Below are 115,343 nucleotides of genomic sequence, written 5' to 3' on the forward strand. Positions count from 1 at the left end.
GTACGAGGTCGTCGCCCAGGCCATGGGCGGGTCCATGGCGACCACCGGCTTCGAGGACGGACCACCACTGGCGACCGGTGCCCAGATCGGGGACTCGGGCACCGGTATCCACGCCGTCGCCGGTATCCTCGCCGCTCTTCTTCAGCGCACCCGCACCGGCCGTGGCCAGCGCGTGAACGTCGCGATGCAGCATGCCGTGCTCAACCTCTGCCGGGTGAAGCTGCGCGATCAGCAGCGGCTCGCGCACGGGCCGCTCGCGGAGTTCCCGAACGAGGACTTCGGCGACGAGGTTCCCCGGTCCGGGAATGCCTCGGGCGGTGGTCAGCCCGGCTGGGCGGTCAAGTGCGCACCCGGCGGCCCGAACGACTACGTCTACGTCATCGTGCAGCCCGTCGGCTGGAAACCGATCGCCGAACTCCTGGGCCGGCCCGAACTGGCCGACGACCCCGAGTGGTGCACCCCCGAGGCCCGACTGCCCAAGCTCGGCAAGATGTTCCAGCTCATCGAGGAGTGGACCAGCACCCTCCCCAAGTGGGAGGTGCTGGAGGTGCTCAATGCCCACAACATCCCCTGTGGGCCTGTCCTGTCCACCAAGGAGATCATCGAGGACGAGTCGCTGGTCGCCAACGAGATTGTTGTCGAGGTCGAGCACCCCGAGCGCGGAACGTACGTCACGGTCGGCAATCCGCTGAAACTGTCCGACTCCCCGGTCGAGATCGAACGGTCACCGCTGCTCGGCGAGCACAACGAGGAGATACTCCTCGGCGAACTCGGCCTCTCCCAGGACGAGTTGCCGTTGCTCAAGGCCCAGGGAGTGATCTGACCGACGGCGGCTCGTGCCGCACCTCTCACTCCGTCCCGGGCTCGGCTTCAGCCGCCGCGCCCGGGACGGCCTGCGTTTCCCCACGTCCCGCTCGACAGCGCGGACGGGCGCTTGATAGGCGGCGTTTATCACCTGGAAGTTGTTCTCACTTTGACGACCTCTCACGGCCTGTCCGAAGCTGATCTCCGGGCGGCCGCGGTGCCGGATCCGTCGTACGCGCGGGAGCGGTAGAAAGGCACAGGCCAGATCATGAGCAGCATCGAAGACCCGGAAGGCCTTCTGGAGGTCACCCCGCCCAAGACCTGGGCGACCGGACTGCCCGCGGTGACGCACGCGATGCGGTACTCGCTCGGCCAGACGTCGGTCCGGCGGACGGCGCTGACCCTGCTGAACATCAACCAGACCAAGGGTTTCGACTGCCCCGGCTGCGCCTGGCCGGAACCCGCTCCGGGCCACCGGGCCAAGAACGAGTACTGCGAGAACGGCGCCAAGCACATCAGCGACGAGGCGACCTCGCGCCGGGTCACCGCGGACTTCTTCCGGGAGCACTCCGTCTCCGAGCTCGGCGAGAAGTCCGACTACTGGCTCAACCAACAGGGCCGGCTGACCGAACCCATGGTCAAGCGGCCCGGTGCCGACCACTACGAGCCGATCGGCTGGGACGACGCGCTCGCTCTGCTCGCCGAGGAACTGCGCCGGCTCGACTCGCCCGACGAGGCCCTCTTCTACACCTCGGGCCGGCTCAACAACGAGGCCGCCTTCCTCCTCCAGCTCTTCGCCCGGGCCTACGGCACGAACAATCTGCCCGACTGCAGCAACATGTGCCACGAGTCCAGCGGCTCGGCACTGCAGGAGACGCTGGGCATCGGCAAGGGCAGCGTGAGCCTGGACGACATCCACCATTCCGACCTCATTTTCGTGGTGGGCCAGAACCCGGGGACCAATCATCCGCGGATGCTCTCCGCCCTGGAGGAGACCAAGCGCAACGGCGGCCACATCGTCGCCGTGAACCCGCTGCCCGAGGCCGGGCTGATGCGGTTCAAGCATCCGCAGAAGGCCCGCGGAATCGTCGGAAGCGGCACCCCCATCGCCGACCAGTTCCTGCAGATCCGCCCCGGTGGCGACCTCGCGCTCTTCCAGGCGTTGAACCTGATGCTGCTGGAGGCCGAGGACGCCAGGCCGGGCGCGGTGCTGGACCACGGGTTCATCGAGGCGCACACGACGGGGTTCGAGGACTTCGTCGAGCAGGCACGCAAGGCCTCCTGGGACGACATCCTCGACGCCACCGGGCTGACCCGCGAAGAGATCGAGGCGGTGGGCGAACGGGTGCTGCGGAGCGAGAAGATCATCGTCTGCTGGGCGATGGGGCTGACGCAGCACAAGCACGCCGTCCCCACCATCCGTGAGGTCGTCAACTTCCTCATGCTGCGCGGCAACATCGGCAGGCCCGGGGCGGGTGTGTGCCCAGTGCGCGGCCACAGCAATGTGCAGGGCGACCGGACCATGGGCATCTGGGAACGGATGCCGCAGAGCTTCCTGGACGCTCTGGAGCGGGAGTTCGCCTTCACCCCGCCCACCCGGCACGGCCTGGACTCGGTGGACGCCATCCGGGCCATGCGCGACGGCGACGCCAAGGTCTTCGTCGGCGTCGCGGGAAACTTCATCCGGGCCACGCCCGACAGCGAGGTCACCGAAGGGGCCATGCGGCGGTGCCGGCTCACCGCGCACATCTCCACCAAGCTCAACCGCTCGCACACCGTCTGCGGCGAGACCGCGCTGATCCTGCCGACGCTCGGCCGCAGCGACCGCGACATCCAGGCGGGCGGGGAGCAGTTCATCACCGTCGAGGACTCGATGAGCGAGGTGCACGCCTCGCGGGGCCGTCTGCATCCGGCTTCCCCGCATCTGCTCAGCGAGGTCGCGATCATCTCGCGGCTGGCCCGGCGGACCCTGGGCGACCACCCGTCCATTCCCTGGGAGAAGTTCGAGGCGGATTACGGAACGGTCCGGGACCGTATCTCCCGGGTTGTGCCGGGCTTCGAGGACTTCAACGCCCGGGTGGCCAGGCCCGGCGGTTTCCGGCTGCCCAACCCGGTCAACGAGGGGGTGTTCCCGACCCCGAGTGGCAAGGCCGTCTTCACCCGCAACGACTTCGAGATGCCGCATGTCCCCAAGGGGCATCTCCTCTTGCAGACCCTGCGCTCGCACGACCAGTGGAACACCGTTCCGTACGCCATGAACGACCGCTATCGAGGCATCCACAATGCCCGCCGTGTGGTGCTCGTGAACTCCGCCGACCTGGAGGCACTCGGGCTCGCCGACCGCAGCGAGGTGGACCTGGTGAGCGTCTGGCGTGACGGCGTGGAGCGCCGCGCGGAGAAGTTCCGGGTGGTCGCCTATCCCACCACTCCCGGCTCCGCCGCGGCCTACTACCCCGAGACCAACGTCCTGGTGCCGTTGGACAGCGTGGCCGACATCAGCAACACGCCTACGTCGAAGGGCGTCGTGGTCCGCCTGGAGCCTGCCGTCGCCTAGGACTGAAGCAGGGGAAAGCCCTGCGTGGACCCTGGACAACGTGTCGAGCGAGACTGAGAATACTGACTACCCCATACTGTATGCATCTCCATGCCCGGTAGACGGTTCGAACTCGACCGAGTGAGGTAGCCCAGCATGTCGACACCCGTAACCCGTTTCGTCCAACCCTCCCGCAGCGCGCCCGGCACCGAGACGGTCATCGACCGGCTCGTGGAGTCCAACCGCGCCTACGCCGCCGGATTCGCCGACCCCGGCATGGACGCCCGCCCCGTCCAGCGGGTGGCCGTCGTGGCCTGCATGGACGCCCGCATCGACCTGCACGCCGCGCTCGGCCTGGAGTTGGGCGACTGTCACACCGTCCGCAACGCGGGCGGTGTGGTCACCGACGACACGATCCGCTCCCTGACGATCAGTCAGCGTGCGCTCGGCACCCGCAGCGTCATACTGATCCACCACACCGGCTGCGGTCTGCAGAGCCTGACCGAGGACTTCCGGCACGAACTGGAGATGGAGGTCGGCCAGCGGCCCGCCTGGGCGGTGGAGGCCTTCGCGGATGTTGACCAGGACGTACGGCAGTCGATGCAGCGGGTGCGCACCTCGCCGTTCCTGCCGCACACCGAGGACGTACGCGGCTTCGTCTTCGATGTGACGACGGGGCTGCTGCGGGAGATCGACCCGCAGTCCTGAGCGCCGTCGTCGGGAGCCCGGGCCCCTGTCTCCGTCATCGGGGCGCCCTGGGCTCCCTGTCTCCGTCGCCGGGCGCCCCCGTGATCAGACGCCGCGGCCGGCCACCGAGGCGATCTGCCGGCAGTAGAAGTCGGTGGTGTTGCTGGTGTGCCGGCGCATGAGCTCTTCGGCGTGGTCGGGGTCGCCTTCGGCGATGGCCTCGATGATCCGGGCGTGCTCGCTCCAGGCGTCCTTCCCGCGGGGCTTGGCGATGGGCATGTAATACCAGCGCACGCGTCGGTCCACCTGGGGGATGAGCTCGGCGAGAACCGCGTTGCGGGAGAGGTGCGTGATGTGGGCGTGCAGGGCGGCGTTGGCCTCCACGATGGCCCGGGCGTCGCCGGCCGCGAGGGCGGTGAGGCCGGTCTCCTGCAGTTCCCACAGCCGGGCCACGTCGGGGGGCGTGGCGTGCTGGGCGGCGCCGCGTGCGGAGTGGGTTTCGAGCACGGCCCGGACGCTGAGGAGTTGGGCGCATTCCTCCGTGGTGGGGGAATGGACGAAGGCCCCCTGAGCGGGGCGCAGGTCGACCCAGCCGGCGGTGTGCAGCCGTTGGAGGGCTTCGCGTATCGGCTGCCGGCTGACACCGAGTCGTGCGGCGAGCTCGGCCTCGACCAGGTGCTGTCCTGGCGTGAGGGAGCCGTTGATGATCAGTTCGGTCAGCGCGTCGTAGACGGCCTGACGCAGCGGGGCGGGCCGGATGATCGGGCCGCGGGCTGCCACGGTGGGTGTCTCGGGCATGGGCCCTCTCCCTCGTTCGACTGCTGACGCCAAACCATCGGCTTCGGGATACTGAGTTTAGTATGCAATAGCCATTATGGAGTGCGACCTGCGTCGCGAAGTTGCGGAAATTACCTCGCCGCACCTCTGGCGTCACGAGGGGCATGCAGAATACTGTATGCAATCATCCTCGCCGACCGACAGTGGACCGGCAAGCGCTCCCGAGGGGGTCACCCCGTGTCGTACCGCACCGCTCTCTCCGAAGTCCTGACCAGTGTCATCGCGCCCTCGGTCGAAGTGACCGGCACACAGGGCAAGTTCCCCCGCGGCGCCGTGACGGCCCTCGGTCGTGCCGGGCTGCTGGGGCTCACCGTCTCCACCGAATTCGGCGGTGGCGGAAGGGGCCTGCCGGAAGCCGTCGAGGTGGTGGCGCGGACCGCGCGCGTCTGCCCGGCGACGGCGGCCGTGCTCCAGTCCCACTACGCGGCGGTCGCCGCCATCGAGTCGTACGGCAGCGCTTGGGTGCGCGGCGAGATCGCCGCCGGACGTCACCTCGCCAGCCTTGCCCTGGCGGAGGACGGCACCGGCGAGCAGGGGGTGGAGGCTCAGCTCCTCGTGTCGCGCTCCGTTGCCGCGCGCTCCGGTGACGTGGTCGCCTTGCGCGCCCGCAAACACCGAGTGGTCGCGGCGGGAGAGGCCGACAGTTACGTCTGGTCCTCGCAGCCGCTCACGGCCCCGGACGGCCTGACGCTCTGGGCGGTTCCCGCGCACGCCCCGGACCTGTTCGTCCCGGCACGGCCCGGCGATGCGGGGCCGTACGGCAGTGCGACGTCCACGGTGTTCGCCGACCCGGTGTTGGTTCCCGCCGACGCGATGCTCGGCGGGGACGGTGGCGGACTCGACATCGTGCTGCGCACCGTCCTGCCGTGGCTGCTCGAACTGCGGGCCGCCGCCGGCGCCGAGGCCTTCCGTTCCCTGGCTGCCGACGGCGGGTCCGTTCGCCGTCCCGCCGATTCCCTCGCCCCGTCCTGAACCCGGCCCGGAGGGCGGCCCGTTCGGTCAGCCCTGGCTCGCTCCGGCGCTGATCTGCTTGCGGTAGAAGTCGGTTGTGCGCTCGGTGTGCTTGCGCATGACCTCGCCCGCGCGGTCCGCGTCGCCCTTGGCGATGGCCTTGATGAGCTGGCTGTGCTCGTTCCAGGCTTCCTTGCCGCGGGGTTTGGCGATGGGCGTGTAGTACCAGCGGACCTTCTGGCCCACCTGCGAGATCAGCTCGGCCAGTACGGCGTTGTCGGCCACGGAGGTGATGAATTCGTGCAGAGCGGTGTTGGCCGCGACCAGGCGTTCGACGTCGCCCTCGGCGAGCGCGTCGACGCCGTCCTGCTGCAACTCCCAGAGGCGTTCGATGTCTTCGGGCTTCGCGTGCTGGGCGGCGAGCTGGGCCGAATAGGTTTCCAGCACCGCGCGGACGCCGAGGAGCTGGGCTGCCTCCTCTTCGGTGGGGGAGTGGACGAAGGCGCCCTGGGCGGGGCGCAGGTCCACCCAGCCGGCGGTCTGCAGCCGCTGCAGGGCTTCGCGCACCGGCTGGCGGCTGACGCCGAGGTGTTCGGCGAGCTCCGCCTCGACCAGGTGCTGGCCGGGCTTGAGGGAGCCGCTGACGATCAGTTCGGTCAGCGCGTCATAGACGGCCTGGCGCAGTGGTGCCGGGCGGGTGACGCGCCGGGATGCCGCGGCCGTGAGTGCCTCGCGCATGGTTGCCCCGTTCTGCCACCGGGTCCGCGAGGGCCGACGGCTCTGCCAAGTGGTGGCCGCCGAGAGGGTTGCCGACGGCAGCGTCAGCATACAGGTTTTGGTATGCAAGATGGTGTGAGCTGTCCGTCGCGAGGCCCTGGTCGGCAGGGGTCCCCACGGGCGCGTCGGCCTCCGTGCGCGCCCCGGGAGCGGCCCGCGTTCTTCGGGCGCGCGTACGCCCCGGAACGGGCCACGTTTCCTCGGCGCGGCGGATGCCCGTGATCGAGGGACCTTCTTTGCGATCGAGTTCTGTATACAGAAGCCTGTATGGGGTAGTGTCCAAGTCTCCTGCAACCCTCGCCGGGGACCCGCGTGACGGAAGGCGGAGCGATCATGACGACCAGCGGGAGTGACGTGACGGTCGAGGACGTGGTCCGGAGGGTGGTGGCCGGTCACCGGGGCCAGCGTGGTGCGCTGCTGCCCGTACTGCATGCCGTTCAGGCGGAGTTGGGCCACGTACCGCAAGAGGCGATCCCGGTGCTCGCCGACGCACTCAACCTCTCCCGGGCGGACGTCCACGGAGTGGTGACCTTCTACCACGACTTCCGCCGGGAGCCCGCGGGACGCACCACGGTGCGCATCTGCCGTGCCGAGGCATGCCAGGCGCTCGGGGCCGAGGACCTGGTGGGCTACGCCCGCGAGGCCGGACTGACCCTCGGTGAGACGACGGCGGACGGTTCGGTGAGCGTCGAGCAGGTCTTCTGCCTCGGCAACTGCGCGCTCGGGCCGTCCGTGGAGGCGAACGGTCGGCTGTACGGACGAGTGGGCCCGGCCCAGCTGGGCTCGCTCCTCAACGGGACGGTCTCATCATGAACAACTCTTCGCACTCCGCGGCGACGGTCTACGTCCCCCGCGACTCGGCGGCCCGGTCCGTCGGCGCGGACGAGGTCGCGAAAGCGCTGCAACGCGCGGCCACACATGGGGACTTCGCCATCGACGTGGTGCGCAACGGATCGCGCGGCATGCTGTGGCTGGAGCCGATGGTGGAGGTCGTGACGCCGCAGGGCCGCGTCGGCTACGGGCCGGTGGCCCCCTCGGACGTGGAGGGACTCCTGGCCGCCGGGATGCTCGACGGCGCGGACCATCCGCTGCGGCTCGGCATCGTGGACGAACTGCCCTGGCTGGCACGCCAGACGCGCGTCACCTTCGCCAGAGTCGGGGTGACCGACCCCCTGTCGACGCGGGACTATCTGGAGCACGGCGGGCTGGTGGGGCTGCGCGCCGCCCTGGAGCGCGCACCCGCGGACGTGGTCACGGAGGTCACCGAATCCGGACTGCGGGGCCGCGGCGGCGCGGGATTCCCGGCCGGCATCAAATGGAAGACCGTGCTCGACTGTGCCGACGAGCTGAAGTTCGTCTGCTGCAACGCCGACGAGGGCGACAGCGGGACCTTCGCCGACCGCATGGTCATGGAGGGCGACCCGTTCCTGCTCATCGAGGGCATGACGATCGCCGCGCAGGCGGTCGGGGCGAGCGAGGGCTACCTCTACATCCGCTCGGAGTACCCCGACGCGGTGGCCACGATGCGCGCGGCGATCGACATCGCCCGCGAGCACGGCTGGCTCGGCAAGGGCATCCTCGGCTCCACGCTCGACTTCGACCTGCATGTCCGCGTCGGCGCCGGCGCGTACATCTGCGGCGAGGAGACCTCCATGCTGGAGAGCCTGGAGGGCAAGCGCGGCACGGTGCGCGCGAAGCCGCCGATCCCGGCGATCGAGGGCCTGTTCGGCAGACCGACCGTGGTGAACAACGTCCTCACGCTGGCGACCGTGCCCGTCGTCCTCGCCGACGGCGCGCAGGCGTACCAGGAACTCGGCGTCGAGCGGTCGCGCGGCACCCAGGTCTTCCAGCTCGGCGGGAACATCGCACACGGCGGCATCGTGGAGACGGCGTTCGGCGTCACCCTGCGGGAACTGGTCGAGGACTACGGAGGCGGCACCTTCTCCGGACGCCCCGTGCGCACGGTGCAGGTCGGCGGGCCGCTCGGCGCCTATCTCCCGACGTCGATGTTCGACCTGCCGATGGACTACGAGGCCTTCGCCGCGGCCGGGGCGATGGTCGGCCACGGCGGCATCGTGGTGTTCGACGACACCGTCGACATGGCCGCCCAGGCGCGCTTCGCGATGGAGTTCTGCGCCGAGGAGTCCTGCGGCAAGTGCACGCCGTGCAGGGTCGGTTCCGTGCGCGGTGTCGAGGTGATCGACAAGATCGTCGCCGGGCAGCACCGGGACGAGAACCTGGCCCTGCTCGAAGACCTCTGCGACCTGATGACCGACGGCTCGCTGTGCGCGATGGGCGGGCTGACTCCGATGCCCGTACGGAGCGCCCTCGCTCACTTCCCCGACGACTTCCTCGGCGGCCGTCGACTCCTGGAGATCCAACCCGTACAAGCCACTGGCCCGAGGACGGAGGGCACAGCATGACACTCCTCAAGGAACCCGACTTCGGAACCCCGGAAAGGCCCGGCCCCGCGACGGTGTCGGTGGAGGTGGACGGCCTGCCGGTGACCGTCCCGGAGGGCACGTCGGTGATGCGCGCCGCCGCGCAGGCCGGCGTCGACATACCGAAACTGTGCGCCACCGACAGCCTGGAGCCCTTCGGCTCCTGCCGGCTGTGCGTGGTGGAGATCGACGGCCGGCGCGGCACTCCGGCGTCCTGCACCACACCCTGCGCCGACGGGATGAAGGTGAGCACCCAGACGCCGAAGGTGGAGAAGCTCCGCCAGGGTGTCATGGAGCTCTACATCTCCGACCATCCGCTGGACTGTCTCACCTGCCCGGCCAACGGCGACTGCGAACTGCAGGACATGGCCGGCGTGGTCGGGCTGCGGCAGGTCCGGTACGGCTACGAGGGCGAGAACCATCTCGACGCCGAGAAGGACACGTCGAACCCCTACTTCGACTTCGACCCCTCCAAGTGCATCGCCTGCTCCCGCTGTGTGCGGGCCTGTGGCGAGGTGCAGGGCACGTTCGCGCTGACCATCGAGGGGCGCGGCTTCGACTCCAAGGTCTCGGCGGGCGCCGGCGAGACCTTCATGGACTCCGAGTGCGTCTCCTGCGGAGCCTGTGTGCAGGCCTGCCCGACCTCGACGCTCCAGGAGAAGTCGGTCGTCGAACTCGGCATGCCGACCCGCTCGGTGGTCACCACCTGCGCGTACTGCGGTGTCGGCTGCTCGTTCAAGGCCGAACTGCGCGGCGACGAGCTGGTCCGGATGGTGCCGTACAAGGACGGCGGAGCGAACGAGGGCCACTCCTGTGTGAAGGGCAGGTTCGCCTTCGGCTACGCCACGCACCCCGACCGGGTGCTCAAGCCCATGGTCCGGGACACGATCACCGACCCCTGGCGCGAGGTCGAGTGGGACGAGGCGATCGGTACGGTCGCCCGGCGGATGCGCGCCATCCAGGACCGGCACGGATCGAGTGCGATCGGCGCCATCACCTCGTCGCGCTGCACGAACGAAGAGGTCTACGTCGTCCAGAAGATGGTGCGCGCGGCCTTCGGCAACAACAACGTCGACACCTGCGCCCGCGTGTGCCACTCGCCGACGGGATACGGGCTCAAGCAGACCTTCGGCGAGTCGGCCGGCACCCAGGACTTCCGTTCGGTGGCCGAGGCCGACGTGATCATGGTGATCGGGGCCAACCCCACGGACGGGCACCCGGTGTTCGCCTCCCGGATGAAGCGCCGGCTGCGCGAGGGCGCGAAGCTCATCGTGGTCGACCCGCGCCGCATCGACCTGGTGCGCTCGCCGCACATCGAGGCCCAGCACCACCTCCAGCTCAGGCCGAGCACCAACGTCGCCGTGGTCAATGCCATGGCGCACGTGGTGGTCACCGAGGGTCTGGTCGACCGGTCCTTCGTCGACCAGCGGTGCGAAGGGTTCGACGAGTGGGCGGAGTTCATCGCCCGCCCGGAGAACAGCCCCGAGGTCGCCGAATCGATCACCGGGGTGCCGGCCGAGGAGCTGCGGGCCGCCGCCCGGCTGTACGCGGAGGCACCCAACGGCGCCATCTACTACGGCCTCGGCGTCACCGAGCACAGCCAGGGCTCGACCATGGTCATGGGCATGGCCAATCTCGCGATGGCGTGCGGCAACATCGGCCGTGACGGCGTCGGCGTGAACCCGTTGCGCGGTCAGAACAACGTGCAGGGCTCCTGCGACATGGGCTCATTCCCGCACGAACTGCCCGGCTACCGGCACGTCTCCGACGACGCCGTGCGCACCGTGTTCGAGAACCTCTGGGGCGGCACCCTCCTGGCCGAGCCCGGACTGCGTATCCCCAACATGTTCGACGCCGCGATCGACGGAACCTTCCGCGGTCTGTTCGTGCACGGCGAGGACATCGCCCAGTCCGACCCCAACCTCAAGCACGTCACCGCCGCGCTGGAAGCCATGGAACTGGTGGTCGTGCAGGACCTGTTCCTCAATGAGACGGCCAAGTTCGCGCACGTCTTCCTGCCCGGCGCCTCCTTCCTGGAGAAGGACGGCACGTTCACCAACGCCGAGCGCCGGATCAACCGGGTGCGGGCGGTGATGAAGCCGAAGACGGGCAAGCACGAGTGGCAGATCGTGAGCGAGATCGCCACCGCCATGGGCTACCCGATGTCGTACGACCACCCGAGCCGGATCATGGACGAGATCGCCTCGGTCACGCCCACCTTCACCGGTGTGTCCTTCGAGGTGCTGGACAAGCTCGGCAGCGTCCAGTGGCCGTGCAACGAGTCGGCTCCGGAGGGCACGCCGATCATGCACGTCGACGAGTTCGTCCGGGGCAAGGGCAAGTTCGTGGTCACCGCCTTCGTGCCGACCAACGAGCGCAGCACCCGGCGCTTCCCGCTGGTCCTGACCACGGGGCGGATCCTCAGCCAGTACAACGTCGGAGCGCAGACCCGGCGTACCGGCAACGTCGCGTGGCATCCCGAGGACATCCTGGAGCTGCACCCGCACGACGCCGAGGTGCGCGGCATCACGGACGGTGACCTGGTCACTCTGGCCAGCCGCGTCGGGCAGACGACGCTGCGCGCGGAGATCTCCGACCGGATGCCGACCGGGGTCGTGTACACCACGTTCCATCACCCCGTGACGGGCGCCAACGTGGTGACCACCGAGAACTCCGACTGGGCGACCAACTGCCCGGAGTACAAGGTGACCGCCGTGCAGGTCGGTCTCGCGCGCCCGCTCCAACAGGCGGACGCAGAGCCGACTTCGGACGACCTGGTCACGGTGGTGGACTGAGATGACAGCCACCGTGCCACCGGAAAGCAGGATGGCGAACGACATCGCCGCCAACCTCCGACACCTGCCGGGGGAGCAGGCCGCCGAGGCGATCGCAGGCCATATCGGCAGGTTCTGGGACCCGCGCATGCGCAACCGGCTGTACGTGTTCGTCGACGCCGGAGCGGATGGTCTGGACCCCTTGGTGGTCGCGGCGGTGAAGCTGCTGCGCTGACCCGCTTGCGCAGGCCGGGCGGGAGACGGCCCGGCCTGCGGCGCGGCCTCACGATTTCGTACTTCCGCACCTATGGACATCTGGATTCACTGGCTCATACCGTATGCAATCCCGGTGGGAGGGGAGGGAGCGCACACCAAGCTCTTTCACGCAAAGGAAGACACGCATGTCAGCAATGCCTCGAGTGGTTCCCCCTTCCTACCGGGAAGTCACCGACGCGAACGGCCGCGTGTACCGGATCGGAGAGAGCGACCGCTCCATCCTGGGCAGGCCCCGGGCCTGGATGGTCTGGCTCCCGTGGTTCGCGATGATGGGTGTCAGTGTCTTTGAGTACGGCTACAGCTCCGCGGAGTCGACGCTGGAGAACGTCCACGGGTGGACGCTCACGGAGGCGTTCTGGATCGCCAGTATCTGGGCGGTCTTCCAGGCCGGGGTGGCCTTTCCCGCCGGCCGGCTGAGGGAGAAGGGAGTTGTTTCGGCCAAGACCGCCATGCTGACCGGTGCGCTCCTCTCCGGCCTGGGCATGGTGTCCCTCGCCCACTTCGGGAGCCCCGCCGTCGTGATCATCGGCTACTCGGTGCTGGGCGGCACGGGTGCGGGATTGGTGTACGCGACCTGCATCAACATGGTCGGCAAGTGGTATCCGGACAACAAGGGCGCCCGCACGGGCTTCGTCAACGGCGGCTTCGCCTACGGAACCCTGCCGTTCATCTTCGTCTTCAGCTACTGGTTCCACCCCGGGAACTTCAAGCTCGTGCTCGACCTGATCGCGTTGTTCATGGTGGTCACCGTGGCCGTCTGCGGCATGTTCTTCAAGGACCCGCCGAAGAGCTGGTGGCCGCAGGACGTGGACCCGCTGAACCGTGGCGCGAGCGAGGATGCCGCGCGGGTCGCCGGACGGCTGGCCAAGAACCCGCCCGCGGCACGCCAGTTCACCCCGATGGAGGCGATCCGGACCGGTCAGCTGCCGCTGATGTGGTTCGCGCTGGTGTGCATCGGCGGGGTGTCCCTCTTCGGCATCAACTTCCAGGTGCCGTTCGCCAAGAGCCTGGGTTTCGGGCCGCTGGTGGCCGCGTCCTCGGCGGGTGTGCTCGCCGTGGTCAACGGCGTCGGCCGGGCGGCCGTGGGCTGGCTCTCCGACACTCTGGGCCGCCGGCAGACGCTGACGCTGGTGCTGCTGGTGGCAGGCGTGGCGCAGTTCGGCGTCCTGTGGTCCGGCAAGGCGCACAACGAACCCCTCTTCTTGTTCTTCGCCTTCCTGAACGGATTCGGCGGCGGCGCCTTCTACCCGCTGTTCGCCGCGCTCGTACCCGACTACTTCGGCGAGAACAACAACGCGCAGAACTACGGCCTGGTCTACAGCGCCAAACTGGTCGGTGGTGTCGGCGGCGGCGGTCTGGCCGCCTCCGTGATCAGCGCCTGGGGCTACACCGGCGGCTACACCCTGGCCGGAGGCATCGCCTTCCTCTCGGCGGCGATCACGATGTTCCTACGGCAACCCGGACGCAGGCGCGGGGAACCCAGCCTCGACCAGGAGGTCAGCACTATCCCCGCACAGACCCCCGCCGACGCGGCGCGTTGAGCGGCCCGACCTCCTGTGCCCGTTCAACGCGCACTCCTGCAGCGCCTGCACCTCGCCCAACTCCTCTGAGGGCGTGCCTACTCGGGGCCGGAGCATCAGCCGCCGATGGCGGACATCGGGCGCTCGGGCTGCAGGAACGCCGGGTCGTCGAGCCCGGAGCCGGCCTTCTTGCCCCACATCGCGGCGCGCCACAGCTCGGCGATGTGCTGATCGGACGCACCGGAACGTACCGCCGTACGCAGGTCGGACTCCTCGCGGGCGAACAGACAGTTGCGCACCTGCCCGTCGGCAGTGAGCCGGGTGCGGTCGCAGGCGCGGCAGAACGGCCGGGTGACCGAGGCGATCACCCCGACCCGGGCCGGTCCGCCGTCCACCAGCCAGCGTTCGGCGGGCGCGGAGCCGCGTATGGAGGACACCTCAGGGGTGAGGGTGAAGCGGGCGGAAAGTCTCTCGAGGATCTCGGCGGCGGTGACCATATCCCTGCGCTGCCAGCCGTGCTGGGCGTCCAGCGGCATCTGTTCGATGAAGCGCAGTTCGTAGTCGTGCTGAAGGGCCCAGCCGAGCAGGTCGCAGGCCTCGTCGTCGTTGATGTCGCGCATGAGTACCGAATTGACCTTGACTGGGGTGAGGCCGGCCTCGTGGGCTGCGGTCAGGCCGTCGATGACGTCGTGGTGCCGGTTGCGGCGGGTGAGGGTGTGGAAGACATCGGGACGCAGGGTGTCGAGGGAGACGTTGACCCGGTCCAGCCCGGCGGTGCGCAGAGCCTTGGCGGTGCGGGCCAGGCCGATACCGTTGGTGGTGAGGGAGAGCTTGGGACGCGGGTCGAGGGCGGCGCAGCGCTCGACGATGCCGACCAGGCCCGGGCGGAGCAACGGCTCGCCGCCGGTGAAGCGCACCTCGGTGACGCCCAGATCCGTCGCCGCGATCGAGACCAGTCGCACGATCTCGTCATCGGTGAGCAGTTCGGGCTTGGCCAGCCACTGCAAGCCCTCTTCCGGCATGCAATACGTGCACCGCAGATTGCATCGGTCGGTCAGCGAAACCCGCAGATCGGTGGCGATCCGACCATAGGTATCGATCAACATGGTTCCGTCTTTCCCTTGGGGCGACGTCGTGGTGGTGGGGCGGGTAAGCCGCGGCTTACCCGCCCCACTGCCCAGTCAGCCGCGACGACATCCACGAAGCTTGCGTCAGGCGCGTCAGGCGCGTCAGGCGCGTCAGGCGGGCGTGGGCTGGGCTGTACGGGGGCCCGACCGCGGCGCCGCGGACCCGGAGTCCGCTGAGGTCAGCGCGCGCAGGATGTCCTCCACGCTCTGCTTGGCGTCACCGAAGAGCATGCTGCTGTTCTCGCGGAAGAACAGCGGGTTCTGCACGCCCGCGTAGCCCGAGGCCATGGACCGCTTGAAGACGATGACGTTCTCGGCCTCCCAGACCCGCAGCACGGGCATGCCGGCGATGGGGCTGGACGGGTCCTCGGTCGCCGCCGGGTTGACCGTGTCATTGGCACCGATGACCAGCACCACCGTGGTGTCGCCGAAGTCGTCGTTGATCTCGTCCATCTCCAGTACGACGTCGTAGGGCACCTTGGCCTCGGCCAGCAGCACGTTCATGTGTCCCGGAAGCCGTCCGGCGACCGGGTGCACGCCGAACCGCACCTCCACCCCGCGCTCGCGCAGGGCCCGGGTCAGTTCGGCCACCGGGTGCTGTGCCTGGGCCACCGCCATGCCGTACCCCGGGGTGATGATCACCGACGTGGCGCTCTCCAGCAGCTCCGCGGTCTCCTTGGCGCTGGTCTCGCGGTGCTCGCCCTGCTCGGTGTCGCCGCCTGCCACCGCCTCGACGCCGAATCCGCCCGCGATCACCGAGATGAAGGAACGGTTCATCGCCTTGCACATGATGTACGACAGATACGCGCCGGAGGAGCCGACCAGCGCGCCGGTGACGATGAGCAGGTTGTTGTTCAGCAGGAAGCCCGCCGCGGCTGCCGCCCACCCCGAGTAGCTGTTGAGCATCGAGACGACGACGGGCATGTCACCGCCGCCGATGGAGGCGACGAGGTGCCAGCCCAGCAGGAGCGCCAGGACGGTGACGGCGATCATGAGACCGAGGCTGGGGCTGATCGTGAACCAGATCGTCAGGGCCACGAAGGCGGCCAGCGCACCGAGGTTGAGGGCGTTCTTGCCCGGCAGCATCAGCGGGCGGGACTTGATCCGTGCCGACAGCTTCAGGTAGGCGATGATCGAGCCGGTCAAGGTGACCGCGCCGATGAAGATACCGATGAACACCTCGGCGTGGTGGATGCCCAGCATGCCGGGGGCGATCCGGGTCTGCGCGGAGCCGTGCGCCTCGACCTCGAGGTAGCTGTTCCAGCCGATCAGCACGGCCGCCAGGCCGACGAGGCTGTGCAGGACGGCGATGAGCTCCGGCATCTGGGTCATCTCCACCACGCGGGCCCGCCACAGGCCCACGGTGCCTCCGATCACCGTCGCGACGATGATCAGCGTGACGGCGCCGGCCGAGATGTCCTGCGCGGCGCCGACGACGGTGGCGATCAGCGCCAGCGCCATACCGCTGATGCCGTAGGCCACGCCGGCGCGGGCGGTGCGGTGCTGGGAGAGTCCGGCCAGGCTGAAGATGAACAACAGCGCTGCGACGAGGTCGGCGGCCTTGGCTGCCGTATGTGCGTTCATCGATCCTCAGCCTTTCGAGAACATGCCGAGCATGCGGCGGGTGACGGCGAATCCTCCGAAGATGTTCACGGTGGTCACCATGATCGCCACGAACGACAGCACGGTGACGGCCGCCACCTCGTGGCCGATCTGCAGCAGCGCCCCGACCACCACGATCCCGGAGATCGCGTTGGTGACCGACATCAGCGGGGTGTGCAGGGCGTGGTGGACCTTTCCGATCACGTAGTAGCCGATGACCACGGCCAGCGCGAACACCGTGAAGTTGCCCACGAGCTGGGCCGGGGAGAAGGAGACGAGGAGGAACATCGCGATCATGCCGAGGGCGATCAGACCGTAGCGGGCGGCCGGCGAGAGGCGGGGCTCCTTCGCCTGCGGGGCCGCGGCCGGCGCGGCAGCCGGCCGCGCGGGCGCGGCCGACACCTGGACGGGCGGCGGCGGCCAGGTCTTCTCGCCATCCCGCACCACTGTCACGGACCGCTGCACGATGTCATCGAAGTCCAGCGTCAGCTGCCCGTCCTTGGCGGGCGTGAGCAGCTTCAGCAGGTTGACGAGGTTGGTCCCGTACAGCTGCGATGCCTGGGCGGGCAGCCTGCCGGGGAGGTCGGTGTAGCCGATGATCGTCACGTCGTTGTCGGTGACGATCGTCTTCCCGGTGACCGTGCCCTCGACATTGCCGCCCTGCGCTGCGGCCATGTCCACGATGACGCTGCCGGGCTTCATGGACGCCACGTCCGCCGCCGTGATCAGCCGGGGTGCCGGGCGGCCGGGGATCAGCGCGGTGGTGATGATGATGTCGACGTCCGCGGCCTGCTCGCTGTAGATCTCCGCGGCGCGCCGGTCGTACGCCTCGGACGTCGCCTTGGCGTAGCCGTCGGTGCCGGATTCCTGCTCCACCTCGACGGCGAGGAACTCACCGCCCAGCGAGCGGACTTGATCGGCGACCTCGGCCCGCGGATCGGTGGCCCGCACCACCGCGCCCAGGCTGCCGGCCGCGCCGATCGCCGCGAGACCGGCCACACCCGCACCGGCCACCAGGACCTTGGCGGGCGGCACCTTGCCTGCCGCGGTGACCTGGCCGGTGAAGAAGCGTCCGAAGACGTGAGCTGCCTCGATCACCGCCCGGTACCCGGCGATGTTGGCCATCGAGCTGAGTACGTCCATCGATTGGGCCCGGGAGATGCGGGGCACGGCGTCCATCGACAGGACGGTGATCGGCCGCCGTGCGAGCTCGTCCAGCAGGTCGGAGTTCAACGCGGGGGCGATCAGCCCCACCAGGGTCGCCCCGTCACGCAGCCTCTCCATCTCCTCGTGCGAGGGCGCGTTGACCTTCAGGACGACATCCGCCTGCCAGGCGTCGTCGATCCGCGCGCCCGCCTCGGCGTAGGCCTCGTCGGAGAACCCCGAGGCCGTTCCGGCCTCCGATTCCACGATGACCTCGTAGCCGAGTCCCAGGAGCCGTCGGACGCTGTCCGGTGTGGCCGCCACCCGGGTCTCCCCGGCGGCGGACTCAGTGACGACACCGATCTGCTGTGGTGGTGAATCCAGCATTGCTCTCCTTTTCGGTCTTTTCCGACTGAAATCATGGCGGCGCTGCCGGCCGAATCGTTGCCCGCAACGCGACTGCTCCGGCCACCGGTTGCGACCTGGGCCTTCACCTGCCGGCGGACGTGCTCAGCGGCGCATGCCTCCTGACTGCGTAGTGGTCAAGATGCCCGGTCAGTACCGGCACGGTATGTACGGCGAAGCGGGTGAGGATGCTCGACGGCATGTGTATGTCGGCCACCTTCGTGAGGCGTTGGAGCCGGCTCGGGTCGACATCGGTCCGGGGTGGGCCCACTGCCCCGAGCGTGCATCTTTCTGCGAGGGGACTGTACATCCAGAATGGGTACTGCATACAGTATCCACTCTGCATTCAGTATTCACCCCCCTCGAATCGAGAGGAGCCGCCGTGAGAATTGCAGTCCTCGGAGCCGGTGCGATCGGCGCCTATGTCGGAGCGGCACTGCATCGTGGTGGCGCTGACGTCCACCTCATCGCCCGAGGTGAGCACCTGCGGGCGATCCGTGCTCATGGGGTCCGGGTGAACAGCCCGCGCGGTGACTTCGTGGCGCGGCCCCACGCCACGGACGACCCGGCCGAGGTCGGGGCCGTGGACTACGTGTTCCTGGGGCTCAAGGCACACGCCTACCCGTCCAGCGGTTCGCTGGTCGCCCCGCTGCTCGGCGACCGGACCGCGGTGGTGGCCGGGCAGAACGGAATCCCGTGGTGGTACTTCCACAAGCTGGCCGGTCCCTACGAGGGGCGCCGGATCGAAGCGGTCGACCCGGCCGGCGCCACCAGCAAGGTCCTGCCGCCGGAACGGGCGGTGGGCTGCGTGGTCTACCCCGCCACGGTCATCGAGGCCCCCGGTGTCATCCGGCACCTGGAGGGCACCCGCTTCTCCATCGGCGAGCCCGCGGGCGGGGTTTCCGACCGCTGTACGGCCTTGAGTGAGGCCATGGTCGCGGGCGGGCTGAAGTGCCCGGTGGAGCCGAACCTGCGCGACGACATCTGGATCAAGCTGATGGGCAACGTCGCGTTCAACCCGATCAGCGCGCTGACCCGGGCGACGATGGTCGAGATCTGCCAACATCCGCCCACCCGGCGGCTGGTCACCCAGCTCATGGAGGAGACCCTCGACATCGCGGCCAGGGTCGGCAGCACTCCGGACATCTCGATCGAGAAGCGGCTGCGCGGTGCGGAGGGGGTCGGCCACCACAAGACGTCGATGCTCCAGGACCTCGAGGCGGGCAAGCAGTTGGAACTCGACGCCATCGTGACCGCGGTGGTGGAGATGGCCGACATCTCCGGCGCCGACGCACCCACCCTGCGTGCGGTGCACGCCGCCACCGACCTGCTGTCGCGACGCAGTACGGCGGGTGCGGACAACGCCGGCACAACGCAGAAGCCAGTGCCTGCCTGACAGATGCCGGCGGTGCCCGGGCGGGAGCCCGGCGAGGACGGGGCGACCCCCGCGTGCTCGCCGCGGCTGCCGCACCGGCTACGGGGGCAGGTACGGAGGGCGCGGCATGCCACGCTCGGTAAGCTTGGCTGGTCACACGGCATCCAGCCGGCTCCAAGCGCTGGCGCGGCGCCAGGCAGAGAGGAGTCGTCATGCTGTTCCGCCAGCTCGAGTACTTCGTGGCGGTGGCCAGGGAAAGGCACTTCGCCCGGGCGGCAGAAGCCTGCTATGTCTCGCAGCCCGCGCTCTCGGCGGCGATCGCCAAGCTGGAGCGGGAATTGAACGTCACGCTGATCAACCGTGGCCACAACTACCAGGGCCTCACTCCGGAGGGCGAACGGCTCGTCGTGTGGGCCAAGCGCATCCTCGCCGAGCAGGACGCGTTCAAGGCCGAGGTGGCCGCCGTACAGTCCGGCATCACCGGGACGCTGCGGCTGGGCACGGAACCCACCGCGTCGACGACCCTGGCGCTGCCCGTCGCCGCGTTCTGCTCGGCGCACCCCCTGGCCAAGGTGCAGGTCCGCTCCCGGCTGTCGACGAAGGAGCTCCTGCGCCAGCTGCGCGAGTTCGAACTGGACGCCGCGATCGCCCACTTCGCGCCGGGCGACCGGGAGAACCTGCAGGTGATGCCGCTGTACGAGGAGCGGTACATGCTGCTGGTCTCGGGCGACCAGCTGATGACCCAGACCAACACCATGACGTGGACGGAGGCGGCCCAACTGCCGCTCGCGCTGCTGACGCCCGACCACCGGATCCGCGAGCTCATCGACAGCGTGTTCGCGGACAAGGGCGTCGTGGTGACCCCGCAGGTGGAGACGGACTCGATCGCCTCCCTCTACGCGCATGTGGGCGGCGGCGAGTGGGCCAGCATCGTGCCGCACTCGTGGCTGCGAGCGATGCCGGTCATCGGCAGGACCAGAGCCGTGCGCCTGGTCGACCCGGACGCCAGGGCCCAGGTCTCGGTGGCGATCCACGCGGCAACTCCCGGTTCGATCGCCGCCCGGGCGTTCGTGAACGCGGCAACGGGCCTGTCGCTGGACGACTTCTTCGAAGAACCCCTGCCGACCGAGCACCGCGTGAGGTGAGCAGGACCCTCCGGGTCACTGGGCGTACCGGGCCTCCACCGCCCGCCGGTCGAGCGCTCCCTTGGCGGTGTGCGGCAGCGCGGCGACGACCTCCAGCCGGTCGGGCACCTCGTACGCGGCCAGCCGGTCACGGCAGTACTGGAGGATCTGCTCGGACCCGAGCCCCTCGCCCTCGCGTACGACGACGGCGGCGCCGACCCGTTGCCCGTACGTCGCGTCGGGCACGGCGAACACGGCCGCCTCGGCGACTCCGGGACAGCCGGCGAGGATGTCCTCGACGTGCTCGGGCGAGATCTTCTCGCCGCCCCGGTTGATCAGGTTCTTGATGCGCCCGGTCAGGGAAAGGTAGCCGTCCTTGTCCAGTGAGCCCAGGTCACCGGTGCGGAACCAGCGGTCGGCGAAACTGCGCGCCGTCTCTGCCGGGTTGCCGAGGTAGCCGCGGGCCACGGTGGGACCGTGCACCCACACCTCGCCCTCCGTGCCGACCGGACAAGTAGACCCGTCCTGGTCGACGACGCGGAGGTCCACCCCGGTCGGCCGGCCGACCGAACCGTGCTTCAGCGGACCCCGCTGCGACAGCGGCTCGCTGGTCGCCTGGTGCGTGGACTCCGTCATCCCGTACGCGGACAGCAGCGGTGCGCCGAGCGTGCGCTCAAGAGCCCGCTGCGTGGCCGTGTTGAGGGGTGCACTGCAGCTGCGTACGAACTTCAGGGGCGGGACCTGCGGACCCGGGTACTCGATCTCCGAGCGGTCCAGCAGGATCTCGTAGATGGTCGGGACCGCGGTGAACCACGTCGCGGACGCGGCCCGCACGTCGTTCCAGAACGTGCGCGCCGAGAACCGGCCCCGCTCGGGCAGCAGGACGCACCCGCCGCTCGCCAGCGACGCCAGAAGCGCCGCGAACAGCCCGTGGCCGTGGAAGAACGGCATCACCGCGACCGTCGCGTCATCGGGCCCCAACTCATAGGTGGCGCAGATGTTCCGCACCGAGGCGGCCACGTTGGCGTGCGTCAGCGGGACCATCTTGGCCCGGTCGGTGGTTCCCGCGGTGAACAGGACGAGGGCGTCGTGGCTGGACAACTCGGCTGCCGCGCCCCGAACCTGGCGCACCACAGCCGCGCCGGTGTCGAGCACCGCTGCCGCCGTTCCCGCCCGGGAGGCGTCAACGCGCAGCGGCCAGGTCGGGACGGGGAGCCGTGCGACCGGCGGGGCGCCGGCCGCGGAGGGACCGAGGAGCACCGCCTGCGCACCCAGCGCCTCGAGCCGCGCGGACAGCTGCGACTCGGGCAGCGCCGGGTCGATCGGAGCGACCACCAGACCGGCCCGTGCCGCACCCAGCAGCGCGACCACGAACTCGGCGTTGTTGGCGCAGACGAGACCCACCGCGTCCCCGCGGTGCAGCCCCGTGCCGCCGAGCCGGGCGGCCACGTCGTCGGCCAGCGCGGCGAGGGCGCGGTACGACAGGTGCACCCGGTCGCCGGTGACGACAAGCGCCCTGGCATGCGGGCGCTCGCGAACGTGCCGATCGAGGAGATCGACGAGACCCGTGACCGCCGGGGGCCGGTACCGGTCCGCGTCGTGCACGGATGCCGCCGCCGGAACGGCCATGACTCCACCTCCTCGCGCCCAGCCTGATGAAAGCAGTCCTCTGCGAGCCTGCGGCGGCGTGCGGAGCGCGTCCAATACCCACTGGTGAACGGCCGATAGCAGGCGTCTATCAAGGGAGCTGCGAGGCGACGTCGCACCCCTCCACCAGCCATCGATAGATGCTGTTTATCAGTTGGTCGTCGATGGGTCTTGGACGCGGGCAGGCGCGCTTACGAAGGTGAGAGCAGTAGCCGCACAGGCAGGACCTGCCCAAGGAGGACCTCGGACCATGACCGCCCCCTCGACAATGGAGACCGCGGCAGCAGCCGACGTTCCGACCGAGCTCACCGACGGGTACCACCTGGTCGTCGACGCGCTCAAGATGAACGACGTCGACACCATCTACGGGGTGGTCGGCATCCCGATCACCGACCTGGCCCGCCTCGCGCAGGCGCAGGGCATCCGCTACATCGGCTTCCGTCATGAGAGCAACGCCGGACACGCGGCCGCGGCCGCCGGCTACCTCACGAAGAAGCCGGGCGTGGCGCTGACGGTGTCGGCACCGGGCTTCCTCAACGGGCTTGTCGCGCTGGCGAACGCGACCACCAACTGCTTCCCGATGGTCCAGATCTCCGGCTCCAGCGAGCGCCACCTCGTCGACCTCAAACAGGGCGACTACGAGGAGATGGACCAGCTCGCCGCCGCCCAGCCGTTCGTCAAGGCCGCGTACCGGGTGAGCCGGGTCGAGGACATCGGCCGGGGCATCGCCCGCGCACTGCGCACCGCGATCTCCGGGCGCCCCGGCGGGGTCTACCTCGACATCCCCGCCGCGGTGCTCGGCTCCATCATGGACAAGGAGGCGGGCGCCAAGACGCTCAGCCGTCTCGTCGACCCCTCGCCCCGCCAACTGCCCGCACCCGAGGCCGTGGACCGCGCGATCGAGCTCCTGGCAGGCGCCGAGCGGCCGTTGGTGGTGCTCGGCAAGGGCGCCGCGTACGCGCAGGCCGACGCCAAGATCCGTGAGTTCATCGAGTCCACCGGCATCCCGTACGTACCGATGTCGATGGCGAAGGGCCTGCTGCCCGACGACCACCCGCAGTCGGCGGCCACCGCCCGTTCGCTGGCGCTGAAGAAGGCCGACGTCGTCATGCTCGTCGGCGCCCGCCTCAACTGGCTGCTGAACCACGGCGAGGCACCCCAGTGGAACCCCGACGCCAAGTTCATCCAGGTGGACATCGAGCCCAAGGAGATGGACAGCAACCAGCCCATCGCCGCCCCGCTCGTCGGTGACATCGAGTCGGTGCTCGACACGCTCGCCGAGCGGACCAAGCCGGGCCAGATCGCGGCTCCCGCCGCCTGGCGGGAGGAGCTGGGGGCACGCTCGGCGCAGAACGTCGCCAAGATGGCGGAGCGCCTCAAGGCCGACCCGCACCCCATGCAGTTCATGGGCGCCCTGAAGGCCGTACGCGATGTCATCCACGCACGCCCCGAGACATACCTCGTCAACGAGGGCGCCAACGCCCTGGACATCGCGCGCAACGTCATCGACATGCACGTACCGCGCCACCGCCTCGACAGCGGCACCTGGGGTGTCATGGGCATCGGCATGGGCTACGCGATCGCCGCCGCCGTCGAGAGCGGCGCACCGGTCGTGGCCGTGGAGGGCGACAGCGCCTTCGGGTTCAGCGGCATGGAGCTGGAGACGATCTGCCGCTACAAGTTGCCCGTCGTCACGATCATCATGAACAACGGCGGTGTCTACCGCGGCGACGACGTCAACCCGCTCGACGACGCCCCGTCGCCGACGACCCTCATGCTCGCGGCCCGCCACGACCTGATGATCGAGGCGTTCGGCGGCAAGGGTTACCGCGCGACCACGCCCGCCGAGGTCACCGCCGCCCTCACCGAGGCACTGGCCTCGGGCGGCCCGGCGCTCATCGACTGCGTGATCGACCCCTCGGCCGGCACCGAGAGCGGCCACATCTCGCACCTCAATCCGAAGGGCATCACGGTCGGCAACATCACGCCGGCCAAGAAGTGACCTCCTCGGAAGTGACTGTCTCCACCCCGAACTCCAGCTCCCGCACAGCCCACCCTCGCACCGAGATCATTCACGAGAAGGAAGCCACCATGAGTGAAAAGCCGCTCGCCGGAATCAAGGTGATCGACTTCACCGGGGTCCAGGCCGGTCCCGCCTGTACCCAGATGCTCGCCTGGTTCGGAGCCGACGTCATCAAGGTCGAGCGCCCCCAGGGCGGCGACGTGACCCGCAATCAGCTGCGGGACATCCCCGACCTCGATGCCCTGTACTTCACCATGCTGAACAGCAACAAGCGTTCATTGGCCATCAACACCAAGACCCCCGAGGGCAAGGAGGTCATGGAGAAGCTGATCCGCGAGGCGGACATCCTGGTCGAGAACTTCGCGCCGGGCGCCATGGACCGGATGGGCCTCGGGTGGGACCACATCCACGAGCTGAACCCGCGGCTGATCTTCGGTTCGGTCAAGGGCTTCAACGACGCCTCGTCGTGGTCGGACCTCAAGGTGTACGAGAACGTGGCGCAGGCAGCCGGCGGCGCCGCGTCGACCACCGGGTTCTGGGACGGGCCGCCGACCATCAGCGGTTCGGCCCTGGGTGACAGCAACACCGGTATGCACCTGCTGATCGGTCTGCTGACCGCGATCATCCAGCGCAACGCGACGGGCCTCGGCCAGAAGGTGTCGGTGTCCATGCAGGACGCCGTGCTCAACCTGACCCGGGTCAAGCTCCGTGACCAGCAGCGCCTGGAGAAGGTCGGCTACCTGGAGGAGTACCCGCAGTACCCGCACGGCGAGTTCGGCGACGCGGTGCCGCGCGGCGGCAACGCGGGCGGCGGCGGTCAGCCGGGCTGGATCCTGAAGTGCAAGGGCTGGGAGACCGACCCCAACGCCTACATCTACTTCACGGTCCAGGAACAGAACTGGAAGCGCACCGCCGAAGCCATCGGCCACCCCGAGTGGGTCGACGACCCGGACTACACCACTGCCCGGGCCCGGCAGCCGCGCATCATGGAGATCTTCGGCGAGATCGAGAAGTGGCTCGCCGACAAGACCAAGTACGAGGCGGTCGACATCCTGCGCAAGTGGGAGGTGCCCTGTGCGCCGGTGCTCAGCATGAAGGAGCTCGCCGAGGACCCCGACATGCGCAAGAGCGGCACGATCGTCGAGGTCGAGCAGAAGGAGCGCGGCACCTACCTGACGGTGGGCAGCCCGATCAAGTTCTCCGGCTTCAAGCCCGACATCCAGGGTGCGCCGCTGCTCGGCGAGCACACCGACGAGGTGCTCGCGGACCTCGGCTACGACGCGGACGACATCCGCAAGCTGCACGAGGGCCAGGTCGTCGCCTGACCCGGAACACCACGGTGCCCCGCGTACGGACCTCGTACGCGGGGCACCGGCAGGTGAGGGCGCGTCGGCATCTGAGGGGTGCCGAGCACTTTCCGGGGTGCCCGGAGCGCCCCGAAGCGGACGGAATTTTACGGTTCCACCCAGCGACGGCAGAGTGGGGAGGCCATCGGCTGAGGTCATCGCCACCTGGGTTTCCTTGCCGCTGGTTCGATCGGATCAGCGTGCACTGTGACCCGGAGGTCGGTGGGGTGTTTTAGCCGTGCCCCTCACGCCGAATGCCGGCCGATGGCCAAGGGCAAACGGCGAGCTCGAACACCCGGAGACAGTGATCGGCGTGCCGGTACGGGATACGCCTCGCGTGCGTGGACGGGGCCTACACGGCTGCGGGGGAGGGTGGGTCTGACCGGCATCCAACAGCACCGAAGCGGATACGGTCTAACGCGCTCGGTCATCGGCAGCGATGGTTTGCAGGCGGGCCCCGGATCCTCCGGGGTCTCCAAGCCGGCAAAACAGTAGGCAGAAGGTACTGATGGTTATCGCGCTCGTTCCCTGGCTACTGCTGCCCGTCGCCTGGGCCGCGCTGCCCTGGCTGCCTCCGAACCGGACGTTCGGCTGCTTCGTGGCAGCGGTGCAGCTGATGCTGTCCGTAGCGGCCCTCTCCGTCGGAATGCCGGCGGAGAATCTGCCGGCATGGTTCCTCATTCCGGGGCTGGTCTCCTCTGTGGCGCGACTGGCGTCTGTGTCCTCGCTGCGCGCGAGGACAAGACGGGGCCAAGCGTGAGAGCCCTTGTGCATCTCACAGCCGGTCAGCTGCTGTCGGGATAGCTGCGGGGGCTTCTCCTGTTCCGCGTGGTTGCTGACCACCGCGTCAGGAGTTCGATCCGAGCGCGGTCCGGCGACGCCACCCCACGATCGGATCGACCGCGCCGCCGTCCAGGCCGTGCCGACGGAGGAGCTGGACCTGATGGGGCTGGCCGTGTGCAGGCCGCGGAACGCGGTGGACAAGGTGCTGAAGGGCGCGCGGATGCATATGTGACTGAGTCTGCAACTGAATCTGCACAGCGAGGGCGCAACTGCGACACGGGTGCGTTCTGTTGGTGCGGAGTTGTCCTGGTCGGAGCTGCCGTGGCAATAGCTGTCGATTTCCTGTGCGGCGCTACATGTAGAGAAGCTGCCCTCAATTCGTGTGCATGCACGCACGGATGAGTAGCCGAGTGTTTCAACTGCCCTGCTGGGAGCGGCGACTGACTGGATGCTGCGGCACGCTCCGTGATTTGATCCTTTGCGCCGCCGGGATCGCGCCAAGGTGTCCGGAAACGGATGGCGCGCGCCTGCGGTCGCGGCCCAGCGTCTGTCCCCGGCTTGGCCGCTCCCCCCTTGTGGAACATCCGTACGAAGGGCAGTTTCATCATGAACTCCGCTCCCCAGGTTCAGACCCTTGAAATCTCCGACGCCGAGCTCGACACCGTCTCCGGTGGCCTGAGCCCGCAGGTTGGCATCGCTGCTGGCCCCACGGCGATCAGCAGCTCGGACCTCGTGGCTCAGTTCGGCGCGGTCAAGGACGAGATCCAGGACACCGTCGGCCAGTACCACCAGGCCGGCGTCGCTGTCTCCTTCTGATCGCCAGATCGCGGGACTTTTTCAATCCGTGATCGCCGATGGACTGACCGGCAGCCTGGCCGCCGATCAGCGACGGTAGCAACAAGCCCCCTACCCGAGATTCTCCGCTGGTAGGGGGCTTGATCGTTAGGGGTTGCCGCTTTTTGCCCCGGGCCTTGTCGGGGATCTTGGGGACGGGCAACTCCCGCGCTCACTGACGTGCTCGGGCCCGCAGCTCCTTCAGCCGGCTGTGGAACGCGTTGTGGCGGTTCTGGTCGAGGTTCGAGCAGGTGGTTTGCGCTGGTCCCACTGCACAAGCACAGGACTGGAGGCGGTTCCTGAGCGCCCAGATCGAACTCGCACCCTCAGGCGTCGTCGCGCTCGCGGGTGCAGGGGCTCCGGCGCGTGTGCAGAGAGGACGCGGTGCTCGTGGGCCATGCGGGCTCACGCGTCGGGATCGTCGAACTGGTCGAGGGCGTGCAGGTCACCCAGGCTTCGAGGGGTCCGCAGATCAGCGGTCCATCTCAGCTGCAACGAACCGTCGTTGACCGTGGATGACCGCCCGATGTGGCACGACTGTGGCACGCATCGGCCGGTTGCGTCCTTGGAAGCTGTCTGGGCCGCGCCGAGCCTATGGGCTGCTCTGTGCGGGCCCGGCGCTTGGACCGGTGTCAAGCTTTGCGATGTGCTGGCATCACGGCTGTTGACCTTGCGTTCCGCCCGGAGTTGGATCTTCCCTGCCCGTACGGGTGTCCGGGCAGGGGGAGGGCTACGACGATGGCTGGTGCTGCCCGAGACGGGCTGATACGGGTGGTGCCCTTCGAGCGGATGTCCGCGCTGATGATGGCTGCGGGCGCGGTGCTGTCTGAAGGGGTGCTGTTGGCCCTGATCGCTACGGCCAACCGGCTGGAGACGCTGTTGGTGGGAACGGTCGTGGTCATTCTTATGTCGCTTGCGATGCTGCCGCTGAGCTTCCGTCTTCCGGCCCGGCGGCGCCACCAGTACGAGCATGCCGTCCGGATCGATAGCGTCGCAGTACCGCTCGAGGGGCAGGATGCGTCGAGGCGGCAGTCGCTCTGGCGTACGGCTGTGGCTGTGGGTGTGTTGGCCTGTTGGATGATGCTCCTCGGCTTGACGTTCCATGAGGTGATGCCGCCGGTCATGCTGGTCCCGCTGGCCGTGCTCCTGTGGGCGCGGTCCCGGGCGACCGCACATTGGGAGCGGGTGAACGGGGCAGCCCTGTGGCAGGGCGTTCCCGGGCTGCTGGGGTCCCGAGGCCCGGTCTTCCGCGTGCCGGCAGCGGGCGGGATTTGAACCCGCCGTCTCTTCGTCGCGAAGCAACTTGGGTGGATGCTCGACCTTGTCAAACTGCGCCTCTCACCTGCTGTGATGGTCCGTAGGCGTCCGCACATGTCCGCCGCTCTCTGTCTGAGGTTCCCCCGCATCTCACCCTTCCGATGGCAGCGCCACCCTGCGCCCCCCATCGTGCTGGAGCGGAGAGGCTCCCACGATCCGAGAGATTGGCCGAAGCGTCGGTCTATCGAGCCCGTCCTCCGTGGCATACCGCCCTGAGCAGATGGAACAGCTTGGGGTTATCCGGCGCACCGCAAGGCGTGGGTGGGGGAGGGGTATCGCCCTGGGCTGGCGACGGGCGCCAAGGGGGCGATCCCACCTAGACTCGAACGTGTGAACGATCCACTTCCGCTTACCCGTCTCGACCTGTTGCGCTTCCTGGAACGCGTACAGGAGCAGGACCTGACGCGCATGCGGCGATGGATCGAGGCCGAGAAGCAGCGCGAAGCCGAGGGGCAGCGCGGATTCGACGCCCGGCCGCCCGCGCCGGACTGGCTCATCGAGCAGGGCCTCTCAGGCCGCGACCCCGTGTACGTCCACGTGGGCGGGTGCTGGAACGCCGGAAAGCGGAGCCGCGGAGTCGAGCGGGACCAAGCGCTGCGGGCGCTCGTCGATGGGGTACCGGCCTGCACGCACTGCCGACCTGGCAGCGAGCTCGGGTACCTGGAGTGATCAGCGCAGACGCGTGTCCGGGCTGTCGGAGAGGGAGGTTGGGAATATGCCGGAGAGTGTGCCTGTGGTCGTGCACCCGCCGCAGCCGGACGGTGGCAGGCGGGTGACGATCCGTGGCGAGCCAGTCGGCACGGCTTACCACGTGCTGGACGTGGTGGAGTTCCTGCGCCGCGAAGGCCTGCCTGAGGCGGATACGACGATCGACGACCCCGAGCTGATCGAGTGGCGCGGCGGCGGGCCCAAAGTGTGGACGGCGCCAGGGTGATCTGTCGGTCGCCAGGCAGTACGCGGCTTCCGCCCTGCCGTCTTTTTGGCCGTCCTATTCGCCGCGGCCTTCTTGGCCGGCTGCTTCTTCGCGGCCTTCTTGGCCGCGGTCTTCTCCTTCGGCATGTCATGGACGGTGGCGTCCTCGCCGCGGGAAGCCGCGCCTTCGCAACGGACTCCTTGAGCGCGGCCATCAGGTCGACGACCTGACCCGGCGCCTCCGGCTGGGGCGAGTTGGGCCCTGCGCGTGCCGTCAACGAACCAGCGCAGGACCAGGACGGGATGCTTGAACGGGCTGAGTGCGCGGGTGCCCTTGCGGGTGCCGAGCCGCTCGCGGTGCTGCTGGAGGAGCCGGGCGAGGAAGTGGGCGGTCTGCCTGCTGACGTCGAGCACGGCGCTGTAGGTGATACCGGGTGGCACGTGAAGCCTCTCGGCCGGAATCTGATCTTCGCAGGCGCGTTCCTCCCAGGGGCTTCACGCCTCTCCGTCCGCAGTGACCCCTCTGGTCATCACACTCCGCAGCCGACCCGTTGCCGAGAACATCTCATTGAGGCTCAGGCGAGATCGAACCGATCGAGGTTCATCACCTTGTCCCACGCTGCCACGAAGTCACGCACGAACTTCTCTCCCGCGTCCTGAGACGCGTAGACCTCCGAGATGGCTCGGAGCTGGGAGTGTGAACCGAAGACGAGATCGACGGCGGTGGCGGTCCACTTGACCTCGCCCGTCACGCGATCCCGGCCGTCGAACACATTGTCAGCAGAGGAAGACGCGTTCCACTCCGTGCCCATGTCGAGCAGGTTGACGAAGAAGTCGTTGGTCAGTGACTCCGTCCGGTGGGTGAAAACACCGTGGGAGGATCGCTGGAAGCAGGTGTTCAGGGCCCGCATGCCGCCGATCAGAACCGTCATCTCGGGAGCGGTCAGTGTCAGCACGTTGGCGCGGTCCAGCAGGAGAGTCTCCGGCGACAGCTTCTCTCCCGCCCGGAGGTAATTACGGAACCCGTCCTCCCTGGGTTCGAGCGCGGCGAACGACTCCACGTCGGTCTGCTCCTGCGAGGCGTCCGTGCGCCCCGGTACGAACGGGACCGTGATGTCGTGCCCGGCGTTCTTCGCGGCTTGCTCGACGGCCGCGCACCCGCCCAGGACGATCAAGTCAGCGAGCGAGACCTTCGTTCCGCCGGCCTGCGAGCCGTCGAAGTCCTGCCGGATCTGCTCGAGAGCCCGCACCACCTCGGTCACCTCGGGCAGGTCGTTGACCTCCCAGCTGCGTTGCGGCTCGAGCCGAATCCGTGCCCCGTTGGCCCCGCCGCGCTTGTCGGTGCCGCGGAAGCTCGCTGCCGACGCCCAAGCGGTGGTGACCAGCTGGGAGATGGACAGTCCCGAGGCGAGGATCCTGGCCTTGAGGACGGCGATGTCCTCGTCCGCGACTGGTTCGTGATCGACCTCGGGCACGGGATCCTGCCACAGCTGGGGCTCGGGAACCCACGGGCCAAGGTAACGGGAGCGTGGTCCCATGTCGCGGTGCAGCAGCTTGTACCACGCCTTGCCGAACGCCGCCGCGAGCTCGTCCGGGTTCTCGTGGAAGCGTTTCGCGATCGGCGCATAGACCGGATCCACCTTCAGCGCGAGGTCCGTCGTCAGCATCATGGGAGCATGCCTCTTCGACGGATCATGAGCATCAGGCACAGTGGTCTTGGCCGCCGGATCCGTGGGAGTCCACTGCTTCGCACCGGCGGGGCTGACCGTCAGCTCCCAGTCGTATCTGAACAAGTTGTCCAGGTACCCGTTGTCCCACTTCGTCGGCTCGGTGGTCCATGCGCCCTCAAGCCCACTGGTGAGCGCGTCGGCGCCCTTGCCGCTGCCGTACGTGTTCCTCCAGCCGAGGCCTTGCTGCTCCATGGGGCCGGCCTCGGGCTCCGGGCCGATGTACTGTGCATCGACCGCGCCATGACACTTGCCGAACGTATGGCCGCCGACGATGAGCGCAACCGTCTCCTCGTCGTTCATCGCCATACGCCCGAATGTCTCGCGAATGTCCCTGGCGGCAGCCATCGGATCCGGGTCACCGTTGGGCCCCTCCGGATTGACGTAGATCAGTCCCATTTGCACGGCACCGAGAGGACCGGCGAGTTCCCTGTCCCCGCTGTAACGCTCATCTCCGAGCCATGTGTCCTCGGGCCCCCAGAAGATTTCCTCGGGTTCCCAGATGTCCTCTCGCCCGAAGCCGAACCCGAAGGTCTTGAACCCCATCGATTCCATGGCACAGTTGCCGGTGAAGATCAGAAGGTCGGCCCAGGAGATTTTCCGGCCATACTTCTGTTTGACGGGCCAGAGCAATCGCCGTGCCTTGTCGAGGCTCACGTTGTCCGGCCAGCTGTTGAGGGGGGCAAAACGCTGAGCGCCCGCGCCACCACCGCCCCGGCCATCGTCGACGCGGTACGTTCCCGCGGCATGCCAACTCATCCGGATGAAGAGCGGCCCGTAGTGGCCGTAGTCGGCAGGCCACCAGTCCTGCGACGCCGTCATCACCCCGAAGATGTCCTGTTTCAGCGCGTCGAGGTCGAGGGTGGAGAATTCTTCGGCGTAATTGAAGTCCTCGCTCATCGGATTGGACCGGGGACAGTGCTGATGGAGAACCTGAAGGTCCAGCTGATTCGGCCACCAGTCCCGGTTCGTCTTGGGTCGGGTCGGCGTGGCGGCCGGGGAGGGGATGACCGGGTTCTCGCTTTCGCTGCGGGACACGTCCGTCCTTCTTTCTGTCTCGGTGTTTCCTTCTGCCGGCTGCCTGCCCTTGACGTTGGTTGCTTCGCCGGTGCTGCTGCGACCGGCACTCGTGGCGCCCGTGGCGCCCGCCGGCTGGGGACGCCTGACCAGACCCGCGGCAGTGAAGGTGGGGCCCGGCAGCCAGCGAGAACCCTTCCTTACGTACGACGCCGAGGATCGGGCCTGTGTCGGCGTCCGTATGGTCGCGCACCACAGAGCGCACGCCACGAGAACACGCAGTGAGCCTTTTCAGCGAGGCCACCGATCGGGTGACGGCGGCGGGGCGGATGGACGGCCGCAACGCACGAAACTCCCGTGCCGTTGAGGGAGGGCTCGAAGTCTCAACCCACCAGCAAGCGCACTGAGCCCGTTCAAGCAGCCCGTCCTGGTCCTGCGCTGGTTCGTCGACGGCACGCGCAGGGCCCAACTCGCCCGGGACAGCGGCATCTCCGGTCCGACTGCGTACCGCTACCTGCACGAAGGCTCACCGTGCTGTCCGACCACGCCCCGGACCTGGCCACCGCGCTGGAGCGAGCCGTCGCAGCCGGCTACACCCACCTCAACCTCGACGGCACTGTGGTGCGCACCGACCGCGTCGCCGCGCCCGGCCCCAACGGCGCGGATCTGTGGTGGCCGGCAAACACCGGCACCACGGCGGCGACGTGCAGGTCATCTCCGCCCCGGACGGCTGGCCGCTGTGGGTCTCGCCAGTGCGACCGGGACGTGAGCACGACACCACCTGTGCCCGAGCCCACGGCCTGGTCGATGACCTGAACCGGCTCGCCGCCACCCTGGGCATCCCCACCCTGACCGACCTCGGTTACGAGAACGCCGGAGAAGGCCTGCGTCACCCGGTCAAGAAACCCAAAGGCGGCGAACTCACCGAGCCCGAAAAGGCGTTCAACGCCGTGATCCGTGGCGTGCACGGCGTCGCCGAACGCGCCAACGCCCTGCTGAAGGTCACCTTCAAGGCCCTGCGCCAAGTCGCCTCGACCCTGCTCGAACACGGCCGCACCGCCTGAGCATGAAGATCACGAAGAGTCGCGAGACGTTACCGAGAAAGGTTCACTGAGGGGGGAAGATGAGCCGCAGAACGATCTCGCCGTCGTCGATCTCCCCGGTGGGCTCGAACCCGAACTTCTGGTAGAAGGGCCACGGTTCGCCGTCGCCGGGATCGTAGCTGGTCAGCAGTTCGGTGGCGCCGTCCGCGCGAACCAGGGCGGCGATCTGGGTGAGCGTCTCTCGGCCGATCCCTCGCCTCTGGTGCCGCTTGTCGACGAGGAGGCGCCAGATGAAGTGTCGCCCCTTGTAAGGACCAGCCGGCGGCTTCCACGACAGCATCACGAAGCCGACTGGCTCGTCGCCGATGTACACGGCGCGGCACCAGGGATTGGCCTCCGGCTTCCTTGTCGCCTCCTTGAGCGACTTGGACACGGAGGCGACGAACTGCTTCTGGTCGCGTCGGACGCGGAGGGCACGAACGGCATCCCGGTTGTCGTCGGTGATCTCCCGCAGGTGCACGCCTGGGGACCTCATGCCACACCCCTTCCTGCATCCGGCGGCTGCGCCATCCGGGCCGACGTGAAGAGCCGCCTCCGCGCGGCAGTGCACGCACTGTCAAGGACGTCAGGTTGGACGTCTTCGCAGCGTATTCGACGCAGCGGATCTGGAGCGGGACTGGCACGCCGGGCTGTGTCCGCTCCGAGGCGGCTGCTCTGACCTGGGCAGACGCTCCAAGATCCTGTCCACGAATAGTCCACAGACCCCGTCCTAGGGCCGCTCAGCACCGCATATGGCTGCGCATAGGTGCACACAGAACCAGAGATGGACCGGACAGCGGCGGTAGTTGACCAACGCGCCGGCATAGGCGGAGTGGGCATCGAGTCGCTCCTGGTTGCGCTACGGCACTGTGAGGACGTTGCCGGTCGGGGGGGCGGTTGCTGTGGCGGCTCGCCCTGGGGCATCAGACGGATTCAGCCTCAGTCGGGCAGTCCCCAGAAAGACCCATGCAGGCCGACCTCGGAGAAGTAGGTGGTGGCGGAGGCGGGGTCGCGGCGGGTGTAGCCAGGCTCCAGGCGTCCGGTGTACCAGTCGCTGGCGAACCGCCACAGGGTGCCCAGATCCATGACGTAACCGCGCTCCTGGCCCGTCTGCTGCAGCCAGGTGTCGACGCAGTCGGTGGAGCAGAACAGGCGCTGGTTGCCGCAGGTGCGCACGACATCGTCCCAGGCCCGGTGCATGGGGATGAGGAAATGGGCCACCTGGTCGCCCTCCGGGGGTGCGTCTCGGCCGACCACCCAGGCATGCGGGGTGTCGCAGGCCGGACAGCGGGTGGCGACCAGGACGTCGGGCTCGTCCCGAAGCAGGTGGGGCATGGCGAACGAGTCCCAGGCGCAGCCGCCCCACCACAGCGTGTGCGCCCCCATCACGGAGAAGCCGAGCGGCACGGACGCGAACGGATGGGCCATCACGACCTGGTCGTGGTCCTGTGGATCCAGGACCACATCGTGACTTGCGTGAAGGGTGCGCAGTTCCTGGCGGACCTGGTCGGGGGCGAGCCCGGTGAGTGCGGCGGTTTCCAGCACGCTCGGAGCACGGCCGGTGCGGGCAAATCCGTTGTAGACGGCCAGGCGGACTCTCTCCGTACCGTGAAGGCCCGTCGGTGCTGCTGAGACGTTCCCGGTCATTCCTGTGATTCCTTCGCTGGTTGCGGCGATGGGTCCAGAGTGCGCCGTGAGGAGGCGCGGAGGCTTGAACGCTCGTGCGGCACAATTGAGACATGACGCCCTCCGCAGAGCGCGCCGCCTACTGGCGGGTTCCCGGGCTTGCCCTGGAGGTCATGGACGCCCGCTTCGAGCACTACGCCTATCCGACGCACGCCCACGACACGTACTCCTTCGGAGTCACCGACAACGGCGCCCAGTCATTCGTGTGCAGGGGAGAGCGGCACGTCAGCGCGGCGGGACTGGTCATGGCGTTCAATCCGGACGAGCCCCACGACGGGCAGTCGGCCGTCCCCCACGGGTACCGCTACCGGATGCTGCACCTCGGCGAGGATCTTGTCCGGGACGTTCTCGCCGACGCAGATCCCGGCAGTGCCGGATTGCCGCTCTTCGACACCCCGGTGGTGGACAACCCGGCCCTGGCCCGAGCCGTGGCCCGCCTCCACACTGCGGTCGTCGGCAACGCACCCCGATTGGTCATCGAGGAACACCTCACCGCCGCCGTACTGGCCCTGAGCCGCGATGCCGCCACACGTCCGGCACGTCTGGCGGACCCGCAGGACCGGGTGGACCTGACCGCCATGGAACGGGCCCGCAGTCTGCTGAGGCAGCGATTCGCCGAGAACATCGCCGCCGATGACCTGGCCCGGGTGGCCAGCTGCAATCGCTTCGCGCTGTACCGGGGCTTCCGCGCAGCGTACGGTTTCGCCCCCAGTGACTACCAACGCGATCTGCGATTGCGCCGAGCCCGTGCACTCCTGGCCGAAGGCACGGCACCATCGATGGCAGCAGCCGAGGCCGGCTTCGCCGACCAAGCCCATCTCACCCGGTGGTTCACCCGCACCTACGGGGTCACCCCGGCCGCCTACCGCACGGCGCTACACAGTGAAAGCCATCCATAACAGAGCCCAGCGCGAAGGGTCCGGTCATATCGCTGACGACGGCTGTCGCGCGGCGCGGCTTCTCCCCACGTCTCAGGACGTATCAAGGCGGAGTCCTCATGGCCGAGTCAAGAGGCTCCACCGGCCGTTGGTGCTGTCAGGCGTCGTGGTCGGCGGCCTCTTCGAGAAGTAGAGGCGCATGTCCGGCTCTACCTGGTGCCGTTGCTCGGTGGGAAGCGGCTCGAATCCCTTGGCGTCGCCGATGTACTGGCACGAGAGTGGCACGGCCCGAGGACCGTGCCACAGCCCCTCGATGCGAACTAGGGCGGGGCGGTCGCTGATCGCGCTTGTTGGTGTCAGACGCTGATGTCAGAAGACCGAGGGTGTCTTGACGGACTCACTCACGCGGCGTGCGGCCAGTCCTCACTGAGTGAGCGATCGGAGGTGTGACCTGCGGGTTGGAACGCCGCAAAGGGCGGTGCCCTCCACCCTTACGGGCAATGAGGGCTACTCGTTGGGGTCACACTTGTCGTCTTGCTGCTCGTAGGCCGTCTTATACGCCGTTTCGTAGGCGTTCTCGTACGCCGTGTAGTCCTTCGCCTTCTTGTACACGCTCTTCTTTGCTTCGGGGTTATCGTGCAGTCCCCAATTGCAATGCACCCCATCCTGGTTTCCGGTAGCTGCCCCATCTATCGCACCCTGTTTGCTTGGGCTCTTGACTTCTGGGGCCTGCGGGGCGAACGCCGTCGGCGCTTGGCTGGTATCGGCTGCCGCCTGCGCCATCAGCGTCGGCGAGAACGCCAGTGCTGCTGCGGCGAGGGGGCTCGCCATGACCACCATGATTCGCTTCGCGCGCATAGCTATCCTCTCCTTCGAGATGAAACGCGCACACGGTGCCTCGACCTGGCCAGGGCAGACCCTTTGCGCGATTTACCCTCCAGGGAGCGGCATTTACACCGCGATGCGTTGGGCGCCATGTGGGCCGGTGGGTTCCGGCTTGCGGCGCCTGCAATTCGACCGTAGCGAGCGGTGGGCTCTGTGTCCACTTATGCCCTGGCTTGCGTAATTGACACCTCAACTGCCCTGAGGGCAACCCAGAACACCCTGAGCTGATCCGGCAGTTGGTACAGGCGCCGTTGCGCGAACGAGCTCCGCGGGACGCGAAGGTGCGAAAGATGACGCTCGTCGCTCGGCTGCCAGCCTTGATCAAGAGTGCGAAGAACAGAGGCGAGGTCCTGCGCGCCATCGACCGGGTCAAACCGGGGCGGGGGCGTCCTGCTCCCGAGGTGCTGCGGCGGGCGCTGCGCTCGTATGTCCTGCCGGTTACCCGCCGGGAGCGGGAGCGACCGGAGGATCGTGGCGGCCTTACGGTGGATCGACAAGGCCTCGCTACCCATGGGGGAGTTGCAAGAGATCGCCCGTGTTCATGGGCTGATCGACGGGTTGGGCCGGAGACTGGACGGCAAGCCTGCGGCCACCCAGACGTACCGGCGTCGGCGTGCGGTGGTCTTCAACGTGCTCGAATTCGCAGTGGAGTTGGAATACCTGACGTCCAACCTACTGAGCAGGGTACGACGTAAGCGGGGCAAGGGGAGGCGCACGATCGGCGCGGCCTGAAGCAGCGGGCACAAGGCGAGGTGCGCATCGTGCCGATTCCGCCCCCGTTGGTGCGCACGGCTGCTTTCGGCGGCATCTGCCTGCATATACGCGAAGACCCCGTTCTCAGCGTTTCCGCTGGTGACGGGGTCTTTGGGCACCTCATAACGGGTGCCCCCGGCAGGATTCGAACCTGCGCACACGGCTGCGGAGGCCGCTCCCGCTTCGCCGCTCGGCGTAGCTCAGACCGTCGTACGGTCCGCGGTGGTCTCGGCCCGCCGCCGCATCATCTCCCGCTCCCGCGCTCGTCGCGCGGTGACATCCCGGATGACCGCTCCGACGTGCGCGGCGCCATCGGCACCGGTCAGCAGCGCCACGCTGAACTCGATGGACAGGGTGCTGCCGTCCGCCGCCAGCGCGGGAACCGTCAGGAGGTCCGCCTCCCCGTACTTGGTGGCTCCTCGGTCCATGGCGGTCTGAAAGCCGTCCCAATGACGCTTCCTGTGCTTCTCGGGAATGATGACGTCCAGACTGCGACCGGCCACATCGGCCGCCGAGAACCCGAAGATGCGCTCCGCACCCCGGTTCCAATAGCGGATCAGTCCTTCGCCGTCGATGATCACTATGCCGTCGGGTGCCTGGGCAGCCATTCCCAGCACCACCTCGGGGTCGAGCTCTGCCATGTTTCCTCCGAGTTGGAGCCACGCGAGTGGCGCCAGTATACGGAATACAGTCGGCAGACAGAATGCTCCGTTCCTCAGCCGATCGGCTCGGCCATGGGCACCACGTGGTAGGCCAGGCCGATCGTGTCCCCGGTGACCGGGTCGCCCAACTCCACCCGCCACGCCTCGGCGAACTGATCCACGTTCTCGGTCATCGGGATGGTCCCCGAGATGAGGACCGTGCCGGGGACCAGGTCGCCCCGCGAGCGCAGTACATCGGCCCAGTAGCCCGGGGTGAGCAGCTCGGCGAGCGTGCCGCGCTGGATCTCGGTCTCCGTGCCGCCGTGGGTGACCCAGGCCCGCAGGGTGAGATCGTCGAGGCGTGCCGCGACGTCGTCCAGGCGCCAGGCGCGGCGGGCGAGTACGTCCGGGCCGGCGTTCTTGCTCCATGCGACGCCGTGCACTTCGAGGTCCCGGTCGGTGTGGTCGCAAGCGGCGGTGAGGAGCAGTTCTCCGTCCGCAGCGACGACCAGGGCCCACTCGGCCTCGCCGGAGGTGCGGGCGTGCTGGGCGGCGACGCGGTCGGTCTGCTGGGCGAGGTAGGGGGAGACCGGGTAGAGCGCCGGGGTCACGGACGGCGCGGGCACGCCGAGCGCGGCCAACTCGGCGACGTGCGCGGCGACGTCGTCCTGGCTGCGCCCGGCGTATCCGGCGTTGAGTACCTGGCGGACGTCGACATCACGGGTGGAACCGTCGGGCAGCTCGAAGGTCAGGACGGGCACGGGAACTCCTGAAGGGGTCGGTCTCGGGTGGAGAGGCGGTCTCGGAAGTCGCTCGGGTCTGTCTCGGAAGTCGCTCGGGGCTGTCTCGGAAGTCGGTTTCGAAGCGGTCAACTTCCTGCGCGGGGTTGCGCATACGACCTGTATACAAGAAGTATGCCGAAAGGTCGATGTCCCCCGACGCAAGTCGATGTCCCAGACACACGTCGATGTCCCCGACGCAAGGAACAGGCAGCATGCAGCACGCCCAGCAGGCCACCGAGGCGCCGCCCGCCGGCCGCTCCGGTATCCGCCGCGCCTTCTTCGCCAGCCTCACCGGCACCGCTCTGGAGTGGTACGACTTCGCGGTCTACTCCGCCGCCGCGGCGCTGGTCTTCGGCGACCTCTTCTTCCCCTCGGAGGACCCCCTCACCGGCACCCTCCTGGCGTTCTCCACCTACGCCGTCGGCTATGTCTCGCGTCCGCTCGGCGGCTTCGTCTTCGGCCGGCTCGGCGATGTGATCGGCCGCAAGAAAGTCCTCATCGCCACGCTGGTCCTGATCGGCGCGGCCACCTTCCTCATCGGTCTGCTGCCCGCGTACGGCACGGTCGGTGTGGCGGCGCCCATCGCCCTGGTCGTGCTGCGCTTCGCGCAGGGCGTCGGGGTGGGCGGCGAGTGGGGCGGTGCCGTCCTGCTGTCCAGCGAATTCGGCGACCCGCGCCGCCGCGGCTTCTACGCCTCCGCAGCCCAGGTCGGACCGCCCGCGGGCAACCTGCTGGCCAACGGCGTACTGGCGGCGCTCGGTGCCCTGTTGACGGAGGATCAGTTCCTCTCCTGGGGCTGGCGGGTGGCGTTCCTGATGTCCGGCGTCCTGGTCGGCTTCGGCCTGTGGATCCGGGCGAAGCTGGAGGAGACGCCCGTGTTCAAGGCCATGGAGGCCGAGCACAGCCGGCCCGAGGCGCCGATCCGCGAAGTGTTCACCACCCAGCCGCGCGCCCTGCTCGCGGCGATCCTGTGCCGGGTCGGTCCGGACGTGCTGTACGCGATGTTCACCGTCTTCGTGCTCACGTACGCCACCGGCGAGTTGGGCATGACGCGCGGCTCCGCGTTGACGGCCGTACTCGTCGGATCGTCGCTGCAGGTCTTCCTCATCCCGCTCGCCGGGGCCCTGTCCGACCGGGTGAACCGGCGTCTGCTGTACGGCTGTTCCGCCGTGGCGGCGGGCCTGTGGCCGTTCCTGTTCTTCCTCATGGTCGACGGCCACAGCTGGATCCTGCTCATGTGCGGCGTGGTCGGCGGCCTGGCCATCCACTCCTTCATGTACGGCCCGCAGGCGGCCTTCGTCGCCGAGCAGTTCTCACCCCGGCTGCGCTACACCGGCTCCTCGCTGGCCTATACGCTCGCCGGCCTCATCGGCGGCGCGGTCGCACCGTTGCTGTTCACCGCTCTGCTCAGCTCCTACGACAGCTGGGTTCCCCTGGCGCTGTACATCGCCGTCGCGGCGGCGGTCACCATCGCCGGACTGTGCCTGGGCCGCGACGCCGACGACACCGACGATGCCGGGGATGCCGGGGACGGCGAGGTTCAGCGCGTGGCGTACGAGCCCGAGTCCGCGGCCGAGGTTTCCTGATCCCGCCCCGGTACCACCGACTCCCACTCACGCAGATCCACTCCCACCCACCCCCCATCGACGCAGAAAGGCCGCCCGTGCGTATCGCCCTGAGCCAGTTCACCAGCGGACCCGACCCCGAGAAGAACCTCGAACTCATGGAGGACGGCGTCCGGCGCGCCGCTGAGGCCGAAGCCCGCGTCGTCGTGTTCCCCGAGGCGTCGATGGCCTGCTTCGGCACCCCGTTGGCGCCGGTCGCGGAGCCGCTCGACGGCCCCTGGGCGAACGAGGTGCGCGCTCTCGCCGCCGCGGCCGGCATCGTCGTGGTGGCGGGCATGTTCACCCCGGCCTCCGACGGGCGGGTCGCCAACACCCTCCTCGCCACCGGCCCGGGAGTCGAGGCCGCGTACGACAAGATCCATCTGTACGACGCCTTCGGCTACGCCGAGTCCGACACCGTCGCCGCCGGCTCGCGGATCGTCACGATCGACGTCGACGGCGTCCGTATCGGCCTCGCCACCTGCTACGACGTCCGCTTCCCCGAGCTTTTCCGGGCGCATGCCGATGAAGGCGCCGTGGCGACGGTGCTGGCCGCCTCCTGGGGTGCCGGGCCGGGCAAGCGCGAGCAGTGGGAGCTGCTGGTGCGGGCCCGCGCCCTGGATGCGACCGTGTGGGTCGCGGCGGTTGACCAGGCCGACCCGGCGGCCGGGGGAGTGGTCGCGGATGCGTCGGCCCCGACGGGCATCGGGTACAGCATGGTGGTCGGTCCCGACGGAACCGTACGCGACTGCCTGGGCGCGGAACCGGGCCTGCTGCTGGCCGACTTGACCGTCGAAGAGGTCGCGGCGGTCAAGGAGAAGACGTCCGTGCTCGCCAACCGCCGCCTGGGACGGGCCTCATGAGCAAACCGGAGCTCGAATTCCACCGGCCCGCGGGGCCGTGGACGGCGCCCGCCGGTGCCGTCCCGGGGGTCGCGCAGCGCGTACTCGCCGAGGATGCGTCCGGCGCTCACAGCACCATGCTCGTCCGCTGGGAGCCGGGCACCGACACCTCCGCGCAGGGGGTGACGCGGCACGACTTCTGGGAGGAGGTCTACATCCTCCAAGGCGACCTGCACGACCTGACGCTCGACGAGACCTTCCCGCAGGGCTCGTACGCGTGCCGTCCGCCGGGGATGCCGCACGGTCCGTGGACGACGGCCGCCGGCGTCACCATGCTCGTGTTCACGTATCCAGCGGACCAGCGGACCAGCGGACCAGCGGACCAGCGGACCAGCGGACCAGCGGGCCTGACAGCCGGACGGCCTGACAGCCGGACGGCCTGACGGCCGGACAGGCGGGTGGGGAGGGACCGGACCCCGGTTCCTCCCACCCGTCCCTGCCTAGGCCCTGTCGTCACATTCCCGTCTGCCCCGCGACGCCATGCACGCACTCTCGCCGCACCGGGCACAGACCCAAGTACATCCAGTACGAGGGCCTGTGCCCGGCACGCCGAGAGCACGCACCTGACGCCGCAGGGCCCGCCCTCCGGGCGGACGACGGGAATGTGACGACAGGACCTAACCGGCGAGCAGGATCTTCAGGGTCGAGTCCAGATGGCTGTCGATCGCGGCGCGCGCGGCCGCCGCGTCACCGGCCGCCAGCGCGTCGAGGATCTCCCGGTGCTCGTCCAGCACCGCGGCCTGCCGGCCGTGCTGGTTGAAGAGCGCCACGACTCCGGCACGGACCTGGCGGCTGCGCAGTCCGTCGTAGTGGCGGTCGAGCAGGGCGTTGCCCACCGCCGAGACGAGGGTGGCGTGGAACAGATGGTCGACGGCGATGAACTCCTTGGCCTGGTCGGGGCCGCTCAGAGCGCTCTGCCGGTCCAGCAGTTCGCCGAGCTGCCGCAGCGGAGCCCGGCCCGCCGCGATGACGTGCTCGGCCGCGTACCGTTCGACGATCCCGCGCAGCTGCATCAACTCGGAGATCTCCCGGCCCGACAGCGGTGACACTCGGGCACCGCGCTTGGGCACCAGCTCGACGAGATCCTCGGCCGCGAGCAGCAGCAGGGCCTCCCGGATCGGGGTGCGTGACACTCCGATCCGGTCGGCGATGTCCTGCTCGGAGAGGAACGCTCCCTGCATCGCCGGGTCCGTCAGCACCGTGTCCTTGAGGTAGGCATAAGCCTTCTCCCGACCGGACGCCATCACTACCCCCAGAGATCGCCAGAGATCGCATACACCTTGTATACAAAGTTACCACGGGGTGTGGCGGGTGGTGGTGGCCGCGCGTCAGCGGGCGGTGCGGACGCCGTCGAGGGCGACGGCCAGGACGCGGTCGCGCTGGGCGTCGTCGAGGAAGTTCGTCGCGGTGATGCCCGCGACCATGCGCAGCAGGTCGTCGAAGTCCATGTCCTCGCGCGCCTCGCCGGATTTCTGGGCGCGTTCGAAGAGCGGGCCGCCCGCCTGGTACATCGAGTCCCGGCAGGCGAGGAAGATCTCCGACTCGTCGTTGAGCGCCTCGCGGACGGCTCGCTTGGTCACGGTGTAGCCCACGAACCGGCGCAGCCACGCGCTCAGCGCCTCCCACGGCTCCAGCTCGGCGACCTCGTGCGCCACCCGGCACAGGTCGTTCACCTCGCCCGCGTAGACGCTTTCGAACAGGTGGCGGCGGGTCGGGAAGTTCCGGTAGAGCGTGCCGATGCCCACGCCCGCGCGACGGGCGATGTCCTCCAGGGACGCCTCCGCGCCGTTCTCCGCGAACGCCTCGCGCGCGGCCGTCAGCAGCGCGTCGTAGTTGCGGGCGGCGTCTTTCCGGTGCGGCCGCCGGGACGTGACGATCTCGCTGACGGGGAACGGCTGGGCCGTCACTGCTGCCTCCCATGGCGGGTCGAGGTTGAAGCGGAGGTTTGCCTCCGCTACAGTGGAGGGGTGCCTCCACTTTACCAGTGCGGGGTGCGTTTGCCGTGGATGCGTGCGGCCGCACGCATCCACGCCGCGACAGCACCGCCGTATCGGACGTATCGATCACCGCGGGCCCCGCGCCGACCGCACCGCCCGTCCGCTCGCACCCTTCCGCACACCCCCTTCCGCTCACCCCCTTCCGCGACCGCCTCCCGCGGCCGTCGGCGTGCCCCCGTGCCGCTCCGCAGCGCGCCCGCGCCGTACGACCACGGGGGATGAGCTCGGCCGCACCCTGTTCGCCTGTCTCGGAGAGGCTTTTCATGCCCCGCACGTCCACACGCCTCACCTTCGCGGTCCTCGCGACCGGTGCCGGTGTGTTCGCCATGCTGCAGTCGCTGATCGCGCCGGCCCTGCCGACCGTTCAGCACGCGCTGCACACCTCGCAGTCCACCGCGACCTGGGTGATGACGGCCTATCTGCTGTCCGCCTCGGTCTTCACCCCGATCCTCGGCCGGGTCGGTGACCTGATCGGCAAGAAGCGCACCCTGGTCGCCGTCCTGGTGATCGTGACGATCGGCTGTCTGCTCGCCGCGCTCGCGCCGACCATCGGCGTACTGATCGTCGCCCGGGTCGTCCAGGGCATCGGCGGCGCCCTGTTCCCGCTGTCCTTCGGCATCATCCGGGACGAGTTCGCCCCGTCCGAGGTGAGCGGCAGCATCAGCAACCTGTCCGCCGTGATCGCCGCCGGAGGCGGTGTCGGCATTGTGGCGGCCGGTCCCATCGTGACCGCGCTCGACTACCGCTGGCTGTTCTGGCTCCCCGTCGGCATCGTCGCGGTCACCACGCTGATCGCGCTGCGCTACGTCCCCGAGTCGCCCCGCCGGGCCGAGGGGCGCGTGAACTGGCTCGGCGCCGTCCTGCTGTCGGGGTGGCTGGTGGCCCTGCTGCTGCCGCTCAGCCAGGCGAGCCACTGGGGTTGGGGATCGGGCAGGGCGATCGGTCTGTTCGTCGCCGCCGCGGCCCTGTTCGCGCTGTGGCTGTTCGCCGAGGCGCGCTCCCACAGCCCGCTGATCGATCTGCGCATCATGCGGCTCCCCGCCGTGTGGACCACGAACGCCGCCGCGCTGCTGTTCGGCGCGGGCATGTACGCGATCTGGTCCTTCCTGCCCGGCTTCGTGCAGACGCCCAGCTCGGCCGGTTACGGCTTCGGCGCCAGCGTCACGGCGGCCGGACTGCTCATGCTGCCGATGCTGATCGCGATGTTCTGCTCGGGTGTGCTGAGCGGCCGCCTGGAGCCCGTCCTGGGTGCCAAGAAGCTGCTCATCGCCGGGTCCGCGCTCGGCGCGATCGCCTGTGGTTTCCTCGCCCTCTGGCACGACCAGCAGTGGCAAGTGGCCTTCGCGGCGGGCGTGTTCGGCCTCGGCATCGGACTGGCCTTCGCCTCGATGGCCAACCTGATCGTCGGCAGTGTCCCGGCCGAACAGACCGGCGCCGCGACCGGCATGAACGCCAACATCCGTACCATCGGCGGCTCCATCGGTGCCGCGCTGACCAGCGTCCTGGTGACCAGTCGCCTTCAGCCCTCGGGCCTGCCGTACGCGTCCGGGTACACCCACGGCTTCAGCCTGCTCGCGCTGCTCTGCCTGGCCGCGGCTCTGGCCGCACTCCTCGTCCCGGTCCAGCGCGCCGGCCGCATCTCCGGCACGCCCCGTGCTTCCTCCGACGTGCCCCGCACGGAGCCGGAGGCCGTCGCACCCGGGGCGCGGAGCTGACGGGGGCGGCGGTTCCAGGTCCGGAGTCGGCCCCGGGGCCGGAGCGGGATGCCCGCTCCGGCCCCGGCAGTGCCACCTGTCAGCTCAGACCGGCGGAGGACAGCCACGCCTTCGCGACGTCCAGCGGGTCCTTGTTGTCGTTCTGCACCTGGCTGTTGAGCGTGACCAGGGTTTCCGTGTCGAGCTTCGCCGAGACCCCATTGAGTACGGAAACTCCGGCCGACGAGAGACCGCTCTTGAATGCCAGCGGAGTGACGTTCTCGAAACCGAAGAGATTCTTGGAGTCCTGCAGGACCACAAACTTGTTCTTGCTGATGCCCGGGTCCGTCGTGAAAATATCCGCGGCCTGGATGTTGTTTCCCTTGAGAGCCGCAACGGTCAGCGGACCGCCCGCGTCCAGCGCCTTGAAGGACTTGAAGTCGAGGCTGTATACGGACTTGAGGCCCTTCAGTCCCTGCTGCCGGGTCTGGAACTCGGGCGAGCCGCCGATGACCAGGTCCTTCGCCGCGTCGGCGAGGTCCGCGATCGTCGACTTGTCCGTCAGGCTGTACTTCTTGGCCGTGGCCTCGTTGACGGCGATCGCGTCCTTGTCCTGGGCCTCGGACGGGGTCAACAGGGTGAGCTTCGCATCGAGTTTGGCCGAAATGGCCTTGCTGGTCTCCTCGACGGTCGTCGGTGCCGCCTTGGCGTCGAGATAGGCGAGCAGAGCCCCGTTGTACTCGGGCAGGACCGTGATCGTACCGTTCTTGATCAGACCGTAGGTGGTCTCGCGACTTCCGATGTTCAGCTTGTAACTGACCTTGATGCCCTTGGACTTGAGGGCCTCACCGTAAATGTCGGCGAGCAGGATGCTCTCGGGGAAGTTGTTCGAACCGACAACGACCGTGCCGCCCTTGGCGGTGTCCCCCTTCAACGGGTCGCTCTTGCCGGAGTCGTCGGAGGAACCGCAGCCCGTCAGTGCGGCCGTGGCCACAACCAGCAGGGAAACAGCGTACGTTGCGGACGTTCTGGTGCTTCTGGCGATGGTCACGTTGGTCATCCAGACTTGGCATCGGGTGGGGCGGTGGTGGCCGGAAGGCGCGGGTGGTGACGGTCCAGACCGATCCAATCTAGCCCGCTCACGGACCGTCAAGACACGAATAGATCACCGATGGGGACCACACGGCTGCAGCCCGTATGCGCAACGCGGCCAATATGTGCGCGAATCCGGCATCTTCACATGTCACTTTTTGGTTGATCATGGCCGTACTCTTGCGGCAGCCGCTAATGTTGGCCGCGTCGAGGGCCTTGTTCCACTTGTCGGCCTGAGCGCACTGTCGCGATTGCTGAACCACGCAGCCCGGGCAAGGGGCTTCCACGGGGAACAACGTCGAGGAGGTTGGGTGCCCGCGCACAGAATGGCCACCCCGGAGCTGCCGACCACGGCCCCCGGAACAGGCCGAACACCATCGCTCCTCGACCGTTGGCCTTTCCGCCGGAAACTCAACGTCCTGGTGGTCGTGCCGCTCGCGGTCGTCTCCGCGATGCTCTCCTACGTCGTGTACGGCCAGGTCGACCGTGCCCGGTCCGCCGCCGACACCGCCCAACTCGTGCGGGACAGCGCGCAGGTGACCAAGCTCATCGACGGCGTGCAGACCGAGCACCGGCAGGCACTCCTGGTCTCCCTGCGGCACGAGGCCGCCCGCTCCGGTGACAGCCCGTCCGACACCTCCGCGTATCTCCAGGCGCAGCAGAAGGTCGGCGCCCAGATCGAGGCCGTCCGGTCGACGTACGGGGACCGGCTGCCCGACGCCGAGGCCCAGGCGCTCAAGGAGCTGGAGGGCCTGGACAGCCTCCGCAAGACCGTCGAACAGGGCCCCATAGCCGCCGACAACATCGACCCCGCGTACGGATCGGTGATCGAGGGCCTCATCAACGGCCTCGGCCTCGGCCAGTCGGGCAGCGAGTCCTCGTCGTCCGCCGGCAATCTGCTCGACGCGCTGCTGCGTGCCGACACCGCCCACGCGTCGTTCGAGACCAGCGTCTTCGCGGCCCGCACCAGGGACGCCAACGCGCTCATCGAGTTCACCGGAGCGGTCGGCGACTACGACCAGTACACGTACCAGGCCGAGCGGTTCACCCGGTTCGCCACCCAGGAACAGGGCAGCGACCTCGCCGGGGTCGAACACAGCCCGTACCAGAGCGTCATCAACCAGCACTGGGCCGCGCTCCAGGTCGACCCCAGCGGTCTGGTCGCCGCGAGCCCGGCGCAGCTGCGTGTCGCGCTCGCCGACGCGCTGACGGCCGATCCCACCTACGAGCGCCAGGCCCAGAACCGGCTGAAGATCGTCAAGGCTCTCATCGGCGAGATCGCCGCCGACACGCAGGACGCCTCGAACAGCGCCTGGTGGCAGGTGGCTTGGCTGATCGCCGGCACCCTGCTCGCCTTCGGAGCCTGGCTCCTGTTCTCGGTGCTGATGCGCCGCTCCGTGGTGCGGACCGTGCGGAGCCTGACCACGGCGGCCCAGCACGTGGCCACCGCGGCCGAGACCGAGTTGGCCCGGGTCGCCGACGACGACGCCGACGACGCGAGCCCGCCGCGGCTCGAAGCCGTGCCCGTGCCGGTGCGCGACGAGATCGGTGAACTCGCCGAAGCCTTCAACCAGGTTCAGGTCACCGCCACCGCCCTGCTGGAGCGCCAGGTCATCAGCCGCCGCAATATCGCCGAGATGTTCGGCAACGTCGGCCGCCGCGTCAGCAATCTGACGGCACGTCAACTTGCGCTGATCGACTCGGTGGAGCGCGGCGAGACCGACCCCGAGGTACTGGACCGGCTCTACCGCATCGACCACATCGCCGTACGTCTGCAGCGCAACGCCGACAGTCTGATGCTGCTCGCCGGAATCAGCGAGACGGGCCTGAACACCGAACCCATGCGGCTCAGCAACATCGTGCGTGCTGCGCTCGGCCAGATCGAGGGCTACCAGCGTGTCACTCCGCACGCCGAGGGCGATGTCACCGTCGCCCCCGACATCGTCGGCGATCTGACGCTGATGCTCGCCGAACTGCTGGAGAACGCGGTGATGTTCTCGCCGGCGACCAGCGGCGTCGAGGTGGTACTGCGCCCCCGGCACGGATCCGCCGGTGCCCTCGTCGAGATCATCGACCACGGGCTCGGGTTGAGCCCGGAGCGGCTGGCCGAGGAGAACGCCCGCCTGATCCGCCGCGAACGGCTCGACCTGGCGCCGACGGAGGTCCTCGGCCTGTTCGTGGTCGGCGGACTCTCCCGTCGCTGGGGCATCGAGGTCGTGCTGTCCCGCACCCCGGGCGGTGGCGTCACGGCCACCGTCGCGGTTCCCTCGTCGCAGCTCCTGCTCACCGATCCGGCACAGGCCGCGGCCCGGGCCCCGCACATCCTGCCGCCCGCCCGTCACTCCGCCGGGAGCGAGCCGCGCCCCGCGAGGGTCGAATCGCCGCCCGGCCCCTCGGGCCTGCCCCGCAGGATTCCCGCACGCTCTCGGGGCGAGGATTCCCCCGGTCACGCACGCCGCGCGGAGCCCGCGCGGGACACTCTCGGCGAGGGCGCCATGGCCCACCCGGCGGGCGGACCCGGCGGGTCCCGGCCCCGGCAGGGCGGCGACCCCGGAACTTCCGTAAATACGGGTGTCGGGCCGCGTCACGCGGCCGGGCGCGGTGTGGCCGACGGGGTCGGTGTGGCCGGCGGGTTCGGTTCGCGGCCCGGCAGTGGCGCGGACCGCGGCTCCGCAGCGGCGGCTCCCGGGCGACCCGGCGACGCCGGTCCGCTACGGCGCCGGGTGCGCGGTGCGACCCTGTCGGCCACCACCGCGTCGAGCCGGCTGCCCGAACGGACCGTCACGAACAAGCCGCGGCCGCCCGCCTGGCAGCCCACGGACGCGGAGGCGGCACGATCTGAGATCGACGAGTTCGAGGCCGCCGTCCGGCGGGCCCAGCGCGAGAGCGCGACCGAGGGCCGCACCACCGGGGCGCCCCGACCGGGGAGCCGGCCCGGCGCCCCCACCGATTCCAGCACAGAGAACAGCAGACCCTCATCCCCGGAAGGCATGAGCAAGTGACCATGTGGACAGGCGAGCCGGAGTCCGGAGCCGAGGAACAGGTGACGGACGTGAAGGCGGCCGCTGCCGACTTCAACTGGCTGCTCAATCGATTCGCCACCGAGACGGCCGGGGTCGTCGACGTCATCGGTGTCTCCTCCGACGGACTCCTCATCGCGGTGTCCCAACTGCGCGGACAGGCGGACTCGGAGCGGCTGGCCGCGATCGTCTCCGGCATGACCAGCCTTGCCATGGGCGCGTCCGGCAACTACGGCCTCGGCGCTCTGAACAAGGTCATCATCGACCTGGAGGAGGGGCACGTCCTGGTGTCCGCGCTCGGCGCGGGCGCGGTGCTCGGAGTGGTCGCCTCGAAGGAGGCCAAGCTCGGCAACATCGCGTACGAGATGACCCTCTTCGCCAACCGCGCCGGTGCCGTCCTGAGCCCGCAGCTGGTCATGGAGCTCAAGAACACCGTGGGCGTCGCCCCGACCGGCTGACGTCCGACGGGACGTCACATGGCCGGTGACGGCCCGCGAAGCGAAGGGGGGGAGGACGTGATGACGGCCGGCGAGCCATCAGCCACCGACGACGCAGGGTGGGGAGTGGAGCCCCCGGCGTCCGTCGTCCGGCCATTCCTGCTGACCGCGGGGAGGATCGCCGGCGGTGACAGTCTCGTACCGCCGATCCCGATCGAGACCCAGGTGGTCGCGACCGATCTGGGGCTGGCCGCGCTCGACGCCTTCGTCTTCGAACAGCACCGCGACATCATCACGCTCTGCCGCCAGCCGCAGTCGCTGGCGGAGATCGCGGCGAAACTGCGGATGCACTTGAATGTGATCCGGGTGCTCGCCGACGATCTGCGTGCCGACGGTCAACTGGCCTTGTACGCACCGCAGGCCGATTCCGCCCGCGATGCCACCGTATTGCGAAGGGTTATCGATGGTCTCAGAGCTATCCCCGACTCCCGGGGCGCGATCCGTGAGGGCTGACACCGAGGGGCCCAAGCCGCCGCTGCCGGTGAAGATGGTCATCGCGGGCGGCTTCGGCGTGGGCAAGACCACCACGGTGGGCGCCATATCCGAAATCGAGCCGCTGACCACCGAGGCGTCCATCACCTCGGTCGCGGCGGGCGTCGACGACCTCACACACACCCCGGAGAAGATGACGACGACCGTCGCCATGGACTTCGGTTGCGTCACCCTCGATCCGACGCTGAAGCTCTATCTGTTCGGGACGCCCGGCCAGGAGCGGTTCGGGTTCATGTGGGACGACCTCGTCGAGGGCGCGCTCGGCGGGCTCGTCATCGTCGACACCCGCCGGCTCGACGACTGCTACGCGGCCGTCGACTACTTCGAGCACCGCGAGATCCCCTTCGCGGTGGCCGTCAACGCCTTCGACGGCAAGGTCGAACACGATCTGGACGACGTACGGTGGGCCCTCGACGTCGCCGACCACGTGCCCCTCACCGTGTTCGACGCGCGGGAACGCGGCTCCGTACGGGACGCGCTGCTCGTCGTCCTCGAACACGCCCTGGCCACGGCCGAGCGGTGAAGCGGGGACGGGCCGGGACCCGTCCCCTTCTTCGATACGGCCGTTACGCCGCCCCGCGCCTGCGCACGCCCGGGGACACCGCCACCCGGCCCACGGCCCAGAAGAGCACGAGCACGAACAGCGCGAGGATGGCGGTGAGGGCGGCCCCGCCCGCCACCTTCTCGTAGTTGCGCTGGTAGAGGCCGTCCAGGATGTAGCGTCCGACTCCGCCCAGGGCCACATAGGCGGCGATCGTCGCCGTCGACACGATCTGGATCGCCGCCGAGCGCAGACCGCTCAGGATCAGCGGCAGCGCCGCCGGCACCTCGACCTGGAAAAGGATCTTCGGCTCCGACATGCCCATGCCGCGAGCGGCGTCGACGGGGGACGGGTCCACGGTGCGGATCGCCTCGTACGTGGTGATGAGGATCGGGGGGATCGCCAGCACCACGAGCGGGATCATCACGGGCACGATGCCAAGGCCCAGCCAGACGAACATCAACACCAGCAGGCCGAAGGTCGGCAGCGCCCGGGCCCCCGAGGACACGAACGCCAGCGTGTTGCCGCCGCGGCCGGTGTGCCCGGTGACGAGGCCGATGGGCAGGCCGATGGCCGCGGCGATCGCGAGTGCCCCGGCGGTGTACTGGACGTGCTCCCAGACGCGCTGCGGGATGCCGTCGTAGCCGTGCCAGTGGGATCCGTCGCTGAAGAAGTGCTGCATGAAGTTGAGTACGTTCACGAGACGCTCTCCGGTGTGCGGGCGGCGCCCGAGATCGTGGCCGCGAGGCGCCGGGACCTGCGGCCGGACGGCGGCTCCCAGGGGGTGAGCACCCGCCGCACCAGGACGAGCACGGCGTCGACCACGATCGCGAGGACGGCGGTGGTGACCACCGAGGTCACGGCCAGCTGGGGGCGGTGGTAGAGCATCGCGGTCGTCAGCAGATTGCCGAGCGCGCCTTGGTTGCCGATCAGCGAGCCGACGCTCACCAGGCTGATGCTGGAGGCGGTCGCCACCCGCAGTCCGGCCATGATCGCGGGTACGGCGATGGGCAGTTGGACCTGGACGTAGCGGTTCACGGGGCCGATGCCCATCGCCGCGGCCGCGGCGTTCGTCTCCTCCGGGACCGAGCGGATGCCGTCGACGACCGCCGGCACGAGGACGACCAGGCTGTAGAGGCACAGCGGGATCATCACGGTCAGCTGGGTCAGCCCGGTGTAGTCGATGAGCACCACGAAGAAGGCGATCGACGGGATCGCGTACAGCACCGTGGAGGACCACAGCACCGGCGGGTAGAGCCAGTCGTAGTGGACGCACAACAGGCCGATCGGCAGCGCCAGGAGGAGACCGACCAGCACCGGGATCAGTGCCTCCTGCATGTGCAGGGCGATCAGGCCGAGATAGCTGTGCTGGAGGTCGCTCGGTATGTCGAAGAAGCCGTTCATGGGGCGGCCTTCAGCTTGGACGCGTCCTGCGGGGCGTCCGCCGCCCGTCGCTGCCGGGCCAGTCGGATTGCCGCGGCGATCGTCTCCTGACCGGCGACCCCCAGCACCTGTCCCGCACCGTCCACCGCGACCGCCTGTCCATTGGGCGCCAGCACGGCCCGGTCCAGGGCGACGCGCAGCGAGTCCCGGCCCACCTCGAAGCTCTGACCGTACGGCTCAAGGGCCTCGACGTCACCACTCCACGTGGCGAGGTCGGCCCAGCCGAGCGGCTTGCCTCCGGCGTCGGTGACGAGCACCGAGGACGAGGCCTCGTCGCGCCCGGCGATCCGCTTCCAGTCGGAGTCGACGGGGAAGACCTGGGAGCGGTCGAGCTCCAGCTCGCGGGTGGACAGGAACGACAGACCGCGGATGCCCCGGTCGGCGCCCAGGAACTCCTCCACGAACGGGTCGGCGGGCGACGACAGGATCTCGTCGGGGGCGGCGAACTGGGCGAGTTTGCCGCCGGTGCGCATCACGGCGATGCGGTCACCGATCGTGATGGCCTCGTCCATGTCGTGGGTGACGAACACGATCGCCTTGCCCAGCTCGCTCTGGATGCGGAGCAACTCCTCCTGCAGGCCGCGGCGGACGACCGGGTCGACCGCGGAGAACGGCTCGTCCATGAGCAGGATCGGCGGGTCCGAGGCCAGCGCGCGGGCGACGCCGACACGCTGCTGCTGGCCGCCGGAGAGCTGGTACGGATAGCGGCGGGCCATGCCCGGGTCGAGGCCGACCCGTTCCATGAGCTCGGCCGCACGAGCCCGGGCCCGCTGCTTGGACCAGCCGAGCAGCCGTGGCACCGTCGCGATGTTGTCGAGAATCGTGCGGTGCTGGAAGAGCCCGGCGTTCTGGATGACGTAACCCATCGAACGGCGCAGGGCGTTGACCGGCCGGCGGAGGATGTCCTCGCCGTTGACCCGGATCGTGCCGCTGCTGGGCTCGACCATGCGGTTGATCATGCGCAGCGTGGTGGTCTTGCCGCAGCCCGAAGGTCCGACGAGAACGGTGATGGAGTGGTTCGGTATCTGGAGAGACAGGCGATCGACGGCCACCGTGCCGTCGGCGTATCGCTTGCTCACCTCTTCGATGGCTATCAAGCGTCGAAACCCTTCGGGAACGGCTTTGCTCGCACGTGGCGCGATCGCGTGCACGAGGCTGCGTAGTCTAGCCAGTTGATGTTCGATCGCGGTCGCCGCAGGTTACGGATGCGAGCGCGGGCCGATGCCATGAGGCACACGCGCGGCGCGCAGGTACGCGGCACTGCTGGGCGAGGTCGACGGATGCGGTGGACACGGGCCGGCTCGTGGCGAACGAGGTCCGGGCGCGCCTCACACCGTGACTCACGCCTTCTCCGGAAGCAGGGGCAGGAACCACCCTCCTACCTGCCGGCGCGAGCGGGGCGGGCGATGGTCGGGCTCATGCGCTCGGCGCGCAGGACGCGGAGGTGCAGTGCGGCCCAGGTGCGGTAGGGCCGCCAATTCTCCGAGACCTCGGTGCGGCTGCGGCCGGGCCCGTACTGCTCCGTGATCTCCGCCTCCAGCCGGCGCTCCTGGGTCGGCAGGGTGTCGGGGTGGTTGGCGCCGCGTACGACGACGAGCTCGGCGGAGAAGGTGCCGAGTCCCTTGATCTGCTGGACCTGGCGCACCGCCTCCCCCGGGTCCAGAGTGCGCAGCCGGGCGCCGTCGAGGAGCCCGTCGAGCGCGGCGCGGGACACGGAGCGCAGATACTCGGTCTTGCGCCAGGGCAGTTCGAAGTCCAGGCCGAGCAGGGCCTCGGGGGAGGGGAACGCGCCGCCTGTGCCGTAGCGGGCGACGAGGTCGTCGCGCATGCGCCTGGCCGAGGTCATCCCCGTGCGCTGGGTCAGCACCGCCCAGGTGGCGGCCTCGTAGGGCGAGTGGAAGCCGCACGGCCGCAGGCCCGGCCATCTGGCCTGGACGTCGGCGATCACGGGGTCGCGTTCGGCGACCGTCGGCCAGCCGCGGGCGTCGACGTCCAGGGACAGGAAGCGGCGTACCTGCTCGGCGGCGGAGCCCAGATCGCCGTCCCCGGCCACCACGACCTGGGCCGTGGAGCCGTACTGTCTGATCTCCGCGGCGACGCGGCGCCAGTCGGCGTCGGCGTGGAAGACCGTGCGCAGCGCCTCGTCGGCTCCCGCCGCCGAGGCCGGCCCCAGCGGCGCGAACTCCTCCCAGAACTCCCGGCTCGTGGCCAGCGACCACGGACCGGCCACCTCGAATTCGACCGTGTGCTGTGCCATGACCGACCTCCTGTTCGGGACACCGGCACTCGCGGACGGACCTGGACCTGGACCTGGGCCTGGCGGCGTCCGGTGCCGGTGCCTTGTCTGTGGCACACCATCTTGGGCTCAATACCTGACAGATTCCGTCAAGTATTTTTCGGAGCGGCGCGGGCGGTGTTCATCGCAGCGGGCTCGGCTCCGGTCGCAGCCCGGTTGTGTCACGCGCGTACGGACTGGGCGTCGTGGAAGGCGGGATGCTCGTCGAGGCGGCGCATGTAGTCGCGAAGGTGGCTGTGCCGGGCGAGGAGGGCGGTCGTGTCCAGGTGGGTGAGTGCCACCCAGACGTCCACGTCCGCGGCTGTCAGTTCCTCGCCCAACGCGTAGCTGTGCGCGGCCAGTTGACGGTTCAGCAGGTCCATCGTCGCCGACCGGGCATCCGGCTGTGCGTCCGGGGTGACGTCACGGTCGAGGAGTTCGCGCAGGTCGTCGATGTCCGCGGCGAGGGCCGGCGGATGCAGCGGCGGGACGCATGCCCCGTCGTGGCAGGTCGGCAGGCCCGCGAGGTCGCGAAGGATGTCGGGGGTGTGATTGCTGACGATGCGTCCGCTCCAGCGGTCGCAGAGCGCGGGCGCGGTCAGCGGGCCCTCGTAGTGGTGCCAGGTGGCCTCGTAGGCACCACGTAGTGAGGCGTACGCCTCGGGTGTCTCGGCGGGGAGCGCCAGGATCGTGGTGGCGACGGAGTCCTGGAGGCCGAGCAGATCGAGGGTGATCGAAAGGCGCAGCGAGCGCGGACAGCCCTCGGAGAGATACAGCTGATAGCGGTGCGGCACCGGGTAGAAGCCACCGGCGGCACCGACGCCGATACGGCTCCGGATGCCGTGCGAGCGAGGGGGCACGGACGGTCCGGCGCTTCCCGGCCGGGCACTCGCGGGGGACGCGACTGGGCCCGAAGTGCGCGCGGCTGAGGCGCACCCGCCCGAGGTGCCCGTGGTTGCGGCGTACGCGTGGGAGGTGGCTGGGCTGGTGGGGCACGTGCCCGAGTTGCTTGTGCTCGAGGCGCGCGAAACGGTCTTGGGCATGACTCTCCTGGGAACGACGAAGCCCCGGCCGTCTGTTGGGCGGCAGCGGCGGAACGGAGTGACTGCGCTTGTGTACCGGGCTCAATGCGGCCGGAGACGCGTACCGGCTCGAAGGGGCCGGGCTTGTGTACCGGGCTCAATGCGGCCGGAGACGCGTACCGGCTCGAAGGGGCCGGGCATGTGTACCGGCTCGGAGCGGCCGGGCATGTGTACCGGCTCGGAGCGGCCGGACTAGTACGCGCTGGAGATCCGCAACAAGTCGATGTGCAGGCGTCTCGTCAGGTTGTTCCTGGGCATTCCCACCGGTCCCGCCTCCAGGGCCCGCGAGTTGCGAGACCACGCTTGCCCCGCCGCACCGGCGGGACCCGGTCGTCACCCGGGGCACCCCGTCGCGGTGGAAGGGTTGCCTGTCAGCGGGCCGGGGCCGATCACCGCGTGACGCGGGACAACCCGCATGACGAGGCGCTGACAATCGTGACCGTCCTCGCCAGTGTCAGTGCGCCGTAGGAAGCCGTCAAGAAGGCCTGTCCCCGGTCTCACCACGTGGTCATTCAGGCCGGAACACGTTGACACGGGGTTCCACGCGTGCCTAACTTACGCCGCAGATCGGTCATGAGTGTCAGCGAAAAGCCCTGGCTCGCTGGCCGGCAACCCTCGCGACGCGGTGGGGTGCCCCAGGTGACGACCGGACCGGAAGACTTTCGGTAAGCGCGAGCCGCCCACGGGCGGGACCAGTGACGGAGACGGCAATGCACGCAGCTTCGAGGAAGGCCGCACGGCGGCCCCGCGGCTGCGTACTGCTGTGCGCGAACCGCTGTGTCGATCTGCTCCGCGTCAACAGCGCCCTGTGTACCGCTTCGGGCTCTGCCCGCTGTCAAGGCTGACGGCTCTCTGAATCCCTGACGCGCACCGCCGCCGCGGTGTGCCCTCTGCCCGCCCAGCCCCCGGTACCGGCGTCTTCCCGCTCTTCGCCTCCCGCGGCCGTCCCCGCTCTGCCGCGGTGCCGTCGCGTACGCCGCGCCCGGGGTGTCCCTCCCCGCTGGAGCCCTCATGAGTGAACCCCCTGGCGCCGCCGTGTCCCTCGCCGAGGCACCGCCCGCCGACTCCCCGGCGAAGCCGCCCACAGCCCAGCGCGTGCTGCCGCTGCACAGGCCGGGCCGCTGGATCAGCACGGCCGTCGTCCTGGTCCTGGTCGCCCAGATCATCCACGGCCTGGCCACCAATCCCTTCTACCAATGGGACCGCTTCCGCTACTGGTTCCTGCGTCCCACCATCCTCGACGGCCTCGTCATCACCCTCGAAGTGGCCGCGCTCAGCGCGGTGTTGGGGCTGATGGGCGGAGTCCTGCTCGCCCTCGCCAGGCTCTCCGGGAGCCCGGTGCCGCGCGCGGTGAGCTGGGTGTACACGTGGCTCTTCCGCTCCGTACCGCTGATCGTCGTGCTGATCTTCCTGTACAACTTCAGCGCCCTGTACAAGACGTTGAGCCTCGGTGTGCCGTTCGGGCCGGCCTTCGTCAGCTTCGACGAGTCGCGGCTCGCCACCGACATGACGGTCGCCGTGATCGGCCTCAGCCTCAACGAGGCGGCGTACGCGGCCGAGGTCGTCCGCGGCGGCATCCTCTCCGTCGACCAGGGCCAGCACGAGGCGGCCGCCGCGCTGGGCCTGCCGAAGATCTATCAGTTCACCCGGATCGTCTTCCCACAGGCGCTCAGATCCATCACCCCGAACTACGTCAACCAGCTGATCGGCCTGATCAAGGGCACGTCCCTGGTGTTCTACGTGTCGTTGCTCGACCTGTTCGGCTCGGTGCAGACGATGGGCAGCACCTATCCCGGCGACATCGTGCCGCTGCTGCTGGTCGCCACCGTCTGGTATCTGATCCTCACGAGCGCCGTGTCCATCGTCCAGTTCTACGTCGAGCGGCACTTCGCCCGGGGCGCGACGCGCACCCTGCCGCCGACCCCGCTGCAGAAGGTGCGGACCGGCCTCGGTGGTCTGCGGGCCCGGCTGCGCAAGGAGGCCGCCGTATGACCACCGTCCAGACCCCTGACACGCGTCCCGCCGCCCTTGAGATCCATGACGTGCACAAGTGGTACGGCGCCCACCGGGTGCTCGACGGCGTCGATCTGACGGTGCGGCCCGGCGAGGTCACCGTCATCCTCGGCCCGTCCGGCTCCGGCAAGTCGACACTGCTGCGGGTCATCAACCACCTGGAGAAGCCCGAGATCGGGTACGTCAGCGTCAACGGTGAGCTGATCGGCGTACGACGGCATGGCGACCGGCTCAAGGAACTCGGTGAGCGAGCCATCCTGACCCAACGCGGCCGGATCGGCTTCGTCTTCCAGAACTTCAACCTCTTCCCGCACCTGACCGTCCTCGACAACGTCGCCGCCGCGCCCGTGGCCACCGGAAAGCTGACCAAGCCCGAGGCCCAGGAGCTGGCGCGCGAACTGCTCGGCCGCGTGGGCCTGGGAGAGAAGACCGGCGCCTACCCGCGCCACCTGTCCGGCGGCCAGCAGCAGCGCGTGGCCATCGCGCGCGCCCTCGCGCTGCGCCCCGGCATCATCCTGTTCGACGAGCCCACCTCGGCGCTCGACCCCGAACTCGTCGGCGAAGTCCTGGCCGTCATCAAGGACCTGGCGAGCAGCGGCACCACCCTCGTCATCGTCACCCACGAGATCGGCTTCGCCCGCGAGGTCGCCGACCGGATCGTCTTCATCGACGGTGGCCGCGTCGTCGAACAGGGCCCGCCTGCCCAGGTGTTGGACCACCCACAGCACGAGCGGACCCGAGACTTCCTCAGCAAGGTGCTCTGAGCGGCGCCTTCCCCCTTGCCACGTCACCGCAGTCACACCCTCACCCAGCGACAAGGACAGCCATGCCTACGCACATCTCTCGACGCAGCCTGATCCGCGGCATCACCGCGGCGACCGCCGTTGCCTCACTGGCCGCCGGGCTCGGGGCCTGCGGGGGCGACAGCGACGCCGCAGCCACGACCGACACCGCGGGCACGGTGACCGTGGGACAGCTGTCCAACGGGGCCGCCCGTCAGACCGGGTTGAAGGTCTCCGAGGTGAAGTCGATCAGCGCCGAGCTGCCCGCGTCGGTGCGCAGGAGCGGCAAGCTGGAGATCGGCGTCGGCGCCCTGCCGGACGGCTTCCCGCCCCTGGCGTACATCGGCTCGGACCAGAAGACCCTCACCGGAGCGGAACCCGACTTCGGCCGCCTGGTCGCCGCGGTTCTCGGTCTGAAGCCGGAACTGAAGAACTCGACCTGGGAGAACATGTTCGTCGGCATCGACAGTGGCAAGGTCGACGTGGCCTTCGCCAACATCACCGACACCGAGGAGCGCAAGAAGAAGTACGACTTCGCCTCCTACCGGAAGGACAACGTCGGCTTCGAGGTGCTCAAGAAGAGCACGTGGAACTTCGACGGCGACTACGAGAACCTCGCCGGCAAGACCGTCGCCGTCGACAACGGCACCAATCAGGAGAAGATCCTCCTCGAATGGCAGACCAGGCTCAAGAAGGAGGGCAAGCAGCTCACCGTCAAGCATTTCGCGAGCAAGAACAGCACCTACCTGGCACTGACCGGCGGAAAGATCGACGCGTACTTCGCCGCCAACCCCGGTGTCGCCTACCACGTCACGCAGACGGCCACCTCGCCGAACCCGACGCGCAGCGCGGGCACGTTCTCCGGAGCCGGCGTGTCGCTGCAGGGCCTGATCGCGGCGACCACGAAGAAGGACAGCGGAGTGGCCAAGCCGGTCGCCGACGCGATCAACTACCTGATCGAGAACGGCCAGTATGCCAAGTGGCTGTCCGCCTGGAACCTCTCCAACGAGGCCGTCTCCAAGGCCGAGGTCAACCCGGCCGGCCTGCCGCTCGACAACTCCTGACCTTCCGCCCTCCGGACTCCACCGCCGTCGGTCGGGGAGTCCGGTGGCCGGTCGCCCGCCCGCGCCCCGTCACGGAGACCCGCGCTCGTAGGGTGCGCCACCGTACGAACTTCGTCCTGGTGCGAACTCCTGGGCCGCGGTCGGAAGAAACGGCAGCGCCGTGCCGTTGTCCTGCTTGAAGCCGAACTCCGTGGAGGTGATGGACATGCTCAGCACGTCCCGCCTTCCCGTGAGCGAGCTCGCGCCGCGCCGCCACGTGCGCCTGCACACCCGGCCGCACATCGATCTGCTGCGCGTGGCCGGCGCGCTCTGTCGCTCCTGACTTTCCCCCAACCTCTGGCCCGGGGGATCCCTTTCGCTGCGCTCCCCAGCCGCCGGACCCTCCCGGACGGGCGGCGATCTCGTACGGACCTCCAGGAAGGCGCACACTCGTGTCCCCATCCAGCTCTTCCCCTCTGCACCTCGCCGTCGCGCTCGACGGCGCCGGCTGGCATCCGGCCGCGTGGCGCGATCCGGTGGCCCGCCCCCGGGAGCTGCTCACCGCCGCCTACTGGAGCGACCTGGTCGCCGAGGCCGAGCGCGGGCTGCTCGACTTCGTGACGATCGAGGACGCGCTCGGGCTCCAGTCCTCGCACGTCACCGAACCCGACCGGCGGACGGACCAGGTACGCGGACGCCTCGATGCCGTCCTCATCGCGGCCCGCGTCGCGCCATTGACCAGCCACATAGGCCTGGTGCCGACGGTGGTGGCCACTCACACGGAGCCTTTCCACATCTCCAAGGCGATCGCCACCCTCGACTATGTGAGCACCGGCCGCGCGGGCGTCAGGGTGCAGGTGTCGGCGCGCGCGAGCGAGGCCGCGCACTTCGGCCGTCGTACCGTCCCCCCGTTCCGTTTCGAGGACCTGGAGAGCCCGTCCGTCAGGGAGTTGGGCGTCGAGCTCTTCGACGAGGCCGCCGACTACGTCGAGGTGGTGCGCCGCCTGTGGGACAGCTGGGAGGACGACGCGGAGATCCGGGACGAGACCACCGGCCGCTTCATCGACCGCGACAAGCTGCACTACATCGACTTCGAGGGCAGGCACTTCAGCGTCAAGGGCCCCTCGATCACCCCCCGCCCGCCGCAGGGCCAGCCACTGGTCACCGCGCTGGCCCATGAGACGGGGACGGGCGCGCCGTTCCGGCTGGTGGGGCGCTCCGCCGATCTCGGATACGTCACTCCGCACGACGCCGAACAGGCACGCGCCGTCGTCGCCGCGGTCCGCGTCGCACAGGACGCGGCCGGGCGTGCCACGGAGCCGCTGCACCTCTTCGGTGACCTCGTGGTGTTCCTGGACGACGACGCCGCTGTCGCGGTGGCGCGCCGGGAACGTCTCGACTCCCTCACGGGTCACCCGTACACCAGCGACGCGCGGATCTTCACCGGAACACCCGTCCAACTGGCCGATCTGCTCCAGAACTTGGGACAGGCCGGGCTGTCCGGCTTCCGGCTGCGCCCCGCCGTCATCGGCCACGACCTCCCGGCCATCACGCGCGGCCTGGTTCCCGAACTCCAGCGTCGCGGCGCCTTCCGGGAGTCGTACGAGGCCGACACCCTGCGCGGGCTGCTGGGGCTCGCGCGCCCCGCCAACCGCTACGCCGCCACCACCGTCTGAGCCGGAGGGACCCTACGACCATGAGCAAGCCGCTGAAGCAGATCCATCTGGCCGCCCATTTCCCCGGCGTGAACAACACCACCGTATGGAGCGACCCGAAGGCCGGCAGCCACATCGAGTTCCGTTCCTTCGCGCACTTCGCGCGGACCGCCGAACGCGCCAAGTTCGATTTCCTGTTCCTCGCCGAGGGACTACGGCTGCGGGAACAGGGCGGCAAAATCTACGACTTGGACGTCGTGGGTCGGCCCGACACCTTCACGATCCTCACCGCGCTCGCCGCCGTCACCGAACACCTCGGTCTCACCGGCACCATCAACTCCACCTTCAACGAGCCGTACGAGGTGGCCCGCCAGTTCGCGAGCCTCGACCACCTCTCCGGCGGGCGAGCCGCGTGGAACGTCGTCACCTCCTGGGACGCCTTCACCGGTGAGAACTTCCGACGCGGTGGCTTCCTCCCGCAGGAGGAGCGGTACTCCCGGGCCAGGGAGTTCCTCACCACCGCTCACGAGCTCTTCGACTCGTGGCACGGCGACGAGATCGTCGCCGACCAGGAGAGCGGCACCTTCCTGCGCGACGCGAAGGCCGGAGCCTTCGTGCACAAGGGGCAGCACTTCGACATCGAGGGGCAGTTCAACGTCCCGCGCAGCCCACAGGGCCGGCCGGTGGTCTTCCAGGCGGGCGACTCCGACGAGGGCCGCGAGTTCGCCGCCTCCCACGCCGACGCGATCTTCAGCCGGTACAGCACGCTCGCGGAAGGCCAGGCGTTCTACACGGACGTCAAGGGCCGCCTGGCGCGTCACGGCCGCAGCCGCGATCAGCTGCTGATCCTGCCCGCCGCGACCTTCGTCCTCGCGGACACCGACGCCGAGGCGCAGGAGCGTGCCCGCGAGGTACGCCGACAGCAGGTCAGTGGCGCCACCGCCATCAAGCACCTGGAGTTCGTCTGGAACCGCGACCTGTCCGCGTACGACCCGGACGGCCCGCTCCCCGACATCGATCCCGACCTCGGCGAGCACACCATCGCGCGCGGCCGCGCACAGGTGCGCATGTACCGCGACCCGCTGGCCACCGCCCGGGAGTGGCGGGAGCGGGCCGCGGCCAACAACTGGTCGATCCGGGACCTGGTCATCGAGACCGGCAACCGGCAGTCCTTCGTCGGCTCCCCGGCCACCGTCGCCGAGACCATCGACTCCTTCGTCCAGGCCGACGCCGCCGACGGTTTCATCCTCGTCCCGCACATCACCCCGGGGGGACTCGACGGCTTCGCCGACACCGTGGTCCCGCTGCTCCAGGAGCGCGGGGTCTTCCGCACGGAGTACGAGGGCACTACTCTGCGCGATCACCTCGGCCTGGCTCATCCCGACGCGAGCGCGCCGGGCGAACGGGTCGCGTCATGAAGGGGCCACGCGGGGCTTCTTGTGAGGGAGGGCAGTATGAGGCGATCGGCCCGGGCTGCCGTGGTGCTCCTCTGCGCCGGACTGCCGGCGCTGGGGGCCTGCGGTGACGGCGACACCGGCGCCAGGGCGACGAAGTCGGCCACGGCAGAGGCCACGGCCAACGACTTCGGGTGTCTGGCGGGCAAACAGCTCAAGCACTCGATGACCTTCAAGGACACCGAGGGCAGCGACGTTGACGGCTACGAGACGGGCACCGGCACCACCGGCATCGTCCTGTCCCACCAGTCGAACAACGACGTCTGCTCCTGGATCCCGTCCGCCGACGAACTCGCCGCGGCCGGCTACCGGGTGCTCGCCGTCAACAGCAACTCCTCCGAAGTACCGGAGATTGAGGGTGCCGCGGCCCGGCTGCGGAGCGAAGGAGCGAAGAAGATCCTTCTGATGGGTGCCTCGAAGGGAGGCACCGCCTCCCTCGTCGCCGCCTCGAAGATCGAGCCGGCCGTCGCGGCGGTGGTGTCGCTCTCGGGTCCGGGCCTCTACAGCGACATGGACGCCACCAAGGCGGTCCCGGACCTGACCATGCCCGTCTACTTCCTCGCCGCGGCGGGCGACGGGCAGTTCGCCCAGGACGCCAAGGATCTCGACAAGCTGGCGAGGAAGTCCCACGGCGAAAAGCTGAAGATGGTCTCGGGCGCCGCCCATGGAAGCGACATCCTGCTGCAACAACCGTCCGTCTGGGACGAGGTCAAGGTCTTCCTCAAGACGTACGGCTGACCTCGGCCGTCCGGTGACCACCAAAGACGCCCGTCCTTCACCTATCGGGGTGAACAACGCCGCACCCGCCGACCGGATACGTACACATATCGGCCGGTCCTGCCGACGATGATCGTCGGCGGGACCGGCCGGTCTCCGCCCTCGCGCACACACGTACCGAGGTGGAGACATGCGCAGCACGCGCGGACGACGCACAGGGCACCGGCTCCTCGCGCTGCTGACGGGCTGTCTGCTGCTGGGGACCGGCGGCACGTTGCCCGCGCTCGCGGCCGCGCCGCTCCGGGCCGACCAGTCGACGATCTCGGTCGACAGCTTCCGTACCGGCTGGGACCAGAACGAACCCGGCCTGGCGCCCTCCCAGGTGTCGAGCTCCGACTTCGGCCAGCAGTTCTCCACCGCGGTGGACGGTCAGGTCTACGCCCAGCCGTTGGTGGCGGGCAAGACGGTCATCGCGGCCACTGAGAACGCGAAGGTGTACGGGCTCGACTCGGCGTCCGGGAAGATCAACTGGACCAAGAACCTGGGCGCGCCCTGGCCGGCCTCGGCGATCGGCTGCGGGGACCTGGTGCCCAACTTCGGGGTGACCTCGACACCCGTGCGCGACCCGGCCACCAACACGGTCTACCTCACCGCGAAGATCAACGACGGTGCCGATGTCCAGCACCCCAACTGGTACGTCCACGCGCTCGACGCCACGACCGGCGCCGAGCGCAGCGGCTGGCCGGTGAAGGTGCAGGGCGCACCGGTCAACGACCCCAGCCACCCGTTCAACCCGTTCACCGCCGCCCAGCGCCCCGGCCTGCTCCTGATGGGCGGGTCCATCTACATCGCGTTCGCCTCGCACTGCGACATCGGCCCGTACGTCGGCTATGTCCTCGGCGTCAACACCACGACCCGCAACACCACGCTGTGGGCCACCGAGGACTCCGCCGCCAACGGCAAGGCCGGCATCTGGATGAGCGGCGGCGGTCTTGTCTCAGACGGGCCCGGCCGGATCTTCCTGTCCACCGGGAACGGCATCTCCCCGGCACCGGGCCCCGGCTCGCAACCGCCGGGGCAGCTGGCCGAGTCGGTGGTCCGGCTCGGCGTCAACAGTGACGGAACGATGTCCGCGCAGGACTTCTTCAGCCCCAGCAACGCCCCGATCCTGGATCAGAACGACACGGACTTCGGCTCGGGAGGACCGGTGGCCCTGCCCGGTCCGACCTTCGGCACGACCCAGCACCCCCGCCTCATGGCGCAGATCGGCAAGGACGGCCGGCTCTTCCTCCTCGACCGGGACAACCTCGGCGGCCGCAGCCAGGGGCCCGGCGGCACCGACGCGGTGGTCAGCACCTTCGGCCCGTACGAGGGTGTCTGGGGGCACCCGGCCGCGTACGGCGCCGAGGGCGGCTATGTGTACACGATCGGCAGCCGGGGTCCGCTGCGCGCCTTCGCGTACGGCGTCAACGGCTCGGGCCAGCCCACTTTGACCAACACCGGTACCAGCACCGGTACCTTCGGCTATACCTCGGGCTCGCCGGTGGTCACCTCCACGGGCACCACCCCGGGGTCGGCCCTCGTCTGGGCCATCTACTCGGACGGCTCCAACGGAGCCAACGGCCAGATCCGCGCGTACGATGCCGTGCCCTCGAGCGGGACGCTGAAACTGCGCTTCTCGGCCCCGATCGGCACGGCGTCGAAGTTCGCCGTGCCCGCCACCGACGGGGGACGGGTCTACGTCGGCACCCGGGACGGCCACATCCTCGCCTTCGGCCGCCCGTCCAGCGGGGCGCTCACGGGCAACGCGGTGGACTTCGGCAGGGTGGCCGTGGGCAGCACCGGCCACGCCACGGCCAAGGTGACCGCCACCCAGGACGTCACGATCACGGCGGTGACCACACCGTCGGGCACCCGGTTCTCCGCCGCGCCCACCGGTCTGCCGGTCACGCTGCACTCCGGTGACACCTACTCCGTGCCGGTCTCGTTCGCGCCGACCACGAGCGGCGCGGACAGTTCCGTGCTGACCTTCACCACCAATACCGGCAGTTTCGGGCTCGGCCTGAACGGCTACGGCACTCAACCCGGCCTCGCGGCCGCCCCGTCCACCCTCGCCTTCGGCACCGTGGCCACCGGAACGTCCAAGACCCTGGGCGTGAGCTTCACCAACACCGGCACCGAGGCCGAGACGATCTCGGGGAGCAGCGCGCCGAACGCGCCCTTCAGCGCCGTCGGTCTGCCCGCCGATGGGACAGTCGTCCAGCCTCAGCAGTCCGTCACCGTACAGGTGAAGTACAGCCCGACGGCCGCCGGCGACAACAGCGGGACGCTCTCGGTCACCGGGCAGAACGGCACCGCGACCGTGAATCTGACCGGCACCGCGGTGACCGGCCAGGCGCATCTGACGATCACACCGACGTCCACCAGCTTCGGCGATGTCGCGGTGGGGAAGTCGGTCACCAAGACCTTCGACATCAGCAACACGGGCAACATTCCCCTCACCATCACCAAGGCGGCGCCGCCGGCGGCGCCGTTCCACGTGACCAGTCCGGTGAGTGAGGGTCAGGTCGTCGGCCCGGAGGACGTGATCCACCAGTCCGTCACCTTCTCCCCGACCGCCCTCGGCTCGGTCACCGGCACCTACCAACTCACCTCCGACGACGGGCGTGGACCGCAGAACGAAACGCTCACCGGCACGGGGACCGCGCCCAGCAAGGTCACCGTCCCGGCGCCCGGAGCGGGTGGCTGGAAGCTCAACGGATCCGCGCAGCTCTCCGGCAACGACCTCCAGCTCACTCAGACCGGCACGCACCAGGCGGGCTCGGGAATCTTCCCCGTCCCGGTGGTCACCGACGGGCTCAAAGCGGCGTTCACCACCGTCATCGGCGGCGGCACCGGCGCCGACGGCCTCACGTTCGGCCTGCTGGACCCGGCCAAGGCCACCCCCAGCACACTGGGCCCCGACGGCGGAGGCCTGGGCTGGCGTGGGAAGCCCGGCGTGGCGATCACCTTCGACACCGCGCGCAACACGGGCGATCCCTCGTCGAACTTCGTCGGCATCGCCACCGGGGAAAGCGGTGGCGCCTTCACCTACGCGGCGACCACCACCAACGTGCCCAACCTGCGCTCCGGCCCGCACGCCGTCTCCGTCTCCGTCTCCGGGAAGACGATCAACGTCTCCATGGACGGCGCCAAGCTGCTCACCACGACGGTGGCCTCGCTGCCCCCGACCGCCCTGCTGGCGTTCACCGGCGCCACCGGCGCACGGACCGACATCCACACGGTCCGGGACACGGTCATCACCGCGCCCTCCTACGCGGTGCCGCCGCCCGGGCCCAACGGGTGGACCTACAACGGTTCCTCCGTGCTGTCCGGCACCGACCTGTCGCTCACCAAGACCGTGCAGAACACCAAGGGGTCCGCCGTCCAGGCCACCGTCGTACCGTCGGCGCGGCTGAAGGCGACCTTCACCGCCGAGATCGGCGGGGGCACCGGCGCCGACGGCCTCGCCTTCCTGCTGCTCGACTCCTCCAAGACGACTCCCAAGGCGCTGGGCGGGGGAGGCGGAGGCCTCGGCTACGCGGGGCTGCCGGGCATCGCCGTCACGCTCGACACGTACCGCAACACCGGCGACCCCTCCGCCAACTTCGTGGGGGTGGCCACCGGCGGAAACGGATCCCCGTTCCAGTACGCCGCCACCTCGACGGCCATTCCCGCCCTCAGGACCGGTACGCATGTCGTCGACGTGAGCGTGACGACCGCCGGGCACATCCTGGTGAGTGTGGACGGCACCCAGGTCATCGACACCGCGGTGACCCTGCCGCAGAACGTGCTGCTCGGGTTCGGCGGCGCCACCGGCGGTTCCACCGACAATCACACGGTCAGAGGCGTCAAGATCACTTACTGAGGGTCCCACCCAATCACTTGCCGAGCACGCGACGGACAGAGGAGAACATCATGCGTCGACGGGTTGCTCCCCTACTGGCGGCGATCGCGATCGCGTCCTGTTTCGGCCTGCCGCACCCCGCGGTGGCGGTGCCCGAACCCCCGCCGCTGACCGTCAATGTCGCCGACACCGACACGTTGGGGCGTGTCCTCACCGATCCGCAGGGGCACACGCTCTACCGCTACGACCTGGAGCGCGCCGGGACCGTCGGCTGCACAGGCACCTGTGCGGACACCCACAAGCCGCTGCTCAACCCGCCCGGCGCCGAACTCCGGCTGCCGCCGGGCATCGCGGGCACGCTCGGCACCGTCACACGGCCCGACGGCGCCCACCAGGTGACGTACGACGGCTCTCCGCTGTACCGGTCCACCGCGGACCTCGGACCCGGCGACACCAACGGAGCCGACCTGCACTGGCATGTGATCAACCCTCGGAACGCGCCGGTACCGGCAGGGACGACGGGCTGACGTATCCCGCGGTCCTCCGGCCGCCCCGGCGCCACAGCCATGCGATGTCGCGGCCGAACGACCAGACGAGCAGTGCGAGGGCCAGCAGCACGGCCCCGGCAGTCGCCTCGTGCGGCAGGATCCCGGCGCCCGCGACCAGCAGCACGATGCCCTGCAGGGCCGCGACCGTCTTGCGCGCCATGCTCGGCGGCAGCGCGGCGTTCAGCCACGGCAGCATCCGGGCGGCGACCACGAAGGCGTACCGCATCGTGCCGATCAGCAGCACCCACGGACCGAGCGACATCGCGACGTACACGCTCAGCACCAGGATCAGGAACGCGTCGACCTCCATGTCGAAGCGGGCACCCAGCGCCGAGGACGTTCCGGTGCGGCGGGCGACCTTGCCGTCGACGCCGTCGAGGATCAGGGCGACCGCCGTCAGGCCGACCAGCAGGGTGACCGGGGGCGAACTCTGGAAGGAGTCCGCGACCAGGGCGGTGACGCCGCCGACCAGGATCGCCCGGCCCAGCGTTACCCGATTGGCGGGACCGAACGAACGGGGCTGCGAGCGGCGCAGAGCGCGAGTCAGGACCGCCCAGGTGGCGATCGCGAAGGCCAGACCGGTCAGCCAGCCCGCGGGCCCCATCCCGATCGCCGTGCCCAGCAGAGCCAGCAACAGGAGCTGCACACCCGCTCCCACCATGGTCTCCTGCGCCAGGAGCCTCGCGTCGTAAGTGTTGTTCAGGGCCACCGCACATCCTCCGGCCATATGACAGAGTCGATCAACGCCGCGTACAGTGCGCGGCTTGTCACCGCTCCGTACGTGAAGATCTGCTGAATCGTTCAGGGGGACGCTCATGGAACTCACAGCTCGCGCCTTCTGGCTCCGGTCGCCCGGGCACGGCGAGATACGGGAAGTCGCCCTTCCGGCCCCCGTCGAGGGGGAGGTGCTGGTGCGGACACTCTGCTCAGGGGTGAGCCGAGGCACCGAGACACTCGTCTTCCGCGGGGGCGTTCCGGAAAGTCAGCATGCTTCGATGCGTGCACCGTTCCAGGACGGGGATTTCCCCGCGCCGGTCAAATACGGCTATCTGAGCGTCGGACGAGTGGAGGAAGGTCCCGTGTCGCTGCGCGGGCGGACCGTCTTCTGCCTGTATCCGCACCAGACGCGGTACGTCGTCCCGGCAAGTGCCGTCACGGTCGTACCGGACTCGGTGCCCGCCTCGCGCGCCGTGCTCGCCGGGACCGTCGAGACCGCGGTGAACGCCCTGTGGGACGCCGCGCCGCTGATCGGCGACCGGATCGCCGTGGTGGGCGGCGGCATGGTCGGCTGCTCCGTCGCCGCGCTCCTCGCCCGCTTCCCGGGCGTCCGTGTCCAGTTGGTCGACGCGGACCCGGCACGCGGCGACATCGCCCGCGCCCTCGGCGTCGACTTCGCGCTCCCCGAGGACGCCGCCGGTGAGTGCGACCTCGTCGTGCACGCGAGCGCCACCGAGGCGGGGCTCACCCGGTCGCTGGAACTTCTCCGCCCGGAGGGGACCGTGCTCGAACTGAGCTGGTACGGCGACCGGCGCGTCAGCCTGCCGCTGGGGGAGGCCTTCCACTCCCGGCGCCTTGTCGTGCGCAGCAGCCAGGTGGGTTCCGTTTCCCCGGCGCGCCGGGACAGCAGGACATACGCCGACCGGCTCGCGCTCGCCCTCGAACTCCTCGCCGAACCCGCCTTCGACGCGCTGATCACCGGCGAATGCGGCTTCGAGGAACTGCCGGACGTGATGGCGAAGCTCACCTCCGGATCGATACCCGGGTTGTGCCACCGCGTGGTCTACGACGACGTTTGAGCACACAACAGCCTGCCTGACCTCCAACGACTCCAAAGAAAGGGGAACAGGCAGCTGAACAAGGAGAACGGGGCAGCCGTACTACACGGCGTGCCCCCGGCAGGGGATCAGATGCACCGCACCTGGAGGGTCGTCCGTTGTTCAGCATCACCGTCCGCGATCACCTGATGATCGCCCACAGCTTCCGTGGCGAGGTCTTCGGCCCCGCGCAGCGCCTGCACGGGGCGACGTTCCTGGTGGACGCCACCTTTCGGCGCACCGAGCTGGACGACGACAACATCGTCGTCGACATCGGTCTGGCCACCCAGGAACTCGGCGCCGTCGTGAGCGAGTTGAACTACCGCAATCTCGACGACGAGCCGGACTTCAAGGACACCAACACCTCGACCGAGTTCCTGGCCAAGGTCGTCGCCGACCGCCTCGCCGACCGTGTGCACGCCGGGGCGCTCGGCGAGGGCGCCCATGGACTCACCGGCATCACGGTCACGCTGCACGAGTCGCACATCGCATGGGCGAGTTACGAGCGTGCACTGTGACCGACACGACCATGGACCAGGCTTCCCTGAACAGGGGCCACCCCTCCCTGAACTACGTGCCCGTACAGAACGCGGCTCTCAAGAACGCCGAGATCATCCCCATGTCCCTGCGCTCCGTGCACTTCGTGATGCCGGGCGGCGTCGACGACCCGGCCGCGCCGAGCGGCGGCAACGCCTATGACCGGCGGCTCTGCCTGGACCTGCCCGGCTTCGGCTGGCAGGTCCACCGGCACGCCGTCGCGGGCAGCTGGCCCAGCCCCGGATCCGCCGCCCGTACGGAACTGGCCCGTACGCTCCGTGACTTGCCGGACGGCACGGTCGTCCTGCTCGACGGACTCGTCGCCTGCGGTGTCCCCGAGATCATCGTCCCCGAGGCCGAACGGCTGTGCCTCGCCGTCCTGGTGCATCTCCCGCTCGGCGACGAGACGGGACTCGCACCCGCCGTGGCCGCCGACCTGGACGCCCGGGAACGCACGACGCTCCGGGCCGTGTCGGCCGTCGTCGCCACCAGCGACTGGGCGGTCCGCCGGCTCGTCGCCCACCATGGGCTCGCCCCCGACCGCGTCCATGTCGCCGCGCCCGGCGCCGACATCGCGCCGCTCGCCTCCGGCACCGACGGCGTCTCGCGGCTGCTGTGCGTCGCCGCGGTCACCCCGCGCAAAGGACAGCACCGGTTGGTCGAGGCCCTCGCCACCGTCACCGATCTCCCCTGGAGCTGCGTCTGCGTCGGCGGACTCGGCCAGGATCCGGCGTACGTCGCCGCGCTGCGCACCCTGATCGAGAAGCACGGCCTCGGCGACCGTCTGCACCTCGCCGGACCGCAGGCCGGCGCCGAACTCGACGCGAGCTACGCCGCGGCGGACCTCATGGTCCTCACCTCGTACGCCGAGACGTACGGCATGGCCGTCACCGAGGCCCTGGCGCGCGGGATCCCGGTCCTGGCGACGGACGTCGGCGGCCTTCCCGAGGCGGTCGGGCGGGCACCCGACGGCGGGGTGCCCGGCATCCTCGTACCGCCGGAGGATCCGGCGGCCCTCGCCGCGGAGCTGCGCGGCTGGTTCGGCGAGGCCGACGTACGACGCCGCCTCAAGGCCGCCGCGCGGGGCCGCCGTGCCGCGCTGGACGGCTGGGCCACGACGGCCCGCAGCCTGGCCGGCGTGCTGGGCCGACTGCCCCGGGAACCCCGGAGGGCGGCGTGAGTACGGCGACGACTCCTGCGGGGGTGCCCGGACAGGGTCCGGCGGTGCCCGACAACTCCGGGAAGATTGCGAGGACTGGCGTGCCTGGTCAGCGGGTTGGTGCGGCCGATGCCGACGACGTGCCGCGCTACGCGCCCCAGTGGCTCCAGTTGCGCGAGGGCGCTGACGCCGGCGCGCGGGCGCCCGAACTGCTCGACCCGTTGCGCGTCGGGCTGGCGAACCGGCCCGGGCGCGGCGGCGACCTGGTGATTCACGATCTCGGCTGCGGAACCGGCTCCATGGGCCGCTGGCTCGCGCCCCGGCTGGACGGCGCCCAGCACTGGATCCTGCACGACCGGGACCCGTATCTGCTGCACTTCGCGACGGTGGGTGCGCCCCCGGCGGCCGCCGACGGCAGCCGTGTCATGGTCACCACGCAGCGCGGCGACATCGGCCGGCTGACCGCCGACGCCCTGGCCGGGGCCTCGCTGGTGACCGCCTCCGCGCTGCTCGACGTGCTCACCGGCGAGGAGATCGACCGACTGGCGGCTGCCTGCGCCGGCGCCGGGGTCCCGGCCCTGCTGACGCTGTCCGTCGTGGGGCGGATCGAACTCGCGCCGGCCGATCCGCTCGACGCCGAGTTCGCCGAGGCGTTCAACGCCCACCAGCGGCGCGGCGAGCTGCTCGGCCCCGACGCCGTCACGACGGCCTGCGAGGCCTTCGGCCGGTACGGCGCGACCGTACGGGTGCATCCGAGCCCTTGGCGGCTCGGCCCCGACGACGCCGCGCTCACCGAGGAGTGGCTGCGCGGCTGGGTCGGCGCGGCCTGCGAGGAGCGGCCCGACCTCGCGGCGCATGCGGAGACGTATCTGCGCTCCCGCCTGACGGCGTTGGCCGAGGGCGAGTTGACGGTGGTGGTCCACCACAGCGATCTGCTGGCGCTGCCCGGGCCGACAGGTGGTGCGGCATGAGCGCGGGGACGGAAGCGGTGGACGCGGACGCGGGTGCCGTCCGTACACGCACGAAGGACGCGCGCGCGTTCGGGGCCCGCAGGCCCGCGAACGGCGCCCGGGCGGGCACGATGCGCAGCCGCGGCGAGGCCGCCGCCCTCCGGGCCGGCGGCGAGGCCGGACTGATTCCGGCACGCGGCAGGGTGGGCCAGGACGCCGCTCGCGGTGAGGCGGGGCCCGTCTGGGCCGACGGCGGAGCGGGGTCGACCTCGGTCCGCGGCGAAGCGGCCTCGACTCCTGTTCACAGCGCGGCAGACCGGGCTCCCGCCCGGGACGGCGCAGGCTCGACTCCCGCCCGCGGTGAGGCGGCCTCGGCCCGGGCCGAGAGCTCGGCCGCTCCGTCCGCCGTCGACAGCGAGGCGGTCCCGGCCCGTACTCGGGCCGCCGCAGGCCTGCGTGCCCGGCTCGGCTCTCGCGCGATACGTACCCACCTCGGCACCGTCGCCGGTGTCGTCATCCTCGGTGTGCTGCTCTGGCGGCTCGGTACCGGGGTCTTTCTTGACGGGCTGCGGCGGATCGACGGTGTGACGCTGCTGGCGGCGCTCGGACTCGGGCTGCTCACCACGGTGCTGAGCGCGTGGCGGTGGAGTCTCGTGGCCCGTGGGCTGCGGATTCGGCTGCCGTTGGGATCGGCCGTCGCGGACTACTACCGGGCGCTGTTCCTGAACGCGGCGCTGCCCGGTGGGGTGCTCGGCGATGTGCACCGCGCCGTACGGCATGGGCAGAGCGCCGGGGACATGGGTCGCGGAGTGCGGGCTGTGGTCCTCGAACGGACCGCGGGGCAGGCGGTGTTGGTGGCGGTAGGGGCGACGGTGCTGCTCACGCAGCCGTCGCCGGTGCTTGCCGACACCCGGCAGCTCGCGGTGATTCTGGCGACCGTCTCGGTGTGCGGAGTGGTGACCGTCGGCGCCGTGCGCAGAGGGCGGGCGCCCCGCCGCTCCCCACGGTACGGAGCCGTCCACGCCGCGCTGACCGAGGCACGGGGCGCGCTGCTCGCCCGCGGGAGCTGGCCCGGCGTGCTGCTCTCGTCGGTGCTGGTGCTGGCCGGACACCTGGCCATGTTCGTGCTCGCCGCCCGGGTCGCCGGATCCACCGCGTCCGTCGCCCAGTTGATGCCGCTCGCGCTGCTGGCCCTGCTGGCCATGGGGCTGCCGCTGAACGTCGGCGGCTGGGGCCCCAGGGAGGGCGTCACCGCCTGGGCGTTCGGCGCCGCGGGGCTCGGCGCGAGCATGGGCCTGACCGTCGCCGTGGTCTACGGAGTGCTCAGCTTCGCGGCGAGCCTGCCCGGCGCCGTTGTCCTGGTCGTCCGGTGGTGCGCGGCGCTCCGGCGCCCCCGCGAGGAGAGCGCAGGAGGGCACGATCAATGCCGACGATCAACGACCGGCGAAGTTCCCGCTTCCGAGGCTTCCGAAGGCAGCGTGTCGGTCGTCACCAAGGAGAAATACGCCCCGAAGGAATCGGTCAGCGCCGCCAGCAGTTCTTTCCCCTTCTCGGCGGCAGCCATCGAGGGACGGCCGATGACACCGGACTCGGTATAGCCGGACATACCGAGGGTGAGCAGATGCCGCCGGTCGTCGGCGAGGAAGTCGGAGGTCTCGTAACCGGCTTTGACCAATTCCGGATGGGTGTGCAGAAGAATGGAGGTCTCGATTTCTCCCGCATGCATATCGCTGAGCAACGAGGTCTGTACACCGGCCCGTTCACGGGCCGCTTCCCAGTCCTCCATGGCCGGGAAAAGCGCCATACGGGTACCGCTGCCGACGGATTCCTGAACCACATTGCCCAGTACGTAATTTCCGCCGTGCCCATTGACCAGCACCAGGGTGTCGACGCCCGACCCGCGCAGCGAGGCGGCGATGTCCCGCACCACCGCGTGGAGCGTGACGGAGGAGATGCTGACGGTCCCCGGCCAGGCCGCGTGCTCGTGCGAGCAGGAGATCGTCACCGGAGGAAGGAGATGGACCGGATACGCGGCGGCGACTTCCCGCGCGATGGCGCATGCGACGAGCGTGTCGGTCGCCAAGGGCAGGAACGGACCGTGCTGTTCGAAGCTGCCGACGGGAAGGACGGCGACCTGACGGGCGACACCGGACCCCCGCTTCCGTACATCCTCCGTGGTGTCCAGCGGCAACAGACCGGATACCGTCGAGCGCGTTCCCGAACTACTCATGTTTTCACGGCCCTTTCGACTCTGCTTAGGAACCAGATCATGACAGATAACTTTGGCGTACTCGGCGGGAATGCCCACCTCACAGGTGTCGAACGAGTCGTGATTGCCCCCTTGCCCACCAAGTACGGCGATTTCCACGCCGTCGGCTACCTCGACCACGATCGGGGCGAGGAACAAGTGGCCCTGGTGTACGGGGACTTGGACGCCATTGCGGAAGGAGACGTGCTCACCCGGCTGCATTCGGAATGCCTGACCGGAGACGCCTTCGGGTCCACGCACTGCGAGTGCGGCCCCCAGCTCGCCGCCGCACTGCGTGCCATCGTCGCCGAGGGGCGCGGCATCCTCGTCTACCTCCGGGGCCACGAGGGCCGGGGGATCGGTCTGCTCGCCAAGCTGCGCGCGATGAAGCTCCAGTCGGAGGGCCTGGACACCGTCGAGGCGAACCTCGCCCAGGGCCTCCCCGTGGACGCGCGCGACTACGGGGTGGCGGCGGAGATACTGCACGACCTCGGCGTACGGTCCGTACGGCTGCTGTCGAACAACCCGCGCAAGCGGGAGTCGCTGCTGCGCAACGGCATCAAGGTCGCCGAGCAGGTGCCGCTGCTGATCCCGCCGTGCGAGGAGAACCTCAGCTATCTGCTGACCAAGCGGGAGCGCCTCGACCACTTCCTGCCCCACCTGGACGGCGGCGACTGGGCGCAGGCGATCTTTTGCGGATCGGCGAAGACGGTTATCACTGAGGAATGACCGAAGACGACGCACGCGACGGACACGACGAAGACGCCGTCGGCCCGCTGTACCTCTCGGGTGAGCAGGTCCGGGAGCTGCTGGACACCGACGCGGCGATCGCCTCGCAGCGCGCGGCCTTCACCGCGCTCGGTGACGGCACGGCGGAGCTCCCGGGGAAGATCATGCACCCCAGCCGCTTCGACGACAGTGTCGTCTTCGCGTATCTGGCGCGGCTGTCCGCGGACACCGGGGCGGTCGCCAAGATCGGCAGCGTCAATCCGGGCAACGCGGCGGCCGGACTGCCCACCATCCACGCGGTGATCAACGCGCTGGACCCGGTCACCGGGCAGCTCGCCGCCGTCATGGACGGCACCGCGGTGACGACCCTGCGCACGGCCGCGGCCGGCGCCGTCGCCTTCGACGCGCTGGCCACCGCCGACAGCACCGAGCTCGGTCTCCTCGGCTCCGGCACCCAGGCCCTCGCCCACGCGCGGGCCGTGGCCCGGGTCCGGGAACTGAGATCCGTGCGGATGTGGAGTCCGCACCCGGGACGACGGGCGCACGCGGCGCAGCGCCTCGCCGCCGAACTCGGTGTCGCCGTCAAGGCCGTCGACACGGCCGAGGAAGCGGTCGTCGGCCTGCCGATGGTCGCGGCCTGCACCCTCAGCCACACGCCCGTGGTCCGTGGCGAGTGGCTGGCGGCGGGCTGCACGGTCGTCAGCGTCGGCTCCTTCGAACCCACCCGCAGCGAGGTCGACGCGGAGGTCGTGCGCCGGGCCGCCGCGGTGGTCGTCGACGATCCGACGACCGCGGCGGAGCACGCCGGTCCGGTGGTCGACGCGCTGCGCGACGGGAGGCTCGCCCGGGAGGACCTGATCCCGCTCGGCGGCGTGCTCACCGGCCGGCACACGGCTCGTACGCGCCCCGACGACATCGTCTTCTACAACAGTGTCGGTCTCGGCATCCAGGACGCCGCCGCGGCCTGGGCCGTGATCGACGCGGCCCGGGCGCGGCGGGTACGCGGATGAACCCGGGCGACCTCGTGCGACCCGCCGAGTCAGTCGAGCAACGCCTCGTGCACGAGACGCTTGAGCTCGGGAAAGAGCGAGTTGGACGTCTTCGGGCGGACCTGGGAGAAGAACTGCACGGTCAGGTCGCGGCGCGGGTCGACCCAGAACGTCGTACTGGCCACTCCGCTCCAGCCGAACGCGCCCTCGCCGGCGGGGGATCGGGTGACGTCCGGGTCCACCACGACGGAGACGCCCAGGCCGAAGCCGAGGCCCGCGTTGCCGGGTTCCTGGTGGACGGGGCTGCCGAAGGCGCGGCGGTCGGCGTTGCCGGGGAGGTGGTTGGAGACCATCATGTCCACGGTCTCGGGGGTCAGCAGGCGGGTTCCGTCGAGTTCGCCGCGGCGGCGGAGCATTTCCGTGAAGCGGTGGTAGTCGTGGGCGGTGGCCACCATGCCGCCGCTGCCGGACAGGAAGCGGGGGCGGCCGTGCAGCGGGAGCCCGGCGATCGGGGTGATCCCGCCCTTGTCGTCCTCCCCGTACAGCTCGGCGAGTCGGCCGGCCTGTTCGTCGGTGACGCAGAACCCGGCGTCCGCCATCCGGAGCGGGGTGAAGATCCGTTCGCGGAGGAAGTCGTCGAGATCGCGGCCGGACACCACCTCGATGACACGGCCGAGGACATTCGTGGCGACCGAGTAGTTCCACTGGGTGCCCGGCTCGAACTGGAGCGGCAGGGAGGCGTACACGTCGATGGTCTCGGCCAGGTTCGCGCCCGGCGGTACCGACGACTCCATGCCGGCGTCCCGGTAGAGCGCGTCGATGGGGTGGGAGTGGTAGAAGCCGAAGGTCAGGCCCGCGGTGTGCGTCAACAAGTGGCGGAGCAGGATCGGTTGTCCGGCCGGGCGGGTCTTCGTATCGGGGCCGGATCCGCTGACGTAGACCCGCGGGTCGGCGAAGGCGGGGAGGACGTCGGCCACGGGATCGTCGAGTCGCAGGTGCCCCTCTTCGAGGAGCATCAGAGCGGCGACCGAGGTGACGGGCTTGGTCATGGAGTAGATCCGCCACAACGTGTCGCTCTCCACGGGCAGTCGGGCCGCGCGGTCACGACAGCCGTACGTGGTGAGGTGCGCGACACGGCCGTGCCGGGCCACGGACACGAGGTAGCCGGGCAGTCGGCCGTCGTCCACCAAATGGGTGAAGTGCTGGTCGAGGCGGGCCAGCGCCGTCGGATCGAGGCCGGCCTCGCGTGGCTCGACCTCCTGTCGCAGGTCTCCCATGGCTCTCCTCCGGGCTGCGGCTCTTGTCCTTCATGGTCTCGTACCGATGGCTGAAGCGTCCCCCGGGGGACCTTGGCCGGCGGTCACGACACCCGCGTGACCCGGAAGCCTCAGGGCGAGCAGGGCACCAGTCGCGGACACCGCCGCGAGCGCCGTCAGCGGGGGACCCGTCGCGACACCGTTCGTGAGCGTCATCAGCGTCGCCGCAGCGGCGACCCCCAGCGTGGGTCCCACGTTCATCGCCGTCTGCTGGAGCCCGCCCGCCACGCCGGCCGACTCCGCCGAGGCGTGCCGTACGACGACCGCCGTCGCGGTGACCATCACCGCCGCGAATCCGGCGCCCAGCAGCAGGAAGCCGATGCCGATCGGTATCGCGGTCGACGCCTCGTCGAGCCGGGACAACACGACGACGCCCAGCGTGAGGACGCCGGTCCCGGCCAGGGTCGTCCGGCGTGCGCCGAACCTGCGCAGGAGTACGGCGGACAGGGGAGCGCCGAGCACCATCATCACGGCGCCCGGCAGTGCCCTCAGGCTGGTCTGCATCGGGTCCAGGCCCAGGGTCTCCTGGAGGAAGTAGCTGCCGACGAACAGCGCGCCCAGCATCGACGCCGACGCGGCCACCAGAATGCCGAGGGCCGCGCCGATGGCCGCCGAGCCGAGGACATCGGGCGGGACCAGCGGGCTTGCGGTACGGCGTTCATGGCGTACGAACGCGGCGCCGGCGACCGTGACGACGATCAGCCCGAGCAGGGTCGCCGCGGTCCAGCCCGTCTCCGGTATCTCGACCAGCGTCTGCACCAGACTCACCAGGGCCACCGCGAGCAGACAGGCGCCGGGTACGTCGAGCCCGCCGGCCACCGGGGCCCTGTCCCGGGCCGGACCACGGACGGCGAGCGCCAGTACCCCCATCACGAACGCGGGTACCACGTTGAGGAAGAAGACGGCCCGCCACCCGAGTTGGGTGACCAGCGCCCCACCGACCAGCGGACCGGCGGCGGCCGCGAGACCGATCGCGCTCGTACGCAGCGCGATGGGCATCCCGAGCCGGTCGGGAGGGTACGCGGCACGCAGCATCCCGAGGGTGGCCGGTTGGAGCAGCGCTCCGAAGACGCCCTGCGCGACCCGCAGCCCGATCACCCAGCCGATGCCGGGCGCGAGACCGATCCCCGCCGACGTGGCGCCGAAGCCCAGAATGCCTACGGCGAAGACAGGTTGATGACCATGCCGGTCCCCGAGCCGACCTGCGAACACCAACAGGCCGGCCACCGCGATGAGATAACCGGTGCTGGTCCACTGGACCTGTGCGAACGAGGCGTGCAGATCGCGTTGCAGCGTGGGCTGCGCGACGGTGAGCACGGTTCCGTCCAGGGCCACGATCACGGCACCGAGCACGCTGCTCGCCAGGGTGAGCCGTCGATGGACCCCCGGGTCGGGTGAGTTCACCGCTCCTCCGGCCCGAGATGCGCCTCCAGCGCGGCTGCCAACAGGGGGACGAAGTCGTCCGCGTCCGTGGCCAGTTGGAGGCTGCCCCAGCCCCACAGCTGGGCGATCCCGTGCAGGTTCGCCCAGAGCGCGCCCGCGACGACCGGGGCATCGGCCTCGGGCCGCACCCGGCCGACCAGGTCCATCAGAACACCGAACAGCGGCAGGCTCGTCTCGCGCAGTCCCAGTTGTCCGCTCTCCAACAGGTCATGACGGAACATCAGCTCATACATGCCGCGCTGGGTGAGCGCGAAGTCCAGGTAGACCCTCCCCAGGGTCTTGAGCTGGTCGCGAGGGCCCGCCTCGCCGTCGCCGAGCGCCGTCGCGGCCCGGGCGCCCAGGTCGGCGAAACCCCGGCGCGCGATGGCCGACAGCAGCTCCAGGTGTGTCGGGAAATAGCGGCGCGGGGCTCCGTGCGAGACACCGGCGCGCCGGGCGATCTCCCGCAGGGTGAGCACCTGCGCGCCCTCCTTGGTCACCAGATCGACACCCACCTCGACCAGCCGGTCCCGCAGCCCCAACTCCGATTCGCTCATAGACACTGTCTACCAGGTTGCGTAGACAGTGTCTACGCGGGAATGCGGATCGCCTCCCGGAGGTTCGTCGATACATGACTCAGGACGCGACGCAGGACGCACTGCTCAAGCTGCTCTCCGAGTACAAGGGCGGGGTGCTCGTCACCCTCAAGAAGGACGGGCGACCCCAGCTGTCGAACGTCAGCCACGCCTACTATCCCGACGAGCGGATCGTCCGGGTCTCGCTCACAGATGACCGCGCCAAGACCCGCAATCTGCGCCGGGACCCACGAGCCTCGTACCACGTGACCAGCGAGGACCGCTGGGCCTACACGGTCGCCGAGGGCACGGCCGAGCTGACACCCGTGGCCGAGGGCCCGCACGACGAGACCGTCGAGGAGCTGATCCGGCTCTACCGTGACGTCCTCGGCGAGCACCCCGACTGGGACGACTACCGGGCCGCCATGGTCCGCGACCGCCGTCTCGTACTACGGCTGCACGTGGACCGGGCGTACGGCATCCCCCGGGGACGCTGAGCCGTTGCCGCCGCTCGTGCGCACCTCAGGGGCGTGGAGGACCGGAACCTCAACTGCTCCCCGCACGCGCGGGGATGGTCCCGCGTTCCGCACCGGCACGAAGGCAAGGAGCGCGAGGCCATCATCGGAGCCGACGTCCTGAACGACTGGACGTCTCGCTTCGTCGTGCAGTTTGCCGTACCGCACGCGCAGCGCCTGACGATGGAACGGGACGGGCACACCGAGGACGTTCTCGTCGACGTTGCATCCGGTTCGTGGGCTGCCCTCTACGAGGAAGACGGCCATTGGACCGTGCGGCAGGACGGCCCGGATGCCCTCTGGGACGCCGCCGAGGAGCAGCTCGGCCGCTGGCACGCCGCCGGCACACCGGCGGCTGAGGAATTCACCGTCAGCGTCACCCCGCAGGGCCAGACCATCCGCTGGTAATCCCAGGCCGGCCCCGCCTGTTCGCTCCCCCCCCCCGTGGCGGACGGGCGCGGCCACATTGGCGGCCTCGGCCAGCGCAACGCCTGGTACTGGACGTCCAGCGGTACGCAGTGGCTTGCCTACGGGCTGATCGCGGCCGGGTGGCTGCTCACGACGACGGTCGTGGCGGGCGTCACGCCCGCAACTGAGCCGGGGAATAGGGATGACTTCGTTTCTCACCGGTTTCGCGTAGTGGTCGGCGGCGGACTGTAGCGGGTCTGCCCGCGTGGATTGAACAGTCCGGTGCTCCTCCCTGTAGGAGCAGCAGGACCACGGAAGTTGGACGCGGGGCCCCCTTGAGCGGTCCTCTTCCGCGCGCGAGAGTGGCCAGGGGGACCGTCCGCCGCGGGCACAGGGGGAGGTGGCCGACATGGGCGATCTGTTCGTCGGGCGGAACAGCCATCTCTCGGCTCTCAACGACCAACTGGCACAGGTCATCGCCGGTGCGCCTCGTCTGGTGCTGGTCGACGGGCCGGCCGGGATCGGCAAGACTGCCCTCATCGGCCGCTTCCTCGCGGGGCACCCCGGGGCCGAGGTGCTGAAAGGCTGCGGGGAGGAGAACGAGACCGGTCTCCCGTTCGGTTTGCTCGATCAACTGCTGTCACCACACACGGAGCAGGCCGTCCCCCGGCCTCCGGCGGCCGACGCGCCGACCGTCGGCTCTCGGCTGCTCGATGTGCTCGGTGAACTCCAGACGCGTAATGCCGGACCTCTGGTTCTCTTGGTGGACGACGCGCATTGGGCGGACTCCTCGTCCCTGCAGGCGTTGGCCTTCGCCCTGCGCCGGTTGCGCGCGGACCGGGTCCTCACGGTCGTCGTCCTACGAGAGGCCGATGATCCGGCGTTGCCCGAGGGATTGCGCCGACTGCTCATCGGCGAGGGCGCGCTGCGCCTGACCCTGAGCGGCCTGACCGCGGGCGAGGTCTGTGAACTCGCCGCCGCCAGTACTGGTCCGCTGCCGCCGACCGCCGTCGTACGGCTGCTCGACCACACCGCCGGCAACCCGCTGCACGTCAAGGCGCTGCTCGAACAGGTACCGCCCGCCCACTTGATGTCCGCGACGTTCCTGCTGCCCGCGCCCCTGGGGTACGCCCGATTGATCGAACAGCGGCTGGCGGGCTGCACCGACGAGGCGCAGGCCCTGGTCGCCGCGGCGAGTGTGCTTGGGATGTCCTGTCCGCTGCACGCGGCCGCCCGGCTCGCGGAGCTGAAGCTTCCGCTGCCGGCACTGGAGGAGGCGGTCGGCGCCGGACTGCTCGACGAGACGCCGGAACCCGGCGGCCCCCGCGTGTCCTTTCCGCACCCCATGCTGCGCGCCACCGTCTACCGGCGGCTCGGCCCCGTACTGCGGCATGCGCTGCACCGGTCCGCGGCCGGGCAGTCCGACACGGCGTTCGGCCGCCTCCAGCACCTGGTGCACGCCGCGCAGGGTCCGGACGACGCGCTGGCCGGACAGCTCGCCGACTTGGCCCACTCCGAGGCCGCCGCCCGGCGCTGGGGGACGGCCGCCCCGCTGCTGCGCGACGCCGCCCGGCTGGCTCGCGCGGAGCGGGACCGAGAGCGGTACGGCGTCGAGGCGGTCGAGGCGTTGCTGTGGGAGGGCCGCCGCGACGAGGCGCAGGTGCTGTTCGACGAGCTGCCGGGGGATGCCTGCTCGACGGCACACCGGTACGCGCGGGCCCTGATGTTGCCGTTCGACGGCGACATCAGGCAGGCTGAGCCTCTCCTGCGGGATGCCTGGAGCATCTGTGACAGCGCGGCGGACCCTGAGCTGGCCTCGTACATCGCCGGGCAGCTCAGCTTCATGGCGCTGTCCCTCAACCACGGCCTGCAGGCGGCCGAATGGGCCGAACAGGCCTTGCGGCTGTCCGCCCGGCGGGCCTCCAGCACCATGCTGCGCTACGCCCGGATGACCGGTTACGGCCTCAGCGGTGACATCGGGCGCGGGCTCGCCGTGGCCGCGGAGTTGCCGGACGCCTCGCTCGTCGCCGTGGCCGATGTGGATCTGCTCTGCGGACGCGGCCTCCTGCGGATGTGGTCGGGCGACCTGGAGAACGCGGAGCGGGACTTGCGGGAAGCCCTGTTCATCTGCCGCGACGGGCCGATGATGCTGCGCATCGTCGCGATGTTGGAGATGGGTCTCACGCAGTACGGACTGGGGGCCTGGGAGGAGGCAGCGTTGTGCCTGGAATCGGCCGCCTCCCTCACCGACGACACCGGCAATGAGCTGCATCTGACCGTGCATGCAGCGGCCGCGCGCGTCCTCGCCGCCCGCGGGGACTACGAACGCGCGGAGTGGCATCTGGATCAGGTGCCCGACATACCGGTCACGCCGGGGACCGTCATGACCGAGTCCCGGCGTGTGCGCGCCTTTCTCGCGATCCTGCGGGGGCAGCCGGACGCCGCCGCGGCGGAGCTGCTGCCGCTCCTGGAGGCCGACGCCGCCGAGGGGCTGTGCGAGCCGATGGCCGCGCCGTGGCGCGATCTGCTGGCCGAAGCGTTCGTCGGACTCGGGCGCCTCGACGAGGCGGACCGCGTATTGACCGCCTTCGAGGCGCTGGCCGCCGCCCGTGGCCACCGGGCCGCCCAGGCCACCGACTGCCGGGTCCGGGGCGAACTGCTGGCGGCACGGCATGAGCCCGACGCCGCCGAGGACGTGTTCCGTGCCGGGTTGGCGCACGCGGCCCGGGTCACCGCGCCGTACGAACGGGCCCGCCTCCAGCTCGCGCTGGGCGAGCTGCTGCGCCGGACCGGCCGCAGGGCCGCCGCCGCGCAAACGCTCCAGGCCGCGCACGAGACCCTGACGGCCCTCGGCGCGGTCCCCCTCCTGGAGCGCTGCGCGCGGGAACTCGCCGGCTGCGGGACCAGCGGTGCGGCAAGGTTTCGCTCAATGCCGCCCGACAGCGGCCCTGTGCTGACCCCGCAGGAGCTGGCCGTCGCCCGGCTCGCCGCCTCCGGTCTCACCAACCGCCAGGTCGCCCGGGAGCTGGTGCTCAGCGTGAAGACGGTCGAGTACCACCTGGGCCATGCCTACGCGAAGCTCGGCATCTCGTCCCGGGTGGGGCTGGTGGCGAAATTTCCGCCCGGCCCGGTCAGCGCTGGATGAGGAAGCGCGGGCTGGTCGCGAAGCTCGCGTCCGGGTCCGTCAGGCCCATGTATACGGAGGCGTAGACCTCGCACTGGTGCCCCTTGTGCTTTTCCAGCTCCGCGGCGGCGATGCCGAAGACGAACGCGGCCTGCTGCTTGTCCCAAGGGGCCTGACTGAGCAGCCCGCTGACCACGTTGGCCGTCGCCGTCTGGATGTTCGTGCCGTCGATGAGATCCTTGACGGTGATCTCGACCTCGTAGGGCGCCCCGATCCGGAAGATGGCGTCGCCCGCCTCCACCTCCACCGCGATCTCGGCCGCCTCCTTGGGGTTCAGGGTCGGGTCGGCGTTCGGGCTGGTCGTCTTCCGGGCAAAGACCCGGACGATCTCCACGTCGTTCGGTCCCACAACGATCATCTCCCTCGTGGGGAAGGTGCCGTCCGGCCCCGTGCCGGATGCTCACCGCATCCCCCGTGGGAGACATTAGGAACGGTGCGAGCCGCCACGCTTCGGGGTACGGCTCGGGGAAAACCCCTGGGAACTTCGGGAACCGGCCCCGGTACGACGGAGTGTGCCCGGGTGGCGTGTGCCGCCGCGATCGGAGCTGGCGCAGCACTGCTGTACACGGTCCGTAATTACCGGTTGAGTCGACGCGGTCAGGTCACCGACCGGTTCACCAAGGCACTGGAACGCCTCGGCTCCGAGGCGAGATATGTACGGATCGGGGGAGTACTGGCGCTGGAACAGATCGTGCAGGGCGCCCCCGAGCAGGCGACTCATGCCGCCCAGGTGGGGCTACTGACGGAATGCGGCTCGTCGGGTGACGGAATGCTGGTCGCCGGGTCACCGGGCCGGGCCGCCGGCTCCCGGTCGACGACGTTCGCGCCGTAGTGGGCTCCGAGTTTGGGAACCCGCGCCCCGCCCCCAACCACCCACGACTGAGCCCACCATCATGTGACCGCACGCCCGTAGGGCGCCCTGCGTCCACCCTGCCGAGCGCTGAGGGCTGCGGAAGACGTTAACTGCCGTCCCAGCGTCGTCTTGCCCTCAACAACCACCACTATCAGGTGGTTCCCCCGTCGCACATGGCGGCCCGCTTTGGTGCTGGCGGGGCATCCAGCGTCACCTCGCTGGTGCCTGGGAAATCTGGTTCGCCGATTTGGCGGGACTCCTCAAGTCCATCATCCGCCCGCCGCCAGGTGCGCCCGTCGCCGTCGGTGAAGTTCAAGATGCTCAGCTGTACTTCACTTGGACGTTGCTGACTCACATCTAGTGCACTCAGCAACGTCTCTTCCGTAAGCACCATCTCCTTGCATGGCCCGAGATTCGGGAAGGTCAGTTGAAACGGTTCCAATACAGCGGGGTCTTCGCCGCGTTGCTGGGTCACAAGTAACAGCGACAATGTGATGCCTGTGATGGGGTCAGGCGATCGATTCATCACGTGCACGGTGCGCTGCGCGCGATGCGGGCCCCCCTCACTCCAGAAGGAGACATGGGAAGCCTGGCTGCGGCTTTCGCGCTGGGTAGCCTCTCGTGACTGCTCGAGTCGGTCCTTCGACACAGCGGCGCCGTAGTACGTGGCCACGCCAGTGAAAATGAGGCTGCCGATCGCGGCGACTGCACCGAGGACACCCCCGATATGGGCCCACCGGATGCGGTGCCACCAGCGTTCCGGACCAACCTCGCGGACACGCCCCCTGACCCGATCTGGGGTCGGCCGTTGGCGTGCGAGTCGGACTCGCACCTGACGGTGTGCATTCCCAACCACTGGACCCCCTCATGCCGTCAGCGGGAAAGACGCCGGAATCACCGATTCGGCTTCCGACGCTCCTACTCGGCGACCCGCGTGTCCCCCTCTTTGGTCCTGGAGTGGGAACACCCGGGTCTGAAACGGCCAACCGACGAAATGCGGCTCGCGAGGTGACGGAATGCGCAGAGCACGGTCAGAGGGCCGGGCGGCCGCCGCGTGTCCGCCGGCGCCCGCGATGCGCTGGGTTCCCAGACTGGGAACGTGGGACCTGCTCGGGGATCTTGGGGCGCTCCTGGAAGGTGAATGTCCTGTCTCACCCAATCGAGTCGATGTCTCAGCGAACCGAGTCGCTCCGAGGCCTGTCTCAGCGAACCTACCCGGGCGGCTGCTTGCGTTGGGGTGCTGGTCGCCCTGCTGTCGTCCGGTTGACGGAGCGGTGTGGAAACCGGCGAGTATCAGGCGTCCGTTAGGTCGCCGCGAAGCCACCAGCCTGAGGGAAGTCGTCGGCCTGATCAGGCGCTCTCCCCAGTACGGTCCGAAGCGAGCTGCTCCTGCAACCGCGCATGCCGAAACTGGTAGACGGAGCCCGCCTGGCGTAGTACCCCCCGCTCATGCGCCTCAGCGAGGAAGGCCATCAAGCGCCAGGGGAGTCGGCCCGCCCCACACAGCCACAGGCGCGCGATGAGCAGCCTTCCCCACGCGGATACAACCAGGGCGATGGGCCCGATCGGCAGGCAGACTGCGGTCGCGATGCCCGCCCCCTGAGGCAGAACAAAATCGGCGAGTCCGGCGCTCAAAAGGGCGCTGTTCAGCACGAGGAACCCGCGTATGAGCCCCGTCGCCCGGTCGGAACGAAGGCTGTCCAGTGGGCTCGAGGTACGGCTGGTGTCGACGGGCACTCCGAGCCACCGGTGAAGGCCAGCGGAAAATCCTGCGACGAGGCCGAGTCCGAGTCCGCCGGTAACCCCGAACGCCACGGCTGAGCGGAACAGTTCGCCAGGGCTCTGCCCCTCCGCCAGCCATTGCCACCGGTTGTCTTCACTGAACGCAGCAGCTCGCCCAGCGGCTGTGCTGCCCGCCGCGAGCGCGAAGCCCAGACCAAGTACGGTTCCAGCCAGCAACCCCACACTGAGTCCTTGGCCGAGAGCTCGGCCCAACCGCCAGGGCTGCGCGCTCGCGCGCTGCTGCCGGCGCCGCCACCCAAACGGCATCGTGGAGGGAGTGGGTGTAGTGGTGACACCGACGACGGCCAGTCCTGAGGCCACCGCCAGCCCGTACAGCGCACCAACGGTGAGCCTGTCCAGCACCGGGCCGATCCCGTACGCAGCCCCCGTCCCCCTCGTAATCCACTCCCCCTGCGACACAAAAAGTGGCTGAACCCATCCGATGCGCGCGGCCAGCGGGATCACACCGATGAGTGGCAACAGCGCCTTGTATCGAAGCCTGATTCCCTCTCGGCTCAGAACGGCGTATCCAACGCACAGGCCGAGGAGACCAGCGCCCGCGGCCACCGTCGATGCCGCGCCGTGACCCGACAGCCACCGGGCTACGCAGATCGCTTCTATGAGTATCCCGAGTCCCAGCAGCGGTCCGAGGAGCCGCAGCGGTGCGGGCTGTGCCTCGGGCAACTCCCACCAAGCCAGGTCGCGCGTTCCGCGCTGTTCTAGATGCCGGGCGAGGAAGCGCAGCCAATGCACGGCATCGTCGCTGTCCCAGCGAGCCGACGTGCGGAAGGAGGCGGGGACGAACGCTTCCAGCAGGTGCTGTTGCAGAACCGCAGGTGTGGCGAAGCGGGGATTGCATAGGAGCTCGGAGGGATCGGCCCCCGTGTCACCGTAGGCGGCTCGGGCCATCGCAACCATCAGCGGAAGGCTCAGGATTTCCCGCAGGCGGCGGGACGTGGGTGTGTCCGGATGGCGTCGGACGTGGTCAAGGATCGGGTCCCAGGCGGTGGCGCGCGTTCCAGCGGGGTCCCGCACGGGTCGTGCGGTGCGGACCAGGAATTCGGCTGCCTCCTCGAAGCCGAGTGGTTGTAGTTCGACCACCGCCGCCGAGGTGAGAACATCGCTGTTTTGGACGACTTCGGCGTACACGTTGCTGCGGCAGGTCAGCAGCAGCGGAGAACCGGCGTCCAGTTCTGTGTTGAGCCGCCACACGGCCGCAGATCGCGTGGGGGCGGCCATCTCGTCGAGTCCGTCGAGGACCGGGAGGACCCGTCCGGTGGCGACGAGTTCACGCGCCAGGACGTCTCCCGAGGGGCCGTCGGCGGCCAGTGTGGGGTATCCGATGACGAGCTGGTCCGCCAGCCACTGACGCAGGCCCTGCTGGTCGGGGTGCCAGGTGGAGACCTGGAAGATCACGGGAACCGGATCGCCGGTGCGTTGTCTGCTGAGCAGGTCAAGGGTGAAGCGAACGGCGAGAACGGTCTTGCCGCTGCCGGGAGCGCCGAGGACGACCAGGCGACGGGAGGGAACGCGGCCGAACACGTGGGCGATGTCGGTGATTTGGCCGTCCAGGTCGGGACGCTGGCCGTCCCGGGCCGGCCACCCTATGGCCTCTTCAAGGTCAGAGAGCCAGGCCGACGCCGCTACCCAGCGCACCGCCAGCGGTTCTGGGTCTTGGAGCCGCCGCAGCCGCCATTCCGCCTGCCACTGGGCGCGAACTGCCTCTGCCAGAGTGCCAGCGGCCCGGTCCAGTAACTCGCCAGGAGACGGAGAAGGGCCGGTCCGCGCCGTGCTCAGCAGCAGACCAGCGAGGGAGACAAGGAACCCCAGGACCGACAGCAGAGGCCCCGTGCTCTCGAGACTCCGATCTCGCACGGCTACCACCGTCAGGGCACCGGTGGCCAGTGCCGCACCCACCCACAGTCCACGGCGCCAATTCCTCATCAGCCGCGCCCCCGTCCCCCGTGCCCTTGCTGACGCGCGCCATTGTCCCCGCCCAACTGCGCCCCCGGAACGGGCGCAACCAGGTGATTCCTCCAACGCAGACACCTATTGATCTTGATAGGCCGTCGTCACGCTCAGGCGGAAAGGAGCAATCACGAGCCATCTGCCCCGCACGACAGCACGTTTGAGGGCCAGTAAGTCCCCATCGACACAGGCAACTACCTCTTTCCGTGTCAACGAGCCAAATCCAGTCGTCTCATCCAACCCAGTCCATGCAGGTCAGCGTTATGCAGGCGACTTACTTTCTTGAGACAGAACAGTGAACTCGGTGGCCAGCGCCAGTGAGCCTTTTCCATCTTTACTCTGAACTGGCCAGATGCAGGGTGAGGACTGCCTGAACGAGGCTCGTGATACGGGTGGTCGAGCAGCGGAGCTTGCGGAGGAGTCGCCATGACTTGAGGGTGGCGATGGCCTGCTCGACAAGGGCCCGGATCTTCGCGTGGGACCGGTTGACGGCCTGCTGGCCTGCGGACAGCGTCTCCCACCGGCCGCGGTAGGGAACACGGACCGTACCGCCGGCTCCTTGGTAGCCCTTGTCGGCCCAGCAGACGATGCCGGCCCCTACGAGAGCATCGATGACACCGTGCTCGCGGGCCGCACGGACGTCGTGGACGGCCCCGGGCAGAGCGGGAGATGCCCACAGCAGGCGCCCCGACGGATCGGCGACGACCTGCACGTTCATCCCGTGTTTCTTGTGCTTGCCCGAGTAGAACGGCCGATCGGCGGCGATGCGGTCGATCGGCAGCAGCGTCCCGTCCAGCAGGACGAACGCCTTCCTCGACGCCGCCCGGACCGCATCGGCGAGGGACGGTGCGAGTGCGGCCAGGACATCGACGGCCTCAGTGATGTAGCGGTAGGCGGTGGTGGTACCGATCCCGAATCCGGCTGCCAGCTGGGCGTACGGATGACCATTGCGGAGATGTGCCAGAGCGAGCAGCGCCTGCCGCCCCGCACTCAAGCGCCGCCATCGGGTACCGAGACGAAGACGGTGTTCCCGCAGACGAGCGGCAAGGAAGCGCAGGGCGGAGCTGGACACGTCCAGCCCGACGGGTAGACAGGCATGCGAAGCCTCTGGTGGGCACGGGTTCTTCTTGGTCGAAAACCCATCTACCAGGGGCTTCACCCGTCTGTCAGCCCAACTGCCCGGCAAGGCCAACAGGTTGGAAAAGGATCACTGTCAGAGACACCTTCTACAGTGCATCCATGGTTCTTGCGCTGCCTGACGGATTGCCTCCCGGTCGGATCCTGCCCTGTGGCTGGTTGCACGCGTGGGTCTCCGACGAGTTTCCTCATGACATCGAGCACTTGTGGTCCCGCTTGCTGGGCGAGCACGAGGCAACCGGGCTGGTTCCGCTCTTGTGGCCTGGTGCTCTGGGAAGCCCGCTGGAGCTGGAACAAGTTGACAGCGACTCCTTGGAGGACGTGCTGGCGGCGGACTTCGCCGAGTATCGGCGCAGCAGGCTTCCGTTCCGGACGAACCCGACGCCGGTCCCGGTTCCCGAAGGAATCGAGCCGTGGCCGCACGACCCCGGGCCGCCCTTCGAACAGTGGCCGGGCCTGGCGCCGACGCTACCTGTGTTGCCCACTGATCCGACACCTGAGGAAGCCTCGGTAAGGACGCTGGCCCGGCTCATCGACGTGGCCCGGCGGGACCGTTGCCGCCTTGTGCTCGTCCCCGCCGCGCGCAGTAGCGACGCCGTTGCGTCGCTCGGCTTGGACACGGAAGCACCACTGCCCTTGGTCTGTGCCCTGCTGCGAAGCTGGGAGGACCGGTACGGCGCGCGAGTGATGGGAGTGTTCGGCAGAGAGCTGCACGTCTCAGTCGCACGCCCGCCTGTCGAAGCCTCCCAAACGGAGCTGCTCGCTCTGGAGCACGTGCTGTCGACCGCGAACAACATCGTCGACGACCCGCCCACACCGTTTCCCGAGTACGCAGCAAGTCTTACGGGGCGAACTCACTGGTCGTTCTGGTGGGATTAGGGGGCCTCACGGGCTCCGTATAGACCGGGTTGCGCACGGCGACCTGCCATCGCCGCCCTCAAGACCTGGCGGCTTCTACGGAAGCTTCGATGCTCCACCACCCGCATCACCGCCCTCGTGCAAGCCGTCCTCACCCTCCACCTGACCAGCTCAAACCGAGGTTGGAAAAGGCTCACTGAGTAGGACAACCGTCTGGGGTCATCTCATCTAAGTCGGCCAGCGCATAACGGCAGCTGCGTACTCGGCTGTTGACACCGATGTGGCAATCACGAGGTTTTTCATGGTGCTGGCGCACGCTTTCCCAGCGCAGCGTCTTGTGGGCAGCGCTTCCAGAGGTCATCAGGAACCAGGTCAGCGGACACGGTCGCAGCGTCTGCCCAGACATGTCGTCAGACATCAACGGAGCAGCCAAGATCGGCACGTCAGGCGAGCGGGAAATCCGTCCGATTCAGCGCCAGCCACCGTAGCGCGGTTCCGAGTACTCGCCGAACGGCGGGTCGTAGACCTCCCCATCCTCGGTGGTCACCACGTAGTCGGGCTGGGTCCTTGAGGCCGCCGCCTGCAAGCGGATGACGAGGTCGGCGACAGGCAGGACACGCAGCGACAAAACCGCAGCCACGCGAGCACGCTCCTCGGCGATCTCCGGATTGTCCCTGGACAGATGCCTTTCGAGATGCTGGGCGGAGGCCTGCATGACCTCCACATCGCCGCCGCCGGAGAAGCGAAGACAGTCCTGCCATCCCAGCCCGATGATGATCTCCAGCGCGTCCGCCAGGTCGTCGGCGATCAGCCCGCCCTCGCCTTCGGAGTTCCCGAAGATCACTGGCCTGCGACCGCCGATCTCGGTGCACAGGAAGTACGCCCCACCCGCAAAATCCCCTGCAATCGTCTCCAGCGGCGAACCCGAGGCAAGCCTCAAACCCTCACCGCGCTGCTTCTGCTCGATGTCGAACTCGAAGGACGTCCGCAGCAGCCCGTGGACGTCCGGTGTGTTCTGGATCAGATCGAGCAGATGATCGCTTGAGGCCATGACATGGACGATAGCCAGGGCCACTGACACGCAGGGCTCAGGCCCGACCCATTGGTCCACGACCGCAGCGGATACCCAGTCGGCATCCGCTGCCGCAACAGGGCATTGTGAAACGATCAGTTAGGCCGCGCTGTCGCGCCGCCGCGGAAAGCCGTGCCCGCGGGCGACGATCACCACAGCCAGTACCGGCAGCAGGAGACCGAGGACGGCCCACGCGAAGGACGTCGGACCGAAGAGGTCGAGCAGAATTCCCCCCGTGACGCCTCCGCCGACCATCGCCGCGTTCCACAAGGTGACGAGCATGGCCTGTGCGGCGTCGGCCACGTCGCCGCCCGCATCGGCGACAGCCGTCTGCAACAGGGTGGGCACACCACCCCAGCCGAGACCCCACAGCGCCACCGCGACGAACACGAGCGCGGGCCGGTCCGCGAGGATCGCCAGGACGGTGGCCGCGACCGCGACCAGCAGCGTGCTCGCGACGGTGAGAGCCCGCAGCCGCCGGTCGATGTGGGCGCCCACGATCCAGATGCTCACCATGGACGCGCCGCCGAAGACCAGCAGCACGAGGTCGGTCGAGCCACCCATGCCGAGGTGTCCGAGGAACGTGGCGATGCCGCCCTCGCTTCCAGCCCGCTGTGGCCGCCGTCAGGGGGATCGCCGTGAGCGCGGTCCCGACCGCGTAGATCGTGACCGACTGCCCCATGGTGGACTCCCCGACACCGAGGTCGGCGCTCATCGCCGGCAGCACTCCCGCGGGCAGTGTCTCGGTCAGGCTGGTGATGAACACGGCGGTGGCCAGCGCGAGGAGGGCCCCGAGCGGGAGCTTGCCTTCGTCGACTCGACCGTGCGCAAGGGCCGGTTGTGTCGTCGTTTCGCTTCGCATGCCGCGTAGGGTCGAGCCTGACATTGGTGTCAGGTGCAAGACGCCGGCCGTAGGGGGCGGCGGAAGCGGGGAGTGCGGGGGCATGCCCGATCCCGCCTCGTCGGTGCCGGTCACGGGCCCCACTCATGTGATCGGCGCCGACAGGCGAACGGGCGGTGGATGTCCGGGGCGGCGAAGGATGTCAGGCCGGGTGCAGAGAGAACGGCCGGGCTGGGCCGGCGGACCGAGGCGCGTCGCGCTTGCCACCGGCTTTCGGCCGCACTAGCCTCCGCGCGTGATCAATGGGGCGCATGTGGTGATCTACACCCGTGATGCGGAGGCCGACCGCGTCTTCTTCCGGGACGTCCTGGGCCTTGCGCACGTGGACGCGGGGCACGGCTGGCTCATCTTCAAGGCTCCGCCGGCGGAGTTCGCCTTCCACCCGGCCGAGGGCGAGCCGTCGCACGAGTTGATGCTGATGTGCGACGACGTCGAGACGACGATGGCCGAACTCGGCGAGCAAGGGGTCGAGTTCACACGGCCTCTCACGGAGGCCCGATGGGGGCGCGTGACGGGCTTCCGGCTGCCCGGTGGCGGTGAGATCGGTCTGTACGAGCCGCGCCATCCCCGGGCGCACGACGTCTAGCTGTGCCATCTCATGACATTGGTTCCTCGCGGTCAGGCTTGGCGGGCGTAGGACGCGAGGCGATCGGCGAGCGCGATGACGAGGTCGTGCAGTTCAGCGGGGCGCTCGATGACGAACGGCCGGTCGAGTGAGGCGAGTACCGGAGGCAACCAATCGAGCCGCTCCGCCCGCAGCTCGACGCGCAGCCAGCGCTCGGTCGCCCGGTCCTCGCCTGTCACGGGCGCGTACTCCTCCAGGCTCGCGACGCTGGCGGGAAGGTGGGCGCGGATCTGCTCAACCGTTCCGTGGATCCGCAAGGTCACCTCATGCCGGTACTCGGCCGTGGCGAACCCCGACACTACGCGCTGTGCCGGACCGGGACCCACGGGCGCTTCGAATGAGCCGGGCAGGGTCCTAGCGTCTGCGATGCGATCGAGCCGGAAGGTTCGGTCCTCGCCGATCCGGGCGTCCTTGCCCGTGACGTACCACCGGCCCGCATGGGCGACGATCCCGTACGCGTGCAGCGTGCGTTCGCTGCGCCGTCCGTCGCGGTCGGTGTAGCGGATCGAGACCGGTCGGCGGTGGCGCACCGCATCGGCGATGGTGAGCAGGACCTCGGCGTCCGGGGTGTCGAAATCATCGAGCTGATCCGTGAAGGCGAGAGCTTCCAGGAGTGTGTCGAGCCGACGGGCGATGCGCTTGGGCAGCACCCGCCGGATCTTCGCCGATGCCGTCTCGCGCGCCGTGTGCTCCGTCGTCGTCAACCCTGCTCGGCGGCTGGCGACCAGGCCGAGCAGCACGGCCAGCGCCTCGTCGTCGCTGAGCATGAGCGGAGGCAAGCGGTACCCGGGGGCGAGCCGGTACCCGCCGTAGCGGCCGCGCACCGATTCCACGGGCACGTCCAGGTCGATCAGCTGGTCCACATACCGCCGCACGGTGCGCCCTTCGACGCCGAGCCGGTCGGCGAGTTCGGCCACCGTCCGGGTGCCGCCCGACTGCAGCAGCTCCAGGAGTGTCAGCACGCGGCCGGTGGGTCGAGGCATGTTCGCAGCCTAACGCGAATACAGGACCGATTCTGTCCACTATTTCTCCTAGCCTGCGACGTGCACGCCTCCAGCACAGCCAAGGAGATCCCCATGGACTTCGTCTCGATCCGCATCATCACCAGCGACGTCGCACGCCTCGTCGACTTCTACGAGCGAGCCACAGGGGCGCAGGCGACGTGGGCCACCGAGGACTTCGCCGAACTCAAGACCACGGGCGCCACCCTCGCGATCGCCGGCACCCGCACCGTCCCGCTGTTCGCCCCGGGCTCTGCCCGCCCGGCAGACAACCACAGCGTGATCACCGAGTTCCTCGTCGACGACGTGGACCGCGTTCACCAGAACCTGACCGGCTTCGTCACCGACTTCGTCAACGAGCCCACCACGATGCCCTGGGGCAACCGGTCGCTGCTGTTCCGTGACCCCGACGGCAACCTCGTCAACTTCTTCACCCCCGTCACCCCAGCGGCCATCGAAAAGTTCGCACGCTGACGCCACGCACAGCCGCTCAGGCGGGAGCCCTGAGATCCCAGGGCTCCCGGTGAACGCGGCCGCCGAGTCCAGGAGCGCCACCAGCAGGGGACATCGGAACGCACCGCTGACCCCCGAAGGACGTCTGCGCTGGTGTCTGCGGATCGACGCCGGACGTCCGATCGCGCACGTGGCTGCGGAAGCCGGGATCTCCCGCCGCTGCCTGGCCAAGTGGTACGCCCGCTGGCGCGCACACGGCGAGAACGGACTACTCGACCACTCCTCTCGCCCCGACACCAGCCCCGCCCGCACCCCCGAGGACATCGCTGACCTGGTGGAGGCGCTGCGGCGGCAGACCAAGCACGGGCCGGCCCGGCTCGCCGCCGACCTACAGCGGCTGCACGGCGTCACACTCGCGCCCGCGACCGTCCACCGCATCCTGGTGAGGCGAGGACGTGGGCCGGCTCCGGGACCTCGACCCACCGACCGGCGAGCAGCTGCGCGAGGCCATCCGCTACGAACACGAAGGGTCGGCGACCTGGTCCACGTCGACGTCAAGAAGCTCGGACGCGTCCCGGCCGGCGGCGGCTGGCGGATGCACGGCGTCGGCACCGAGTCCGCCCGCGCCTCCAAACGCACCGGACCCGGTACCGGCAAGGTCGGATACACGTACCTGCATTCGGCGCTCGACGACCACTCCCGGCTCGCCTACACCGCGGCCCTGGACGATGAGAAGGCCGTCACCGCGGTCGCCTTCTGGCACCGGGCCGTTGCCTTCTTCGCCGCCCACGGCATCACACCGATCCGCCGCTGCCTCACCGACAACGGCGCGTGCTACCCGTCTACGACCTGGGCTGACGCGCTCGCCGCTGCCGGTACAAAGCACAAGCGGACCAGGCCGTACACGCCGCGCACGAACGGGAAGGTGGAGAGGTGTAACGGGACGCTCTCCCGCGAGTGGGCGTACGTCCGCGACTACACAACCGAGCGTGAACGCCGCGTCGCACTCGCGGAGTTCGTGAACTACTACGACCACGAGCGGCCGCACGCCGCGCTCGGCGGCCGACCGCCCATCAGCCGGACCGCCGGGAGCGACTACCGGATCGTCTTCGACCAGCCGCCCGAACCACTCGCGGACATCCCACAGCAGCTCACCTTCGAGGACTTCACGTAACCAAGGTCCCGAGACACCACATCCAGCCCAGCGCTGCCTTCTGGCCCCCAGCGGCCCGTCAAGGCAGGCCCAAGTCCCCGAACAGCCCTGTGCAGTCGGGGACTTGGGCGATCATGAGGTGGGCCGACGTCAGGCCGTCACGGCCTCACGCTGTGCGGCTTCCCCCGGCACACGCTCGCCGAGCAGTTCGGTCGGCACCTTGTGCGTCTCGCGGGCGGTGAGTGCGGCGAGCACCGGCGGGAGGCACAGGGCCGAGGTGAACAGGGCCACGGACGACCAGTCGTCGCCTCCCGGGCCGGCGATCTGCGCGGCGAAGGTGACGGCGAACCCGGCGACGGCGAAGCCGATCTGGGTGCCGATCGCCATGCCGGAGAGCCGGACGCGGGTGGAGAACATCTCGCCGTAGAAGGACGGCCAGACACCGTTCGCGGCGCTGTAGACGACACCGAAGGCGAGGATGCCGAAGAGCAGGACCAGGGGGTAGGAGCCCGTGGAGATCGCCCACAGGTAGGCGAACATCAGGACCGCACTGCCCGCGGCGCCGATCAGATAGACCGGGCGGCGCCCGATGCGGTCGGAGAGCGTGGCCCACGCGGGGATCGCGGCGAGGGCGACGAGGTTGGCCAGCGCGCCCACCCACAGCATCTGCGAGCGGGACAGGCCGACCGAGTCGCTGGTCCCGTACGCCAGCGCCCAGACCGTGAAGATCGTGCTGACCGAGGCGATCAGGGCACCCGCGACCACCCGCAGGACGTCCGCCCAGTGCTCGCGGAACAGTACGGCGAGAGGCAGCTTGGCGACACCTTCGGTCGCGGCCTGCCGGGTGAAGGCCGGGGTCTCCTCGAGCGTGCGGCGGATGACGTAACCGACGACGGCGACGGCGACGCTCAGCCAGAAGGGGACGCGCCAGCCCCAGGAGAGCAGTTGGTCATCGGGCAGTGCGGCGACCGGGAGGAAGACCAGCGTGGCGAGGAGCTGACCGCCCTGGGTGCCGCTGAGCGTGAAACTCGTGAAGAAGCCTCGGCGGTTCGACGGTGCGTGCTCCAGCGTCATCGAGTTGGCGCTCGCCTGCTCCCCGGCCGCGGAGATGCCCTGCAGTACGCGGCAGAGGACCAGCAGGACCGGGGCAAGGCCGCCGACCTGGGCGCGGGTGGGTAGACAGCCGATGAGGAACGTCGACAGACCCATCAGGATCAGCGTGAAGACCATGATCTTCTTCCGGCCGAGGCGGTCGCCGAAGTGGCCGAGGAACAGCGCGCCGATCGGACGGGCGGCGTAGGCGACGCCGAATGTGGCCAGCGACAGCAGGGTCGCGGTGGCCGGGTCCGACTCGTCGAAGAAGACCTTCGGGAAGATCAGGGCGGCAGCGCTGCCGTAGATGAAGAAGTCGTAGTACTCCAGCGCGCTGCCGATCCAGGCGGCCATGGCGGCCTTCCGGGGCTGGCCGGGAGGCGCGTCGAGCGGGGCGGCGGGGACGGACACGGCGTGCTCCTTCGAGGGAACTCCGAGAACGGAGGGGACTCCGGGGACGGGAGTGGCGGAGGGGGAGGGGTGCCGGGGCCCTGGGGGTGTACGGGTCGGCTGTGCCGGGTGCGGGCCGACTGCCCGCGTGTCCCGGTTAATTAACCCACTGGATAGTTAGTAGTGGATGGCTACGGATGTTGCGCCGACGTTTCCCGGGTGTCAAGAGGTTGCGTCGAAGGATCTTCGCGGTCCTGGTCCGCGGAGTGGTCCCCGGCGGGGGGTCTCAGTCCGCCGCGCGGTCCGCGGTCAGGTAGGCGATGACCATGTCGCCGAGCATGGTGCGGTAGTGCTCCCGCTGGTCGGGAGCGACCAGGTCCCGGCCGAACAGGGCACCGAAGGTGTGCCGGTTGGCGACCCGGAAGAAGCAGAACGCACTGATCATCGCGTGCAGGTCCACGGCGTCGACGTCGGCCGTGAACAGGCCCGACTCCCGGCCGGTCGCCAGGATCCGGCGGATCACGTCGAGCGCGGGCGAGCCGATCCTGCCGAGCTCCTCGGACGCGGCGATGTGCTCCGCCTCGTGGATGTTCTCGATGCTCACCAGGCGGATGAAGTCGGGGTGCGCCTCATGGTGGTCGAAGGTCAGTTCGGCGAGCCGGCGGATGGCCGCGACCGGGTCCAGGTGCTCGACGTCCAGCTCTTGTTCGGCCTGCCGGATCACGGAGTACGCGCGTTCCAGCACGGCCGTGAACAGCTGCTCCTTGCCGCCGAAGTAGTAGTAGATCATCCGCTTGGTGGTGCGGGTGCGGGCCGCGATCTCGTCGACCCGGGCACCGGTGTAACCGGCGCGTGCGAACTCCTGGGTCGCCACGTCGAGAATCTCGGCCTTGGTGCGGGCGGCGTCACGAATGCGCCCGTTGGGTCGTGCCGGTTCTTCGACGCTGGTCATCGGGTTCCTTCGAGCGAGAGGGTCACGGTTCCTGGTGGGTGGGCCGGTGCCCGCGATTGTAGAAGCACGGCCCCGCCGCGGGCTTTGCTGCCCGGGTCTTCCCGAAGCCGCGACATCCTGGTATCACTTACTAACGAACCAGTTCGTACATTAGCCACGCCTCGGAGGCCAGCCGTGCCCCACAACTCGTATCTCGTCGGCCTTATCGGATCCGGCATCGGCCCCTCGCTCAGCCCCGCGCTGCACGAGCGGGAGGCCGACCGACAGGGCCTGCGCTGTCTGTACCGGCTGATCGACATCGACACGCTCGGCGTCGGCCCGGAGGCGGTGGGCGATCTCGTACGCGCCGCACGCGACCTCGGCTTCGACGGACTGAACATCACGCACCCCTGCAAGCAACTGGTCATCGGCCACCTCGACGAGCTCTCCGTGGGGGCCGAGGCGCTCGGCGCGGTCAACACCGTCGTCTTCGAGGGCGGCCGCGCGATCGGGCACAACACGGACGTCACCGGGTTCGCGGCCTCCTTCGCGCGCGGACTGCCCGATGTGGCCCTGGAGCGGGTCGTCCAGCTGGGCGCGGGCGGTGCGGGCGCGGCCGTCGCGCACGCCGTGCTCACGCTGGGCGCCGGTCACATCACCGTCGTCGACGCGATGCCCGGGCGGGCCGCCGACCTGGCCGCCGTGCTGAACCGGCACTTCGGCGAGGGCCGTGCCGCCGCCGCGACGCCGGACGCGCTCGGCTCCCTTCTCGCCCGGGCCGACGGGATCGTGCACGCCACGCCGACCGGGATGGCCGCTCACCCCGGACTGCCGTTCCCGGCCGAGCTGCTGCACCCCGGTCTGTGGGTCGCCGAGGTCGTCTACCGGCCCCTGGAGACCGAGCTGCTGCGCACCGCCCGTGCGCTCGGCTGCGCGACGCTCGACGGGGGTGGCATGGCCGTCTTCCAGGCCGCGGACGCGTTCCGGCTGTTCACCGGGCGGGAGCCGGACAGCGCGCGGATGCTGGCGGACATCGCCGAACTCGCCGGCGCGGCGGGTGCGCGGAGCTGAAGCGCCCTACGAGTGCCGGAGTCGAGAGCGCCCTCATGAGTGGGGTGCGAGAGCGCCCTCATGAGTGGGGTGGCAGAGAGGACGAGCCGGCTGCGGGTCGGTGGGCGGGTGCTCACGCAGGTCCCGCGCGCCTTGCGGCGCCGCCCTGAGCCGGCGGTTTCCCGTGCCCAGTGAAGGAAGACCGAAGGAGCACCAACGTGCGTACGTCCATCGCCACCGTCTCGCTCGGCGGATCGCTGACCGAGAAGCTCACGGCCGCGGCCCGGGCCGGCTTCGACGGCGTCGAGATCTTCGAGAACGACCTGCTCGCGAGCCCCCTCACACCCGAGGAGATCCGCTCGCGCACCGCCGATCTCGGCCTGAGCATCGACCTGTACCAGCCGATGCGCGACATCGAGGCCGTACCCGAGGACCAGTTCGCGCGCAATCTGCGCCGGGCACGGCACAAGTTCGAGCTCATGCGCCGCCTGGGCGCCGACACCGTCCTGGTGTGCTCCAGCGTCTCCCCGCTCGCCGTCGACGACGACGCGCTCGCCGCCGGTCAGCTGCGTCGACTGGCCGATCTGGCCCAGGACTTCGGCATCCGCGTGGCCTATGAGGCGCTGGCCTGGGGCCGCCATGTGAGCACGTACGACCATGCCTGGCGCATCGTCGAAGCCGCGGACCACCCCTGCCTCGGCACCTGCCTGGACAGCTTCCACATTCTCGCCCGCGGCTCCGACCCCAAGGGCATCGAGGACATCCCCGGCCAGAAGATCTTCTTCCTGCAGTTGGCCGACGCCCCGCTGATGGCGATGGACGTGCTCCAGTGGAGCCGCCACTACCGCTGCTTCCCGGGCCAGGGCGGCTTCGACATCGCGGGGCTGCTGGGCCATGTGATGCGCGCCGGTTACGAGGGCCCGCTCTCCCTCGAAGTCTTCAACGACGTCTTCCGCCAGGCCGAGGCGGGGACGACCGCCGTCGACGCCCGGCGCTCCCTCCTCGTCCTGCAAGAAGCGACCGGACCCCTGCTCCAGGAACCGACCGCCCTCGCGACCCCGCCCGCCCCCGTGGTGCCCACCGGTGTCGCCTTCGCCGAACTTGTCACGCCCGACGTCGCACCCGTCGCCGCGGTGCTCGACGCCCTCGGCTTCACCCGCACGGCCCGCCACCGCAGCAAGCCGGTGGACCTGTGGCAGCAGGGCGAGGCGCGCGTCCTGGTCAACACGGGACCGGCCGCCCGCCGTGACGGCACCGCACTCGCCGCCATCGGCCTGGAGTCACCGGACCCGGCCGCCGCGGCCCGGCGCGCCGAGGCGCTGCTCGCCCCCGTGCTGCCGCGCCGCCGTGCCCTGGAGGACGCGCCTCTCGACGCGGTGTCCTCCCCCGACGGCACCGAACTGTTCTTCTGCGCGACCGACCGACCCGGACTCCCCAGCTGGACCGGCGACTTCGGGCAGGTCGAACACGACCGGGACCCGCGGCGGGTGACCCGCATCGACCACCTGGCGCTCACCCAGCCCTGGCACCAGTTCGACGAGGCAGCACTCTTCCACCGCAGCGTGCTCGGGCTGAGCGCACAGGAGAGCGTGGACGTCGCCGACCCGTACGGGCTGCACCGCAGCCGTGCCGTCACCAACGCCGACGGCAGCGTCCGCATCGCCCTCGGCGTGGGCCCCGCTCCCACCGACGAGGGCGGCCGCGCCCAGCACATCGCCCTCGCCACACAGGACGTGGTCGACGCGGCGCGCCGCTTCCGTGAGGCGGGCGGCCGTCTGCTGCCGATACCCGCGAACTACTACGACGACCTGGCCGCACGGTATGAGTTCGCCGACGGCGAGCTGGAGACGTACCGCGGACTCGGGATCCTCTACGACCGCGACCAGGACGGCGAGTTCCGCCACTGCTACACCGAGACCATCGGCCGCGTCTTCTTCGAACTCGTCCAGCGCGACGGCGGCTACCGCGGCTACGGCGCGCAGAACGCCCCGGTGCGCCTCGCCGCGCAGCACGCGGTGCGACCGGGGCGTTGAGCGCCGGGTTACCGCGTGAGCCGTACGGAGAACGCGCGGTCCAGCGACAGACTGGGCGTCCTGACCGTCGTCACCCGGGTGTCACTGTCGTACGACCAGGCGTCCCGCGGCAGCGGTCGCCCGTCGAGGAGCACTTGGCGCGGCGCCGACTCGCCGTGCACGGTGAAGCGGTACGAGCGGGCTGTCGGCTTGTCCTGGTAACTTCCCACGCTCGCACCGACGTTGACCTCGGTGGTCCGCGAGGAGGAGGTCACGGCCACGCGTTGCGTCGCCGACGCACCCGCGGCGAACCGACGTGTCACGCCGTCGTCCTCGTACAGCGTGTAGGCGCTGTTCCCCTTCGGGTAGAGATCCCAGTCCAGCTCGTGCCGGTCGCGGGTCTGCCAGCTCGTCGTGCCCTTGGGCCACATGGGGACGATCGCGCCCTCCTTCACGAACAGGGGAAGGGTGTCGAGCGGCGCATGGTAGCCGTTCAGCGTCGTCGGGCCCCGGTAGGTGCGACCCGTCCAGTAGTCGGTCCAGGTGCCCTTGGGGAGGTAGATGCCGTCGCGGGTCTCGGAGTCCTTGTAGACGGGGGCGACCAGGAAGTCGGAGCCCGAGAGGAACTCGTACTTCGCGTCCGCGCCCAGCGTGTTCGGGTCGTCCGGGTACTCCAGCCACAGTGGACGGACCGCGCCCACGCCCGTCTTCGAGGCCTCGGCGGAGAGCGTGTACATGTAGGGGAGCAGGCGCTCCTTCAGCTGGAGGTAGGTGCGGTTGATGGAGGTGTACGGCTCACCGTCCAGCCAGGGCTGCTGGTCGGCGGGCTTGCCGGTGGTGATGTCGGAGGCCCAGCCGTCCATGGTCATGATGGCGGGCAGGAACGCCTTCCACTGGAGGTCGCGGGCGTACATCTTGGCGTCGTGGCGGTAGATCGAGCCCACGTCACCGGTGTTGTACGCGATGCCGGACATGGTGGCCCCGGCGTACGTCGGGATCTGCCAGCGGATGTAGTCCCACGACAGCTTCTGGTCGCCGCTCCACAGGACGCCGCAGCGCTGGGCGCCCGCCCAGGACACCGGGAGCCAGACGAAGCCGCGCGCGTCGCTGTTCTCCTCGATGCCCGCCTTGGCCTTGTCGCAGGCGTCGAGCGCGAAGCCGTAACCGTTGCCGACCCAGGCCACGTCCAGCTTGGCCACGCGCTGGCCCGCCTTCACCTGGTCGGCGAGCTTGTCGATGCCGTCCTGGGTCCACAGGCCGAGCTGGGCGTGATGGTCCTGGAGGCCCTTGGCGGTCTCGGCGAGGTTCTCGTATCCGCAGCCGTAGCCGTCGTTGACGAGCATCCAGCCGAGCGGCATGTCGTGCGACGTGTAGCCGTCGGCGATCTTCAGCGCGTCGAGGGTGTGCCGTTCGCCGCGGTTGGCGTTGTGCAGGTAGCAGTCGGAGTCACCCGGTTCGAGCCCGTACACCGGCGGCATGAACGGTTTGCCGACCAGCGCGGTGTACTTGCCGATCACCTTCTTCGCGTCACCGAGGAAGTAGTAGGCGTCCAGGCGCCGTTCCTGCTGTCCGGTCCGCACGGGTGAGCCGAAGTCGTAGACGCCCGGCGCGAAGGTGTTGCGGAAGACGCCGTAGCCCGCGCTGGAGAGGTAGAAGGGCTGCGAGTTGTTGTAACCGCCCTCGTTCCAGTTGAAGTTGTTGGCCACGTACATCGTCCGGTCCCGGTGCGCGAAGCTGCCGTTCTGCTCGCCGCCGCCGAAGAACTGCTCGTCCGCACCGCGTGTCAGGCTCTGCCGCATCCCGCTGGTCGACCAGCGCAGGGGTTTGTCCTCCTGCCAGACGGGGGTGTGGTTGTCGGCCTTGTAGAGGCCGAAGCGCAGCGGCTTCTTGTAGACCCGCAGGACCGCGTCGGGGGAGCGGATGCCGTAGTACGCGCCCGCGTCGAAGGACGTCGTGTGTTTCTGCACCGCGGGCTGCTTGCGGACGATGGCCGTGCCCGCCGGGTCGGAGAGTGATCCGGACGGGTCGGCCTGGAGGCGCAGTTGGCCACCTGCCAGGAAGTCGGCCTTCGCCTTGAGTGGCCCGGCCTCGATGGTGTAGCTGCCGTCGCCCCCGCTGAAGGACGTGAGATCTCCCGCGTCCGTCGTCTGGGGCAGATACGCCTTGCCGGTGTACGAGTTGTCGTGCACGTCGTACGGCACGACCAGCACGTGGTAGGTCCCCGACGCGTTCGGGATCACCGTGGCCTCGGGGTCGGCGGTGCCCGCGCTGGAGGCGACCTGCTTGCCCGCGTCGTCGTTGATGTACAGGTCGAAGTCGTCGGTGGGGTGCTGCCACTCGATCGAGATCGGGACGCCGCCCTCGGGGTTGTCGGCCCAATACCCCTCGGGTACCGAGACGTTCACGTCGAAGCGGTCGCAGACCTTGTTGTCCGGGTCGTCGGCGGCGGGCGGGCAGCTCTCGGTACCGCCGGACGTGCCCTTGGCGTAGACGGGGCTCTGCCAGCTGACGCTCCGGTGGGTGTCGTCGAGGACGGCGCTCGGCGGGGCCGCGGCGAGCGCCGGCCGCGCCGGGGCGCTCAGCACGGTGACGGCCATGGCGGTGGCGAGCCCCGCCATGGCCCAGGAACGGTGTCGGAGTCTTCGCACGGTACGCATCTCCACTCAAACCAACGGTGTTGTGTTTGCAGGTGCTTGAAATCGCGTCGGATCGTGCATGTTCAAGCATGAAGAGTGGCCGTGCGTGCAGGTTCATGTCAATGGATCTCACCTGAGGTGTCGCCGATGCCGGCGCCGTGGACGGCCGTAAATTACCGACCAGTTGACATTGAAAGGCGAACGACCACCGCTATCATCACCTCACCTGCGGAGCGACCCTCTGCCTGATGACGGCGGTTGTACGGCATCGACCTTCACACCCCCCCACTGAACACATGGCGTTGTCGGGCGTGCCCGTCCGCGCGCCATGCAGGACGGAAAGCAGCGCCACCATGAGCAACAACAGGGGCAGAGGGCTTCAGGCCAACGCCCTCGGTACGTTCGACACGGTCGTGATGGCCGTCGCGGGCAGCGCCCCCGCGTACTCGCTGGCCGCGACCACCGCGGTCCTCGTCGGCGCGGTGGGCCTCGCCAGTCCCGCGGCGCTCCTGTACTGCGCGATACCCATGCTGGGCATCGCGCTGGCCTTCAGCTACCTCGGCCGGATCGACGTCAACGCGGGCGCCAGCTACTCGTGGGTCGGCCGCACGCTCCACCCCTTCCTCGGCTTCATCAGCGGCTGGGCCCTGGTCATCTCCGCGACCATCTTCATGGTCGCCGGTTCGCTGCCCGCAGGCGCGATGACCCTCTCCCTGTTCGACGAAGGGCTCGCGGACAACACCGCGTTGGCCACGGCGGTCGGCGCGGCCTGGTTCCTCATCATGCTGTTCGTGGTGCTCGGCGGCGCCCGGCTCACCGTGCGCGCGCAGCTCATCATGTCCGGTGTGGAGCTCGCCATTCTGGCCGTCTTCGCGGTCGGCGCCCTGCTGCACAGCGGCAACGCCCGTTCCTTCGAGTGGTCCTGGCTCGGCTTCGGCCACTTCGACGGGGTCAGCGGATTCGCGTCAGGCGCGCTCATCGCCGCCTTCTACTACTGGGGCTGGGACGTCACCAGCAACCTCAGCGAGGAGACCCGCGACAGCCGCCGCACCACGGGACTCGCGGGCCTGATCGGTGTCGGCATCGTCTTCCTGCTCTTCGAGGTGTTCACCATCGCGGTGAACGTGATCCTCACCGACCGGCAGATCCAGGACAACGACGCCAACGTCCTCGGTGTACTGGGTGAGGAGATCTGGCCGGGCTGGGGCGGCAAGCTGCTGATCGTCGCCGTGATGCTCTCCACCATCGCCACCCTGGAGACCACACTCATCCAGGTGACCCGCTCGCTGTTCGCGATGGGCCGCGACCGTACGATGCCGACCGCGCTGGGCCGCGTGCACCGCAAGTGGAACACCCCGTGGGTCGCCATCGTCGTGGTCGGCGCCGTCGCCCTGGTGATGTTCGTGACCTCCAACGCCCTCGGCTCGGTCGGTGACATCCTCTCCGACGCCATCGCCGCGATCGGACTGCAGATCGCCGTCTACTACGGCCTCGCCGGCATCGCCGTGGTCGTCGCCTACCGCAAGATGCTGCTGAAGTCCCCGGCCAACTTCCTGTTCGGCGGGCTGTGGCCGTTGCTCGGCGCCCTGTTCATGTTCTGGATCTTCGTCGAGTCGCTGAGCGACCTGAGCAGCGCGTCGATCGCGATCGGCATCGGCGGCCTCGCCGTCGGCCTGATCCCCATGGTCTGGTACTGGAAGCAGGGCAGCGACTACTACCGGCCCGCCAAGCTCGACGCCACCCAGGTCGTCGAGACCGACTACATCCCCGACGGCTACTCCACCGCGGCGGCGACCGAACGGTCCCGCGTCCACGAGGGTCTCCCCACCGACTTCTGAGAGGGACCCGATGGCGGGAGACCGCTTCACCCCCGACTTCGACCCCGACTGCGGGGACAGACCCCTCACCTCGGCCCGCCAGGACGTCGTCATCGGCCGCTGGCAGGGACTGCGGGAGCTGCTGCGGGCCACCGGCGACGACTGGTCCGTGCGCGGCCACCGGGTACAGCTGCTCGCGTCGGCCTGCGCGGGCAACTCGACGGTCGAGTCCTGGCTGGCCGCCGAACCCCGCAGCGCCGACGCCCTGGTGCTGTGGGCCGCGACCGAGGTGGCCCGGGCCTTCAACCTGGCCATCGCCGCGGGCCGGGGCGTGCCCATCGACCAGAACCGCATCGACCGGGCGGTGCTGGCCTGCCTCCAGGCCGCCGAGGCCCACCCCGAGGACCCCACGCCCTGGATCTCGCTGATCTCCGTCGCCCGGCTCTATCCGACCGGCGTACGCCGCCAGGAACTCGGCCGCTGGTGGGACGAACTGCACGGCCGCGATCCGTACAGCATGGAGGGCCACCTCCAGATCCTGCACTACTACTCGTCCCGTTGGCACGGCACGCACGGCCTCATGTACGACTTCGCCCGCGACGCGGCCGGTGTGGCACCGCCGGGCTGCGCGCTGCCGGTGCTGGTGCAGTTCGCCCGCGTCGAGGAGTACCGCTACATCCTCGACGGGGCGAAGGGCCAGCGGGACGCCGTCGTCGGGGTGGGCCAGCACTGGAACCACGACGCGGCCGTCAGCGACGTACGGCGGACCTGGCAGCGCTGGATCACGGCGCGCCCGGACGGACCCGTGGCGCCCTGGGAGGTGCGCGATCTCAACTACCTGACGCACGCCGCCTGTTACGCGGGCACGGCGGACATCGCCACCGCGCTGTTCGCGATGATCGGTCGGCAGGCCAGCCGGACGCCGTGGTCGTACACCGGTGACCCGGAGAAGGAGTTCGAGAAATGGCGTAAGCGGCCCTCGCGCGGGGCGTGAGCCCGCGGTCGAGGGCCGCGTGAACAGGTGGGCCGCTCCGGTATGGCCGGTGCCGGTGACCAAAGGTCCTGAGCGGCTGTCAGCCGACGCCGTCCGAACCTGCGTCGTCGCTCGGCCGCACCGCCCGCCACGGCGCGAACGCGCTCGCCCCGCGCGGCATCAGCGCCGCCAGCTCGGGGCAGTGCCGCAGGATGACGGAGTTCATCCCGCCCTTCTCGACCCAGTCGATGCCCAGCGGCGTGTAGATCTCCGGCCGGTAGTCGACGTTCAGGAAGCGGTCGCTCTGCAGGCGCCGGGTGGCCATCAGGATGAAGATCCGGAACGCGGTGTCGCTGAAGCCGAAGCCCTCCGGCGGGTTCTCGGCGAAGAGCCCGACCACCGTGTCGATCTCGTCGACCGAGCGGTAGACCTCCTTGAGACGCGCCAGCGTCTCGGCGTTCTGCGTCAGCTCCTCGAAGGAGCGGATGCGCGGTTTGTGCAGGCCCGCGCGGAAGTCGTTGTAGCGCGGGACACCGCGGCGCCGGGTGCGTACGAGGTCCACGACCGACAGGTCGATGATCTCGCCGTCCCGCTCGAACTGCTGGAGCGAGCGCGGGAAGTTGTGCAGCGTGATCGCGCCAGGGTGGGCGATGCCGAAGGAGTACAGCGTGTTGGCGAGCCCCGTCTTGCGGATCCGAGCCTCGGCCGCGCCGCCCTGGATGTCCAGGAAGCCCACGGTCTCCAGACGCTGCCCGAAGTGGTGCTCGCGCAGCTCGAAGTCGTCCGGGATCAGCGGGTGCATGCGGTAGACGGTGACGAAGTCCTCGGTGAGCGAGTACGGCGCCGCGTGGTGGTCCGGCAGCGTCTTCGGGATACCGGTGAGCGAGTGCGCCTCGAAGAGCCACAGTCCCAGCTGGTTCAGCCAGTTCTTCGGCGGGCCCTGCCAGTTGGTGTGCAGCCCGATGTCGATCGCCTCGGTCGCGAGGATCGCCGGTGTCCACTCCACCGTGTGGATCTTCGCGATCAGCGCGGAGACCACCAGCCGTGCCGTCTGGTAGATCCGCTCCTCGCTCAGTGACGGATACTCGGCGCGCAGCGCGTCGCACACCGCGTTGTGCTCGCGCGCGAAGAGGGTGTGCATCGCGCTGAGCCCCATCCACCAGCTCTCGTTGAAGCCGGTGAGCGGGATGCCGTTCGACCCCGACGGCAGGTGGCCGTCCTCCAGCCGGAGCCGCGCGCCGCCGTCCGGCTCGCGCAGGAACCGCGCGGTCTGCTCGTCCTCGCCATACACCTCGGAGCCGTCCCACCAGTGCGAGGCGACGTTGCCGAAGAGGATCGGTGGCCGGTTGCCGGGCTGCTCGAGGCCCTCGTTCTCCGCGAACCGCATGACATTCTCGGGCGGCCCGCCGGGCGTGTTGTGCCAGCCCCCGCTGCCGGGCGGCAGCGGCACCTCGACTTGGCGCCCGCCGGGCTGGAAGCGGCGGTGGTTGACCCAGTCGTGCACCTGGAACTGGATCCACGCAGCCGCCAGGATGTTCAGCGAGGTCGCGGGCACGAAGCTCTCGCGGTACAGAAGCCGGCGGCTGACCGTGACCGGGTTGGGCGTGTCGAACTGGTCGGGCCGATAGTCCGGTGCGAGGTTGCGTCCGAAGGCGGAGCCGACGGCGCCCATCTTCGGCGCGGACAGATCGTTGTACGTCCCGTCGTAGGACCGCTCCGAGCGCAGCCGCTCGGGGATGGGCTCCGGCACCGGCTGCGCCTTCGGTGGCGCCTCCCGGACCTCGGTGTCGATCAGGTTCAGCCGGCGCAGCACTTTGCGCAGGAAGACCAGGTTCAGCAGGCTCAGCTGCAACGGCAGGCGGTGCCAGGGCACATACCGGTTCAGCAGCGTGAAGGCCGCGGCCATCGGCGGATCGAGCAGCCTGTTCTGCAGGGGCTCCTCCGTGACGAACCGCAGGCCCAGCCGGTGCGCGCTGCTCGCCTGGTAGCCGGCCTTCCTGGCCCGGTTGATATTGCCGAGCGGGCGGAAGTCGTCGGTCGTGTACCAGGGGTTGAAGGCGAGATCCTCGATCCGGCGGGCGGCCGCGCGGGCCTCGGCGCTGTTGAGGTCCTGGCCGGGGATGGTGAGCCGGGCGATGGCCACCGCGGGCGCGACGGCGTCCTTCCACTCCACCGAGGCGTCCTCGATCGGGGTGCGCCGTTCGTCGACGTAGCGCTGCACGCACAGCTCGAAGACGACGTCCGCCTTGGCGAGCCGCGCGGCGATCTCGCGGTGCAGGAACTCCGGATCGCTCCGTTCGGGGGTGGCCGCCGGTGGGCTCCCCGGCGCCGGACGCAGCAGATAGCGCACCGGACCCGCGTCGCCCCACAGGATGGCGCCCCGGCTCCAGTACGTCTCACTGGCAAGGGAGTTGACCGTGTGCCGGGTCGCCGCCCGGACATTGCGGCGCATCCGGTTCGCGGTGCCGAGTCCCACGGCGAGCGGCAGCTTCACGAACAGTCCGAACGCCTTTTGGAGGGGACCGCGGGCGCCCGCCATCGCCTTGGCGAAGGCCACGAACTCGCGCGCGTTGCGGGCGTGCGAGACCGGATAGCTGGTCGCGAGGAGGTCGTGGCTCTCGTCCTCCGACACCCGCACCCGCACGGCCGCGCCCCGCAGGTCCGGCGATCCGTCGCCCTGCCGGATGCCACTCGCGTTCGACAGCCGTACCGTCGCCGGGTACTCGGCGCCCGGCTGGGCGAATCCGCAGCGCAGGGCCGCGGGCAGAACGTCGTGGAAGCGCAGCCGCGCGTTCTCCACAGCCACCGGGGCCTTGGCGTGGAAGGCGCGGGAAATCCCGCCGCCACCCGCCCGGCGGTTCTTGACCTGCACCTCCATCAGCTCCCGGGCGAACCGCTCGAACATCAGCCGTTCCGCCTCGGGACTGCCGCCTTCGTACCGCTCGTACTGCTGTTCGTGCTGCCCGGTCTCGGTCATCGGTCGTTTCCTTCGTACGGATGCGTACGGGACAGGCGCCAGCACGCTACCGGCGGCCCGGAGCGCCCACAGCGGGGGTTCCCGCCGATGTGCGCCCCCTTGTCACCTCTACGAACCATGCGGCGAAGTGTGCGGTACACGCACCTCAGGACGGCGAACGCGCATGCGGCCGACCGGGGTGCGTGCCCCGGGAACTCCGCTGCTCCCCAGTAGCCCCACCCGGCGGTCGGCGCGATGGCCGGGGGGCGACGGGTGACCCCGGGGTACGAGTCCGCTGAAGTCCGACATCGAATCGGGCCCGACCGGCCTCCCCGTCTACCCCGAGCTGGTGGAACGCCTGGTCGAGGACAAGGCCCAGCCCGAGCCCGACGGAGTCGTCCCGCACGCCCTGGCGACCTGCGTGGCATATTCGTACGCGGGATTCGCCCAGCGGAGTGACCCGCGGACCGTCGCCACGATCATGGCGCGGCTGGGGCGGGAGGAGAACAGCTGCCGGGTGTTCGAGCGAGTTCGGAGAGGTGCTGTAGCCGGGGCCGCGTCAAGCGGGGGATGTCTCTGCCGAAGGACCGTTACAGCGTCGACGCGACTTCTTGATGCGGTCCCACAGGGCCGTGAGAACCCCATGCGTAGTCGAAGGCCCGGTCCGCCCGAGCGGGCGGACCGGAACCTCTTCGGTTTCTACAGGACCGTAGAAGCTAGCGGACGGCAGCAGAAGTTCCGCCGGCATTCCACTCGGCGATCACGGGACGCCCGTGCTCGGTGGAGAGCCGGCTGACCGTGCCCGTGGCGAGCTGGAACAGCCGCCCGTCCGCCGGGGGAAGCCCCAGCCGGCGGGCCGTGAGCACCCGCAGGAAGTGGGCGTGCGCGACAAGGATCACGTCACCGCCGCCGAGCGCGGTCTCGATCCGGGACAGCACACGGTCGGCGCGCCGCCCCACCTCGGCCGGTGACTCACCCGGGTGGCCGGCCGGGCCGGGCGGCACCCCGTCGTCCCACAGGTACCAGTCGGACCGGGTGCGGTGGATCTCGACGGTCGTGACGCCTTCGTAGGCGCCGTAGTCCCACTCGTGCAGATCCGGATCGGGTACGGCCCCGTAGACGCCCGCGAGTTCCGCGGTGCGCACCGCGCGGCCGAGCGGGCTGGTGAGCGCGAGGGCGAAGCTCCGTCCGGCGAGCAGCGGGGCGAGGGACTTGGCCTGTTCCTCGCCGTGCTGGGTGAGGGGCAGGTCGGTCCAGCTGGTGTGCTGGCCCGACACGCTCCACTCGGTCTCCCCGTGGCGGACCAGCAGGAGGTCACCCATGACTGCTACTTCGCGGACTCGACGGCATGGCCGCCGAACTGGTTGCGCAGTGCCGCGATCATCTTCATCTGCGGGGAGTCGTCCTGGCGGGAGGCGAACCGGGCGAAGAGGGAGGCGGTGATGGCGGGCAGCGGGACGGAGTTGTCGATGGCCGCCTCGACGGTCCAGCGGCCCTCGCCGGAGTCCTCGGCGTAGCCGCGCAGCTTGTCCAGGTGCTCGTCTTCGTCCAGCGCGTTGACGGCGAGGTCCAGCAGCCAGGAGCGGATGACCGTGCCCTCCTGCCAGGAGCGGAAGACCTCCCGGACGTCGGTGACGGAGTCGACCTTCTCCAGCAGCTCCCAGCCCTCGGCGTAGGCCTGCATCATGGCGTACTCGATGCCGTTGTGGACCATCTTGGAGAAGTGGCCCGCGCCGACCTTGCCCGCGTGGACGAAACCGAAGTCGCCCTCGGGCTTGAGCGCGTCGAAGATCGGCTGGACCTTCGCGATGTTCTCGGCGTCGCCGCCGACCATGAGGGCGTAACCGTTCTGCAGGCCCCACACACCACCCGAGACACCCGCGTCGACGAAGCCGATGCCCTTGGCCGCGAGCTCCTCGGCGTGCTTCTCGTCGTCGGTCCAGCGGGAGTTGCCGCCGTCGACCACGGTGTCGCCGGGCTCCAGGAGGTCGCCGAGCTCGTCGACGACGGACTGGGTGGGGGCGCCGGCCGGCACCATCACCCAGACCACGCGGGGGCCTTCGAGCTTGCTCACCAGTTCGGCGAGGCTGCTCACGTCGGCGAGGTCGGGATTGCGGTCGTAGCCGACGACGGTGTGGCCCGCGCGGCGTATCCGCTCGCGCATGTTGCCGCCCATCTTGCCGAGACCGATCAGGCCCAATTGCATCGTGGTCATATCAGATTCACTTCTTCCGGAGGGTGCGGTAGGCGGCCACGAGGGCGGCGGTGGAGGGGTCGAGACCGGGGACGTCCGCGCCTTCGGTGAGGGCGGGCTCGACGCGCTTGGCGAGGACCTTGCCGAGCTCGACGCCCCACTGGTCGAAGGAGTCGATGTTCCAGATCGCGCCCTGGACGAACACCTTGTGCTCGTACAGCGCGATCAGCTGGCCGAGGACGGAGGGCGTCAGTTCGCTCGCGAGGACGGTGGTCGTCGGGTGGTTGCCCTTGAACGTCTTGTGCGGGACCAGCTCCTCGGCCACCCCCTCGGCGCGCACCTCGTCCGGCGTCTTGCCGAAGGCCAGCGCCTGCGTCTGCGCGAAGAAGTTCGCCATCAGCAGGTCGTGCTGGTCCTTGAGCTCGTCGCTCAGCTCGTCCACCGGGTTGACGAAGCCGATGAAGTCGGCCGGGATCAGCTTTGTGCCCTGGTGGATGAGTTGGTAGTAGGCGTGCTGTCCATTGGTGCCCGGCGTGCCCCACACGACCGGCCCGGTCTGCCACTCCACGGGGTGGCCGTCCCGGTCCACGGACTTGCCATTGGACTCCATGTCCAGCTGCTGCAAGTACGCGGTGAACTTGGACAGGTAGTGCGAGTACGGCAGCACGGCGTGCGACTGGGCGTCGAAGAAATTGCCGTACCAGACGCCCAACAGGCCCAGCAGCAAAGGCGCGTTGGCCTCGGCGGGAGCGCTCTTGAAGTGTTCGTCGACGATCCTGAACCCGTCGAGCATCTCCCGGAAGCTGTCCGGACCGATGGCGATCATCAGCGACAGACCGATCGCCGAGTCGAAGGAGTAGCGCCCGCCGACCCAGTCCCAGAACTCGAACATGTTGGCCGTGTCGATGCCGAAGTCCGACACCTTCCCGGCGTTCGTCGACAGCGCCACGAAGTGCTTCGCGACCGCCTTCTCGTCGCCGCCGAGCCCCGCGACCAGCCATGAGCGCGCCGAGGTCGCGTTGGTGATGGTCTCGATCGTCGTGAACGTCTTCGACGCGATGATGAACAGCGTCTCGGCCGGGTCCAGGTCGCGGGTGGCCTCGTGCAGGTCGGCGCCGTCCACGTTGGACACGAAGCGGACCGTCAGATCCCGGTCGGTGAAGGCCCGCAGGGCCTCGTACGCCATCGCCGGGCCGAGGTCGGAGCCGCCGATGCCGATGTTGACGACGTTCTTGATGCGCTTGCCGGTGTGGCCGGTCCACTCACCGGAGCGGACCCGGCCGGCGAAGTCGGCCATCTTGTCGAGCACGGCGTGCACCGCCGGGACGACGTTCTCGCCCTCGACCTCGATGACCGCCTCGCGCGGGGCGCGCAGCGCGGTGTGCAGCACCGCGCGGTCCTCGGTGACGTTGATCCTCTCGCCGCGGAACATGGCGTCGCGCAGCCCGAACACGTCGGTGGCGGTGGCCAGTTCCAGGAGCAGGGCGAGGGTCTCGTCCGTGATCAGGTGCTTGGAGTAGTCGATCCGCAGGTCGCCGACCCGCACGACATAGCGCTCGGCGCGCGCGGGGTCGGCTGCGAACAGCTCACGCAGCCGCGGGTGGAGCAGGCCGCCCGCGCGGTGGTCCTCCAGGGCCACCCACTCCGGACGCCGCGTGAGCTTGGGGGAGTCAGACATGACGGGGGGCCTCCTCGGTGCCCTCGCCCCGCAGGGCGACGGCGTACATCTCGTCCGCGTCGAGGCGGCGCAGCTCCTCGGCGATCAGCTCGGAGGTGGAGCGCACCTTCAGCGCGAGGGTGCGGGAGGGCTGCCCGGGAAGGGACAGCGTGGCCAACGGCCCCTCGGGGCGGTCGATCACGATCTCGCCGTTCGCGGTGCCGAGCCGTACGGCGGTCACGACGGGCCCCGCGGTGACGACCCGCTCGACCGGGACCCGCAGCCTGGCCTCCAGCCAGCGGGCCAGCAGCTCGGCGCTCGGGTTCTCGGCCTCGCTCTCGACGGCGGCCGAAGTCACCTTCGTACGGGCCTGGTCGAGAGCGGCGGCCAGCATCGAGCGCCACGGCGTCAGCCGTGTCCACGCGAGGTCGGTGTCGCCGGGCGCGTAGGACGCGGCGCGGGCCTCCAGAGCCAGGAGCGGTGCCTCGACGGCGTACATGTCGGTGATCCGGCGCTGTGCGAGTGCGCCCAGCGGGTCCTTCACCGGGATGTCGGGCGAGTCCACCGGCCACCAGACGACGACCGGGGCGTCCGGCAGCAGCAGCGGCAGGACCACGGAATCGGCGTGGTCGGACACGTCGCCGTAGGTTCGCAGCACGACCGTCTCACCGGTGCCCGCGTCCGAGCCGACGCGCACCTCCGCGTCCAGGCGGGAGTTGGTGCGGTCGCGCGGGGTGCGGGCGACGCGCTTGATGACGACCAGGGTGCGTGAGGGGTGCTCGCGCGAGGCCTCCTCGGCCGCCTTGATCGCGTCGTACGCGTTCTCCTCGTCGGTGACGATGACCATCGTCAGGACCATGCCCACGGCGGGGGTGCCGATGGCTCGGCGCCCCTGCACGAGCGCCTTGTTGATCTTGCTTGCCGTGGTGTCGGTCAGGTCGATCTTCATGGCCTGCGCCAGCTCCGTCCGTCTCGTGCGAGCATCTCGTCGGCTTCCTTCGGGCCCCAGCTGCCCGAGGGGTACTGCGCGGGCTTGCCGTGGCTCTCCCAGTAACCCTCGATCGGGTCGAGGATCTTCCAGGACTCTTCCACCTCTTGGTGACGGGGAAAGAGGTTGGCGTCACCGAGCAGGACATCCAGGATCAGCCGTTCGTACGCCTCCGGGCTGGACTGGGTGAACGACTCGCCGTAGGCGAAGTCCATCGTGACGTCCCGGATCTCCATCGACGTACCCGGCACCTTCGATCCGAAGCGCACCGTCATGCCCTCGTCGGGCTGGACGCGGATGACGATCGCGTTGGCGCCGAGCTCCTCGGTGGCCGTCGAATCGAAGGGGGAGTGGGGCGCGCGCTGGAAGACCACCGCGATCTCCGTCACCCGTCGGCCCAGGCGCTTGCCGGTGCGCAGGTAGAAGGGGACGCCCGCCCAACGGCGGTTGTCGACCTCCAGCTTGACGGCGGCGTAGGTGTCCGTCATCGACGCGGGGTCGATGCCGTCCTCCTGCAGATAGCCGCGCACCTTCTCGCCGCCCTGCCAGCTCGCCGCGTACTGTCCACGCACGGTGTGCTCGCCCAGGTCGTCCGGGACCTTCACGGCCTTGAGGACCTTGAGCTTCTCGGTGAGCAGCGACTCGGCGTCGAACGCGGCCGGCTCCTCCATGGCCGTCAGCGCCATCAGCTGGAGGAGGTGATTCTGGATCACATCGCGGGCGGAGCCGATGCCGTCGTAGTAGCCCGCCCGACCGCCGATGCCGATGTCCTCGGCCATGGTGATCTGGACGTGGTCGACGTACGACCGGTTCCAGATGGGCTCGTACATCTGGTTGGCGAAGCGGAGCGCCAGGATGTTCTGGACGGTCTCCTTGCCGAGGTAGTGGTCGATGCGGAACACCTGGTCCGGGTCGAACACCTCGTGCACGATCGCGTTGAGCTCACGTGCGCTGGCCAGGTCGCGGCCGAACGGCTTCTCGATGACCGCGCGCCGCCAGGAGCCCTCCGGCGCGTCCGCGAGGCCGTGCTTCTTGAGCTGCTGGACGACCTTCGGGAAGAACTTCGGCGGCACGGAGAGGTAGAAGGCATAGTTGCCGCTGGTGCCGCGCGAGGAGTCCAACTCGTCGACCGCGGAGCGCAGTTGTTTGAACGCCGTGTCGTCGTCGAAGTCGCCCGGGATGAACCGCATGCCCTCGGCGAGCTGCTGCCAGACCTCCTCGCGGAACTCCGTACGGGAGTGCTCGCGCACCGAGTCGTGCACCACCTGCGCGAAGTCCTGATCCTCCCACTCGCGGCGGGCGAAGCCGAGGAGCGAGAAGCCCGGCGGGAGCAGACCGCGGTTGGCGAGGTCGTAGACGGCCGGCATCAGCTTCTTGCGGGACAGGTCGCCGGTGACGCCGAAGATGACCAGGCCGGAGGGGCCCGCGATCCGGGGAAGGCGGCGGTCGCGCGGGTCACGGAGCGGGTTGTCCCAGTCGGACACCGGCAGGCCGAGCGCCTGGGCGAGGGCCCGCTGCGTCACGTCGGCCGACTCGGCGCTCGCGTTCGCCGCGCTCGCGTCGTCGGATCCC

Annotated in this window: 97 protein-coding genes, 5 pseudogenes and 2 riboswitches (1 of these 104 running past the window's edge); of the genes and pseudogenes, 59 read left to right on the forward strand and 43 right to left on the reverse strand. The window is 69.5% G+C overall.

Features of this window, described 5'->3' with window-relative positions; translation table 11 throughout:
- The 3 genes from IEY95_RS38435 to IEY95_RS38445 form a co-directional block, all read left to right on the forward strand.
- A partial coding sequence (locus tag IEY95_RS38435) for a CoA transferase (RefSeq protein ID WP_189190862.1) occupies positions 1-823 on the forward strand: 823 nt, incomplete at its 5' end.
- A 249-nt stretch (positions 824-1,072) separates the two neighbouring features.
- Positions 1,073-3,358: an FdhF/YdeP family oxidoreductase gene (locus IEY95_RS38440; protein WP_189190863.1), complete on the forward strand. Its 2,286-nt coding sequence runs from the start codon at positions 1,073-1,075 to the stop codon at positions 3,356-3,358.
- 135 nt (positions 3,359-3,493) lie between these two features.
- Positions 3,494-4,045, forward strand: coding sequence for a beta-class carbonic anhydrase (locus tag IEY95_RS38445; protein WP_189190864.1), 552 nt, complete (start codon positions 3,494-3,496; stop codon positions 4,043-4,045).
- A gap of 84 nt (positions 4,046-4,129) precedes the next feature.
- On the opposite strand, the gene IEY95_RS38450 is transcribed toward IEY95_RS38445, so the two are convergent.
- Positions 4,130-4,822, reverse strand: a complete 693-nt coding sequence (locus IEY95_RS38450; RefSeq protein ID WP_189190865.1) for a GntR family transcriptional regulator — start codon at positions 4,820-4,822, stop codon at positions 4,130-4,132.
- A gap of 216 nt (positions 4,823-5,038) precedes the next feature.
- On the opposite strand from IEY95_RS38450, the gene IEY95_RS38455 reads away from it, so the two are divergent.
- Complete coding sequence (locus tag IEY95_RS38455) at positions 5,039-5,833, forward strand: acyl-CoA dehydrogenase family protein (RefSeq protein WP_189190866.1); 795 nt, start codon at positions 5,039-5,041, stop codon at positions 5,831-5,833.
- A gap of 27 nt (positions 5,834-5,860) precedes the next feature.
- Here the strand turns inward: IEY95_RS38455 and IEY95_RS38460 are convergent, their stop codons facing one another.
- Positions 5,861-6,550 carry a GntR family transcriptional regulator gene (locus IEY95_RS38460; RefSeq protein WP_189190867.1) on the reverse strand — a complete coding sequence of 230 codons (690 nt, stop codon included), beginning with the start codon at positions 6,548-6,550 and terminating at the stop codon, positions 5,861-5,863.
- Positions 6,551-6,922: 372 nt separating this feature from the next.
- On the opposite strand from IEY95_RS38460, the gene IEY95_RS38465 reads away from it, so the two are divergent.
- From IEY95_RS38465 to IEY95_RS38485, 5 genes are all read left to right on the forward strand, one after another.
- Entirely contained in the window at positions 6,923-7,402 is a 480-nt protein-coding gene (locus IEY95_RS38465) for an NAD(P)H-dependent oxidoreductase subunit E (RefSeq protein WP_189190868.1), read from the forward strand.
- Positions 7,399-9,012 (forward strand): formate dehydrogenase beta subunit, encoded by a 1,614-nt coding sequence (locus tag IEY95_RS38470; protein WP_189190869.1) that lies wholly within the window; start codon positions 7,399-7,401, stop codon positions 9,010-9,012. The genes IEY95_RS38465 and IEY95_RS38470 overlap by 4 nt, the downstream gene beginning before the upstream one ends.
- Complete coding sequence (fdhF, locus tag IEY95_RS38475) at positions 9,009-11,825, forward strand: formate dehydrogenase subunit alpha (RefSeq protein WP_189190870.1); 2,817 nt, start codon at positions 9,009-9,011, stop codon at positions 11,823-11,825. Before IEY95_RS38470 ends, fdhF begins: the two co-directional genes overlap by 4 nt.
- Position 11,826: 1 nt before the next feature.
- The gene (locus tag IEY95_RS38480) at positions 11,827-12,039 is read left to right on the forward strand and encodes a formate dehydrogenase subunit delta (protein WP_229703643.1); all 213 of its coding nucleotides are present in this window, start codon (positions 11,827-11,829) and stop codon (positions 12,037-12,039) included.
- Between the two features lie 166 nt (positions 12,040-12,205).
- Positions 12,206-13,621: an OFA family MFS transporter gene (locus IEY95_RS38485; RefSeq protein WP_229703644.1), complete on the forward strand. Its 1,416-nt coding sequence runs from the start codon at positions 12,206-12,208 to the stop codon at positions 13,619-13,621.
- Between the two features lie 95 nt (positions 13,622-13,716).
- Here IEY95_RS38485 and moaA read toward each other — a convergent pair whose 3' ends face one another.
- The 3 genes from moaA to IEY95_RS38500 all read right to left on the reverse strand — a co-directional run bounded on the left by moaA (position 13,717) and on the right by IEY95_RS38500 (position 17,859).
- Positions 13,717-14,706: a GTP 3',8-cyclase MoaA gene (gene moaA / locus IEY95_RS38490; RefSeq protein ID WP_189190871.1), complete on the reverse strand. Its 990-nt coding sequence runs from the start codon at positions 14,704-14,706 to the stop codon at positions 13,717-13,719.
- A 132-nt stretch (positions 14,707-14,838) separates the two neighbouring features.
- Positions 14,839-16,311, reverse strand: a complete 1,473-nt coding sequence (gene pntB, locus IEY95_RS38495) for a Re/Si-specific NAD(P)(+) transhydrogenase subunit beta (protein WP_189190872.1) — start codon at positions 16,309-16,311, stop codon at positions 14,839-14,841.
- 6 nt (positions 16,312-16,317) lie between these two features.
- Positions 16,318-17,859 (reverse strand): Re/Si-specific NAD(P)(+) transhydrogenase subunit alpha, encoded by a 1,542-nt coding sequence (locus tag IEY95_RS38500; protein WP_189190873.1) that lies wholly within the window; start codon positions 17,857-17,859, stop codon positions 16,318-16,320.
- A gap of 400 nt (positions 17,860-18,259) precedes the next feature.
- Between IEY95_RS38500 and IEY95_RS38505 the strand changes: the two genes are divergently transcribed.
- Together IEY95_RS38505 and IEY95_RS38510 are read left to right on the forward strand one after the other, a co-directional pair.
- The gene (locus tag IEY95_RS38505) at positions 18,260-19,273 is read left to right on the forward strand and encodes a 2-dehydropantoate 2-reductase (protein ID WP_189190874.1); all 1,014 of its coding nucleotides are present in this window, start codon (positions 18,260-18,262) and stop codon (positions 19,271-19,273) included.
- Between the two features lie 191 nt (positions 19,274-19,464).
- Positions 19,465-20,397: a LysR family transcriptional regulator gene (locus IEY95_RS38510; protein WP_189190875.1), complete on the forward strand. Its 933-nt coding sequence runs from the start codon at positions 19,465-19,467 to the stop codon at positions 20,395-20,397.
- A gap of 15 nt (positions 20,398-20,412) precedes the next feature.
- Here the strand turns inward: IEY95_RS38510 and IEY95_RS38515 are convergent, their stop codons facing one another.
- On the reverse strand, positions 20,413-22,005 hold the full coding sequence (locus tag IEY95_RS38515; RefSeq protein WP_189190876.1) for a FadD7 family fatty acid--CoA ligase: 1,593 nt from the start codon (positions 22,003-22,005) through the stop codon (positions 20,413-20,415).
- 268 nt (positions 22,006-22,273) lie between these two features.
- Here IEY95_RS38515 and oxc point away from each other — a divergent pair, with 268 nt between their 5' ends.
- The 9 genes and pseudogenes from oxc (at position 22,274) to IEY95_RS38560 (ending at position 29,260) form a co-directional block, all read left to right on the forward strand.
- Complete coding sequence (gene oxc / locus IEY95_RS38520; RefSeq protein WP_189190877.1) at positions 22,274-24,025, forward strand: oxalyl-CoA decarboxylase; 1,752 nt, start codon at positions 22,274-22,276, stop codon at positions 24,023-24,025.
- An 89-nt stretch (positions 24,026-24,114) separates the two neighbouring features.
- On the forward strand, positions 24,115-25,371 hold the full coding sequence (gene frc, locus IEY95_RS38525; RefSeq protein ID WP_189190878.1) for a formyl-CoA transferase: 1,257 nt from the start codon (positions 24,115-24,117) through the stop codon (positions 25,369-25,371).
- Between the two features lie 529 nt (positions 25,372-25,900).
- The gene (locus IEY95_RS38530) at positions 25,901-26,152 is read left to right on the forward strand and encodes a hypothetical protein (RefSeq protein WP_189190879.1); all 252 of its coding nucleotides are present in this window, start codon (positions 25,901-25,903) and stop codon (positions 26,150-26,152) included.
- A 126-nt stretch (positions 26,153-26,278) separates the two neighbouring features.
- Positions 26,279-26,407: pseudogene (locus IEY95_RS49630) on the forward strand (DUF2000 family protein); the annotation flags it as partial.
- Between the two features lie 374 nt (positions 26,408-26,781).
- Positions 26,782-26,991 (forward strand): hypothetical protein, encoded by a 210-nt coding sequence (locus IEY95_RS38540; RefSeq protein ID WP_189190881.1) that lies wholly within the window; start codon positions 26,782-26,784, stop codon positions 26,989-26,991.
- A gap of 756 nt (positions 26,992-27,747) precedes the next feature.
- Positions 27,748-28,284 carry a hypothetical protein gene (locus IEY95_RS38545; RefSeq protein ID WP_189190882.1) on the forward strand — a complete coding sequence of 179 codons (537 nt, stop codon included), beginning with the start codon at positions 27,748-27,750 and terminating at the stop codon, positions 28,282-28,284.
- Positions 28,285-28,441: 157 nt separating this feature from the next.
- Positions 28,442-28,660 (forward strand): LexA family protein, encoded by a 219-nt coding sequence (locus IEY95_RS38550; RefSeq protein WP_189191007.1) that lies wholly within the window; start codon positions 28,442-28,444, stop codon positions 28,658-28,660.
- Positions 28,657-28,995 (forward strand): DUF6233 domain-containing protein, encoded by a 339-nt coding sequence (locus tag IEY95_RS38555; protein WP_189190883.1) that lies wholly within the window; start codon positions 28,657-28,659, stop codon positions 28,993-28,995. The genes IEY95_RS38550 and IEY95_RS38555 overlap by 4 nt, the downstream gene beginning before the upstream one ends.
- Before the next feature lie 46 nt (positions 28,996-29,041).
- Positions 29,042-29,260 carry a hypothetical protein gene (locus tag IEY95_RS38560; RefSeq protein WP_189190884.1) on the forward strand — a complete coding sequence of 73 codons (219 nt, stop codon included), beginning with the start codon at positions 29,042-29,044 and terminating at the stop codon, positions 29,258-29,260.
- Between the two features lie 215 nt (positions 29,261-29,475).
- Here the strand turns inward: IEY95_RS38560 and IEY95_RS49635 are convergent.
- Positions 29,476-29,679: pseudogene (locus tag IEY95_RS49635) on the reverse strand (IS5/IS1182 family transposase); the annotation flags it as partial.
- Between the two features lie 134 nt (positions 29,680-29,813).
- Positions 29,814-32,003 carry a catalase/peroxidase HPI gene (gene katG / locus IEY95_RS38565; protein ID WP_189190885.1) on the reverse strand — a complete coding sequence of 730 codons (2,190 nt, stop codon included), beginning with the start codon at positions 32,001-32,003 and terminating at the stop codon, positions 29,814-29,816.
- Positions 32,004-32,382: 379 nt separating this feature from the next.
- On the opposite strand from katG, the pseudogene IEY95_RS38570 reads away from it, so the two are divergent.
- A pseudogene (locus tag IEY95_RS38570) lies at positions 32,383-33,046 on the forward strand (HARBI1 family protein); the annotation flags it as partial.
- Between the two features lie 43 nt (positions 33,047-33,089).
- Here IEY95_RS38570 and IEY95_RS38575 read toward each other — a convergent pair.
- Together IEY95_RS38575 and merB are read right to left on the reverse strand one after the other, a co-directional pair.
- Complete coding sequence (locus IEY95_RS38575) at positions 33,090-33,560, reverse strand: GNAT family N-acetyltransferase (RefSeq protein WP_229703645.1); 471 nt, start codon at positions 33,558-33,560, stop codon at positions 33,090-33,092.
- A 443-nt stretch (positions 33,561-34,003) separates the two neighbouring features.
- Positions 34,004-34,711: an organomercurial lyase gene (gene merB, locus IEY95_RS38580; RefSeq protein WP_189190886.1), complete on the reverse strand. Its 708-nt coding sequence runs from the start codon at positions 34,709-34,711 to the stop codon at positions 34,004-34,006.
- Between the two features lie 92 nt (positions 34,712-34,803).
- Between merB and IEY95_RS38585 the strand changes: the two genes are divergently transcribed.
- A complete protein-coding gene (locus IEY95_RS38585) occupies positions 34,804-35,649 on the forward strand; it encodes an AraC family transcriptional regulator (RefSeq protein WP_189190887.1) in 846 nt (281 codons plus the stop codon).
- A 486-nt stretch (positions 35,650-36,135) separates the two neighbouring features.
- Here the strand turns inward: IEY95_RS38585 and IEY95_RS38590 are convergent, their stop codons facing one another.
- The gene (locus IEY95_RS38590) at positions 36,136-36,486 is read right to left on the reverse strand and encodes a hypothetical protein (RefSeq protein WP_189190888.1); all 351 of its coding nucleotides are present in this window, start codon (positions 36,484-36,486) and stop codon (positions 36,136-36,138) included.
- Positions 36,487-37,023: 537 nt separating this feature from the next.
- On the opposite strand from IEY95_RS38590, the gene IEY95_RS49640 reads away from it, so the two are divergent.
- Positions 37,024-37,245 carry a hypothetical protein gene (locus tag IEY95_RS49640; protein WP_229703646.1) on the forward strand — a complete coding sequence of 74 codons (222 nt, stop codon included), beginning with the start codon at positions 37,024-37,026 and terminating at the stop codon, positions 37,243-37,245.
- A 221-nt stretch (positions 37,246-37,466) separates the two neighbouring features.
- On the opposite strand, the gene IEY95_RS38600 is transcribed toward IEY95_RS49640, so the two are convergent.
- Together IEY95_RS38600 and IEY95_RS38605 are read right to left on the reverse strand one after the other, a co-directional pair.
- On the reverse strand, positions 37,467-37,907 hold the full coding sequence (locus tag IEY95_RS38600) for a PAS domain S-box protein (RefSeq protein ID WP_189190889.1): 441 nt from the start codon (positions 37,905-37,907) through the stop codon (positions 37,467-37,469).
- A 74-nt stretch (positions 37,908-37,981) separates the two neighbouring features.
- Positions 37,982-38,668 (reverse strand): DUF2848 domain-containing protein, encoded by a 687-nt coding sequence (locus tag IEY95_RS38605; protein ID WP_189190890.1) that lies wholly within the window; start codon positions 38,666-38,668, stop codon positions 37,982-37,984.
- 233 nt (positions 38,669-38,901) lie between these two features.
- Between IEY95_RS38605 and IEY95_RS38610 the strand changes: the two genes are divergently transcribed.
- The 3 genes from IEY95_RS38610 to IEY95_RS38620 all read left to right on the forward strand — a co-directional run bounded on the left by IEY95_RS38610 (position 38,902) and on the right by IEY95_RS38620 (position 41,578).
- Positions 38,902-40,275 (forward strand): MFS transporter, encoded by a 1,374-nt coding sequence (locus IEY95_RS38610; protein ID WP_189190891.1) that lies wholly within the window; start codon positions 38,902-38,904, stop codon positions 40,273-40,275.
- Between the two features lie 77 nt (positions 40,276-40,352).
- A complete protein-coding gene (locus IEY95_RS38615; RefSeq protein ID WP_189190892.1) occupies positions 40,353-41,156 on the forward strand; it encodes a carbon-nitrogen hydrolase family protein in 804 nt (267 codons plus the stop codon).
- Positions 41,153-41,578 carry a cupin domain-containing protein gene (locus tag IEY95_RS38620; RefSeq protein WP_189190893.1) on the forward strand — a complete coding sequence of 142 codons (426 nt, stop codon included), beginning with the start codon at positions 41,153-41,155 and terminating at the stop codon, positions 41,576-41,578. Before IEY95_RS38615 ends, IEY95_RS38620 begins: the two co-directional genes overlap by 4 nt.
- Positions 41,579-41,812: 234 nt before the next feature.
- Here IEY95_RS38620 and IEY95_RS38625 read toward each other — a convergent pair whose 3' ends face one another.
- Positions 41,813-42,439: a GntR family transcriptional regulator gene (locus IEY95_RS38625; RefSeq protein ID WP_189190894.1), complete on the reverse strand. Its 627-nt coding sequence runs from the start codon at positions 42,437-42,439 to the stop codon at positions 41,813-41,815.
- Between the two features lie 84 nt (positions 42,440-42,523).
- Entirely contained in the window at positions 42,524-43,102 is a 579-nt protein-coding gene (locus IEY95_RS38630; RefSeq protein WP_189190895.1) for a TetR/AcrR family transcriptional regulator, read from the reverse strand.
- A gap of 353 nt (positions 43,103-43,455) precedes the next feature.
- Between IEY95_RS38630 and IEY95_RS38635 the strand changes: the two genes are divergently transcribed.
- The gene (locus tag IEY95_RS38635) at positions 43,456-44,907 is read left to right on the forward strand and encodes an MFS transporter (RefSeq protein WP_189190896.1); all 1,452 of its coding nucleotides are present in this window, start codon (positions 43,456-43,458) and stop codon (positions 44,905-44,907) included.
- Between the two features lie 79 nt (positions 44,908-44,986).
- Here the strand turns inward: IEY95_RS38635 and IEY95_RS38640 are convergent, their stop codons facing one another.
- Entirely contained in the window at positions 44,987-45,946 is a 960-nt protein-coding gene (locus IEY95_RS38640) for an ABC transporter substrate-binding protein (RefSeq protein ID WP_189190897.1), read from the reverse strand.
- A gap of 343 nt (positions 45,947-46,289) precedes the next feature.
- Here IEY95_RS38640 and IEY95_RS38645 point away from each other — a divergent pair, with 343 nt between their 5' ends.
- The 4 genes from IEY95_RS38645 to IEY95_RS38660 are packed head-to-tail and all read left to right on the forward strand — an operon-like array spanning position 46,290 to position 50,510.
- On the forward strand, positions 46,290-48,980 hold the full coding sequence (locus tag IEY95_RS38645) for a sensor histidine kinase (RefSeq protein ID WP_229703647.1): 2,691 nt from the start codon (positions 46,290-46,292) through the stop codon (positions 48,978-48,980).
- A 2-nt stretch (positions 48,981-48,982) separates the two neighbouring features.
- Positions 48,983-49,456, forward strand: a complete 474-nt coding sequence (locus IEY95_RS38650; RefSeq protein ID WP_189191010.1) for a roadblock/LC7 domain-containing protein — start codon at positions 48,983-48,985, stop codon at positions 49,454-49,456.
- A 60-nt stretch (positions 49,457-49,516) separates the two neighbouring features.
- Positions 49,517-49,948, forward strand: a complete 432-nt coding sequence (locus IEY95_RS38655) for a DUF742 domain-containing protein (protein ID WP_189190898.1) — start codon at positions 49,517-49,519, stop codon at positions 49,946-49,948.
- Positions 49,899-50,510, forward strand: a complete 612-nt coding sequence (locus IEY95_RS38660) for a GTP-binding protein (protein ID WP_189190899.1) — start codon at positions 49,899-49,901, stop codon at positions 50,508-50,510. The genes IEY95_RS38655 and IEY95_RS38660 overlap by 50 nt, the downstream gene beginning before the upstream one ends.
- Positions 50,511-50,553: 43 nt before the next feature.
- Here IEY95_RS38660 and IEY95_RS38665 read toward each other — a convergent pair whose 3' ends face one another.
- The 5 genes from IEY95_RS38665 to IEY95_RS38685 form a co-directional block, all read right to left on the reverse strand.
- On the reverse strand, positions 50,554-51,228 hold the full coding sequence (locus IEY95_RS38665) for an ABC transporter permease (RefSeq protein ID WP_189190900.1): 675 nt from the start codon (positions 51,226-51,228) through the stop codon (positions 50,554-50,556).
- Complete coding sequence (locus IEY95_RS38670; protein WP_189190901.1) at positions 51,225-51,932, reverse strand: ABC transporter permease; 708 nt, start codon at positions 51,930-51,932, stop codon at positions 51,225-51,227. The genes IEY95_RS38665 and IEY95_RS38670 overlap by 4 nt, the downstream gene beginning before the upstream one ends.
- Positions 51,929-53,068, reverse strand: coding sequence for an ABC transporter ATP-binding protein (locus IEY95_RS38675; protein ID WP_189190902.1), 1,140 nt, complete (start codon positions 53,066-53,068; stop codon positions 51,929-51,931). Before IEY95_RS38675 ends, IEY95_RS38670 begins: the two co-directional genes overlap by 4 nt.
- A gap of 281 nt (positions 53,069-53,349) precedes the next feature.
- Positions 53,350-54,228, reverse strand: a complete 879-nt coding sequence (locus IEY95_RS38680) for a DNA-3-methyladenine glycosylase family protein (RefSeq protein WP_189190903.1) — start codon at positions 54,226-54,228, stop codon at positions 53,350-53,352.
- Between the two features lie 200 nt (positions 54,229-54,428).
- A complete protein-coding gene (locus tag IEY95_RS38685; RefSeq protein ID WP_189190904.1) occupies positions 54,429-55,106 on the reverse strand; it encodes a glutathione S-transferase C-terminal domain-containing protein in 678 nt (225 codons plus the stop codon).
- 516 nt (positions 55,107-55,622) lie between these two features.
- Positions 55,623-55,730, reverse strand: a riboswitch (SAM riboswitch).
- Positions 55,731-55,897: 167 nt separating this feature from the next.
- Positions 55,898-56,006: riboswitch (SAM riboswitch) on the forward strand.
- A gap of 333 nt (positions 56,007-56,339) precedes the next feature.
- On the opposite strand from IEY95_RS38685, the gene IEY95_RS38690 reads away from it, so the two are divergent.
- From IEY95_RS38690 to IEY95_RS38700, 3 genes are all read left to right on the forward strand, one after another.
- Positions 56,340-57,320: an amino acid ABC transporter permease gene (locus IEY95_RS38690; RefSeq protein ID WP_189190905.1), complete on the forward strand. Its 981-nt coding sequence runs from the start codon at positions 56,340-56,342 to the stop codon at positions 57,318-57,320.
- Positions 57,317-58,105: an amino acid ABC transporter ATP-binding protein gene (locus tag IEY95_RS38695; RefSeq protein ID WP_189190906.1), complete on the forward strand. Its 789-nt coding sequence runs from the start codon at positions 57,317-57,319 to the stop codon at positions 58,103-58,105. Before IEY95_RS38690 ends, IEY95_RS38695 begins: the two co-directional genes overlap by 4 nt.
- A gap of 62 nt (positions 58,106-58,167) precedes the next feature.
- On the forward strand, positions 58,168-59,187 hold the full coding sequence (locus IEY95_RS38700; RefSeq protein ID WP_189190907.1) for an ABC transporter substrate-binding protein: 1,020 nt from the start codon (positions 58,168-58,170) through the stop codon (positions 59,185-59,187).
- A gap of 69 nt (positions 59,188-59,256) precedes the next feature.
- On the opposite strand, the gene IEY95_RS38705 is transcribed toward IEY95_RS38700, so the two are convergent.
- Entirely contained in the window at positions 59,257-59,394 is a 138-nt protein-coding gene (locus IEY95_RS38705; RefSeq protein ID WP_189191023.1) for a hypothetical protein, read from the reverse strand.
- On the opposite strand from IEY95_RS38705, the gene IEY95_RS50870 reads away from it, so the two are divergent.
- From IEY95_RS50870 to IEY95_RS38730, 6 genes are all read left to right on the forward strand, one after another.
- Positions 59,393-59,509, forward strand: a complete 117-nt coding sequence (locus tag IEY95_RS50870) for a putative leader peptide (RefSeq protein WP_373294633.1) — start codon at positions 59,393-59,395, stop codon at positions 59,507-59,509. The two genes, IEY95_RS38705 and IEY95_RS50870, sit on opposite strands and share 2 nt — an antisense overlap.
- Positions 59,510-59,618: 109 nt before the next feature.
- The gene (locus tag IEY95_RS38710) at positions 59,619-60,842 is read left to right on the forward strand and encodes an LLM class flavin-dependent oxidoreductase (protein WP_189190908.1); all 1,224 of its coding nucleotides are present in this window, start codon (positions 59,619-59,621) and stop codon (positions 60,840-60,842) included.
- Between the two features lie 20 nt (positions 60,843-60,862).
- Positions 60,863-62,239 carry an NtaA/DmoA family FMN-dependent monooxygenase gene (locus tag IEY95_RS38715; protein WP_189190909.1) on the forward strand — a complete coding sequence of 459 codons (1,377 nt, stop codon included), beginning with the start codon at positions 60,863-60,865 and terminating at the stop codon, positions 62,237-62,239.
- A gap of 36 nt (positions 62,240-62,275) precedes the next feature.
- On the forward strand, positions 62,276-63,013 hold the full coding sequence (locus IEY95_RS38720; RefSeq protein WP_189190910.1) for an alpha/beta hydrolase family protein: 738 nt from the start codon (positions 62,276-62,278) through the stop codon (positions 63,011-63,013).
- Between the two features lie 169 nt (positions 63,014-63,182).
- On the forward strand, positions 63,183-66,899 hold the full coding sequence (locus IEY95_RS38725) for an ASH domain-containing protein (protein WP_189190911.1): 3,717 nt from the start codon (positions 63,183-63,185) through the stop codon (positions 66,897-66,899).
- A gap of 50 nt (positions 66,900-66,949) precedes the next feature.
- Entirely contained in the window at positions 66,950-67,405 is a 456-nt protein-coding gene (locus IEY95_RS38730) for a COG4315 family predicted lipoprotein (protein ID WP_189190912.1), read from the forward strand.
- Here the strand turns inward: IEY95_RS38730 and IEY95_RS38735 are convergent.
- On the reverse strand, positions 67,362-68,135 hold the full coding sequence (locus IEY95_RS38735; protein ID WP_189190913.1) for a CDP-alcohol phosphatidyltransferase family protein: 774 nt from the start codon (positions 68,133-68,135) through the stop codon (positions 67,362-67,364). The genes IEY95_RS38730 and IEY95_RS38735 overlap by 44 nt on opposite strands.
- Positions 68,136-68,241: 106 nt before the next feature.
- On the opposite strand from IEY95_RS38735, the gene IEY95_RS38740 reads away from it, so the two are divergent.
- The 5 genes and pseudogenes from IEY95_RS38740 to IEY95_RS49645 all read left to right on the forward strand — a co-directional run.
- Complete coding sequence (locus tag IEY95_RS38740; RefSeq protein WP_189190914.1) at positions 68,242-69,222, forward strand: zinc-dependent alcohol dehydrogenase; 981 nt, start codon at positions 68,242-68,244, stop codon at positions 69,220-69,222.
- 137 nt (positions 69,223-69,359) lie between these two features.
- Positions 69,360-69,758 (forward strand): 6-pyruvoyl trahydropterin synthase family protein, encoded by a 399-nt coding sequence (locus tag IEY95_RS38745; protein WP_189190915.1) that lies wholly within the window; start codon positions 69,360-69,362, stop codon positions 69,756-69,758.
- An 11-nt stretch (positions 69,759-69,769) separates the two neighbouring features.
- Complete coding sequence (locus IEY95_RS38750; protein WP_189191011.1) at positions 69,770-70,957, forward strand: glycosyltransferase family 4 protein; 1,188 nt, start codon at positions 69,770-69,772, stop codon at positions 70,955-70,957.
- A gap of 44 nt (positions 70,958-71,001) precedes the next feature.
- A complete protein-coding gene (locus tag IEY95_RS38755) occupies positions 71,002-71,907 on the forward strand; it encodes a class I SAM-dependent methyltransferase (RefSeq protein ID WP_229703657.1) in 906 nt (301 codons plus the stop codon).
- Between the two features lie 110 nt (positions 71,908-72,017).
- Positions 72,018-73,166 (forward strand): annotated as a pseudogene (locus IEY95_RS49645) (lysylphosphatidylglycerol synthase transmembrane domain-containing protein); the annotation flags it as partial.
- A 140-nt stretch (positions 73,167-73,306) separates the two neighbouring features.
- On the opposite strand, the gene IEY95_RS38760 reads toward IEY95_RS49645, so the two are convergent.
- The gene (locus IEY95_RS38760; RefSeq protein WP_189191012.1) at positions 73,307-74,116 is read right to left on the reverse strand and encodes a creatininase family protein; all 810 of its coding nucleotides are present in this window, start codon (positions 74,114-74,116) and stop codon (positions 73,307-73,309) included.
- A 39-nt stretch (positions 74,117-74,155) separates the two neighbouring features.
- Here IEY95_RS38760 and ribA point away from each other — a divergent pair, with 39 nt between their 5' ends.
- Positions 74,156-74,863, forward strand: coding sequence for a GTP cyclohydrolase II (gene ribA, locus IEY95_RS38765; protein WP_189190917.1), 708 nt, complete (start codon positions 74,156-74,158; stop codon positions 74,861-74,863).
- Positions 74,860-75,873 (forward strand): ornithine cyclodeaminase family protein, encoded by a 1,014-nt coding sequence (locus tag IEY95_RS38770; protein ID WP_189190918.1) that lies wholly within the window; start codon positions 74,860-74,862, stop codon positions 75,871-75,873. Before ribA ends, IEY95_RS38770 begins: the two co-directional genes overlap by 4 nt.
- A gap of 29 nt (positions 75,874-75,902) precedes the next feature.
- Here the strand turns inward: IEY95_RS38770 and IEY95_RS38775 are convergent, their stop codons facing one another.
- From IEY95_RS38775 to IEY95_RS38785, 3 genes are read right to left on the reverse strand one after another with little or no spacing between them, the layout of a single operon-like run.
- Positions 75,903-77,129: a serine hydrolase domain-containing protein gene (locus IEY95_RS38775; protein WP_189190919.1), complete on the reverse strand. Its 1,227-nt coding sequence runs from the start codon at positions 77,127-77,129 to the stop codon at positions 75,903-75,905.
- Between the two features lie 30 nt (positions 77,130-77,159).
- Entirely contained in the window at positions 77,160-78,572 is a 1,413-nt protein-coding gene (locus tag IEY95_RS38780) for an MFS transporter (RefSeq protein ID WP_189190920.1), read from the reverse strand.
- Positions 78,569-79,147 carry a TetR/AcrR family transcriptional regulator gene (locus tag IEY95_RS38785; protein ID WP_189190921.1) on the reverse strand — a complete coding sequence of 193 codons (579 nt, stop codon included), beginning with the start codon at positions 79,145-79,147 and terminating at the stop codon, positions 78,569-78,571. Before IEY95_RS38785 ends, IEY95_RS38780 begins: the two co-directional genes overlap by 4 nt.
- Positions 79,148-79,221: 74 nt before the next feature.
- Here IEY95_RS38785 and IEY95_RS38790 point away from each other — a divergent pair, with 74 nt between their 5' ends.
- From IEY95_RS38790 to IEY95_RS38800, 3 genes are all read left to right on the forward strand, one after another.
- A complete protein-coding gene (locus IEY95_RS38790) occupies positions 79,222-79,662 on the forward strand; it encodes a PPOX class F420-dependent oxidoreductase (RefSeq protein ID WP_189190922.1) in 441 nt (146 codons plus the stop codon).
- A gap of 33 nt (positions 79,663-79,695) precedes the next feature.
- Positions 79,696-80,088 (forward strand): methyltransferase domain-containing protein, encoded by a 393-nt coding sequence (locus tag IEY95_RS38795; protein WP_189190923.1) that lies wholly within the window; start codon positions 79,696-79,698, stop codon positions 80,086-80,088.
- 409 nt (positions 80,089-80,497) lie between these two features.
- A complete protein-coding gene (locus IEY95_RS38800; RefSeq protein WP_189190924.1) occupies positions 80,498-83,233 on the forward strand; it encodes an ATP-binding protein in 2,736 nt (911 codons plus the stop codon).
- Here IEY95_RS38800 and IEY95_RS38805 read toward each other — a convergent pair.
- Complete coding sequence (locus IEY95_RS38805) at positions 83,220-83,621, reverse strand: hypothetical protein (protein ID WP_189190925.1); 402 nt, start codon at positions 83,619-83,621, stop codon at positions 83,220-83,222. The genes IEY95_RS38800 and IEY95_RS38805 overlap by 14 nt on opposite strands.
- A 234-nt stretch (positions 83,622-83,855) precedes the next feature.
- Between IEY95_RS38805 and IEY95_RS38810 the strand changes: the two genes are divergently transcribed.
- Positions 83,856-84,104 carry a hypothetical protein gene (locus tag IEY95_RS38810; RefSeq protein ID WP_189190926.1) on the forward strand — a complete coding sequence of 83 codons (249 nt, stop codon included), beginning with the start codon at positions 83,856-83,858 and terminating at the stop codon, positions 84,102-84,104.
- A gap of 172 nt (positions 84,105-84,276) precedes the next feature.
- Here IEY95_RS38810 and IEY95_RS38815 read toward each other — a convergent pair whose 3' ends face one another.
- From IEY95_RS38815 to IEY95_RS38825, 3 genes are all read right to left on the reverse strand, one after another.
- Positions 84,277-84,798, reverse strand: a complete 522-nt coding sequence (locus IEY95_RS38815; protein WP_189190927.1) for a hypothetical protein — start codon at positions 84,796-84,798, stop codon at positions 84,277-84,279.
- Positions 84,799-85,475: 677 nt separating this feature from the next.
- Complete coding sequence (locus IEY95_RS38820) at positions 85,476-87,824, reverse strand: NACHT domain-containing protein (RefSeq protein ID WP_189190928.1); 2,349 nt, start codon at positions 87,822-87,824, stop codon at positions 85,476-85,478.
- Between the two features lie 385 nt (positions 87,825-88,209).
- Positions 88,210-88,953 carry an IS5 family transposase gene (locus IEY95_RS38825; protein WP_189191013.1) on the reverse strand — a complete coding sequence of 248 codons (744 nt, stop codon included), beginning with the start codon at positions 88,951-88,953 and terminating at the stop codon, positions 88,210-88,212.
- 161 nt (positions 88,954-89,114) lie between these two features.
- Between IEY95_RS38825 and IEY95_RS38830 the strand changes: the two genes are divergently transcribed.
- Positions 89,115-89,891, forward strand: a complete 777-nt coding sequence (locus IEY95_RS38830; RefSeq protein WP_189190929.1) for a DUF4253 domain-containing protein — start codon at positions 89,115-89,117, stop codon at positions 89,889-89,891.
- Between the two features lie 448 nt (positions 89,892-90,339).
- Here IEY95_RS38830 and IEY95_RS38835 read toward each other — a convergent pair whose 3' ends face one another.
- Both IEY95_RS38835 and IEY95_RS38840 read right to left on the reverse strand, forming a co-directional pair.
- On the reverse strand, positions 90,340-90,981 hold the full coding sequence (locus IEY95_RS38835; protein WP_189190930.1) for a hypothetical protein: 642 nt from the start codon (positions 90,979-90,981) through the stop codon (positions 90,340-90,342).
- 60 nt (positions 90,982-91,041) lie between these two features.
- Positions 91,042-91,804: pseudogene (locus tag IEY95_RS38840) on the reverse strand (MFS transporter).
- A 274-nt stretch (positions 91,805-92,078) separates the two neighbouring features.
- Between IEY95_RS38840 and IEY95_RS38845 the strand changes: the two are divergent.
- The gene (locus IEY95_RS38845) at positions 92,079-92,429 is read left to right on the forward strand and encodes a VOC family protein (RefSeq protein ID WP_189190931.1); all 351 of its coding nucleotides are present in this window, start codon (positions 92,079-92,081) and stop codon (positions 92,427-92,429) included.
- Positions 92,430-92,461: 32 nt separating this feature from the next.
- Here the strand turns inward: IEY95_RS38845 and IEY95_RS38850 are convergent, their stop codons facing one another.
- The gene (locus tag IEY95_RS38850; protein WP_189190932.1) at positions 92,462-93,451 is read right to left on the reverse strand and encodes a helix-turn-helix transcriptional regulator; all 990 of its coding nucleotides are present in this window, start codon (positions 93,449-93,451) and stop codon (positions 92,462-92,464) included.
- A gap of 93 nt (positions 93,452-93,544) precedes the next feature.
- On the opposite strand from IEY95_RS38850, the gene IEY95_RS38855 reads away from it, so the two are divergent.
- Together IEY95_RS38855 and IEY95_RS38860 are read left to right on the forward strand one after the other, a co-directional pair.
- Positions 93,545-93,943, forward strand: a complete 399-nt coding sequence (locus IEY95_RS38855; protein ID WP_189190933.1) for a VOC family protein — start codon at positions 93,545-93,547, stop codon at positions 93,941-93,943.
- 49 nt (positions 93,944-93,992) lie between these two features.
- Positions 93,993-95,096: an IS481 family transposase gene (locus IEY95_RS38860; protein WP_268240541.1), complete on the forward strand. Its 1,104-nt coding sequence runs from the start codon at positions 93,993-93,995 to the stop codon at positions 95,094-95,096.
- A 129-nt stretch (positions 95,097-95,225) separates the two neighbouring features.
- Here the strand turns inward: IEY95_RS38860 and IEY95_RS38865 are convergent, their stop codons facing one another.
- Together IEY95_RS38865 and IEY95_RS38870 are read right to left on the reverse strand one after the other, a co-directional pair.
- Positions 95,226-96,578, reverse strand: a complete 1,353-nt coding sequence (locus IEY95_RS38865) for an MFS transporter (RefSeq protein WP_189190934.1) — start codon at positions 96,576-96,578, stop codon at positions 95,226-95,228.
- Positions 96,579-96,843: 265 nt separating this feature from the next.
- Positions 96,844-97,509, reverse strand: coding sequence for a TetR/AcrR family transcriptional regulator (locus IEY95_RS38870; RefSeq protein WP_189190935.1), 666 nt, complete (start codon positions 97,507-97,509; stop codon positions 96,844-96,846).
- A 174-nt stretch (positions 97,510-97,683) separates the two neighbouring features.
- Between IEY95_RS38870 and IEY95_RS38875 the strand changes: the two genes are divergently transcribed.
- Together IEY95_RS38875 and IEY95_RS38880 are read left to right on the forward strand one after the other, a co-directional pair.
- Positions 97,684-98,559 carry a shikimate dehydrogenase gene (locus IEY95_RS38875; RefSeq protein ID WP_189190936.1) on the forward strand — a complete coding sequence of 292 codons (876 nt, stop codon included), beginning with the start codon at positions 97,684-97,686 and terminating at the stop codon, positions 98,557-98,559.
- A 197-nt stretch (positions 98,560-98,756) separates the two neighbouring features.
- Positions 98,757-100,571, forward strand: coding sequence for a bifunctional sugar phosphate isomerase/epimerase/4-hydroxyphenylpyruvate dioxygenase family protein (locus tag IEY95_RS38880; RefSeq protein WP_189190937.1), 1,815 nt, complete (start codon positions 98,757-98,759; stop codon positions 100,569-100,571).
- An 8-nt stretch (positions 100,572-100,579) separates the two neighbouring features.
- On the opposite strand, the gene IEY95_RS38885 is transcribed toward IEY95_RS38880, so the two are convergent.
- Positions 100,580-103,198: a glycoside hydrolase family 31 protein gene (locus IEY95_RS38885; RefSeq protein ID WP_505994265.1), complete on the reverse strand. Its 2,619-nt coding sequence runs from the start codon at positions 103,196-103,198 to the stop codon at positions 100,580-100,582.
- A gap of 341 nt (positions 103,199-103,539) precedes the next feature.
- On the opposite strand from IEY95_RS38885, the gene IEY95_RS38890 reads away from it, so the two are divergent.
- Positions 103,540-105,024 (forward strand): APC family permease, encoded by a 1,485-nt coding sequence (locus IEY95_RS38890; RefSeq protein WP_189190938.1) that lies wholly within the window; start codon positions 103,540-103,542, stop codon positions 105,022-105,024.
- A 10-nt stretch (positions 105,025-105,034) separates the two neighbouring features.
- A complete protein-coding gene (locus IEY95_RS38895) occupies positions 105,035-105,997 on the forward strand; it encodes a hypothetical protein (protein ID WP_189190939.1) in 963 nt (320 codons plus the stop codon).
- Positions 105,998-106,076: 79 nt separating this feature from the next.
- Here IEY95_RS38895 and IEY95_RS38900 read toward each other — a convergent pair whose 3' ends face one another.
- The 6 genes from IEY95_RS38900 to zwf form a co-directional block, all read right to left on the reverse strand.
- A complete protein-coding gene (locus IEY95_RS38900) occupies positions 106,077-108,953 on the reverse strand; it encodes a peroxidase family protein (RefSeq protein ID WP_189190940.1) in 2,877 nt (958 codons plus the stop codon).
- 695 nt (positions 108,954-109,648) lie between these two features.
- Positions 109,649-110,254, reverse strand: a complete 606-nt coding sequence (locus IEY95_RS38905) for a histidine phosphatase family protein (RefSeq protein WP_189190941.1) — start codon at positions 110,252-110,254, stop codon at positions 109,649-109,651.
- A 5-nt stretch (positions 110,255-110,259) separates the two neighbouring features.
- Positions 110,260-111,138 (reverse strand): phosphogluconate dehydrogenase (NAD(+)-dependent, decarboxylating), encoded by an 879-nt coding sequence (gene gnd, locus IEY95_RS38910; protein ID WP_189191015.1) that lies wholly within the window; start codon positions 111,136-111,138, stop codon positions 110,260-110,262.
- A gap of 16 nt (positions 111,139-111,154) precedes the next feature.
- Positions 111,155-112,804 (reverse strand): glucose-6-phosphate isomerase, encoded by a 1,650-nt coding sequence (gene pgi, locus IEY95_RS38915; protein WP_189190942.1) that lies wholly within the window; start codon positions 112,802-112,804, stop codon positions 111,155-111,157.
- Positions 112,797-113,732: a glucose-6-phosphate dehydrogenase assembly protein OpcA gene (opcA, locus tag IEY95_RS38920; protein WP_189190943.1), complete on the reverse strand. Its 936-nt coding sequence runs from the start codon at positions 113,730-113,732 to the stop codon at positions 112,797-112,799. The genes pgi and opcA overlap by 8 nt, the downstream gene beginning before the upstream one ends.
- Positions 113,729-115,343, reverse strand: partial view of a glucose-6-phosphate dehydrogenase gene (gene zwf, locus IEY95_RS38925; RefSeq protein WP_229703649.1) — the 3' portion only. It continues 131 nt past the right edge of the window; the window shows 1,615 of its 1,746 coding nt (coding positions 132-1,746); its start codon lies beyond the right edge, outside the window — the gene reads right to left on this strand; it ends in the stop codon at positions 113,729-113,731. Before zwf ends, opcA begins: the two co-directional genes overlap by 4 nt.

This window comes from Streptomyces albiflavescens (assembly GCF_014645835.1).
In the GTDB taxonomy this organism is placed as follows: Bacteria; Actinomycetota; Actinomycetes; order Streptomycetales; family Streptomycetaceae; genus Streptomyces; species Streptomyces albiflavescens.

Bases quoted from the DNA above. Each gene is read 5' to 3' on its own strand.
- IEY95_RS38440 (WP_189190863.1), top strand. From the start codon at position 1,073: ATGAGCAGCATCGAAGACCCGGAAGGCCTTCTGGAGGTCACCCCGCCC.
- IEY95_RS38445 (WP_189190864.1), top strand. From the start codon at position 3,494: ATGTCGACACCCGTAACCCGTTTCGTCCAACCCTCCCGCAGCGCGCCC.
- IEY95_RS38450 (WP_189190865.1), bottom strand. From the start codon at position 4,822: ATGCCCGAGACACCCACCGTGGCAGCCCGCGGCCCGATCATCCGGCCC.
- IEY95_RS38460 (WP_189190867.1), bottom strand. From the start codon at position 6,550: ATGCGCGAGGCACTCACGGCCGCGGCATCCCGGCGCGTCACCCGCCCG.
- IEY95_RS38465 (WP_189190868.1), top strand. From the start codon at position 6,923: ATGACGACCAGCGGGAGTGACGTGACGGTCGAGGACGTGGTCCGGAGG.
- IEY95_RS38470 (WP_189190869.1), top strand. From the start codon at position 7,399: ATGAACAACTCTTCGCACTCCGCGGCGACGGTCTACGTCCCCCGCGAC.
- fdhF (WP_189190870.1), top strand. From the start codon at position 9,009: ATGACACTCCTCAAGGAACCCGACTTCGGAACCCCGGAAAGGCCCGGC.
- IEY95_RS38480 (WP_229703643.1), top strand. From the start codon at position 11,827: ATGACAGCCACCGTGCCACCGGAAAGCAGGATGGCGAACGACATCGCC.
- IEY95_RS38485 (WP_229703644.1), top strand. From the start codon at position 12,206: ATGTCAGCAATGCCTCGAGTGGTTCCCCCTTCCTACCGGGAAGTCACC.
- moaA (WP_189190871.1), bottom strand. From the start codon at position 14,706: ATGTTGATCGATACCTATGGTCGGATCGCCACCGATCTGCGGGTTTCG.
- pntB (WP_189190872.1), bottom strand. From the start codon at position 16,311: ATGAACGCACATACGGCAGCCAAGGCCGCCGACCTCGTCGCAGCGCTG.
- IEY95_RS38500 (WP_189190873.1), bottom strand. From the start codon at position 17,859: ATGCTGGATTCACCACCACAGCAGATCGGTGTCGTCACTGAGTCCGCC.
- IEY95_RS38510 (WP_189190875.1), top strand. From the start codon at position 19,465: ATGCTGTTCCGCCAGCTCGAGTACTTCGTGGCGGTGGCCAGGGAAAGG.
- IEY95_RS38515 (WP_189190876.1), bottom strand. From the start codon at position 22,005: ATGGCCGTTCCGGCGGCGGCATCCGTGCACGACGCGGACCGGTACCGG.
- oxc (WP_189190877.1), top strand. From the start codon at position 22,274: ATGACCGCCCCCTCGACAATGGAGACCGCGGCAGCAGCCGACGTTCCG.
- frc (WP_189190878.1), top strand. From the start codon at position 24,115: ATGAGTGAAAAGCCGCTCGCCGGAATCAAGGTGATCGACTTCACCGGG.
- IEY95_RS38530 (WP_189190879.1), top strand. From the start codon at position 25,901: ATGGTTATCGCGCTCGTTCCCTGGCTACTGCTGCCCGTCGCCTGGGCC.
- IEY95_RS38540 (WP_189190881.1), top strand. From the start codon at position 26,782: ATGAACTCCGCTCCCCAGGTTCAGACCCTTGAAATCTCCGACGCCGAG.
- IEY95_RS38545 (WP_189190882.1), top strand. From the start codon at position 27,748: ATGGCTGGTGCTGCCCGAGACGGGCTGATACGGGTGGTGCCCTTCGAG.
- IEY95_RS38560 (WP_189190884.1), top strand. From the start codon at position 29,042: ATGCCGGAGAGTGTGCCTGTGGTCGTGCACCCGCCGCAGCCGGACGGT.
- IEY95_RS38575 (WP_229703645.1), bottom strand. From the start codon at position 33,560: ATGAGGTCCCCAGGCGTGCACCTGCGGGAGATCACCGACGACAACCGG.
- merB (WP_189190886.1), bottom strand. From the start codon at position 34,711: ATGACCGGGAACGTCTCAGCAGCACCGACGGGCCTTCACGGTACGGAG.
- IEY95_RS38585 (WP_189190887.1), top strand. From the start codon at position 34,804: ATGACGCCCTCCGCAGAGCGCGCCGCCTACTGGCGGGTTCCCGGGCTT.
- IEY95_RS38590 (WP_189190888.1), bottom strand. From the start codon at position 36,486: ATGCGCGCGAAGCGAATCATGGTGGTCATGGCGAGCCCCCTCGCCGCA.
- IEY95_RS49640 (WP_229703646.1), top strand. From the start codon at position 37,024: ATGGGGGAGTTGCAAGAGATCGCCCGTGTTCATGGGCTGATCGACGGG.
- IEY95_RS38600 (WP_189190889.1), bottom strand. From the start codon at position 37,907: ATGGCAGAGCTCGACCCCGAGGTGGTGCTGGGAATGGCTGCCCAGGCA.
- IEY95_RS38610 (WP_189190891.1), top strand. From the start codon at position 38,902: ATGCAGCACGCCCAGCAGGCCACCGAGGCGCCGCCCGCCGGCCGCTCC.
- IEY95_RS38620 (WP_189190893.1), top strand. From the start codon at position 41,153: ATGAGCAAACCGGAGCTCGAATTCCACCGGCCCGCGGGGCCGTGGACG.
- IEY95_RS38625 (WP_189190894.1), bottom strand. From the start codon at position 42,439: ATGGCGTCCGGTCGGGAGAAGGCTTATGCCTACCTCAAGGACACGGTG.
- IEY95_RS38635 (WP_189190896.1), top strand. From the start codon at position 43,456: ATGCCCCGCACGTCCACACGCCTCACCTTCGCGGTCCTCGCGACCGGT.
- IEY95_RS38640 (WP_189190897.1), bottom strand. From the start codon at position 45,946: ATGACCAACGTGACCATCGCCAGAAGCACCAGAACGTCCGCAACGTAC.
- IEY95_RS38650 (WP_189191010.1), top strand. From the start codon at position 48,983: ATGTGGACAGGCGAGCCGGAGTCCGGAGCCGAGGAACAGGTGACGGAC.
- IEY95_RS38655 (WP_189190898.1), top strand. From the start codon at position 49,517: ATGACGGCCGGCGAGCCATCAGCCACCGACGACGCAGGGTGGGGAGTG.
- IEY95_RS38660 (WP_189190899.1), top strand. From the start codon at position 49,899: ATGGTCTCAGAGCTATCCCCGACTCCCGGGGCGCGATCCGTGAGGGCT.
- IEY95_RS38670 (WP_189190901.1), bottom strand. From the start codon at position 51,932: ATGAACGGCTTCTTCGACATACCGAGCGACCTCCAGCACAGCTATCTC.
- IEY95_RS38680 (WP_189190903.1), bottom strand. From the start codon at position 54,228: ATGGCACAGCACACGGTCGAATTCGAGGTGGCCGGTCCGTGGTCGCTG.
- IEY95_RS38690 (WP_189190905.1), top strand. From the start codon at position 56,340: ATGAGTGAACCCCCTGGCGCCGCCGTGTCCCTCGCCGAGGCACCGCCC.
- IEY95_RS38695 (WP_189190906.1), top strand. From the start codon at position 57,317: ATGACCACCGTCCAGACCCCTGACACGCGTCCCGCCGCCCTTGAGATC.
- IEY95_RS38700 (WP_189190907.1), top strand. From the start codon at position 58,168: ATGCCTACGCACATCTCTCGACGCAGCCTGATCCGCGGCATCACCGCG.
- IEY95_RS50870 (WP_373294633.1), top strand. From the start codon at position 59,393: ATGCTCAGCACGTCCCGCCTTCCCGTGAGCGAGCTCGCGCCGCGCCGC.
- IEY95_RS38705 (WP_189191023.1), bottom strand. From the start codon at position 59,394: ATGTCCATCACCTCCACGGAGTTCGGCTTCAAGCAGGACAACGGCACG.
- IEY95_RS38715 (WP_189190909.1), top strand. From the start codon at position 60,863: ATGAGCAAGCCGCTGAAGCAGATCCATCTGGCCGCCCATTTCCCCGGC.
- IEY95_RS38720 (WP_189190910.1), top strand. From the start codon at position 62,276: ATGAGGCGATCGGCCCGGGCTGCCGTGGTGCTCCTCTGCGCCGGACTG.
- IEY95_RS38725 (WP_189190911.1), top strand. From the start codon at position 63,183: ATGCGCAGCACGCGCGGACGACGCACAGGGCACCGGCTCCTCGCGCTG.
- IEY95_RS38730 (WP_189190912.1), top strand. From the start codon at position 66,950: ATGCGTCGACGGGTTGCTCCCCTACTGGCGGCGATCGCGATCGCGTCC.
- IEY95_RS38740 (WP_189190914.1), top strand. From the start codon at position 68,242: ATGGAACTCACAGCTCGCGCCTTCTGGCTCCGGTCGCCCGGGCACGGC.
- IEY95_RS38750 (WP_189191011.1), top strand. From the start codon at position 69,770: ATGGACCAGGCTTCCCTGAACAGGGGCCACCCCTCCCTGAACTACGTG.
- IEY95_RS38760 (WP_189191012.1), bottom strand. From the start codon at position 74,116: ATGAGTAGTTCGGGAACGCGCTCGACGGTATCCGGTCTGTTGCCGCTG.
- ribA (WP_189190917.1), top strand. From the start codon at position 74,156: ATGACAGATAACTTTGGCGTACTCGGCGGGAATGCCCACCTCACAGGT.
- IEY95_RS38770 (WP_189190918.1), top strand. From the start codon at position 74,860: ATGACCGAAGACGACGCACGCGACGGACACGACGAAGACGCCGTCGGC.
- IEY95_RS38775 (WP_189190919.1), bottom strand. From the start codon at position 77,129: ATGGGAGACCTGCGACAGGAGGTCGAGCCACGCGAGGCCGGCCTCGAT.
- IEY95_RS38785 (WP_189190921.1), bottom strand. From the start codon at position 79,147: ATGAGCGAATCGGAGTTGGGGCTGCGGGACCGGCTGGTCGAGGTGGGT.
- IEY95_RS38790 (WP_189190922.1), top strand. From the start codon at position 79,222: ATGACTCAGGACGCGACGCAGGACGCACTGCTCAAGCTGCTCTCCGAG.
- IEY95_RS38800 (WP_189190924.1), top strand. From the start codon at position 80,498: ATGGGCGATCTGTTCGTCGGGCGGAACAGCCATCTCTCGGCTCTCAAC.
- IEY95_RS38830 (WP_189190929.1), top strand. From the start codon at position 89,115: ATGGTTCTTGCGCTGCCTGACGGATTGCCTCCCGGTCGGATCCTGCCC.
- IEY95_RS38850 (WP_189190932.1), bottom strand. From the start codon at position 93,451: ATGCCTCGACCCACCGGCCGCGTGCTGACACTCCTGGAGCTGCTGCAG.
- IEY95_RS38855 (WP_189190933.1), top strand. From the start codon at position 93,545: ATGGACTTCGTCTCGATCCGCATCATCACCAGCGACGTCGCACGCCTC.
- IEY95_RS38870 (WP_189190935.1), bottom strand. From the start codon at position 97,509: ATGACCAGCGTCGAAGAACCGGCACGACCCAACGGGCGCATTCGTGAC.
- IEY95_RS38890 (WP_189190938.1), top strand. From the start codon at position 103,540: ATGAGCAACAACAGGGGCAGAGGGCTTCAGGCCAACGCCCTCGGTACG.
- IEY95_RS38895 (WP_189190939.1), top strand. From the start codon at position 105,035: ATGGCGGGAGACCGCTTCACCCCCGACTTCGACCCCGACTGCGGGGAC.
- IEY95_RS38900 (WP_189190940.1), bottom strand. From the start codon at position 108,953: ATGACCGAGACCGGGCAGCACGAACAGCAGTACGAGCGGTACGAAGGC.
- IEY95_RS38905 (WP_189190941.1), bottom strand. From the start codon at position 110,254: ATGGGTGACCTCCTGCTGGTCCGCCACGGGGAGACCGAGTGGAGCGTG.
- gnd (WP_189191015.1), bottom strand. From the start codon at position 111,138: ATGCAATTGGGCCTGATCGGTCTCGGCAAGATGGGCGGCAACATGCGC.
- pgi (WP_189190942.1), bottom strand. From the start codon at position 112,804: ATGTCTGACTCCCCCAAGCTCACGCGGCGTCCGGAGTGGGTGGCCCTG.
- opcA (WP_189190943.1), bottom strand. From the start codon at position 113,732: ATGAAGATCGACCTGACCGACACCACGGCAAGCAAGATCAACAAGGCG.